The organism is Elusimicrobiota bacterium (assembly GCA_016706425.1).
GTDB lineage: Bacteria > Elusimicrobiota > Elusimicrobia > FEN-1173 > FEN-1173 > JADJJR01.
In genome coordinates this window covers 978,738-1,094,080 of the sequence record JADJJR010000001.1, presented here as the reverse complement: position 1 = coordinate 1,094,080, position 115,343 = coordinate 978,738, and the positions used below count along the sequence as shown (strand labels likewise).

The 115,343-nt window shown below is 63.6% G+C and carries 88 protein-coding genes, 1 tRNA gene, 1 other RNA gene and 1 pseudogene (2 of these 91 cut by a window edge); 4 read left to right on the top strand and 87 right to left on the bottom strand.

Annotated features, from left to right (window positions below):
• From asnB to smc, 8 genes and pseudogenes are all read right to left on the bottom strand, one after another.
• Positions 1-231 (bottom strand): annotated as a pseudogene (gene asnB / locus IPI56_04535) (asparagine synthase (glutamine-hydrolyzing)); it reaches 1,501 nt to the left of the window's first position.
• Positions 232-298: 67 nt separating this feature from the next.
• Positions 299-865: a hypothetical protein gene (locus tag IPI56_04530; protein ID MBK7545008.1), complete on the bottom strand. Its 567-nt coding sequence runs from the start codon at positions 863-865 to the stop codon at positions 299-301.
• A 370-nt stretch (positions 866-1,235) separates the two neighbouring features.
• Entirely contained in the window at positions 1,236-2,303 is a 1,068-nt protein-coding gene (locus IPI56_04525; GenBank protein MBK7545007.1) for an acyltransferase, read from the bottom strand.
• Positions 2,304-2,538: 235 nt separating this feature from the next.
• The gene (locus IPI56_04520; protein MBK7545006.1) at positions 2,539-3,375 is read right to left on the bottom strand and encodes an aldolase; all 837 of its coding nucleotides are present in this window, start codon (positions 3,373-3,375) and stop codon (positions 2,539-2,541) included.
• Positions 3,376-3,501: 126 nt separating this feature from the next.
• Entirely contained in the window at positions 3,502-4,845 is a 1,344-nt protein-coding gene (locus IPI56_04515; protein MBK7545005.1) for a hypothetical protein, read from the bottom strand.
• Positions 4,846-4,990: 145 nt separating this feature from the next.
• The gene (locus tag IPI56_04510; protein ID MBK7545004.1) at positions 4,991-6,265 is read right to left on the bottom strand and encodes a DegT/DnrJ/EryC1/StrS family aminotransferase; all 1,275 of its coding nucleotides are present in this window, start codon (positions 6,263-6,265) and stop codon (positions 4,991-4,993) included.
• Between the two features lie 36 nt (positions 6,266-6,301).
• Positions 6,302-7,000 (bottom strand): WecB/TagA/CpsF family glycosyltransferase, encoded by a 699-nt coding sequence (locus IPI56_04505; protein ID MBK7545003.1) that lies wholly within the window; start codon positions 6,998-7,000, stop codon positions 6,302-6,304.
• A gap of 35 nt (positions 7,001-7,035) precedes the next feature.
• Positions 7,036-10,539, bottom strand: coding sequence for a chromosome segregation protein SMC (gene smc / locus IPI56_04500; protein MBK7545002.1), 3,504 nt, complete (start codon positions 10,537-10,539; stop codon positions 7,036-7,038).
• Positions 10,540-10,682: 143 nt separating this feature from the next.
• Between smc and IPI56_04495 the strand changes: the two genes are divergently transcribed.
• Positions 10,683-11,198: a hypothetical protein gene (locus tag IPI56_04495; GenBank protein MBK7545001.1), complete on the top strand. Its 516-nt coding sequence runs from the start codon at positions 10,683-10,685 to the stop codon at positions 11,196-11,198.
• On the opposite strand, the gene IPI56_04490 is transcribed toward IPI56_04495, so the two are convergent.
• Both IPI56_04490 and IPI56_04485 read right to left on the bottom strand, forming a co-directional pair.
• The gene (locus IPI56_04490; GenBank protein ID MBK7545000.1) at positions 11,195-12,253 is read right to left on the bottom strand and encodes a hypothetical protein; all 1,059 of its coding nucleotides are present in this window, start codon (positions 12,251-12,253) and stop codon (positions 11,195-11,197) included. The two genes, IPI56_04495 and IPI56_04490, sit on opposite strands and share 4 nt — an antisense overlap.
• A gap of 10 nt (positions 12,254-12,263) precedes the next feature.
• Entirely contained in the window at positions 12,264-12,722 is a 459-nt protein-coding gene (locus tag IPI56_04485) for a DUF2914 domain-containing protein (protein ID MBK7544999.1), read from the bottom strand.
• A 146-nt stretch (positions 12,723-12,868) separates the two neighbouring features.
• On the opposite strand from IPI56_04485, the gene waaF reads away from it, so the two are divergent.
• Positions 12,869-13,834, top strand: a complete 966-nt coding sequence (waaF, locus tag IPI56_04480) for a lipopolysaccharide heptosyltransferase II (protein MBK7544998.1) — start codon at positions 12,869-12,871, stop codon at positions 13,832-13,834.
• 466 nt (positions 13,835-14,300) lie between these two features.
• Here the strand turns inward: waaF and IPI56_04475 are convergent, their stop codons facing one another.
• The 40 genes from IPI56_04475 to recG form a co-directional block, all read right to left on the bottom strand.
• Positions 14,301-14,804, bottom strand: a complete 504-nt coding sequence (locus IPI56_04475) for a TPM domain-containing protein (GenBank protein MBK7544997.1) — start codon at positions 14,802-14,804, stop codon at positions 14,301-14,303.
• Positions 14,798-15,628, bottom strand: coding sequence for a YgcG family protein (locus tag IPI56_04470; GenBank protein ID MBK7544996.1), 831 nt, complete (start codon positions 15,626-15,628; stop codon positions 14,798-14,800). The genes IPI56_04475 and IPI56_04470 overlap by 7 nt, the downstream gene beginning before the upstream one ends.
• Positions 15,629-16,228, bottom strand: a complete 600-nt coding sequence (locus IPI56_04465) for a LemA family protein (protein ID MBK7544995.1) — start codon at positions 16,226-16,228, stop codon at positions 15,629-15,631.
• 16 nt (positions 16,229-16,244) lie between these two features.
• The gene (locus tag IPI56_04460; protein ID MBK7544994.1) at positions 16,245-17,519 is read right to left on the bottom strand and encodes a 4Fe-4S dicluster domain-containing protein; all 1,275 of its coding nucleotides are present in this window, start codon (positions 17,517-17,519) and stop codon (positions 16,245-16,247) included.
• Between the two features lie 2 nt (positions 17,520-17,521).
• Positions 17,522-18,331 carry an electron transfer flavoprotein subunit beta/FixA family protein gene (locus IPI56_04455; protein ID MBK7544993.1) on the bottom strand — a complete coding sequence of 270 codons (810 nt, stop codon included), beginning with the start codon at positions 18,329-18,331 and terminating at the stop codon, positions 17,522-17,524.
• A gap of 25 nt (positions 18,332-18,356) precedes the next feature.
• Positions 18,357-19,586: an acyl-CoA dehydrogenase family protein gene (locus IPI56_04450; protein MBK7544992.1), complete on the bottom strand. Its 1,230-nt coding sequence runs from the start codon at positions 19,584-19,586 to the stop codon at positions 18,357-18,359.
• A gap of 300 nt (positions 19,587-19,886) precedes the next feature.
• Positions 19,887-20,648, bottom strand: a complete 762-nt coding sequence (rnc, locus tag IPI56_04445) for a ribonuclease III (GenBank protein ID MBK7544991.1) — start codon at positions 20,646-20,648, stop codon at positions 19,887-19,889.
• Positions 20,649-20,657: 9 nt separating this feature from the next.
• Entirely contained in the window at positions 20,658-21,905 is a 1,248-nt protein-coding gene (fabF, locus tag IPI56_04440; GenBank protein ID MBK7544990.1) for a beta-ketoacyl-ACP synthase II, read from the bottom strand.
• A gap of 72 nt (positions 21,906-21,977) precedes the next feature.
• On the bottom strand, positions 21,978-22,217 hold the full coding sequence (acpP, locus tag IPI56_04435; GenBank protein MBK7544989.1) for an acyl carrier protein: 240 nt from the start codon (positions 22,215-22,217) through the stop codon (positions 21,978-21,980).
• A gap of 127 nt (positions 22,218-22,344) precedes the next feature.
• Positions 22,345-23,088 carry a 3-oxoacyl-[acyl-carrier-protein] reductase gene (gene fabG, locus IPI56_04430; protein MBK7544988.1) on the bottom strand — a complete coding sequence of 248 codons (744 nt, stop codon included), beginning with the start codon at positions 23,086-23,088 and terminating at the stop codon, positions 22,345-22,347.
• A gap of 25 nt (positions 23,089-23,113) precedes the next feature.
• Positions 23,114-24,049 carry an ACP S-malonyltransferase gene (fabD, locus tag IPI56_04425; protein ID MBK7544987.1) on the bottom strand — a complete coding sequence of 312 codons (936 nt, stop codon included), beginning with the start codon at positions 24,047-24,049 and terminating at the stop codon, positions 23,114-23,116.
• Between the two features lie 16 nt (positions 24,050-24,065).
• The gene (locus IPI56_04420) at positions 24,066-25,046 is read right to left on the bottom strand and encodes a ketoacyl-ACP synthase III (GenBank protein ID MBK7544986.1); all 981 of its coding nucleotides are present in this window, start codon (positions 25,044-25,046) and stop codon (positions 24,066-24,068) included.
• A gap of 1 nt (position 25,047) precedes the next feature.
• On the bottom strand, positions 25,048-26,082 hold the full coding sequence (plsX, locus tag IPI56_04415; GenBank protein MBK7544985.1) for a phosphate acyltransferase PlsX: 1,035 nt from the start codon (positions 26,080-26,082) through the stop codon (positions 25,048-25,050).
• A gap of 15 nt (positions 26,083-26,097) precedes the next feature.
• Positions 26,098-26,304: a 50S ribosomal protein L32 gene (gene rpmF, locus IPI56_04410; protein MBK7544984.1), complete on the bottom strand. Its 207-nt coding sequence runs from the start codon at positions 26,302-26,304 to the stop codon at positions 26,098-26,100.
• Positions 26,305-26,315: 11 nt separating this feature from the next.
• Positions 26,316-26,777, bottom strand: coding sequence for a DUF177 domain-containing protein (locus tag IPI56_04405; protein ID MBK7544983.1), 462 nt, complete (start codon positions 26,775-26,777; stop codon positions 26,316-26,318).
• A gap of 77 nt (positions 26,778-26,854) precedes the next feature.
• Positions 26,855-28,024 (bottom strand): glycosyltransferase family 4 protein, encoded by a 1,170-nt coding sequence (locus IPI56_04400; protein MBK7544982.1) that lies wholly within the window; start codon positions 28,022-28,024, stop codon positions 26,855-26,857.
• Entirely contained in the window at positions 28,011-29,786 is a 1,776-nt protein-coding gene (locus tag IPI56_04395) for an O-antigen ligase family protein (GenBank protein MBK7544981.1), read from the bottom strand. The genes IPI56_04400 and IPI56_04395 overlap by 14 nt, the downstream gene beginning before the upstream one ends.
• Complete coding sequence (locus IPI56_04390) at positions 29,735-31,081, bottom strand: FAD-dependent oxidoreductase (GenBank protein MBK7544980.1); 1,347 nt, start codon at positions 31,079-31,081, stop codon at positions 29,735-29,737. The genes IPI56_04395 and IPI56_04390 overlap by 52 nt, the downstream gene beginning before the upstream one ends.
• Positions 31,078-32,103, bottom strand: a complete 1,026-nt coding sequence (locus IPI56_04385) for an undecaprenyl/decaprenyl-phosphate alpha-N-acetylglucosaminyl 1-phosphate transferase (protein ID MBK7544979.1) — start codon at positions 32,101-32,103, stop codon at positions 31,078-31,080. Before IPI56_04385 ends, IPI56_04390 begins: the two co-directional genes overlap by 4 nt.
• A complete protein-coding gene (locus tag IPI56_04380) occupies positions 32,100-34,055 on the bottom strand; it encodes a glycosyltransferase family 39 protein (protein ID MBK7544978.1) in 1,956 nt (651 codons plus the stop codon). Before IPI56_04380 ends, IPI56_04385 begins: the two co-directional genes overlap by 4 nt.
• Positions 34,019-34,765, bottom strand: coding sequence for a glycosyltransferase family 2 protein (locus IPI56_04375; protein ID MBK7544977.1), 747 nt, complete (start codon positions 34,763-34,765; stop codon positions 34,019-34,021). Before IPI56_04375 ends, IPI56_04380 begins: the two co-directional genes overlap by 37 nt.
• The gene (locus IPI56_04370) at positions 34,762-36,231 is read right to left on the bottom strand and encodes a DUF2029 domain-containing protein (GenBank protein MBK7544976.1); all 1,470 of its coding nucleotides are present in this window, start codon (positions 36,229-36,231) and stop codon (positions 34,762-34,764) included. Before IPI56_04370 ends, IPI56_04375 begins: the two co-directional genes overlap by 4 nt.
• A complete protein-coding gene (locus IPI56_04365) occupies positions 36,228-37,199 on the bottom strand; it encodes a flippase-like domain-containing protein (protein MBK7544975.1) in 972 nt (323 codons plus the stop codon). Before IPI56_04365 ends, IPI56_04370 begins: the two co-directional genes overlap by 4 nt.
• A complete protein-coding gene (locus tag IPI56_04360) occupies positions 37,196-37,915 on the bottom strand; it encodes a glycosyltransferase (GenBank protein MBK7544974.1) in 720 nt (239 codons plus the stop codon). Before IPI56_04360 ends, IPI56_04365 begins: the two co-directional genes overlap by 4 nt.
• A complete protein-coding gene (locus IPI56_04355; protein MBK7544973.1) occupies positions 37,912-39,876 on the bottom strand; it encodes an O-antigen ligase family protein in 1,965 nt (654 codons plus the stop codon). The genes IPI56_04360 and IPI56_04355 overlap by 4 nt, the downstream gene beginning before the upstream one ends.
• A gap of 65 nt (positions 39,877-39,941) precedes the next feature.
• Positions 39,942-40,595 (bottom strand): hypothetical protein, encoded by a 654-nt coding sequence (locus tag IPI56_04350; GenBank protein ID MBK7544972.1) that lies wholly within the window; start codon positions 40,593-40,595, stop codon positions 39,942-39,944.
• Positions 40,596-40,608: 13 nt separating this feature from the next.
• On the bottom strand, positions 40,609-42,483 hold the full coding sequence (gene pilQ / locus IPI56_04345) for a type IV pilus secretin PilQ (protein MBK7544971.1): 1,875 nt from the start codon (positions 42,481-42,483) through the stop codon (positions 40,609-40,611).
• Positions 42,484-42,526: 43 nt separating this feature from the next.
• On the bottom strand, positions 42,527-42,925 hold the full coding sequence (locus IPI56_04340; protein ID MBK7544970.1) for a hypothetical protein: 399 nt from the start codon (positions 42,923-42,925) through the stop codon (positions 42,527-42,529).
• Between the two features lie 76 nt (positions 42,926-43,001).
• Positions 43,002-43,550 carry a type 4a pilus biogenesis protein PilO gene (pilO, locus tag IPI56_04335; protein MBK7544969.1) on the bottom strand — a complete coding sequence of 183 codons (549 nt, stop codon included), beginning with the start codon at positions 43,548-43,550 and terminating at the stop codon, positions 43,002-43,004.
• Positions 43,551-44,114, bottom strand: a complete 564-nt coding sequence (locus IPI56_04330) for a PilN domain-containing protein (GenBank protein MBK7544968.1) — start codon at positions 44,112-44,114, stop codon at positions 43,551-43,553.
• A gap of 2 nt (positions 44,115-44,116) precedes the next feature.
• Positions 44,117-45,250, bottom strand: a complete 1,134-nt coding sequence (pilM, locus tag IPI56_04325; protein MBK7544967.1) for a type IV pilus assembly protein PilM — start codon at positions 45,248-45,250, stop codon at positions 44,117-44,119.
• Between the two features lie 159 nt (positions 45,251-45,409).
• Positions 45,410-46,198: a prepilin peptidase gene (locus IPI56_04320; GenBank protein MBK7544966.1), complete on the bottom strand. Its 789-nt coding sequence runs from the start codon at positions 46,196-46,198 to the stop codon at positions 45,410-45,412.
• 77 nt (positions 46,199-46,275) lie between these two features.
• Entirely contained in the window at positions 46,276-46,731 is a 456-nt protein-coding gene (locus IPI56_04315) for a prepilin-type N-terminal cleavage/methylation domain-containing protein (protein MBK7544965.1), read from the bottom strand.
• A gap of 145 nt (positions 46,732-46,876) precedes the next feature.
• A complete protein-coding gene (locus IPI56_04310) occupies positions 46,877-48,103 on the bottom strand; it encodes a type II secretion system F family protein (GenBank protein MBK7544964.1) in 1,227 nt (408 codons plus the stop codon).
• A gap of 36 nt (positions 48,104-48,139) precedes the next feature.
• Complete coding sequence (locus IPI56_04305; GenBank protein MBK7544963.1) at positions 48,140-49,735, bottom strand: response regulator; 1,596 nt, start codon at positions 49,733-49,735, stop codon at positions 48,140-48,142.
• A 6-nt stretch (positions 49,736-49,741) separates the two neighbouring features.
• A complete protein-coding gene (locus IPI56_04300) occupies positions 49,742-50,818 on the bottom strand; it encodes a type IV pilus twitching motility protein PilT (protein MBK7544962.1) in 1,077 nt (358 codons plus the stop codon).
• Positions 50,819-50,844: 26 nt separating this feature from the next.
• On the bottom strand, positions 50,845-52,503 hold the full coding sequence (tadA, locus tag IPI56_04295; GenBank protein MBK7544961.1) for a Flp pilus assembly complex ATPase component TadA: 1,659 nt from the start codon (positions 52,501-52,503) through the stop codon (positions 50,845-50,847).
• Positions 52,504-52,518: 15 nt separating this feature from the next.
• Positions 52,519-53,556 (bottom strand): phosphate acetyltransferase, encoded by a 1,038-nt coding sequence (locus IPI56_04290; GenBank protein ID MBK7544960.1) that lies wholly within the window; start codon positions 53,554-53,556, stop codon positions 52,519-52,521.
• A 13-nt stretch (positions 53,557-53,569) separates the two neighbouring features.
• Positions 53,570-54,073 (bottom strand): pantetheine-phosphate adenylyltransferase, encoded by a 504-nt coding sequence (coaD, locus tag IPI56_04285; protein ID MBK7544959.1) that lies wholly within the window; start codon positions 54,071-54,073, stop codon positions 53,570-53,572.
• A 40-nt stretch (positions 54,074-54,113) separates the two neighbouring features.
• Complete coding sequence (gene recG, locus IPI56_04280) at positions 54,114-56,222, bottom strand: ATP-dependent DNA helicase RecG (GenBank protein ID MBK7544958.1); 2,109 nt, start codon at positions 56,220-56,222, stop codon at positions 54,114-54,116.
• Positions 56,223-56,283: 61 nt separating this feature from the next.
• On the opposite strand from recG, the gene IPI56_04275 reads away from it, so the two are divergent.
• On the top strand, positions 56,284-56,475 hold the full coding sequence (locus IPI56_04275; protein MBK7544957.1) for a 50S ribosomal protein L28: 192 nt from the start codon (positions 56,284-56,286) through the stop codon (positions 56,473-56,475).
• Positions 56,476-56,521: 46 nt separating this feature from the next.
• Here the strand turns inward: IPI56_04275 and IPI56_04270 are convergent, their stop codons facing one another.
• The 13 genes from IPI56_04270 to IPI56_04210 are packed head-to-tail and all read right to left on the bottom strand — an operon-like array spanning position 56,522 to position 67,801.
• A complete protein-coding gene (locus IPI56_04270) occupies positions 56,522-57,541 on the bottom strand; it encodes a hypothetical protein (protein MBK7544956.1) in 1,020 nt (339 codons plus the stop codon).
• Positions 57,538-58,317: a thiazole synthase gene (locus IPI56_04265; GenBank protein MBK7544955.1), complete on the bottom strand. Its 780-nt coding sequence runs from the start codon at positions 58,315-58,317 to the stop codon at positions 57,538-57,540. The genes IPI56_04270 and IPI56_04265 overlap by 4 nt, the downstream gene beginning before the upstream one ends.
• Before the next feature lie 52 nt (positions 58,318-58,369).
• Positions 58,370-58,570, bottom strand: coding sequence for a sulfur carrier protein ThiS (thiS, locus tag IPI56_04260; GenBank protein ID MBK7544954.1), 201 nt, complete (start codon positions 58,568-58,570; stop codon positions 58,370-58,372).
• Entirely contained in the window at positions 58,567-59,283 is a 717-nt protein-coding gene (locus IPI56_04255) for a ZIP family metal transporter (protein ID MBK7544953.1), read from the bottom strand. The genes thiS and IPI56_04255 overlap by 4 nt, the downstream gene beginning before the upstream one ends.
• Entirely contained in the window at positions 59,283-61,079 is a 1,797-nt protein-coding gene (locus IPI56_04250) for an ABC transporter ATP-binding protein (protein MBK7544952.1), read from the bottom strand. Before IPI56_04250 ends, IPI56_04255 begins: the two co-directional genes overlap by 1 nt.
• Positions 61,076-62,194, bottom strand: coding sequence for a lipid-A-disaccharide synthase (lpxB, locus tag IPI56_04245; protein ID MBK7544951.1), 1,119 nt, complete (start codon positions 62,192-62,194; stop codon positions 61,076-61,078). Before lpxB ends, IPI56_04250 begins: the two co-directional genes overlap by 4 nt.
• On the bottom strand, positions 62,191-63,183 hold the full coding sequence (locus IPI56_04240; protein MBK7544950.1) for a Gfo/Idh/MocA family oxidoreductase: 993 nt from the start codon (positions 63,181-63,183) through the stop codon (positions 62,191-62,193). The genes lpxB and IPI56_04240 overlap by 4 nt, the downstream gene beginning before the upstream one ends.
• Positions 63,180-63,983, bottom strand: coding sequence for a UDP-2,3-diacylglucosamine diphosphatase LpxI (gene lpxI / locus IPI56_04235; GenBank protein MBK7544949.1), 804 nt, complete (start codon positions 63,981-63,983; stop codon positions 63,180-63,182). The genes IPI56_04240 and lpxI overlap by 4 nt, the downstream gene beginning before the upstream one ends.
• A 10-nt stretch (positions 63,984-63,993) precedes the next feature.
• Positions 63,994-64,821, bottom strand: coding sequence for an acyl-ACP--UDP-N-acetylglucosamine O-acyltransferase (lpxA, locus tag IPI56_04230; protein MBK7544948.1), 828 nt, complete (start codon positions 64,819-64,821; stop codon positions 63,994-63,996).
• Entirely contained in the window at positions 64,818-65,276 is a 459-nt protein-coding gene (fabZ, locus tag IPI56_04225) for a 3-hydroxyacyl-ACP dehydratase FabZ (protein MBK7544947.1), read from the bottom strand. Before fabZ ends, lpxA begins: the two co-directional genes overlap by 4 nt.
• 17 nt (positions 65,277-65,293) lie before the next feature.
• The gene (gene lpxC / locus IPI56_04220; GenBank protein MBK7544946.1) at positions 65,294-66,202 is read right to left on the bottom strand and encodes a UDP-3-O-[3-hydroxymyristoyl] N-acetylglucosamine deacetylase; all 909 of its coding nucleotides are present in this window, start codon (positions 66,200-66,202) and stop codon (positions 65,294-65,296) included.
• A complete protein-coding gene (gene lpxD, locus IPI56_04215; GenBank protein ID MBK7544945.1) occupies positions 66,199-67,218 on the bottom strand; it encodes a UDP-3-O-(3-hydroxymyristoyl)glucosamine N-acyltransferase in 1,020 nt (339 codons plus the stop codon). The genes lpxC and lpxD overlap by 4 nt, the downstream gene beginning before the upstream one ends.
• 10 nt (positions 67,219-67,228) lie before the next feature.
• A complete protein-coding gene (locus IPI56_04210; GenBank protein ID MBK7544944.1) occupies positions 67,229-67,801 on the bottom strand; it encodes an OmpH family outer membrane protein in 573 nt (190 codons plus the stop codon).
• 132 nt (positions 67,802-67,933) lie between these two features.
• Here IPI56_04210 and IPI56_04205 point away from each other — a divergent pair, with 132 nt between their 5' ends.
• Complete coding sequence (locus IPI56_04205; protein ID MBK7544943.1) at positions 67,934-69,913, top strand: patatin-like phospholipase family protein; 1,980 nt, start codon at positions 67,934-67,936, stop codon at positions 69,911-69,913.
• A 1-nt stretch (position 69,914) separates the two neighbouring features.
• On the opposite strand, the gene IPI56_04200 is transcribed toward IPI56_04205, so the two are convergent.
• The 24 genes from IPI56_04200 to IPI56_04085 form a co-directional block, all read right to left on the bottom strand.
• A complete protein-coding gene (locus IPI56_04200) occupies positions 69,915-70,757 on the bottom strand; it encodes a PD-(D/E)XK nuclease family protein (protein ID MBK7544942.1) in 843 nt (280 codons plus the stop codon).
• Entirely contained in the window at positions 70,754-72,094 is a 1,341-nt protein-coding gene (locus tag IPI56_04195) for a TldD/PmbA family protein (protein ID MBK7544941.1), read from the bottom strand. The genes IPI56_04200 and IPI56_04195 overlap by 4 nt, the downstream gene beginning before the upstream one ends.
• 2 nt (positions 72,095-72,096) lie before the next feature.
• Complete coding sequence (locus tag IPI56_04190; protein MBK7544940.1) at positions 72,097-73,719, bottom strand: GAF domain-containing protein; 1,623 nt, start codon at positions 73,717-73,719, stop codon at positions 72,097-72,099.
• 3 nt (positions 73,720-73,722) lie between these two features.
• Entirely contained in the window at positions 73,723-75,282 is a 1,560-nt protein-coding gene (locus tag IPI56_04185; protein MBK7544939.1) for a glutamate synthase subunit beta, read from the bottom strand.
• Positions 75,279-75,719 carry a rhodanese-like domain-containing protein gene (locus IPI56_04180; GenBank protein MBK7544938.1) on the bottom strand — a complete coding sequence of 147 codons (441 nt, stop codon included), beginning with the start codon at positions 75,717-75,719 and terminating at the stop codon, positions 75,279-75,281. Before IPI56_04180 ends, IPI56_04185 begins: the two co-directional genes overlap by 4 nt.
• A 1-nt stretch (position 75,720) precedes the next feature.
• The gene (gene gltB, locus IPI56_04175; GenBank protein MBK7544937.1) at positions 75,721-80,307 is read right to left on the bottom strand and encodes a glutamate synthase large subunit; all 4,587 of its coding nucleotides are present in this window, start codon (positions 80,305-80,307) and stop codon (positions 75,721-75,723) included.
• An 18-nt stretch (positions 80,308-80,325) separates the two neighbouring features.
• Positions 80,326-81,210, bottom strand: a complete 885-nt coding sequence (locus IPI56_04170) for a LysR family transcriptional regulator (protein ID MBK7544936.1) — start codon at positions 81,208-81,210, stop codon at positions 80,326-80,328.
• A 64-nt stretch (positions 81,211-81,274) separates the two neighbouring features.
• On the bottom strand, positions 81,275-82,426 hold the full coding sequence (locus IPI56_04165) for a tetratricopeptide repeat protein (protein ID MBK7544935.1): 1,152 nt from the start codon (positions 82,424-82,426) through the stop codon (positions 81,275-81,277).
• A gap of 28 nt (positions 82,427-82,454) precedes the next feature.
• Positions 82,455-82,874 (bottom strand): 30S ribosomal protein S9, encoded by a 420-nt coding sequence (rpsI, locus tag IPI56_04160; GenBank protein ID MBK7544934.1) that lies wholly within the window; start codon positions 82,872-82,874, stop codon positions 82,455-82,457.
• Positions 82,875-82,886: 12 nt separating this feature from the next.
• Positions 82,887-83,372: a 50S ribosomal protein L13 gene (gene rplM / locus IPI56_04155; protein MBK7544933.1), complete on the bottom strand. Its 486-nt coding sequence runs from the start codon at positions 83,370-83,372 to the stop codon at positions 82,887-82,889.
• A 34-nt stretch (positions 83,373-83,406) separates the two neighbouring features.
• Positions 83,407-83,988, bottom strand: a complete 582-nt coding sequence (locus IPI56_04150) for an N-acetyltransferase (protein ID MBK7544932.1) — start codon at positions 83,986-83,988, stop codon at positions 83,407-83,409.
• 17 nt (positions 83,989-84,005) lie between these two features.
• Positions 84,006-87,581 carry a 2-oxoacid:acceptor oxidoreductase family protein gene (locus tag IPI56_04145; protein MBK7544931.1) on the bottom strand — a complete coding sequence of 1,192 codons (3,576 nt, stop codon included), beginning with the start codon at positions 87,579-87,581 and terminating at the stop codon, positions 84,006-84,008.
• Positions 87,582-87,590: 9 nt separating this feature from the next.
• Positions 87,591-89,264, bottom strand: coding sequence for a DNA repair protein RecN (gene recN / locus IPI56_04140; protein MBK7544930.1), 1,674 nt, complete (start codon positions 89,262-89,264; stop codon positions 87,591-87,593).
• A gap of 2 nt (positions 89,265-89,266) precedes the next feature.
• Entirely contained in the window at positions 89,267-90,076 is an 810-nt protein-coding gene (locus tag IPI56_04135) for an NAD(+)/NADH kinase (protein ID MBK7544929.1), read from the bottom strand.
• Entirely contained in the window at positions 90,069-91,043 is a 975-nt protein-coding gene (locus IPI56_04130; GenBank protein ID MBK7544928.1) for a response regulator, read from the bottom strand. Before IPI56_04130 ends, IPI56_04135 begins: the two co-directional genes overlap by 8 nt.
• Before the next feature lie 21 nt (positions 91,044-91,064).
• Positions 91,065-92,681 (bottom strand): glycosyltransferase family 39 protein, encoded by a 1,617-nt coding sequence (locus IPI56_04125; protein MBK7544927.1) that lies wholly within the window; start codon positions 92,679-92,681, stop codon positions 91,065-91,067.
• Between the two features lie 57 nt (positions 92,682-92,738).
• Positions 92,739-93,145: RNase P RNA component class A (gene rnpB, locus IPI56_04120), an RNA gene on the bottom strand.
• A gap of 1 nt (position 93,146) precedes the next feature.
• The gene (locus tag IPI56_04115) at positions 93,147-93,590 is read right to left on the bottom strand and encodes a ribonuclease HI family protein (protein MBK7544926.1); all 444 of its coding nucleotides are present in this window, start codon (positions 93,588-93,590) and stop codon (positions 93,147-93,149) included.
• A 10-nt stretch (positions 93,591-93,600) separates the two neighbouring features.
• Positions 93,601-94,335, bottom strand: a complete 735-nt coding sequence (locus tag IPI56_04110) for a hypothetical protein (protein ID MBK7544925.1) — start codon at positions 94,333-94,335, stop codon at positions 93,601-93,603.
• Positions 94,336-94,363: 28 nt separating this feature from the next.
• Positions 94,364-94,435 (bottom strand) — tRNA-Val (locus IPI56_04105).
• Positions 94,436-94,487: 52 nt separating this feature from the next.
• Positions 94,488-95,321, bottom strand: a complete 834-nt coding sequence (locus tag IPI56_04100; protein ID MBK7544924.1) for an alpha/beta fold hydrolase — start codon at positions 95,319-95,321, stop codon at positions 94,488-94,490.
• Entirely contained in the window at positions 95,318-95,551 is a 234-nt protein-coding gene (locus tag IPI56_04095) for a hypothetical protein (protein MBK7544923.1), read from the bottom strand. The genes IPI56_04100 and IPI56_04095 overlap by 4 nt, the downstream gene beginning before the upstream one ends.
• Positions 95,552-95,698: 147 nt before the next feature.
• Positions 95,699-97,930, bottom strand: a complete 2,232-nt coding sequence (locus IPI56_04090; GenBank protein MBK7544922.1) for a hypothetical protein — start codon at positions 97,928-97,930, stop codon at positions 95,699-95,701.
• Positions 97,930-115,343, bottom strand: the 3' portion of a protein-coding gene (locus IPI56_04085; protein MBK7544921.1) for a DUF4214 domain-containing protein. It continues 19,777 nt past the right edge of the window; the window shows 17,414 of its 37,191 coding nt (coding positions 19,778-37,191); the start codon falls outside the window, past its right edge; it ends in the stop codon at positions 97,930-97,932. The genes IPI56_04090 and IPI56_04085 overlap by 1 nt, the downstream gene beginning before the upstream one ends.

Here is a 115,343-nt window from a genome sequence, read left to right as displayed (position 1 = left end):
AAAGATTTCCCCGTTTTGCACGACGGCGATGTGCCCGTCCGCCGAGACGAAGGGTTTGGGCCCCCCGGAGACGTCGATGATGGAAAGACGCCGGTTGCCAAGGGACACGCCGGACGGGTGAAAATGCCCACGTCATCGGGTCCCCGGTGAACCAAAGTCTGCCCCATGGCTCGGCCAAACCGGGCGGAAGCGGGGCCCCTCCCTTTGATAAAAACCGAATATGCCGCACATCAGAGTGTCGCTTCCAATTGACGCTGAAGAGAACCGACGTCATTCTGTTGCTGGTTTATTTTTTCAATCATTTTATTGATTCCCATAACGACGCCATCGATGCCCGCAAAACTGGTTCGATGCGAGAAGAACCCGTCACGCTAAGATGGTCATCGTCAAAATAGAGAAATTGGTCACCCTCAACGAAAGGGCACGAATCCCTTTCACACAAAACCGAATCAAATGAAATTGGCGTCGCCCCGTAAAAGCGCACGGCTTTATTCAAAAGAGCGTTCGGCAGGTTTTGGCGAACAGCGTGTTCGTTCCGAGAAACCGCCCAGGCGTTGATTGACTCCACCGTTCCTTTCGAACGCCGAAGCGCAAGGATTGGGTCCATGGGTTGTTGGGGGTTGTCTTCAGCAACGAACACCTTCACCCCCTTGGCCGTGTATTGCGCCATTGTTTTATCCACCGCGTATTCCAAATCTGCCCGAGAAGTCTCAATCGTTGCAGGAAAGGAGGCGACATCTCCTTTTGCGATCGGGTTCCAATCCTCCTTGCCCGATGAATTCCCGGTGTAGTAAGACCATCGGCCGATGAGCAACACGCCGGGAATCTTATTCTCATCGACATAGCGGGCGATCCTGTCGTTCAATTGAAAACAGTTGTGTCGCCGAATTGTTTCCTCGCCCCTTAAGGACTGGACGCCCAACAACGGGGGGCATCCACTCGCTCCCGTGAAAAGAATTTTTATTCCCTCCCGGGAAGCTATGCTTTCCAACGCCGGCAATAAACTCAAGGCGTGGCTGTCCCCGTAGGCAAACAAGACCGGCCGCCCCTGCCCAAATTCGCAAAACCATTTTCCTTCCGTTTTGTACGCGTATTCGATATCGAAGCAATCTTTCTGACGTTCCGTTCTTTTGATCGATCCGGCGTATTTGTCAAAATACGATTGACCCTCCGATCGGGGAGCCCTCCGGTTGACTGAATAAACAACCCAGCGATCGCAAGAAAAGACATAGCGATCAAAAGCGATGTGGCGTAAGGAAAACGTTTTTTTCCAAATCGGATGGGCTGCTCAATGACATACGTTGACCATGCCAAGAAAACGAACAAATCATTATCAGGCCCATGGCCCAAGGACCCACAGGCCCGAAATTAATCTTCGCCATCGAAATCAAAGGCCAATGCCATAAATAGAGCGGATAACTTATCAGGCCAACCCAAACCAACACACGACGGGAAAGAACCAACGAATTGATCCATGCCCCCGGGCCCGCCACAATCATCAACAAGGCGCCCATCGTCGGGATCAAAGCCGAGAACCCCGGAAAGAGTGTTCTCTTATTCAAGAAAATCAACCCGATCAATAAAAGCAGGGCGCCGACCGCCGAGAATAGGTCCCTTCGGTTTTTTTCGATAACAGGTTGCCTAAGTAGAAGGAGGGCGGCCGATGCCCCCACCAACAGCTCCCAAAATCGTCCAAAGGGCCAATAAAACCCCTTTGACGCGTTGCCAAAAGTGAAATAGAGGTTCGCGAGGAAAGAAACAACCCCCAAAACCACTGTGGCGGGGAAATAACCCAACCGCGCCCGATGGACGGCCATCAAAAAGAGGGGCCAAATCAAATAGAACTGCTCTTCTATAGCCAAGCTCCACAAATGCAACAGGGGTTTGGTTTCGGCAGAAACATCAAAATATCCGGACTCTTTCTGCAGAAGAAAATTCGACAGGAAGCCAGTGGCCCCCACGACGTGCTTGCCCAACCTTTCAAACTCCGTTGAAAACAATATAACCCACCCGCCCCCGATCACCGCGCACAAAACCAAAATCAACCCCGGGAATATCCTCTTTATTCGCCGACCATAAAATTCCAAGAGACCAAATTTATTCTTGCCCAAACTGGAAACAATGATAGTGGAAATAAGATACCCCGAAATAACAAAAAAGATATCGACGCCAATGAATCCGCCGGGCAACACCCCGGGGAAAGCGTGGAACACAAGGACGGACAAGACCGCCACGGCCCGTAGTCCGTCGATGTCCGCTCGATATTTGGGGTGAACAAGAGAATTCGACATCTCGGAGCCCATCTAACTGTGCACGGGCAAGCCGGAGGACTCGACGATAGGCACAAACGGATTGACAAACCTTTTCGTGCGCGCCCATTGCTTCAATTCCAACCACGTTGAATCCATCGATAAAAAACGAAAATTCCGCACATCCCCGGGCCTTGGGAGTTGAATCGGAAGTCCCGGACGATCAACGCCGACGGCGACCAGGAGAGGAACACGGCGGTCCTGGAAATCCCGACACCCCGACAGCGCTTCATCGTTGCGCCCCAGCGCGGATCTTGTCACGGACTGTCGCAACGGCTTTTTCCAGGGCGCGGCGATCGGCGTCGATTTCCGTTGGGGCCCGACGTGACAACGCCCTTTCCGCCTCCCGCAACCGGGCAATTTCTTTTCCAAAATCCACGTTGGCAAGGGCGTCTTCCAAATTCTGGGAGGACCGATGGAAGGTTCGGGACAGGATCACCGAGGAGGACCCCAGACGGGCGTGCTCGGACAAAACGAGGCGACCGGACACCAGGCCTTCGTCCACCCGCGCAACGCCCCCGAACCCGAAGGGGGTTCCCGCCGATCGGCAAGCGTCGGCGAAGCGCTCCACGGTGCCGTCGATCAACAATTCAAACATGAAATCCCGTCCCAACCCCATATGGAGGTCGTTGAGCCCGAGGTACAACTCGTCCACCCCTTTCGTGCGCGTGAGCGCGGGGACCAAATCCAACGCGGCCGGAGTCTCCACCAATGGAACGAAGCGGCAACGCCCGGCGATGCGGTGGGCCACCCGCTCCACCTCGGCCAGGGTCTTGAACATGGGCAACATCACGAGGTCCGCTCCGGCCGCGATGGCTCCGTCGATTTCGGCCTCGCTGCCGGGATGAACGGGATTGAGCCGGACCAGCAATTCGCCCCCCCCCAACGCCGAGCGCACCTTGGCCGCATCGGCCAGGGAATGGCTGGAGATCAACGTGTCACGATGACCCTGCCGCTCGTGTTTTCCCAACACCTCCAAATCGACAAAGACGCGGTCGACCCCCTGTTGAACCGCAAAGGCGGCGAGCGTCGGATCGTTGGTGATCAGCAGAAGCTTAAGCCCCACGGGCCCTCCACCGGGCGAGGAGACCCGCCCCTTCCCCGAGCATCCCCAAGCCCGCCAACAACAAAACCAAGCCGGTTCCCCCGGCCAGCGTCACCCGCGGGACGGTCGCCAAAACCCAGTGGTCCCTCAACCAGGCCGCGCCCCACCCGCCAACAGGGAAACGAAGAAAAACCCGGCGACGCGAACCGGGGGTAAAAAGCTCGACAGTCCGATGCCGTGGCGACGGGCCAACAACCACGACTGCAGCGCGCAAGTCCCCATAAACACGACGACCTGGGCCGCCATGACCCCCCGAACCCCGCCGCTCAAGGGGAACGCGAAGGCGAGCGCTAAAGGAAAAAACAAAAGCGCGCCCACCGCGTTCACGCGGAAAGGGGCGGCGGTATCCCGTTTGGCGTTGAACACCGCCATCAACATACCGGCCAGACCTTGAAAAGGCAACGAAAGCAGCCCGATACCGAACAACACCGACAGCCGGTCTAAATCGGCCGAGGTCATGCGGCCCCACCCGAAGGCCAACTCCGCGAAAAGCCTTCGAAAAACGAATAAACTCACCATCAGCCCAACGGAGACGGCCAGGACCCAGCGGAAAGAGGACCTCAACAGGGGTCCGGTTTCCTGACCCCGCGCGAAGGCGTGGCTCAACAAAGGGAACACGGCCACGGACAGCACCGTGATGGCGACCCCCAGAGGGAGTTCCACGAGTTTGGCCGCGTAATTGAAGAGGGCCATGCCCCCTTCGGCGGTCAAGCTGGCGGCCGATCTTGCCAGAATCGGCACCAGGGCCACAAAGCTGCCCGCGGCGACCGCCTGTCCGTACCGCCGCAACAAATCGGAATGGAAAAGGGGCCAACGGAAAAAACGCGCGGCCACCGCGAAGGGGCCAATGGCGACGGCTTGGCTGCCCAGACGGAACAAACACGCCGCGATCACCGCCGCCGCGAGGATCGACAACGGGTTGACATGACCGGATCCCGCTTGAATGGCGGCGATCAGCACCAAATTGAAAAACAACGTGCCCAGGGCCGGGATCAAGAAACGATGGCGGGATTGCAAAAAGGCGGTGGTCACACCGGCCAAGAAGGTCAAGGGGATGGCCCACAGGGCCGTGCGAAAAAGCGGAAGCGTCGTCGCGCGCGCCTCCGTCGAAAACCCGGGCGCGAGCACGCTCAGAACCGGTCCCGCGAACACGAACATCAAGACCACCAACGCCAGGGCGAGCCCGCCGCTATAGAGCAAGGCCTGGCTCAGGAGCGCGCGGGATCGAAGACCCCGCCCCAACCGGGCGAACTCCGGGATCAGGGCCGCCGACATCGCTCCCCCGACGAGCAGGTTCAGCAGCGAGTCGGGAACGAGCAACAGGACCACCGCGATGTCCGCCGGCCCCTGGGCCCCGAAACGGGCCGCCAGGCTGGCGTCCCGGACGAACCCGGCCAGCCGCCCGAGGGCGATCCCGAGGGAAACCCACATCGCGCTTTTTATGAATAGCATGGCTTTCTCTCAACCCTGGGAAAGGGAATCCTCCAAAATCGAAACGGTGTCTCCGGGAACAAACAGGGGCGGAAGGCCCCCGAGGGGCCATCCACAAAGGACTTATTTTATCTTTTTGACGGACTTATCGGATGTTGTCCGCCTGGTCGGGGGTGTTGACGACCGGCGGTTTAGGAAGGGGGATTCCGGCGAGACTCGGAGGGACGCTGGGGGCGTGGACCTCCTGGGCCGGCGGCTTCGGGTTCGAAAGGGAGACCTGGGCCGGATCGGGGTTTTGTCCTTGCAAAAGATGCGCCTCCCGGGACACCGCCTGGGCCACCTGCAAAATCTGGGGCACGGTCAAATGCGGGCCGATGGGAAGGCTTAACACCTCGCGGCACATTTTTTCGGTGATCGGATAGCCGCCCACCCCGGGCGTGGCCCGCAAATAGGGCGGCGCGAAGTGGGGTGGATCCGGGTAATGGACCATGGTTTGAATGCCCGCCGTGTGGAGCGCCCGAGCGAGGACGTCCCGTTGCGGATGGCGGATCACATAGCGGTGCCACACGTGATCGGCCCCCTCGAAATTCAACACTTCCGGGCGAATCACCCCCGGGGCCTTTTCCAGGGCGGTCTGGTAGACGACCGCCTGTTTGCGGCGGATCTCGTTCCAGACGTCCAAATGCTGCAATTTGATCCGCAGCACCGACGCCTGAAGTTCCCCCAAACGGCTCGTGATCCCGATTTCCAAACCGAACACCTTCCCCTTAGCGCCGAAATTCCGCAGGGAACGGACCCGTTCGGCCAGGGCGTTGTCGCTGGTCACCACGGCGCCCCCATCGCCCGCCGCGCCGAGGTTGAGCGTGGGGTAGAAATCGACGGCGGCGGCGTCGCCCCAACTGCCGACGCGCCGGCCCCGGTAATAGGCCCCGTGGGCCTGGGACATGTCCTCAATCACCTTCACGCCGCGCGCCCGCGCGACATCCAGCAGGGGGGTCATGTCGGCGGGTTGGCCGTATATGTGAAGCGCCACAATGGCCTTGGTGCGCGAATTGATTTTCTCGACGATTTTGGCGGGGTCGATGTTCAAGGTGCGCGGATCGGGCTCCACGGGAATCGGCACGGCCCCCACCGCGCTCACGGTGAACCAAAGGGAAATAAAACAATGGGCGGGAACGATGACTTCGTCCCCGGGCCCGATGTTGTACCCGCGGAGAATGAGGTAAAGCGCGTCGTAGCCCGAGGACACCCCGATGCAATGCTGGGCCCCGCAATAGCTGGAGAACTCGCGCTCGAAACCGTCCAACTCCGGGCCGAGGATGTAGACCCCGGAGGACATCACCCGCGCCACGGCCGCCCCGATGGGGCCGCGCAGGTCTTCCTGGCCTTGCCGAACATCCATGAAAGGAATTTTTATCATACGTCCCTATAAGCTAAACAGGGATTCGGACCGGTTTCAAGTGTTTTTCAGGATTTGAAGGACGAAGCGGGGAAGCGCCGTCATGCGCCGCCAACGGCGGGGTTCTTGCGACAAACGGAACAGCCATTCCAAACCGATGGTTTGCATCCATCGGGGCGCGCGACGAAGCCGGCCCGACAGGACATCAAAACTTCCCCCCACCCCCATGACCAGCCGCGCGCCCAAGCGCGGCAAATGGCGATGGATCCAATCGTCCTGCCGGGGGGTGTCGAGGGCGACAAAGAGCGTGTCCACGCCGGCGGCGGCCACGCGGGCCACCACCTCGGTCTCGCACGCGGGCGAGAAGTACCCGTCCAAGGCCAGGGCCACCGTCAAACCCGGATGTCGCCGCGCGAGGACGGCGCCGGCCTCCTCCGCCACCCCGGGGGCCGCGCCCAACAGGCCCACCCGTCCCCCCTCCGCCGCCGCGGCGCCGCACAGGTCGTCCATCAAATCGATGCCCGAGATCTTTTCGAGCCGGCGGCCCCGCCGACGCGCCGCCCACAACACCCCCGCCCCATCGGCGACAACGAGGTCCGCCGCGCGAAACGCGGCGGCCAGGCCGGCGTGTTTTTGGGCGGCCATCAGCATAAGGGGGTTGGCGGTGATGATCTGACGGGGGAGGCTTTCGGCGCGCCAGGCGCGCGCGCGCGCGACGACGTCCGCCCTCGACAGGTCGTCGATGGCGAACCCCAGGCAACCAAAGCGGGGCGACACGAACGGGGCGCGGATTACGCGGTCTGGCCGGCGGCGAGGACCGCTTCGGGGCTCTGGGCCGCGCGGCGATCTTCCAAGGTTTTCAGACGCGCCGAGAGGATGCGCGAGACGCCCTGCACCTCCATGGTCACGCCGTACAGCGTGTCGGCGGTTTCCATGGTGCGCTTGTTGTGGGAAATCATGATGAACTGCGATTTCTCCGTGAAGGCCTTGATCAACGTGATGAACCGTGTGACGTTGGCCTCGTCCAGGGGGGCGTCGACTTCGTCGAGGATGGCGAAGGGCGCGGGGCGCACCATGAAGAAGGCGAACAGGAGCGCGACGGCCGTCAGGGCCTTCTCGCCGCCGGAGAGAAGCGTGATGTTGGTGAGTTTTTTACCCGGCGGTTGGGCGTAAATCTCGATGCCGGCGTTCAAAACGTCCGTCTCGTCCGTCAAGCGCACGTCGGCCTCGCCGCCCGGGAACAACTGGCCGTAGATGGTTCGGAAGTTCTCGCGCACCTTGTCGAAGGTCTCTTTAAAGTTCTGGCGGGTCGAGGCGTTGATTTTTTGGACGGTGCTCAACAGATCCTCTTTGGCCTTCACGAGGTCCTGCTGCTGGGAAAGCAGGAAGTTGTAGCGCTCCTCCAGTTGGGCGTGCTCTTCCGGGGCCGTCAGGTTGACCGGGCCCAGGCCCTCCACCCGGCGGCGCAGTTTTTCCAATTCCGTGGCGGGCACCGCCTCGGCCGGTGTCGGGTGCCCCTCCCGCGCCTCCGCGATGGTCAACACATACTTGTCTTTGAGATGGGTCTCCACCGATTCCCGCCGGAACTCCGCGTGGGAGTGCTGCAATTTCTTTTCGTGCAACTGAGCCTGCATTTCCTCGGTTTGCTGGCGCAGGTCGGCGAGGGCCTTTTGGGACGCCGCCAGGGCCTCCACCAAAACGCGTCGCTCGCCGTGCACGGTCTCGAGCCCCTCGTTCGCCGATCGGCGCTGGGCGATCAGGTCCCGAATGGCGGCGTCGGTCTCTTCCTCGATGCGCTTTTGCTCGCGCACCCGGTCGGCCGATCCGGATCGCTCCTGGGTCTTCGCGTCGAGGGCCAGAGCCAAGGATTGGATCTCCGCGCCCACGTCGGCGCGCTGTTTTTCCTTCCAACGAAGGCGCTCCCCGTGGCCGTGGGCGCGTTCCTTGGCGACGGCCAATTCCGACGAGGCGGTGAAGGTTTCCGCCTGGTGGGATTTCAACGTTTCCTGCAGCTGGGACCACTCGAGGCGGAGGCGGTTCTCCTCGCCCCGCACGCCCTCCAATTGGGCTTCCAACACCTGGGCCGCGGTTTGGGCGTTCGTTTCCTCCGCCCGGGCCTTCACGGCGTCGGCGTCGATCAACCCCAATTCTTCGGCGTGGAGGTCGCCCTGGCCGGACAACCGCTCCAGGTCCTGGGCTTTGACGTTGGAGCGCACCCGAGCGCCCTCGAGGGACTTGCGGGCCGCTTCCCAGGCCGCCTGGGCGGCGGTGCGGGCTTCGCCCGCCCGGACTTTCGCCTTTTGGGCCTCGTCCAACCCGGCCGTCAGCGCGCCGATTTCCCTCTGCAAATTTTCCCGACGGAGGGCGTCGAAGATGGGCCCGGTCGATCCGTCGGCCCCGCCCTCCACCACCCCTTCGCCGTAAAGGGCGCCGTCGGCGGAAATCCAGCCGCCGAGCAGATAACGGACCACGGGCTCAAAGCGCGCGTCCGCCTTCGCCATGTCGATCAACGCCCTCTGGCCAACGGCCACCGGCTGCGGGCCGGCGCCCTGGGGCAGGCGGTTCAAGACCAAAATGCGCGCCCGGCCGTGTCCGCCTTGGGTCAAGTGGGCGAGGGCCGCGCGGGCGTCCTCGAGGGATTCGGCCACGAGGTCGTTGACGTGCACGCCCAAAGCGCGGCGCACCAGCACCTCGTCGGCGGTGGAAACCGAGATCAAGCGCCCCACGGGCCCGTGCAGGCCCGGCAGACCGGCCGCCAAGGCGGCCTGAACGCCCCGGGCGTAGACGTCCGAGGACTCCCATTCCTCCTGCGCGTCCAATTGGGCCTGGGCGCGGAACAAATCTTCCTGGTGTTTGGAGGCGGCCGATTGGGCCGACGCCACGTCGCTTTCGCGGGCGCGCACTTCCGCCTGGGCGGCAGCGACGGCCGCTTCGGCCTGTTCGAGGGAGGCGCGGTTCTCCGCCGCTTCCGTTTCGGCCTGGGCCAGGGCCCCTTTCAATTGCGCGAGGCGCTCCTCCACCTTCGCCCGGTCCTTGGCCAACGTCGACAACTGCATCTCCAGACGGGACTCCAGGGACCGCTGGGCGACCAAATCGTTGTTCAACTTCGTCCGCTCCTGGGTGTTTTTCCAGAGGGCGTCCTGCACCTGTTTGGCGATGTTTTGAATCTCGTCGAGCCGGGTCGATTTTTCTTTGTAGGCGGTTTCCACGTTCAAGAGCACGTCCGCCGATTGGCGCGCCGTTTCCGCCTCCAGGGCGAGGGCGGACTGGATCTCCTCCGCCAACTTTTCCAGTTCGGCGCGGCGGGTCGCCCCCTGGGCGATTTCGCCGTCGAGGACGAGGTCGCGGTGGGTGATTTCGGCCTGGCGTTCCCGGGCGGTGGTCTGGCGCTGCTCCGCGAGGGAAATCGCGCCGTCGATTTCCGAAAGCGTGCGGTTGCTTTCGACCAACCGCTCCGACATCTGGGTTTCCTTCCAGCGCAGGTCGGTGAGTTCAGCTTCTTTTTGCGCGGTGGCGGTGGTCTTGGCGTGAAGGTCGTTTTCCATGACCGTCATGGCCTGGCGCATGGCGGCCATTTGTTCTTCCAACTGCTTCGATTCGTAAAGGGCGTGGGCGATCTCGAGGGCCTTCAGGCTGTCCTGGGCTTTTTGGAAATTGCGCGCCTTGCGGACGGCCGCCTCGATTTTGTCCATCTGTTCTTTGGTCAAAACGATCACGTCCGCCAGGCGGTCAAGGTCGAGCTGGGTGCGCTCAAGGCGGCGCAGGGCTTCCTCCCGGCGGGCTTTGTACTTCGCGACGCCGGCGGCCTCTTCGAACAGCTCGCGGCGCTCCTCGGGTTTGGCGGCCAAAACGGCTTCCACCCGGCCCTGTTCGATGATGGAATAGCCGTCTTCGCCGATACCGGTGTCGAGGAAAAGCTCTTTGATGTCTTTCAAGCGGCACTGGGTTTTGTTGAGGAAATACTCGGACTCGCCGCTCCGGAAAAGACGCCGGGTGACCGTGACTTCGCCGTAATCGATGGGCAGGCGGTTTTGGGAATTGTCGAAGGTGAGGGACACTTCGGACAAATTGGAGGGAGCGCGGTTGGCGGCCCCGTTGAAAATGACGTCGAGCAGGACTTTCGACCGAAGGGATTTGGCGCTCATCTCCCCCAGGCACCAGCGGATGGCGTCGACGACGTTGGACTTGCCGCAGCCGTTGGGGCCGACGATCGCCGTGACCCCGCTCTCGAAATCGAGGCGTGTGCGTTCCGCAAAGGATTTGAACCCGACCATCTCAAGGCGCTTTAAGTACATCTATTACCACCTTTTTCCACTGATATAGTGTTTCTTGCCGGCGCATATTTTACCTATGGACGAGGCGGAGTCAAGTAAATTTAACCAAAAAACACAAAATTCGGTATACTCAGCCAGCAACGACACCACCCCTAGGGGATTTTATGAAAAAATCAGCGTTTTTCCTTTGTTTGGCAACACTTTTGACAAGCGGGGGGACCCGGGCCGCCTCCCTGGGGGCGTCCGCCTCCGTTTTTGACTCCAGCCGGGTCCGGGGCACCCTAAACGCTTCGACAACATCCAGCGGGGGCAAAACCTACACTGTGGTGGGGGCGGGGGTGGGGTATTTCCCCATCGGGGGCCTCGAAATCGGCCTGGACGGGGAGGTCTGGCTCGGCCAGGACCCGTCTATTTACAAAGTCTCCCCCGGCCTTCGTTATGTGGTCCAAGGATTGGGAGTCATTTACCCCTACGCGGGCGGGTTTTATCGCCGCACGTTTTATGAGGGCGCGAACGACGTGGGGTCCTATGGCGCGCGTTACGGGGTGTACATGCCCCTGGGCCCCAACACCTACGCGGGAGTGGGCGGCGTCTACGAGAAACGGCTGAATTGCGAAGAAACCCTCACCGACGACTGCGCCTCCAGCTACCCGGAGATTTCCGTCTCCGTCTCTTTCTAGAAGGCCTCCAGCATGCGGAAGTACGGGCGAACCTCGCCCCGGGAGACCCCCAGGTCAAGCCGGAGGGAAATTCCTTCACGGGCGTTGAGGAGGTAGCGCAACCCCGCCCCTCCGGCGGATTGAAACCGGCTTAAAGCCAGGACCCGGTCCCCCCAAACGGAACCGGCCCCGGTGAACAACACCCCGCCCCACCGTGGGGAGAACCGTGCCCGCCATTCCCCCTGAAAATAGAACGACCGCCGGTCCCGGTATTGATTGGAAAGCACCCCCCGCAACCCCTCCAGCAAAGCCAGATCATAAAACGGAACGCGCCCGGACCGCGTCGCGTAAACAACCTGGGCCGCGAAGACACCGCTGCCGGCGGGCCGGTACCCCCGGGCGTCCAGCGTCCAAGCGCGGTGGGGATAGGAGTTCCCGTAGATCAGGCCGTCGGCTTGAAACCAAACGCCGCGGCGGGGTGAAAACAGGTTGTCCCGGCTGTCCCATTCGACGGCGGGACCCGCGCCCCACATCCCCCCGCCATCGACGCCCGGCGCGCCCCCCGCGGCCAAGGCCCCGCCGGGGGTGATGTCACGCAGTCGGGTCTGCCGAACCTCCGTCGTCACGCCCGCGCGCCAATTTCCCCCGACCCGCCGGGTGAACGTCGGGCGCGCCTGGATTTCCCGCACCGTGTAAGACTCTTTGGAGGTGTCCGACACGCCGGGCCCTTGACCGAAATAGTCCTCGGGAAAATCCACGAATCCCAACAGGGCCCGGGCCTTCCAGGGGCCCCGGTAGATTTCCGGGAATAGATACAAGGCTTTTTGATCGCGGGCGGTGTAAAGAGAGTAAAACGAGAGATGGTCCATCGACTTGTCGACGGAGCGGCGGGGACGCGCGAGGACGCCGCCGACGCCCAGGCCGGCGCGGGTCTCGGGCGTGTAAAAAACGACGGGGAACCAGGTGAAGGACCCGCGTTCGGCGGCCCGCGCCTGCGCCCCCGCCCCCAAAAGCAAAAGCGCCCCCATACTGAAAAACAAACCCCCGGCGGGGAAAATTCCGCCGGGGGTTTTCACGAAGAGGTCGTTATTGCGGCTGGGCCGACGGCATCGCGGCCGCCGCGGCGGTGACTTCGAAGTCGATGGACTTCAACACCGCGCCGGCGTCGTCCTTGATTTCCACTTTCCAGGCGCCGGGCCAAACCGTTTTGCGGCTCCAGGTCCGCCAGGGGGACCCATTTACGTTGAGGGCGATGTCGTTAATTTCTTTCCCGTCGACGGAGTAGACGTGGTGAAGGGTCGTCGGGGCCGCCGTCGTCTGGACTTTCGTGAGGCACGCCACTTGGCCTTCGGCAAACGTCGTGCCTTCGCCCACGATTTCCCGGTTTTCCACGCCGGTGCCCACCGCGGCGCTCAAAAGCTCCAAACTTGCCGCCGGGGCCGCCGTCACTTCGGGCGCCACCGACACCGGGGCCGCCATCTCCTCCGCCCGAGCTCCGAAACCCAACGCCGTCACAGCCAACACCGCCAAAACGCTATTCTTCATAGATTGCCTCCCTGAAAGAGTGTTGGGGTTAGCCTAGCAAGATCCAGGCGGAAAACCAAGACTTCTCCCGATCGGTGGGAACCCCGGATGGGTCGAAAGAACCGGTCCAACGGGCCCAACGGAATAAAATGGGCTAAAATGAGCCCATGAAAATCCTTGTGCGCGCGCCCAATTGGCTGGGCGACGCGGTGATGTGCACGCCGCTCCTCCGCCGCCTGGCCGCGCAAGGGCATGCCCTGGACGTCCTGTGCCGTCCGTCGGTGGCCGGGGTGTTCCAGGGCGCTCCCGGCGTGGACGCGGTGTGGGTGAGCCCCCGCGGCGAGTCCCCTTGGGCGACCGCCCGGGAACTGAAGAAGCGCCGTTACGAACGGGCCGTCATCCTCCCCCCCTCCTTCGGGTCGGCCCTTGCGCCTTGTCTCGCGGGCATTCCCGAACGTGTCGGTTGGAGTTCGGATTTCCGGCGCCTCCTCCTCACCCGGGCCGTGCCCGTCGACGAGCGCTTTCATTACGTGCGGCGTTATCTGGCCCTGATCGGCGAGGAAGGGGCGGAAGTCCCATCGACGGATTTGTATTTCCCGGAGGCCCCCGCGCCCGGGGGGTGGGCCGGCGACCTGACGGGCCGCCTTTTGGCGGTGGCCCCGGGCAGCCGCGCGCCCGCGCGCCGTTGGGATCCGGAGCGCTTTGCGGAGACGATCAATCGGTTGCCCCCGTCCTGGGCCGGCGCGGTTCTTTTGGGCGCCCCGGAGGACGCCCCCGTCGCGGCGCGGGTGGAATCCCTCTGCCGGCGGCCGGTGCGCAACCTTTGCGGAAAGACAACCCTGCCCGCCCTGGCGGGCGTTTTGAAAAATTGCGCGGCGCTCCTCACCAACGAATCGGGTTTGATGCACGTGGGCTGGGCGGTGGATCGGCCCCTCGTGGTGGTCTCGGGGCCCTCCAACGTGCACGCCACGAGCCCCTTCGGCCCCCACGTCCGGGTCATTCAACACCGGGAAATCCCCTGCGTACCCTGTGTGAAGAACGAATGTCTCCGAGCGCCCGACGAACGGAATATGTGTTTGAAGGCGGTGACCGTCCGGGAAGTGTTGGACGGTTTGGCGAGCGTGGCTTTTTAAAGAGAGGGCCCAGGCGCTCCGCCCTGGACCCGGGTCCCTTTTCTTTGGACGCGCAAAGAAAAGGGACGAAAAGAAACGCGTCCCCCGGCGGCCTTCGCGCAATTTTTCGACGGAGGCCGGACCAACTCCCGGGCCTCAACTTCCAACGGCCCGGATCGGGCAGGTCCGCCCCCGCGTGCCGTCGAAAAATCGCACTCGAATCGTCTCAAAGGGGGGCCAGGAGCCACAGCTCCCCACCCCGCCCCCCTCCGACCCCTTTAACCCGGACTTTGCAATAGGCGCGAGCACCGGCCGGTCGCAGAGCTCCCGGCACCTGGGGCGGCAGAGCCGCTGATGCGAGACGAAGGGGGCCGCGGCTTTTTCGACGAAAAAAGTGAGGTCGATGCAGGGACATCGGACGAACTTTTTGAGGAAGAAAAAGTCCGGCCCCCTTCGTCGAATGCCGCGTCCTATCGCAAAGTCCGGGTTAAAGAACCACAGGACGGTCGGGGAGTTCGTTGGGGTTGTGATCGCCCGGCGGGAAGTGAAGCGCGATGACCCGGGCCACGCCCTCCACACCGGCCAATGAGCCGGACTTGAATCGTCCTTCCCGGTAATGGGTTTCCATCGCGGCGCAAACGGCTTCCCATTCGCCCGCATGGACCAAGGCGTTATAGCCCCGGTCCGCCAGAATTTCCACATCGCGGTCGGCCCAGTTCACGTAGATCAACACCCCGGTGTTCCGTTCGGTGTCCCACACCCGCAAATCCGAAAACACGCGCACCGCCCGTTCCCGCGGATCCACTTTCCGCCAGAGCGCGCGCCCGGGCAGGGCCCCTTCCACCACAAAACGGATCTCGCCGCCGTGGCTTTTTTCCGAGGCGGCGATGGCCGTCTCGATCTGCCCCAACACCGACGGGGCAAAATCCCGCCGCCACCCGAAGGGCGCCAGAATCAAATGACGAACCCACGCTGAAATTGTTCTCACCATCGCCCGGACGCGCCTCCACCGCCGAACCCACCGCCACCGCCGGAAAAACCCCCGCCGCCCCCGCCGCCGCCCCAACCCCGGCCACCGCTGGACCAACCGCCGCCCCGGCCGGAATTCGAGTTCGCCGCCAGCAGCCCAAAGATCAAGGCCAGCAAAGCGGTGATCGCGCCCACCGCCAACGCCACCATCAACGCCACGGCCACCCCGATTCCCACCGCGGCCACGACAGGGCCGAGGCGTTTTCCGAAAAGAGCGGTCGAAAAACCGAAGGCCACAAGCCAAAAAATGAAGAGGCCTTTGATTTTTTCACCACTCAAGGGGGTCTGTCGGACCGCCGGCGCGGGCAGCGGTTCTCCCCGCACACGGCGGGCGATCAGCCCGACGCCCGTCTCGATCCCGCCGTAAAAATCCCCGGCACGAAAGCGCGGAACGATGAAATCGTCGATGATTTGTTTGCAGACGGCGTCCGGCAGGGCCCCTTCCAGGCCGTAGCCGACTTCGATGCGAAGGGTTCGGTCGTCCTTGGCCACCAACAACAGAACGCCGTCGTCCACGCCCTTTCGGCCCAACTTCCAGGTCTCGGCGACGCGCAACGCGTATTGTTCGATGGCTTCGGGTTGCGTGGTGGGTACGACAAGGACAGCCCCCTGCGCGCCCTTTTCGGTCTCCAGGGCGGAGAGGGTGGCCTCCAGGGCGCTTTTTTGAAAGGGCGTCAGGGTGCCGGTGAGGTCGGTGATCCGGCGAACCGGCGGCACGGGAGCCAGGGCCCCCGCCCACACCGGAAGTAAAAGGAAAGCGGCGCGAACCCAGCGCCGAGCGTTCATCTATTTTTCGGGCGTTCCAAAATCCACGACGGGCGGCGTTTCCACCGCTTTTTCGTTCTCGACGGTGAAGGTGGGCTTCACCGCCATTTTAAACAGCTTGGCGGTGAGGTTCGTCGGGAATTGACGGACCAGGGTGTTGTATTCCTGGACGGCCCCGATGTAGCGGTTGCGCGCCACGGTGATGCGGTTTTCGGTGCCTTCCAACTGGGCCTGAAGGTCGCGGAAGTTTTGGTCCGATTTCAGTTGGGGGTAGTTTTCGGAGACGACCAAAAGTCGTTGCAGGGCCGTGCCCAATTCGCTTTGGGCGGCCTGAAATTTTTCCAGAGCCTTCGGGTCGTTCAAGGCCTCGGGAGTCAGATTCAGGGCCCCCACGCGGGAACGCGCATCGGTCACGCCCAAAAGAACGTCTTTTTCCTGCTTAGCGAACCCCTGGACGGTTTTCACGAGATTGGGGATCAAATCCGCCCGGCGCTTGTATTGGTTGACCACTTCCGCCCAGGAGGACTTGACCTGTTCGTCCAGAGCCTGGAACCGGTTGTAACCGCACCCCGACAGGGCGGCGAAACCCACAACGGCCAAAAGTCGCGACACTCGTTTCATGGTTGTTCCTCCTAAATCAATGGCCGCGGCGCCTTTCGATTTCCTTCACGAGCGCCGGGATCATTTCAAAAAGGTCCCCGTCGATGGAAAACGTCGCCAGTTTGTTCATGGGGCATTCCGGGTCTTTGTTGATGGACACGATGACTTCGCTGGAACTCATGCCCGCCAAGTGCTGAATCTGGCCGCTGACCCCCGCGGCGATGTAAAGCTTGGGGCGCACCGTGCGGCCGGTGAGGCCCACTTGGGTCCGGTAGGGGATCCATCCCGCATCGACGGCGGCTCGGCTGGCGGCCACGGCCCCGCCCAGGGCCTTGGCCAAGGCCTCCAGGGATTTGAATCCGTCCGCGCTCCCCACCCCGCGCCCGCCGGCCACGATGACGTCGGCGGCGGTGATGTCCTGGCCTTCGCCCTTTTCGGCCTCGAAGCGAACGAAGCGGGTCCGTTGCTTGATCTTGCCCAAATCCACGTTGACTTTCACCACCTCGCCCGTGCGACCGTCCCGCTTGGGAGCCCGGGGGAAGGACATGGGACGCACCGTGGCCATTTCGGGGCGATGCTTTTCGCAGAGAATGGTCGCCATCAAGTTCCCGCCGAAGGAGGGGCGCGTGGCGTGCAGCATCCGGGTCGCCGGATCGATCGACAATTCCGTGGCGTCGGCCGTGATGCCGGTGTTGACCGCCACGGCCACCCGGGATCCAAACGAGCGCCCGATGGTCGACGCCGGCAGGAGGAATTTGTTGGGTTTCTCCCGGGCGATCAGGTCCGTCAAAAGCTGGGTGTACACTTCGTCGACAAAGTTGTCGAGGCCCGGGTGTTCGAGCACGTAGACCATTTCGGCCCCGTGGTCGATCAAATCCTGGGCGTGTTGGGCCACGTCCTTGCCGATGATGACAGCGGCGACTTTCTCGTTCAAGGTCCCGGCCAGGGTTTTCCCCAGGCCCAGGAGCTCGTAGGCCGTCGGCATGAGTTTCCCGTGACGGACCTCGGCGAAAATCCAAACGTTTTTGTAGAGGGACACGTCGACCGTAACCTGGCCCTCGACTTTTTCCTTGACCATCGTGATGGCGTGGAAGACGTCTTTGTTTTTGCCCTTTTCATAAAGCTTGTCGCAGGCCTCGACGCAGGCGTTGCAGAAAATGCACTTGGCCTCGTCGATGACGGCGAGCTTGCGCCAGTTGACGCCCGGTTCCTTCGGACGGTCCACCATGTCGATGCAGGAGACGGGGCAAGCCCGCGCGCAGGAGGTGCAGCCGGTGCAGCGTTGTTTGGAAACGTAGATGGTGTTGGGCATGGTTAGATCAGCTTCATTTCTTGGAGTTTGTCGATCAGGGCCTTCGCTTTGGCTTCGGGCGTCGGGCCGTCGATTTTGGCGCCGCCCTTGCGGGGCGGCGGGTTAAAGGATTTGGACACGATCGTGGGCGAGCCGCCGAGGCCGATGCTTTTTTTGTCGGCCTCGATGTCCACTTCGGTCCACTTGGGCACCACGGCTTTTTTGGCGGCCATTTTCCCCTTGAGGGAGGCCACGCGCGGTTCGTTGATTTCCTTGACCACGGCAATCACGGCGGGCAGGTCCATTTCCAAAACGTCCACGCCGTCCTCCATCATGCGGTGGACGACGATCTTTTTTTCGTCAATGGCTTCCACTTTTTTGACGTAGGCGATGTTGGGCCAATCCAGCCAGGCCGCGATGCCTGGACCGACGTGCCCCGTGTCCCCGTCGTTGGTCTGTTTGCCGCAGAGCACCAGATGCACGGGGCCCTTTTCCTTGGCGATCTTTCGAATGCCCATCTGCAGGGTGTACGAGGTCGCCCAGGTGTCCGCGCCGGCGAAGGCGCGGCTCGTGAGATGGAAGGCCTGGTCGGCCCCGCGCGCGATGGACTCCCGCAGGGACTCCTCGGCCTGGGGCGGCCCCATGGTCACCACCGACACCGTCGTGCCGGGAACGCGCTCCTTGATGCGGACCGCCTCTTCGATCGCGTATTCGTCGAAAGGATTGATGGCGGCCGCCATCCCTTCCCGTTTCAGCGTGCCGGTCACGGGGTCGATTTGGATGTTCGACGTCGCCGGGGTTTGTTTGATGCAAACAACGATGTGAAGGCCCATGGGGGTCTCTCTTTTCTTTGGGGTCCTAATCGCCTTTGGCGGCGAGTTCTTTGGTGATCATCATGCCGATCTCGTTGCGCTGGATCTGGTTGGTGCCTTCGTAGATTTGCGTGATTTTCGCATCCCGCAGGAATTTTTCAACGGGGAAGTCGCGCATGTAGCCGATGCCGCCGCAGAGCTGGATGGCGCTGTCGGCGACCCAGAAGGCGGTGTCGGAGCAGAACAGTTTCACCATGCCGGAGTATTTGGTCCAGCGGCCGCTGGAGGCTTTTTTCATCTCTTCGTAAACGGTCTTGCCGGAGGCTTCCGAGGCTTCCACCGCGGCTTTGAGATCCACGTCCATGGCCCGGGTGACGCTGTAGAGGAGCGCGCGGGAGGCTTCCAGGCTCGTGGCCATGTTGGCGACGGTGTGCTGGGAGGACTGGAACGACAACACCGATTGGCCGAATTGGCGGCGCACCTTGGCGTAAGCCAGCGCTTCGCTCATCGCGCCGGTCCCGATGCCGAGGGCCTGGGCGGCCACGCCGGGCCGGGAAATGTCGAAGGTCGCCTGGGCCACGAAGAGGCCGAAACCTTCTTTGCCCAGGACGTTGGAGGCCGGCACGCGGCAGTTGTCGAACACCAGTTCGTAGGTCGTGCTGGCGCGAATGCCCATTTTGGTTTCCTTCTTGCCGAAGGTGAAACCGGGGGTGCCCTTTTCGACCACGAACGCCGTGATGCCGCGGGCGCCGCGCTTGAGGTCCGTCGTGGCGAACACCGAGTATATTTCCGCGGACTCGCCGTTCGAGCAAAAATTCTTCACGCCGTTCAAGACGTAGAAATCCCCGTCTTTTTTCGCCGAACAACGGGTGGCCGTCGCATCGGAACCCGCTTCCGGTTCCGTGATGGCGAAAGCCCCGAGCCGTTTGCCGCTGGCCAGGTCCGGCAACCATTTTTTCTTCTGCGCCGGCGTGCCGAAGAGGATGATCGGAAAGGCGCCCAAAGCGGTGGCCGCCAACGCCAGCGCGGTGCCGCCGCAGGCCTTGGACAACTCTTCAACCACCAGGACCAATTCAAAACCGGCGCCGCCCAACCCCCCGTAGTTGGGGTGGAAATACACGCCGAACAAATCGGCCTTGCGGAGCTCCTCGACGATTTCCCAAGGGAAAGATTCGTCGGCGTCGTGTTTTTCGCGAACGGGTTTGATTTTCTTTTCGGCGATTTCCCGGGCGGTCTCGATGATGGCCTGTTGGTCTTCGGTAAGGAAATAATTCATGGGATCTCCTCAATGGTCTTGCGTAAAGCGCTAACTATAACAAAATTGGGGGGGCGAGAAACCTGATCTGGAACATAATTCCAGGGCACCGCCGGAACGACCTCCTCCGCCCGCCCGGCGGCCCCGTCGAGGCGCACGCGGACCCCCTCGGCGACGCCGGGGAAGACGCCGCGCCTCGGTCCCCTTCGCTCGCCCACGCGAGGGACGGCGCCGGCCGTCGCGGGCAGGAGAGTCAACGCGCCCTCCCCGGCCCAAAGGGCGCGGGAAGGGCGTTGGAAGATCGACGAAAGCCGCGGGGAGTCAGCCGCGGGGGGGCCGCCGGGGGGACGGAAGGGGAAGGGTCTCTTCTTCCGCCATGTGGTGCGGATCAATGCGGGGGGCCATGCGATGGGTTCGAATCCGTTTCAAGGCCTCGAAAGCGGCGGCCTGTTCGGCTTCTTTCTTCGAATGCCCTTCGCCGCGTCCCAGCAAGCGGCGGCGGATGTTGACCTCCATAACAAAAACCTTGTTGTGGTCGGGACCCTTTTGTTCGGCGAGGTTGTAACTGGGCGGGACTTTGTAGCGTTTTTGGATGATCTCTTGCAGGCGGCTTTTGTGATCGGTTTCGAGGATTTGCTTTTTCTTCGAGAGAAGGCGCACCACAAAGCGTTGGGCCGCCGGAAAGCCGCCGTCCAGGAACATCGCCCCCAACAGGGCCTCAAAGGCGTTGCCGAGCAGGCTGTCGCGTTCCCGGCCGCCGGTGGCCTGCTCGCCTTCGGACATGGACAAAAATTGTCCCAGGGCGATCTCGCGGGCCCACAACACCAAGGCGGACCGGGACACGATCTGGGATTTCAGCTTTGAGAGTTTGCCCTCGTCTTCATCGGGGTAACGCTTGAAGAGGTAGTGCGCGACGATCGCCGCCAGGACGCTGTCCCCCAGGAACTCCAACCGCTCGTTGAATGCGGCGCCCCCCCGCTCCATCGCGTAGGACTTGTGGGTGAGCGCCTCCTCAAGCAGGGCGGTGTTTTTGAATTTGTGCCTGAGCGACCGTTGCAGGGGACCGGTGTCCGCGCGGGGCACGTGGGGGAATCAGCCTTGGTAACGTTTCGCCACAATCACGGCGTTGTGCCCGCCAAAGCCCAGGGAGTTCGACAGGGCGCACATGATCTTTCCGGGGCGCGCCGTGTTCGGCACGTAGTCCAGGTCGCAGTCCGGGTCGGGCGTCTCGTAGTTGATGGTCGGGTGGATGAACCCGTGTTCCATGCAGAGCAAGGTCGCGATAAGCTCGGCGGCGCCGGCGGCGCCCAACAGGTGCCCCGTCATGGATTTTGTCGAGGAAACGGCCAATTTGCGCGCGTGTTCGCCGAACACTTTTTTCAAGGCCATGGTTTCGGTCTTGTCGTTGAGTTCGGTGGAGGTCCCGTGCGCGTTGACGTAATCGACTTCCTCCGGGCGGACGCCCGCGTCGGCCAGGGCCAGTTGCATGGCGCGGGTGGCCGCCTTGGCCTCCGGCGAGGGCGCCGTGATGTGGTAGGCGTCGTCGGTCGCGCCGAATCCCGCCAACTCGCCGTAAATCTTGGCGTTGCGGGCCAGGGCGTGTTCGAGGGTTTCCAACACGACAATGCCGGCGCCTTCGCCCATCAAAAAGCCGGAACGGTCCTTGTCGAACGGACGGCTCGCCTTCTCCGGGCGGTCGTTGAAACCGGAGGTCAAGGCGCGGGCCTGGCAAAACCCCGCGTACCCGAGGGCGGTGATGGCCGCTTCGGCCCCGCCCGCGATCAAGACATCGGCGTCGCCGTAGCGCATGTGGCGGAGCGCCGCGCCGAAGGCGTGGTTCGAGGTCGCGCAGGCCGAGCTGACGGCGTAGTTGGGCCCGGTGAGGCCGTATTCAATGGCGATTTCACCCGGGGCGATGTTGGAAATCAACATGGGGATCAGGAACGGGGACACGCGCTTCATCCCTTTTTCCAGGATCACGCTGTGTTCCGCCTCGATGGTCTGGAGGCCGCCGATGCCCGAGCCCACGATCGCGCCGCAACGGTCCGGGTCTTCCTTCGAGAAATCAATCCCCGAATCCGCCACCGCCATTTTCGTCGCCGCCATGGCGAACTGGGTGAACCGGTCCATGCGGCGGACCTTCTTTTTGTCCATGAAGTTGTCGGCGACGAACCCCTTCACCTCCGCGTCGATTTGGCAGGGGTAGGTGGACGTGTCGAAATAGGTCACGCGGCCGGCGCCGGACCGGCCGTTCCGCAACGCGTCGAGGTAGGCCTCCTTGCCGATGCCGATGGGGCTGACAATGCCCAGGCCCGTGATCACCACGCGTTTTTTGCTCATCATGGACAAATCTCCGTCAAAAGGATGCCCCGAGCGGCCGATGCGTTGTCCGCCCGGGGCTGTGAAACGATTTTATTTCTTGTGGGTCTGGATGTAGCTGACCGCCTGACCGACGGTTTGAATCTTTTCGGCTTCTTCGTCCGGGATCTCCATGTCGAAGGCCTCTTCGAGCGCCATGACGAGCTCCACGGTGTCGAGCGAGTCCGCGCCGAGGTCGTTGACGAAGGACGCCTCCGTCTTGACCTGCGCCGCGTCGACGCCCAATTGCTCGATGATGATTTCCCGCACTTTTGTCTCGATGTCGTCTGCCACGTGTTTCCCCCTTTTGGGTGATGGGCTTGGGAAGGTCCAACGAGCGTGGGGGTTGGGCCCCGCGCACGTTGAACTTCCTTCGCCGCTACAAAAGCTTGCTAAACGGGTCCCGCCGCGGGCGGGCGTCTTACATGTACATCCCGCCGTTGACCGAAAGGACTTGCCCCGTGATGTAGGAGCTCTCGGGCGAGGCGAGGAAAAGCGCCGCGTTGGCCACGTCCTGGGCCTCGCCCAGGCGTTCCAGCGGGATGGCCGAGGAGAGCCGCTGTTTCTGTTCGTCGGAGAGCTTGTCGGTCATGGCGGTCCGGATGAACCCGGGCGCGATGGCGTTGACGAGCACGTTGCGGCTGGCGAACTCGCGGGCGCAGGTTTTCGTCATGGCGATGACGCCGCCCTTGGTCGCCGAGTAATTGACTTGGCCGGCGTTCCCCATGAGCCCCACGATGGAGGCGATGTTGATGATCCGCCCGGCCCGCTGCTTGAACATGGGCCGGTTGACGGCCTTCGTGCAATTGAACACGCCTTTCAAATTCACCGCGATGACGGCGTCCCACTCGGCGTCGGACATGCGCATGACCAAATTGTCTTTGGTGATGCCGGCGTTGTTCACCAGGATGTCGGCGCGGCCCAGCTTTTCGATGACCGCCGCCACCCATTTTTCGCATTCGTCGATCAGCGTGACGTTCACCTTCGCGGCGTGGGTCTTGACGTTGTATTTTTTCCCGAGCTCCTCGGCCGTGGCCTGGCAGGCCTGTTCGTTCACGTCGCAGAGGGCCAGGTGGGCCCCTTCGCGCGCGTAGGTTTCGGCGATCGCCCGGCCGATGCCTTGGGCCCCGCCGGTGATCAACGCCACTTGGTCTTTGAGTCGCATGGAATGTCCTTTCGTTCGGCGCGGGTCAGCCCGCGGCCGGTACGGCAAAAACGGCTTCCGCCGATTTCTTGTCCTCAATATTAGAAAATTTCTTGGTCTTATCGGTGCGCCGGAGGAGGCCCGACAACACCCGCCCGGGGCCCACTTCAATGAATCGTTCCACCCCCGCCGCGAACAACGTCTTGAGCGTGTCCTCCCAGAGGACGGGGTGGTCGATCTGCCGGACCAGGTTGGTCCGAATGACGCCGGGCTCCGTGGCGGGCCGGGCGTCGACGTTCATCACCACGGGCACCACCGGGGGCTGAAGCGTCGCCTTCGCCAGTTCCCCCGCCATGGCCTCGGCCGCGGGCTTCATGAGCGACGAATGGAAGGGGCCCGAAACGTTCAGCACGATGGATTTCGGGGAGCCCGCGGCCTGCGCCGCCTTCACGGCGGCTTCCACCGCCGCGACTTCCCCCGCGATCACAATTTGACCGGGGCAGTTGTAGTTGACGGCCTGGCACACCCCGTGGGACGAGGCATTTTGGCAAATCCCCTCGACCACCGCGCGGTCCAGGCCGACGATGGCGGCCATGGTCCCGGGGACCTTGGCCGCGGCGGCGCCGATGGCCTCGCCGCGGGCCTTCACCAACCGCAACCCCGTTTCAAAATCGAACGCCCCGGCGGCGCACAGGGCCGAGTACTCGCCCAGGCTGTGACCGGCGGTAAAATCGGCCCGGGCGCCCAACCCCTTCAACACCGCGTGGGCCGCCATCGACACGATGAAGAGGGCGACCTGGGTGTAGCGGGTGTCCTTGAGTTTTTCCTCGGGCCCGTTCAGAAAAACATCGACGTACGCGTCCCCCAGCAAAGCGCGCGCCCGGTCGATCACCGCCCGCGCCGCGGGGTAAGTCGCGGCCAGTTCGGCGCCCATGGCCACGTATTGGGACCCTTGTCCCGGAAACACAAAAGCCGTTTTCATCGTTGACTCTCCGTTTTCACCAACGCAAAACCGCCGCGCCCCAGGTGAGGCCGGCCCCGAAGGCGATCAGCTCCACCAAGTCGCCCCGCCGCACCTGTCCGGCCTGCACCGCCTCATCCAACGCGATGACGGTGGTGGCCGCCGACATGTTCCCGTATTTTTGCACGTTGCGGAACACCCGGTCGTTGGGAATGGCGATGCGTTTGGCGATGGCGTCGATGATGCGCAAATTGGCTTGATGCGGTATAAGGAGGCGCAGGTCCGCCGGGGTTTTGCCCGCCTTGGCCAGGGCGGCGGTGGCCGCTTCGATCATCCGGGCCACGGCGTGCTTGAACACCTCGCGGCCATCCATCTTGATGTGCGCCGGGTGTTTGGGCACCGCCCCCGCGCCCGCCGGGTGCCGGGAGCCGCCGCCCGGAATGCACAGAACGTCGCCGGCCGCCCCCTCCGACCCGGTGAACACCGACAACAAATCCCCGGGACCGTCCGTGGCTTGCATCAACAGCGCCCCGGCCCCGTCCCCGAAGAGCACGCAGGTGCCCCGATCGGTCCAGTCGGTGAAACGCGACAGGGTGTCGGCCCCGATCAAAAGCGCTGTGCGGGCCTGCCCCGTTTCCAGCATTCCCTTCACCACCGCCAATCCGTAAACGAACCCGGAACAGGCGGCGGAAACATCAAAAGCCATCGCCTTCGTGAGCCCCAGGGCTTTTTGAACGAGGCAGGCCGTGGACGGGAACAGATGGTCGGGCGTGCAAGTGGCCACGACCACCAAATCCACGTCCGTGGGCGCCACCCCCGCCCGTTCAAGGGCCTGGCGCGCGGCGCGGGCGGACAGGTCGGAGGTGGCCTCGTCGTCCCCGGCGATGCGCCGCTCCTTGATGCCCGTGCGGTCGGTGATCCATTCGTCGGTGGTGTCGACCATTTTGGCGAGGTCCGCGTTGGTCAAGACGCGGTCGGGCAACCCCGCGCCCGTCGATAGGAAACGAACGCCGGCCATGTCAGGCCACCGGCACGGCCGGGGCCGCGACGACCAAATGGGCGTTGGTTTCTTTGAGGCGATCGGAAATCTGACGGTTGATCTCGGCCTCCACGAAAGCGCCGGCGCCGCGAATCGCGTTCTTGATGGCCTTGGCGTTGGCGCCGCCGTGCGAGACCAGGGCCACGCCGTTGACGCCCAAGAGGGGCGCCCCGCCGTACTCCGCCGGGTCCGTGCGCTTGAGGAGTTCCTTGAAAGCGCCTTTAAGCAGGTATTTCCCGAAAATCGCGAGGGGGTGCTTGCGGACTTCGTTTTTGATCAGCTTCAGAACCGCCGCGGCCAACCCTTCGCCGAACTTCAACAACAAATTGCCGACGAACCCATCGCAAACGAACACGTCCGCGCCGCCGGCGGGAACGTCGCGGCCTTCCACATGACCGACGTAATTGAGGCCGCTGGCCTTGAGAAGGGGGTGGGTTTCCTGGGTTAACAGGTTGCCTTTTCCCTCCTCCTCCCCGATGGTCAAAAGCCCGACCCGGGGGGACGGAATGTCCAAAATCGCGCGGGCGTAAATGGAACCCATGACGGCGAACTGGAGCAGGTGTTTGGGTTTGCAGTCGACGTTGGCGCCGACGTCCAGGACGACGGCGTTGCCCACCAAGGTGGGCATGAGGGTGGCGATGGCCGGGCGGGAGACCCCGGGGAGGCGCCGCAGGTGCCACAAAGCGGCCGCCATGGTGGCGCCGGAATTGCCGGCGGAAATGAACGCGTCGGCTTTTCCCTGGGCAACCAATTCGGAGCACACCATGATGCTCGAGTCTTTTTTGGACCGACAGGCGTCCGCGGGTTTCTCGTGCATACCGATCACCCGGGGCGCGTGCTGGATCAAGAAAGCGTTGGGATGCCCCCGGTGGGCCAATTCCTGTTCGATCAGGGGACGGTCCCCCACTAAGATGATTTCGTGGTCGAGCTCTTGACGCGCGAGGAGGGCGCCTTCAATGTTGACGGGAAGGCCGTGATCGCCCCCCATGGCGTCCAGAGCGATGCGAGAGGTCATCCGAGACGGAAAGGGTTACTTCTCTTCGTCTTTCTTTTTGGGGGCCTTCGGCGCGGCGACCAATTCCTTGCCGTAAAACCCGCACGCCGGACAAACGACGTGGGGCGGCCGAACGGCGCCGCAATTGCCGCAACGCGCCATGGATCCAAATTCCAGACGGAAATTGGAGGCGCGCCGGCTGTCGCGGCGACTGGGGGTGTGTTTTTTCTTTGGATTCGCCATGAATGGAGTCCTTACGACTTCAGTTTTAAGTTTTTTAACACGTCAAACGGGTTGTCTTTGGTCCCGGGGGTGCACCCGCATCCTTTTTTGTTGCGATTGCCCCCGCACTGAGGGCACAAACCCCGGCACGACGGAGCGCACAGGGGTTGCGCGGGAAGCCCCAGAAGAATGTTCTGCCGGACTTCATCTTCAATGACGATTTCCCCGGACTCCTCGGTCAAACGCACCTCAAAAGCCGGCTCCAGGATGATTTCGAAGGGTTCCAGGCACCGGGCGCAACTCAAGGTCAAACGCGCCCGCGCGGTCACCCAAGCCCAAACCAATCCGTCTTGAAATTCGGCTTTCACGGTCACCGGCACGGGCTCGGCCAGCACCGGCCGATCGGGGGTGTCGAGCGGGAGTTGGCCCACCGGGAGAAGCTCCGACGCCTGGACTTCTTTTTCGCGTTCAACGTCCCGGAACGAAAGCTTCACCGGCCCCCTCCAAACACTTTGAACCCCCGGGGGGGCCGCTTTAATAGGGCGAATTATAGAGGTTTCCGCGGGGGGTGTCAATCTTCGGCCGAGGCGAACAACGCCTCGTCCGAAGCCAAGGACGCGTAAAGGGCCTCCTGTTGGCGAACCATGGTGTGAATGCTGAATTCATCCCCCACGGACGCGCGCGCCCGGGCGCCGATGCGTTGGGCCATGCCGGGATCGGCCAACAGCCGCAACAGACGGTCGGCGGTGGCCATGGGGTGCTTGGGTGGAGTTAAAAAACCGTTGACGCCGTCTTGAATGAGATCCCGACAGCCGTCCACGGCGTTCACCACGCAGGGCAAGCCCGCGACCATGGACTCCACCAGCGCCCGGGGGAGCCCCTCCCACAACGACGTCATGCAAAAGACGTCCGCGCGGGCCAGGATGGCGGGAATGTCACGCCGCCAACCGGCCAAGACCACCTTTCCGGTCAAATCGGTGGTCTCAATACGGGCCTCAATGGCCGAACGCCCCTCCCCGTCGCCCACGATCAAAAACCGCGCTTCGGGGGCCCGCCCGGCGACGATGGCCGCGGCGCGAAGAAAATCGTGCAGATTCTTTTGGGGCTTGAACGGACCGATGGTGACGATCAGTTTTTCGTGAGGCAGAACCCCCAACCCCGCCGGGGATTCGCGCCGCCGGGCGATGGAGGTGTACAAAGAGAGATCGACCCCGCTGCGAATGAGCCGATATTGGCCCGGACGGCCGATGCCCCGCGCCAGGGCCTCGTCGCGGTTGGCCCGGGAGACAGTGACCAATACCGTGGACAACCGCGCCATGGCCCGCTCCAGCGCGACATAAAAGGCGCGAACCCCGGCGAGCTGCTCGACGTGAAACCCGAACCCGTGGAAAGTGTGGATCACGATCGGAACCCGGGCCGCGGCCGCCGCCGTGCGACCCAAAATTCCGGCTTTGGAAGAGTGCGTGTGGACGATGTCCGGCCGTTCCCGACGCAGCAACACCCAGAGGTGCCACAGGGCCAAAAGATCCGACCAGGGCCGGACCGACCTGACCAAACCGAAAACCCGGACGAACCGGTACGGCTTTCCCTGCGGCGCCGCGGCGAGCACCCCCCCTTGACCGGCCAAGAGCACCACCTCGAACCGCGCGGGGTCGAGATGCTCAGCCGTGAAGAGGGTGTTCTGCTGGGCGCCGCCCAATTCCAGGCGGGTGATGATGTGAACCACTTTAATGCGGCGCATTCGCTTCCAATCCTCTGATCTTGGTTTCCAATCGCTCCCGGGCCACGCCTTTGTTTTGCCCCCGGGCGCTGGACCGCGGGTTGTTCAAAGCCGTCAGCCCGTTTTCGTAGGCCGACCGCGCTTCCCCACCGCGACCCGCCGCGACCAACAAATCCCCCCGTCGTTCCCAGGCCGGGAAAAACAAAGGCAAAAGGCGGTTCACGGCCGTGTAATCCTCCAAGGCGTTCACTGGCCGCTCCATCGCGAGGAACAATTCCGCCCGGTCCATGCGAAAACCCGCCGCGCCGGGAGCCCTTCGAACGGATTCGGACAAACCCAGGAGGGCGCCCGCCCGGTCGCCTTCCTGGAAAAGCGCCCCGGCGCGCAGGGCGTGAAGCTCGGGGGAACGGGGATCCCAGCGGAGGCCCCGGTCCGCCCACCGGCGGGCCCCCGCCACGTCCTTTTGAAAAAAGGCCGCTCGACCCTTTTCCAACATTTGGCCCGCTCGAAAAACGGTGAACGACGCCGCGAACGCCAGAATGAAAACCGTCGCGCCCCCCAACGCGATCCAGCGACGAAACCCGGGGGCGCCCGGATTTCCGCCCCGAACCTCCGGCAAGACCAGGCCGCAGGCGAAGGCGAACAGCCACAGGAGCGCCGGAAAGGAAAACCCGATGTTCGCGCCGTTAAAAAGCAGAACCCCCACCAGGGCCGCCCACAGGCACCGGTCCTCTTTCGTGTGGCCTTCCCGCCAAGAAATCCACAACACGCGGCCGACCCACGCGACCAACAATCCCCCGCCCAGCACACCCCGTTCCGCCAGCCATTCCAAATACCCGTTGTGGGCGTACAGGCTGTTCAGTCCCCAGGTTCTCTCGCGAAACAAGGGGTAGGCTTCGCCGAAGGCGCCGGGGCCGACCCCCAGGCCGGGATGGGATCGAATCATGTTCCACGCGGTCCGCCACCAGGCCCACCGGTCCGGGTCCCCCGCGAACTTGGCCCAGTCGGACCGGTCCAACAACACCCCCGCGATGACCAGCGCCGCCCCGATCCCGCCAAGGAGGAGTCCGGACCGTCGGCGACGCCCTTCGTTCAGCGCCCACCAAAGGAAAACCATTTGCGCCCCGAGGACGACAAGCGCTCCCAGGGACCGGGACAGGACCACCGATACCCCGAGGGAAGCGGCCGCCGCGGCCCAGGCCCACCGTTTCCCGGAACCGGACGGGGCGCGCCACAGCCCGATCGCCACGGGAAAGGCCAACAGGATCAGGGACGCCAGTGCGTTGGGATTCACGGCCACCCCCACCGCCGGCGATCGAAGCCCGTCCAAAACCAAAGCCACAACCCCCGCCAGGACCCCGGCGCCCGCCAAGGCGCGCCGGTAATAGGCCCGCTTCTCCCCCGACAGGCCCGCGCCGAGGAAGAAGAAGGCGGCGGTGGAAAAATCGAGGAGAGCCCCGGGGACGGCGCTGTGCGGATGCGCGCTGAAAGCCATGGAAACCAATGCCAGAACAAGAACTCCCCCCCACAGGGGCCCCCAGGCCCTTAGGGTCCCTTCCAGGGCGGGGAAGGCGGCGCGCCGTCGCCAGACCATGACCGCGCCCAGGCCGATCCAAAAAGCCCAGGCGCCCAGGACCAGTGTCTGCGCCCAGGGGTCCCAGGCGTTCCGAAGAAGCGGCAACACCATCACCAAGGAGAGAAAAAAACCGTGCCCCATAAACAAAAACCGGCTCACGACCGCAACGCCCTGTCGGCGCGAAGCGCCGCCGCGCGACCGTCCCACAGGGCCTCCTCCATAAAAGAATATTTCCACCCCCCGTAACGACCGATGGATTCCGCCGCCGCGCGGTGTTCCAGCCAATCGAAGATCACCCGGGTCGCCGCCGCCCGGTGGGCGTCGTAAATCACGTAGGCGTAGGGGAGCGTCGCCACCTCCACCACGGGGAGCCGGTCGGTGGGACGTAAAACCCCCGCGGCCTCCAAACCGCGGCGCACCCGTCGGACGAGGGCGGTTTTCGCGGCGGGGCTTCGGGGCTCCGCGCCCGGACGGTGGGATACCTCGACGTACATGGACGAGCCTCCCCGCGGGACCACGTGGGGGGTGAAATTCATGGGGAACCCCACGCGGTAAAACGGATATTTTTTTTCGGGATAATAAATCCAGGAGGCGCGCGAGATTTGCGGGCGGGCCACGCCGATATTGATGCACGTCACCGTCGTCCACCGCAGCCGCCGCAGCGGTTCCCGCAAAACCGTCGGGAACGGGTCCAAGCGCCGGAGCAGCTCCGGCAAGGGCAACGTGGAGATCAAACGGCCGTAGGCCACGGTTTCTCCGGTGGAGAGCCGCACGCGCCGGCGGCGCCAATCCACCGACTCGAGGGAAACCCCGAGGCGGAGATCGTCCAGGTTCCGGGCGATGGCCTCGGCCAAGACTTGAATGCCCCCCCGCCGCGGGTAAAGAAACCGGGTGTTGTACCCGAACGACTTTCGGTGCGCGCGCCGGGCGCCCGACTCGACCTCCGCCAGCGAAGGCACCGGAACAAAGGCCCCGCACCAATCGGGGGTCATGTCGGTGGCGGGCACGGTCCACAATTTTTCGTTGTAGGGCCGCATGAAATGCCGGGTGATCCCGTCGCCGAAAAGGCGTCGGCACCAGACGTCAAAGGAGGGATGAACAAGGCCCTCCAGGGGGCGGTCCCCGTAACGGGCGCGCGCCCGGCGCACGCCCGCGACGCACTCCCGTACCACCTTCGCCGGCAAACCGTGGAGGTTGGCTTGGAAGGGGTAGGGCGTGAGGACCCCGTGGGAATGAATCCAGGCGCTGCGGCGGCGCTCCACCCAATTGCCGGCCAGAAGGGACTTCACCCACCGCGCCATGGCGGGGCGGTGAAGGTGCAGCAAATGCCCCGTGAAATCGAAAGTGAACCCCCCCACCGTCCACGACCGGGCCGTGCCGCCGGGGACCGCGGCGCGGTCGAACACCAAGGCGCGGCGGCGCGCGTGGTGCGCGGCCGAAAGGCCGGCCAAACCGGCGCCCGCGACCACCAGGGGAAACCGCTCGAGCCGATCCGCCGTCAATGGACGACCACGTCGTGCAACGCCACCATCAAAATGATCCCCACCAGAACGGCCGCGACGACGATGCCGAGGGAAAAGACAAAGGGCGTGAGGGTCAACAGATACGCGCAAGAGGACAGCGCGCCCGTGGCGGCCACAAAGCTCAACACGACCTGTTCGGTGGTGAACCCTTTCGCCCGCAACTTTTGAGCCAGGTGGTCCTTGGAACCCATGAAAGGCGATTTCCCCTGCTTGAGGCGCATCACGCTCACGAAGAGCGTGTCGTAGACGGGCACGCCCAAAATCAACAACGGGGCGAACACCCCGATTTCACTGAGGCGCGTGTAGGATGTGCCCAGGGACAAACCGGCCAACAAAAGTCCCAGCATCAGACTCCCGGTGTCGCCCATAAAGATTTTCCGTCGGCGCGACATGTTGTGGGGAATGAAAGCCAACGCCGCGCCGGCCACCGCCGCCGCGGCGACATTGACGTAAACGTGTTCGCTGGGAATTGAAATCAACAGGAACCCCATGGACACCGCCACGGCCTGGGAGGCCGCGAGGCCGTCCATGATGTCGATCAAATTGATGGCGTTCGAGATCCCGGCGACCCACAGGACCGTCAGCGCATCCGCCAACCACTCCGGTTGAATGAAATGGATGCGGATGTCGAAATGAATGAGCAGCGCGGCCGCGGCGAATTGGAACAGCAATTTCGTGGTCACGGACAGGCCGTTGGGTTTCTTCGTGTCGTCGATGAGCCCCAACACCGCCATCAACGCGCCGCCCAAGAGCAATCCGCGCAGGGACCGCAGCGTGCCGGTGGGAAAATGGGTGGCCCAACGGAGGGACAACAGGGCCCCGGCGATGCCCGCGTAGATCGCCAACCCCCCGAGGTAGGGCACCGGCTCCTTGTGGGTTTTCACGGCCGTCCGGGGGTGGTCCAAAATGTTCCAGCGCAACGCCGCCCAGCGGGCGAGGGGTGTCAAAAGAAACGTCAAAAGAAACGCCGCCAGAAAGGTGGCGATGCAAAGAACGATCACGGGGCCCCCAGGGACAGGACAGCCTGGTCCTCGCCTCGATACACCGGGCGGGAGCGGCGAAGAAAATCGGTGAGCACCCCGCGCCCCTTTTCCGTCAAATCGAGCACCCCGTAACTTTTCAACCTCTCCGCCTCCCGCTCATGGAAATAAACGTGGGTGAAACCCAGGGATTTCAATTTGTCTTCCAAGGCCGCGCCGTCGGCGCAGTCCTCGGCCCAGGCCCGCATCGGGGCGGGCAGGAGGGCCATGGGCGCCAAATGCCGCCGGGGGCAATAATAGGCGCGTTGATCTCCCAGAAAAAGAACCCGGGACTCCGGGGGCAGGTGGTCCCTCATAAACGTCATGGCGGGGTAATAATCCAATTTCGCTTTTAGATATTGATCGCGGGTTTGGAGGCCCAAGGCGACGGGGAAGGGGTCCCGCACGCGTTCCACCCAATAGAAATGCACTCCGTTTAAAACCAAAAACACCCCGCCCAGGGCCAACGCCGTCCGACGGCCCCAAACCGGCAAACGTTCGAGGAACACCACCGCCCCCTCCCCGGCCAAAAGGCAGACCAGGGGAAAGACCGGGAAGAGGAACCGAAGAACCGGGCGAAAGGAGGCCCACAAAACGATGTGAAGAAGGAGATAGACCCAAAGGAAACGGCGTCCCGGCCCTTTCGCCAAGCCGCCCAGGGGCAACAACAAAAGGGGCAAGGCCCAACCCAAATCCCCCGTCACGTCGAACCCCCCTCCGAAAGAGGTGGCGTTCGAGACCAGCCGCAGAGGAAGGCGAAACAGATCCCAGAGAAGCGAACTGGACCCCTTGTACTCGTCGAGGACCTGAAAATAGGATCGGGCCGAGGCTTCGGCGAGATACACGTTTTCAGCCGGGAACACCGATGGAAGAAACGGGAAAACCGGGTTCCCGCCCGTGAAAAAGTAATTTTTCACCAACCAGGGCAGAAAGACCGCGAACGCCACCCCTCCGAAAAGGACCCAGCGCGCGAACCGTTCCCGCGCGGAAACGCGCGGGGTCAATAAGATCATAGGGGTCAGCACGAGGGGCGTGAGAATCGCCGTGTATTTTATCCCCGCCGCGAAACCCGCGGCGACGCCGGCCCACACAAACCAGCGGCGCTCGCCCCGGCGGTGGCCGCGTTCGACCCCCAACACCGTCAGAAACGAAAACAACGCCAACGGGGCCTCGACGTAGGTCTCGGTCGACAACAGGAGGACGCAGGGCGCCGTCAAGAACAAAACCAAATCCCACCGGCGTCCCTCCCGGGCCCCCACCGACCACAGGAGCAAGCCCGTCAAGGACGCGGTCCCCAGAACAAACACGTGCGCCGCGACGTCACTGTCCATGGCGAGGAACCAACCGAAGATCATCTCCATGTTCTGGGGAAAATGGCTGTAATGGTTGAAGGGGACGAACCCCACGCGGCCTTCCTGCAGATAGCGCAGGGGAAGCGCCAGGTGATACACCAGGGAATCGTAATACGTGGGCGGGGCCCAGGCGCACAAAAGTCCCAACCCCAAAACAAACCAAGCCAGAGGGCCGACCCCGCCCCGCGGCGTCTCCATCCGGCGAAAATCCCGGACCAATCCGGTCCATTGAAAGGCCCCACCCAGGGCCCACAGGACCCCGATCAACCGAACGGCCTCCGGCGAATAAAACCCCATCACCCCGGCGCCCAGCAGGAGCAAAGGCAGGGGAACCAGGCCCATCGCCACGGCCCAGACAAACCCCTCCGCCGGGCCGGACCCCGCGGGGAACCGCGCGGCGCGAAGAATTTGTCGACCCACCGCGGCCGCGGCCAAAAGCAAACCCACGGCGCGCGCCATTTCGCCCAGGCGCGCGACGAACCCCGGCCAGGGGTAATGGACGAAATAGGTGCCGGCCATGACGGCAAACACGGCCGCGTAAACTTTTAAGAGGAGCGGGGTGTGAAGAGCGGGTTTGACCATATTTTCCAACGGTGGAGAAGATAGCGCGCCAGTGTCCACAGGGTTTCCAAACCGTAGACGGCGCTGCGACGGAAATTGATCGAGGAAGAGGTCCGCTCGTAGCGGGTCGGCACCGGCACGTCCCCCAATCGGAAGCCGAAGTGAACGGCCTGGGCGATGAACTGCTGGTCGAAAACGAAATCATCGGAGTTCCGGTCCCAGGGCAGCGCTTCGAGGACCCGCCGGGAGTAGGCGCGGAAGCCGCTGTGGGTTTCCCCCAGGTTCTGCCCGAACACCACGTTTTCCAACACCGTCAACAACCGGTTGAAGATGTATTTATAGAGCGGCATTCCGCCGGCCAGCGCCTCGCGGCGGGTGCGGACCCGGGATCCAAACATCACATCGCAGACGTCCTTCTCGATGAACCCGGTCAAAAAGGGGATCAACCGCGCGTCGTATTGGTAGTCGGGGTGAAGCATCACAACGATGTCGGCCCCGCGGGCGAGCGCTTCCCGGTAGCAGGTTTTTTGGTTGCCACCGTAGCCGCGGTTCTCGTTGTGGCGGATCACCGTCAGTCCCAACCGTTGGGCGACGGCGACGGTCTCGTCCCGGGACGCGTCGTCCACCAAGAGGAGCTCGTCGGCACACCCCGGCGGGATGTCGCGCACCGTGCGCTCGACCGTCCGCGCGGCGTTGAAGGCGGGGAGAACCACCACGATCTTGGGTTTCATGGGACGCGGGTCCTGTAAACCCGGACCACCGGGTGATGGGGGAACCGGGGGGCGGGGCCGGCTTCGCGGTGGACCAAGGAAAAAGCGCGCGACAACCGATCCACCGCGGGACCTTCTTGATCGGTGTATTCACTGTGGATCACGTAATCAAATCCCTTGAGTCGTGACATGTCGCCGGTGGCCAGGACATCCTCCAACAAAACGTTCGTGAAATCCACACGCACCCGATAGGGGTCGCGGGGTCCGAATTCGGGCGTGTGCGCAAACCGAAGAACGGTCGCGCCCGCGGGCAGGTTGGCCCGCGCCCAGGACACGGCGCGCAGGCGCGTGTCCGGCGCGGACAGATCCCGGAGGACCCGCGCGGTCCGCGGCAGGGGCGTGATGAGCAAAACGCCCCACAACACCCAACAAATTTTTTTCCTTCCCCGGGACAACCAGCGGGCTCCGTCCACCGCCATCAAAAACAGGCCCGGGTAGAGCGGCAAAGCGTAGTGGTCCGACTGCACGGACCAAAACCCCAGGAACACCAAGAGCCCCGCCCACAGCCCCGCGAACCAACGCCGCTCGCCGCCCGATATCCAAAAAACGGCGAATCCCACCGCCGCCATCCCGACCGCCGCGGGGCCCGCGTTGGCCCACAACCCCGCCAGGGTGGGAACCAGGGGAACCGCGTGCCCCGGGGTCCCGACGATTTTCGGCGCCAAATGCCCGAAACGGGCCATAAAATCCGGCAACCCGAGCCAGGTCGAGGGCGACCCCAGGGCGAACCCCAGGGCGGCCCCCGCGAGCCCCCACCCCACGAAGGCCGCGGCGTCCCGGTCTTTTTTCACCAAGGGGATCCCGATCAACGGGAGAATAAAAATCCCCGGAAAATATTTAACCGCCGCCGCCAACCCCACCAGAGCCCCCGCCTGGAATGCCCCGGGGCGCGAGCGGTCCATCGCGAAAGCCGCCAAGCGCGCCATTGTCCAAAACGTCAAAAGAACCGCCAGGGCGTCGACGGTGCCGTAATGGCTGTGGCGCACGTGCAAGGGGTTGACCGCCAGCAGAGTCGCGACCAACGTCCCCGCAACCGCCCCCGCCCATCGGCGCCCCATCCGAAACACCAGAGCCACGGTCCCCAGGGCAAAAAGGAAAGACAGCCCCCGCGCCGTGAGCGTCAACGCCGCGCTGTCGCCGGCCGCGTAACGCAGGGTCGCGTCGGCGAAGGATACCCCCGTCAGAGCCAACCCGGCGCGAAAAAAACCGGCCAAAAGGTTCAGGAACAATCCCGGGTAATCGTAAAAACCGGGATTGAAAACCCCCGAGGCGATCCGCATCGCGTAGAACGAAACCACCGATTCATCGATGTGGGCGTATTTGAGCGGGAGGCCCCAACCGAAAGCGACCGCGCGAAGCCCCGCGGCCAGGAGGACCGCGGCGGCGCACCCAAAAATTCCCCGGCGCTCCGTTAAAATTCGCCTCATGACGGTCGTTGTATTTTATCAATCCCGGACACAGCGCGGGAGGCATCCCCCTCCCCACGCCCCAGCAACCACAAGGAGGGGCCGCCCCAGACGGCGGCGCCGATGATTTGCGCGCCGTGAAGCGCCAAAACGAAGGCCAAGGCCCGTTCTTTTTCAATCCCCAAACTCCCCAACATCAACACACCGGCCGCCTCGTAGACCCCCACAAAACCGGGGGTGGAGGGCAGTGCGACCCCTAGGGCGATGGCCGCCAAGACCCCCCCCGCCTGCGAAAGCGAAAGGTCAATTCCGAACAGGCCGGCCACCCACCAATAAAGGAAAACATTCAAAGTCCAGACCATTCCCGACAGGGCCCCCACGCCCAGGGCGATTCGTCCCGCACGCAACGGGGCCACCCCCGCCAAGACTCCCTCGACGATCCGGACCCAAAGGGGGGGCGATCCCCCGGGGAGCAATTTTTTCCGTACGGTTTCGGGCCACCGAACGCCGATTCCCAAGGCGGCCAGGGCGATCGCGAGGACGAAAACCAGGGCCCCGATTTTCGATCCCGGCGTCCGATCCCCGACATGAAAAAGGAAAACGGCAAACACCCCGAGGAGAGCGAGGGCGTCCCCCAACCGATCGACGACCAGCCCGGCCACGCAGCCGGAGAGGGACCGACCCGAGCGGCGATGGGACCAGTAGGCCCGCGCGGCCTCCCCCGCCCGAAAAGGCAAGACCGTGTTCAAAAAGAAAGCGGCGGCCACCACGGGGAAATAACCGCGCGCCCCGCCCATCAACAGGGACCAGCGGGCCGTTCGCAATCGATACTCCACCCCCATCACAACGGGGACCAACGCCAACCCCCACAACGCGCCGGTCCGCCGCAGGGAGAGGGAGAAAACGCCCCAGTCCACCCCGTGAAAAGCGACGACCAATCCCACGAGGGTCAGCCCCGCCGAAAGGGCCCATCGGGCGCCTTGTTTCATAACCGCCGCAAACGCGCGACCACCCCGAGCGTCCGGGCCACGGTTCGAACGATCCGCATTTTGCTGTCCCCCTTTTTTCGGTCGTACCGCAGGACCAGGGGGATTTCCGTCGCACGCGCCCCCCGGCGGGTCAGGCGGATCAAGATTTCGGCCTGGGCGGCGAATCCGTCTTCGCGAATCAAATCTTCCGCCGGCAACGCGCGCACGCAGGACGCCCCGTAGGCCCGAAATCCGCAGGTGTAATCGCGGACCCCGGGCACCGGGACGAACAATCGAAAAACGGCCTCGGCGCCCCGACTGAGCATCCGTCGGTGCCAGGGCACGCCGACCACGCGGGCCGAGGGGCGAAACCGCGAGGCGATGGCGATGTCCGCGCGGCCCGCTTCCACCTCCGCGACGAGGGCGGGAATTTGCGCGGGCGGGTGGGTGTTGTCCGCGTCCAGGGTCACGAGGACATCGCGGGGCCCCATGACGGCGCCGATGGTCGAAAAGCCGGTCCGCAGGGCGGCCCCCAGGCCCCGGTTGGTCCCGTGGCGCAACAACCGCACGGGAAAGGGGCCCGCGTGACGCTGGGCCACATCGGGCGTTCCATCGGTGGATCCGTCGTCCACCACCCACGCCGTCCAATCGCCGTCAGCAAAGGCGCGCGCCACCCCGGCGATGACGTCGCCCAAAGACTCCGCCTCGTTGTAGGCGGCCAACAGGATGTGAATCACGGTCGATTCGGTTCGGCGATTTTTTTCATCAGAATCTCCCAGCGGGGGTCCTCCGGAGCAAGCGACCGACCCCGCCGCAACGCCGCGCGGGCGTCCCCCGGTCGTCCCGCGCGGGACAACGCCAGCGCGCGCAAAGCCCATGTTTCCGGCGTATCCATTTCGGTCTTGTCCAATTCAACGAGGGCTTCCCGGAACCGCCCCAGGTCGATATAGCAAAGGGCCAGAGCCCGAGCCAGCCCCCGCTCGTCCCGGGACAACACCGCCCGCTGATAACCGGAGGCCCCTCGAACGTCCTTCGGCCCGTTGGCGCCCCGTACACGAAGGGCGGCCAGCCAGCGGGCGGCGCCCGCCGGATCCCCTTTAAGCCGCCTCCATTGACCCAAAGCCAACGCCGCGTTGAAATAACGGGGTTCGGCGCGGAGGGCCCTGTGCAAGGACTCTTCGGCGCCCGGCGCGTCGTTCCGGTGAATGGCGATCATGGCCCGTTCCAACCACCAGGGCGCGTGATGGGGCTTGCGGGCCAGGGCCTCGCCGTAGGCCGCCTCGGCGGGTCCCGCCCGTTGGGGCCGGTGATCCGATTCGAGATGGCCCAAACTTCGCCAAAGATCGGCCCGGTGTGGGGCGACCCGCAGCAAGTTCCGCAGATTCGCTTCGACGGTGTCGACCGCCCCGGCCGCTCCGCTGTGCAACAATTGATCCATCCGGTCGGCCTGGACGTCGATCCACCGCGCGTCGGTGGCGCCGAGGACGACGGCGCCTCGGTCCGCGCGAAGGGAGTCCGCCGCCAGAACGAAGTTCACACCGGCCCACAACGTCGCCGCAATTCCCAGTCCCGCTCCCGCCTTCCGGACGGCGGAGGCCGGGAATCGCGCGCCCTCCTTTGTATCGGCCGGCCACAGGAAACCGGCTGTTCCCCCCGCCAGCACGGCGTTGATCGGGCTCGCCAAAGGAAAATTGAACGCGGAAAACACCGCACCGGCCGCCAACGCCGCGGACTCCCCGTCCCGATTCCCCTTTCTCCCAGCCCGCCAGAGACCCCACAAAGACAAAACCACAAAAACGCCGCCGGGGCATCCCGTTTCGGCCAGGACCTGCAACCCGTCGTTGTGCGCAAACGCGGTGGTGCGGTCGTAACGCACGGGTTCGGATTCCTGGGGAAGGGCATGCCGGGCGTAGAGGCTTTCGAATTGGCCGGGACCCCAACCGGCCAAGGGCTTTTGAATAATTCCCCGCCAAGCCGCCCGCCAAATATCGAGCCGTTTGAAAGCGGTGGCGTCATCGGCCTTGAGAATCCGTGCGGGGGCCAGGGCGATCGCCAGCGTCGCCAACAGGAGCCCCCCCCCGACACCCCGTCGCCCCCCCCGTCGCCCCGCCCAAAGGAGAGCGCCCGCAACGGCCGCCACCCATCCGGCGCGCACCGGTAAGGACCACAAGAGGAACAACGAAGCCACCGCCCCCGCGATGCCCGTTCCCCGTTGCAGGCGGGACGTCCGGGACTCGCGCGCCACGGGCAGGGAGAGGAACAAATTCACGACGGCCCAAAACGACGCGTATTGTGGATTCCCGGCGAGGAGGAGCCCCCCCCCGGCCCCCCAAACCAACGCCAAAAGGACCGTTCCGCCCTGGACAAACAGACGCCAAACCTCACGGTGCTGATCCCGCCCATGCCTCCCGACCAGGGCCGTCGAGGACACGAACAGCGAGGCGCCCGCGAGGGCGCGCCAACCGGCCAACGGGGCCGGGGAGAACACCATCGACACCGCCTGCCAAACCAAAAAGCCCACCGTGCTCTGAAGAAAAAGGGGGCGGGCGGATTCCTCCAGGGGTTTGACCCGAAGGCTGAACGCCACCGCCCCCGCCGAAACAGCGACCGCCAACGCCAAAAGCCGAGCGTCCTTTCCCCCCTGGGCCGCGAACAACGCCGCCAAAAGGAGGAACGGGATCCCGACCAGCCAATTCAAGGGATTCCCGGAATTTTTTATGGGCCGAGCCGGAAACCACGTCATGGGGAAAGGAGGTGTGGGAACTACTTGCGGGTGCGGAAAATGCGATACGTGTAATACGCGAGGGACCCCAAAATCAGGAAGAACCCCAATCGGCCGAAAATGGACTCCATCATCAAGAGGGAACGGCCGGCGGTGTCGGCGTTGGGACCGATTTTCATCCGCACAAAAACCCAAGCCAACAAACACCCCAAGGCGCCGAGGGGGGCAACGCGCCCGGCGATGACGTTCAAAAAACCACCGCTGGCCGCCGACGGTTTCTTGGGTTCCGCGCGGAGGAAGTACAACGTTTGGATTTTCTTGAAGGCGTCCTTGTAGGAAGTATTCTCCGGCAGCCGGGTCATTCGCTGGCGGTACTCTTCCATGACGTCGGCCAATTGATCCGCTTTGACCGCGGTGGCGAGAAGCCCATCGTGGGCTTTCATGTCGGAGGGGTCGCTGTTGACCAACCGCCAAAACTCCTCCAGTGCGCGTTGGTGCATGGCCTTGAAACCGGACTGATCGGCCTTGGCGCTGTACGCCTGGGCGAGACCGAAGCGAAACCGACGGTCCTCGGGGGCCTGTTTTAGCGCAACCTGGAAAATTTTAATGACATCGTCCCAGGCTTGGCGTTGCCGAGCAATGTCGGCCTGTTTGAGGAAGGAACTGAGGGACAGCTCTTCGGCGTCGGAGGTCACCGGAGGGGGGTGCTCAATCGGGCACGATCCGGGCGGTGATGAACACCAGGAGTTCCTTGCGAACCTTCTGATTCAAAGTGCTTCGGAAAAACACGCCCAGGACCGGCAAATCCCCAAGCAGGGGAACCTTTTTGGCATCCTCAATCATGCTTTCGCTGACCAAACCACCGATCACGATGGTCTCGCCGTCCGTGAGCATCACTTCCGTTTCCGCGGTCGTGGTGTCGATGGTGGGGCCCGCCGAGGTAATGCCCCGCACCGAGCTGGCTTCGGGCTTCACCTTGAGACGGATGCGGTTGTCGACGCTGATCGTGGGGGTGACGTCGATGATGAATCCGACGTCCGCGAAGACGGTGGATTGCGTGGCCGTGCCCGTTCCGGACACCGTGGTCTGAAGGAAAGGCACCTTTTGACCGATTTGAATTTTCGCCTGCTGGTTGTTGGTGGTCACAATTTTCGGGTTCGTCAACGTCTTCGTTTGGTTTTCTTTTTCCAACGCGTTTAGAGTGGCCGATAAAAGATCGCTGTTGTTAATGAAGCCAAAGGTGATTGCGGTGCTGTCCGTGTCCCCGGGCAGGTTGACGCCGGTGCCCCGTTCCGTCGGATTCGCCCCATAAACCACAATTTCATTTCCACTGGAATCAAAGGCAGGAAACCCCACTTTCCCATCGGGGACGGTGTTCCCCGACTCGGCGAACCGTTGGCCCATAACTTGCATCCCATTGGTTTTCAATTCGCGGCGGCCGTATTCCCACTGGATGCCCAACTGGAGGGCTTTATCGAGGTTGATCTCAATAATTTTCGTCTCAATCAAAACCTGTTGGGGCTTCCGATCCAAATCCAGAATCAATCGTTCCGCCGCCGCCAAACCCTCGGGCGTATCGGTCACCACGATGGCGTTGTTCCGTTCATCCACCGTAAAACGGCCGGTGGGTGAAATTTTGACCGCCGACAGGTGAGTCGCCACCTCGGACGCCTTTCCGTAGCTCAAAGTGAACGTCTTGTAGGTTGTCACGGATCGGGCGCGATCCGAGCTGAGGGCCTCGGGCGTCAACACCCGGAGGATGTTGTTCCCGATTTGTTGGGCGACCAACCCCTGCGTGGTCAATACGGTGTTGAAAACCTCGTCAAAAGGAACGCGATCCAAATGGATGGTCACCACGCCCCGCAGATCGTTGGAATAAATGATGTTGACGCCGCTCATTTCGGCCAAGACCCGAATCACGTCCCGGATGTCGGCGTCGTCAAAGTCGATGGTGATGGGATTTTTGGGTAAGGAAGCCAGCAAATCCTTCGGTCGCGCCGAACCGCGACTGCCCGACCGGGCCGCCGCCGTCGCCACGACATCGGCCGCGGCTTCCCCCTCGCGCACGTCCCCGGTCGAAACCTCCGTCTCTCCTTCTCCGGCCGCCTCGTTAAAACGCAGGACCACACCGTTGCCTTCTTGGACCGCCTTGTAAGGGATCATGCGGGGCAAATCCAAAACCACACGTGTGACCATGTCGGGCGTGGTCTTAAACTGGGAACTGCGGATCCGCTTCAAAGTGCCGTCGTTCACGGCGGCCTCATAGGGTTTGGGACCGTGAAGCGTCCTCGGAAGCTCGATAACGAGTCGAGGGGGTTGATTGAGGGCGAACACCCGGTATTGGGCCGGGCGGTCCAATTCCACACGAACGCTGTTCCCTTCGTAAGAAATGCTTTTAAGGTTCGCGTTGTCTCCCACCGCCATGGTGGGGACCCCATGATGGGCCGAGCCCTCCAGAGCGGCCAATCCGTAAACGGTGGGGGGCTGCGGGGCCAGGACGGCCGCCACGACAGCAAGACGCCCAATACGTCCCCACCCGCTTTGGGTCGAACGATTGAATTTGATTCGCAGAGATTTGATCATGGGCGCACCCTCCGGCGGCTTTGCCGTTTCTTTCGACACCGCATCACGGTTTGTTATTAGCCGCCTCTTCGTCTTTTTTTAGGCGAAGTTCGACTTCCTCATTTTTCGGTCCGAGCAAGATCAGCGTTCGCTCTTTAATGACGCCTTGATAACCGTCGACAACACGTCGCTTGGGGTCGTGCACCTTGCCGTTTTGGACAATGTAAACCCCACCGTCTGTGGTGCGCAAAATCGCCCATCGCCCCGTGGGGGATTTTAAAATCCCCTTGAGCTCGGCCCCCGCGGGATTGAACGAACCGAGTTCCGGTTGGACAGCCGCCGCAACGGCACCCGCCCCGCCGCCGATGAGGGGGACAAAGGGATCACGCAAACGATCGCCTTTGTATACGTATTCCGATTCGGTGGGGGCCGTGGCCGTCGAAATCACAAGGGGCGGGATCATCGGTTCCTGAGCGAAGGCGCGGCCCGACATCCGGGTTGCGCCGGCGACCAATAAACAAAAGAAGAGAACGCGCGTTTTATCCATTGTAGCTGTAGGCGAAGAGGGTGAAGTTCCCTGAAACCGTTTGATTCCGTTTCGGGTCGGGGGCGTAGCTGATCGATAAGTTTTTCGCGCTAAATATTCGTTCCTGCTGACCCAAGGCCGCCAGGAATTTTCCGATGGAGTGAACCGAACCGGTGATGTTCATGCCGAAGGAGATTTCGGTGAACAGGCCGGGGGATTGGGTCCCCAGGGGAGAAAAGGTGGAGTAACGAACCCCGTGCTTGGTCGCCAATTGGCTGACAACGCGGATTACATCCTGAATGTTCTGTTGCCGGGGCAGGCGCCGCTCGACTTTGGCGACCTCGACCTTCAGGTCCTCGACCCGCCGCAACAATTGGTCCCGTTGGCTCGCGGTCGCTCGAAGACTTTCGATCCGGCCGTTGACTTCCGTCAATTCCACCGTTTTGGCTTGGATATCGGCCCGCTTCGGTTTTAAGAGATAATTGATGTAAACATACCCGAACATCCCAACGGCGACGATGCCCATGACCAACTGCTTTTGTTGTTCCTGTGTCATGGCCATTTAGGATTGCCCCCGGTAATTGAACGTCATGGTGAAACTGTAAATCGCCGAAGTTCCCTCGTTTTGCTCGGTCACGGTGATGGCCCCCAGCCGCACGGAATTGCAAAGGGAGCTCGACAGCAAATTGGTCAACCAGTCGGCCACCGCGAAACTGGACAGCGCCTGGGCGTTGACGGTGACCCCCAGTCCCCCGGCCCCGTCGGTGGTTGTGGACACGCTTTGGACCCAAACATCCGACGGCAACAACGCCATGAAATCCTCGAAAAACTTTGGGTAGGTGAGCGTGCCCCGAAGCAGATCCTGAATGACGGACAACCGCGAGCTCAGGCGGCCCTCTTCGACCTGCATTTCCTTCACTTCGCGATCGATGGTTTCGTAACGCTGCAGCTCACCCCGCGCTTCGGTCAAATCTTTTTCCAATCGTTTGGAAACAGTGGACAAATGGAAGTAGTACCCCATCAACAAAAGCACGACGACCGCGGCCAGGCCGACCGCCAAAGATTGAAACTGTTTCTGGGCCTTGGCGGCGTAGACTTCGCGGGGGAGGAGGTTGATCTTGATCATGTCTAGACCGCGTCCCCTTCCTTGCGCAACGCCAAACCGATGGCCACGCTGAACAAGGGCCGCACTTCCGGGGCGATGGATTGAGCTCCCTCGATGCGCAGGAACGGGTCGAACAGCTCCACCGGCAACCGCAATTCCTGCGCCAGATAAGAGGTGAGGTTGGTCAACCGCGCCCCGCCGCCCGAGAGGAGGACGCGGCCCACCTGCCGGTCCGATCCCTGGGACAGAAAGAAGTCGAGGGAGCGTTGAATTTCGGCCAACAAATCTTTCATCACGGGCATGATCACCGTGGACATTTGCAGGGCTTCTTTGTTTTGTTCGGCGACGGCTTTTTCCCGTTCCTCCGCGGTCGCCAAGATGGCCGCCCGCGCTTTCATCGCCTCGGCTTGTTTGGTGTCGCACTGAAAGTTGCGCTGGAGAGCCTTGGTGACGGTGTTGCCCGCGATGAAAACATCGCGGACCACTTTCGGCACACCGTTTTCAATGATGGCCATGGAGGTGACAAACGCCCCCACGTGAACGATGAGGACGGTTTCCTTCACGTTGGGGCCGACGCTGGACTCGTACGCGTTTTCCAAGGCGAAAGCGTCCACGTCGATCAACGTGGGTGAAAACCCGCCTTGTTGAATGATGTCCAAGCGGGAGTTGATGGTTTCTTTTTTCGCGGCCACCAAAATGGTTTCCATTTTCTTTTGGCCTTCCTCGACCACGTCGCCCAGGATGTGGAAATCGAGGTTCACTTCGGGGATGGAAAAGGGGATGTAGGGTTCGGCCTCGATCAAGATCATTTTCGACAGGTCGTCCCGGGACATTTTGGGGAATTTGACGAAACGAACAATCACCGAGTTGCCGGCCACGGAAAAGACGGCGTTCTTGGACACCGCCCCTTTTTGTTTCGATAAAAAATCCTTGAGCAGGTTGACGGCTTGGGTCCGCCGTTCCGCCGCGGGAACTTCGGGACTGGCGTTGGGCAACGGCAAATGGGCGCACCGGTGAAGTTTCCACCGGCCGGGGGTCCCCTTCAACTGAACGATTTTGACCGCGGTGGACCCCAGGTCGACACCGATGGCGTCCTTCGACTTGAACCGAAGTTTGTCGAGCCGGAAGTTCTTAAGCGAATCGGCGAATGAAGCCATGTCGCGTTGTCATCTCCGTTGTTAGAAGCAAACGCCGAGTAATCCCCGGGGTCGGGGATTGCTCGGCGTTAGACGGTTTGTGTTGCACACTGCTCTATATATATAGGTTCCCATGGAATTTTGTCAAGGGTTTTTTCTGAACGCGCTCTTCCCGGCGGATCATCGCGCCCACCACCACGACCACAGACCCGGCCAGGTCCAATGCACCCACCCCCCCGCCGCCAAGAAAGGGCCGAACGGGAGATAGTCGCCCCAATGGCTTTTCCGACGGAATTTAAGGAAAAGGAAAACCGCTGTGCCAAAAAGGGAGGCCAAGAACCAAGCGCTCAGCACGCCGCGCCACCCCAGGAAAGCCCCGAGGCCCGCCAAAAATTTAACGTCGCCGCGACCGAGCGCCTCCCGGCGGAAAAAACGCCGACCCGCGCGGGACACCGCCCAGGATGAAAGGAAACCCACCCCGGCGCCCGCAAAAGCCGCGAACGCCCGTTCGGGGGCGGTGGCCCCGAGGCCGGAATTCAAGGGGGCCAAAACCACCGCCACCCCCAAGAGGCCCAAGGAGAACACATCGGGGATGATGCACCAATCGAAATCGATCGCTGACACCACCACGAGGACAAACACAAAGAACGCCCCGTGAATCGCTTCCGGGCCCGGGGGGGTCCGGATCGCCACCCCCAAGAAAAGGAACGCCAAAAGAATTTCAATAGCGGGGTATCGCCACGAGATCGGCCGTCGGCAACCCGCGCAACGCCCACGCAAAAACAAAAAACTCACGACGGGGATGTTTTCCCGCGCGCGGATGCGGTGCCCGCACCGGGGGCAGGACGACGGGGGGTGGACGATGGAACGCCCCCGGGGCACCCGGTGGACGCACACGTTGGCGAAACTGCCCAACACCGCGCCCATCACCAAACAATACACTCGATAGGCCGCCGTCATCGGATCCAAGGTTTTCCTCCCCCCCAAAACAGAAGGGAGAGGGATTTCTCCCTCTCCCTTCTTTTAAACTGAATAAACGCTCGGACTTACCAGAGGCTCCAGGTGGAACCCTTGGTGTCCAAGTGCGCCGCGCAGTTGACCTGAACGGTGCCGATGCCGCTGTTGTAATACCAACCGCCGGCTTCGTTTATCGCGCCCGCCGCCAAGGTCCGGATGGCCGTGCTGTTCACGTGGCCGGGGTTGCTAACCATCGAGACAGGGGGGATCGTAACGCCGGGAACTTGATCCAGGTACTTGTTCCCGCTCGTCAATCCCACCGCCATGTCGACCGGGAAGATCCCTTCCGTGTCCGAGTAGTAGATGCTGACCGCGCTGCGAAGGGCGCCCAAGCTGCCTTTCGCCGAGCTTTCCTTCGATTTCGTGATGAGGTCCGCGAATTTCGGGATGGCAATGGCTGCCAGAATACCAATGATAGCGACCACGATCATCAATTCGATGAGCGTGAACCCTCGCTCCGCGGCTCTTTTAAGTAGTTTGCTCATAACTTGTCACCTCCTCTGATGTTCCTTCCCCGCGTTGCCGCCGGGAAGTTGTTGCCTTTGAGTACCATACCCGCCGGGATCTTGTCAAGCCAGACCCCGCCGGCCTTTAAAGGGTGCCCCCCCAACGGCCTTTCGTCAAGGGTTTTTATCCCTGCTTGCCGGCCAAGGACCCCAGCTCGAACATGGGGATGAACATGGCGACGACGATACCGCCGATCACCACCCCCATGATGACGATGACGATCGGCTCGATCATCGACGTCAAACCCTTGATGGCTTGTTCGACTTCCTGGTCATAAAAATCGGCGATTTTATGCAACATCGTGTCCATGTTCCCCGTTTCCTCGCCGACGGCGATCATCTGCGTGACCATCGGAGGAAAAACGCCCGATCGCTTCAGCGGTTCGGCGATGCGCTCGCCTTCCCGGATGGACTCGCGCGCCTCCATGATGGCGGTTTCAATGACCTTGTTCCCGGAGGTCTGGGCCACGGTTTCCATGGCCTGAAGAATCGGGACCCCGGATTTGACCAAGGTGCCCAGGGTGCGGGTGAATTTCGCGACCGCCACTTTTCGCAACATCAAGCCGAACATGGGCATTTGAAGCAATTTCGCGTCGATGACCTTCTTGCCGTTCTCGGTTTTCCCCCAACGACGGAAGAGGAACACGATCGCCGCCGGCACCAGGATGTAAATGTAGAAATAGTTTTGGAGGGATTCCGAAATGCCAATCACGATGCGCGTCGGAAGGGGAAGTTCGGCGCCGAAACTGGAAAAAATGTCTTTAAAAGTGGGGATCACCCCGACCAACAAGAAGATCGTCACGGCCCCCGCGATGGAGCTCACGACCATCGGGTACATCATGGCGCCTTTGACTTTGAGCCGCAGGGCCTCCGCCGCCTCCAGGTAGTTCGACAAACGTTCCAGAATAACGTCCAAAATACCGCCCACTTCGCCCGCGCGGATCATGGCGACGTAAAGGTCCGTGAAGGCGTCCGGGTGCTTCTTTAAGGCGTCGGCCACAGGCAACCCGGACTCAATGTCCTCTTTCACCTTCAGCACAACCGTTTTGAACGCGGGCGTGGGGATCTGCTCGGCAAGGATGTTGAGGCCCGAGACCAGCGCGACGCCCGCGGACACCAGCGTGGACAATTGCCGGGAAAACAAGACAATGTCCTTCGACGGTATTTTGGGTTTGAACAGCGGAAACTTTTTGATCGCGTCCAGTAGGCCCGGCTGGTTTTCATTGATTTCAAGGACGATGAGCCGCTGGGAACGCAACTGATCCATCGCCTGGCGTTGGTCCGCGGCCTCGAGGACCCCGGCGGTGGTGTTGCCCCCGGTGCCCCGGGCTTTGTAAGCGAATTGTGGCATCTGGTTTGGTCTCCGCTCTCTATCTACCCGACATTTTCAATTCTGTCCAGAGGTTTGTGCGAGCGTTTCCGCCGCCAACGCGCGGTTCAGTCGGTCCATCAACTCGGCGTAGGCTTCTGGATCGGCGTTGGGGGGGACCGGGATGGTCCGGCCCGCGGTGTTTCCCGCGGAGTCCCGCGAAACAAACCAATACACAAGTTTGACCCTTTGGGAACGGGTTCCTTCCAACGCTTCGCGCAAAAGCGGGGTGGACGCCGTTAAAACGGGATCCCCCGAACCGGTGATTTTGTGCGCGACCCAAAGTTTCAAAAGCCGACTTTTCCCCCAAAACCCTTCCACCATCCAACGGTGCTCCGCCAACCATTTCAACCCCTCGGAAGTGGGGGTGCCCGGCTCGCGCCGTTCGATCAGCCAAAAAACCACGGCGGGCTTGAAATTGAACCCGACCTCCTTGATGTACGCCCATTGCTCTTCCGGCGATGTCTGCCACAGTCCCGCGTTGATGACTTGATACGTTCCCGGGGTAATTTTATCGAGTGTTTCCTGCAATTTATTGGACAGCAAATCACGTGTGGAGATCCCACGGCCGAAGACAAACGATCCGCCGACCAACAAAACACGGGTTCGGCCTTCCGGGCCCACCAGCGGAAAATCCTCTCCCCGCAAGCCCCACTGATTGAATTCGTAAACGACCCCGCCGTTTTTCCAAACACGTTTTTTGTCCGTGGTGGACGACAGCCATTGGTAGGGCAAAAAAGCGTTAAACCGGTTCGCGGGGTAAATCGACGGCACGAAGAGGCCGTGCCCCACCTGCTGCTCCATGTTGCGGGCGGTCCATTCCCCAACGGAAACCACCCCCCCCAACAAAAAGGCGGCGAGGAAAAACAATCGCGACGCCCCACGGGAAAGGGACTCCATGCGGGTTCGAGGCCTCCCCCCGTACAGGCTCCCCCCGCCCGCCGGGGCGACCGGGAGCGCCCCCGCGCGATTTCCGGCGGGGGCGCGGGGCTCCGGCGTCGGTTTTTTAAATTCGATCGGCCCCACCGAGCGATCGACGGCTCGCTGGGCCAGTGAACTGTCGGGGGTGGGGTTTCGGGGGCGGAACGGGGCCGGAGCGGACGGAACGCCCTGGGGCCGCGCCGCGGGGCCCGCCGAAGGGGGAGCCATCGGAGGCCCCCCCGGGGCGATCGGGGCGGAGGACGTCGTGGGTTCAAACGTCCGGTCTTTCACCGAAACACGCTGGATCATCTTCAACAGGTCGGTGGGTTTAAAGGGTTTGTTGATGAAACCGTAAACGTTTTTTTCCGCTTTGATCATTTTCACGGTCGAGTCATCGTAGTTCTTGGCCGTCATGACGATCAGGGGGATGTCCTGTGTCTGGGGTGTGGACTGCAGGAGGCGAACCACTTCGTACCCCCCCATGTCGGGCATGACGATGTCCAGGAGGATCACGTTCGGTTGATGCCAAATGGCTTTCTGAACGGCGGTTTTGCCGTTGAGAGCGATGGTCACATCGTAGGTCTCGCTGAGCCAATCCTCGATCAGCGAGGCGATGTCCTGTTCGTCATCGGCCACCAGCACTTTGGGCTTGGCCTGGACGTTGACGTCGATGACTTCCCCGGTTTTCGGCATTCTCCGTTACATTTGCGTGGACGACTCTTTGGGCAAGAGCCGACGCAACTCCTCCACGTCGGTGGAGGACGCCAAAGCCTCCTGGGTCGATATCAAATTGCGCATGGCCAAGGAATAAAGGGCCTGGTTCATGGTTTGCATGCCGCTCTTGGACCCCGTTTGCATGGCCAAGTAAATCTGTTCGACTTTTTGTTCGCGAATCAGGTTTCGAATGGCCGGGGTAACCAACAACAATTCGCACGCCAACACCCGCCCCACCCCGGATGAATGCAACAACAGATTTTGACTGAGCACGGCCTGCAACGTGAAAGACAACTGGGACCGCACCTGATCCTGCCGCTCGGGCGAGAAGGAGTCCAAAATCCGGTTGACAGTCGACGCCGCGTCGTTGGTGTGCAAAGTGGAGAACACCAAGTGGCCCGTCTCGGCGATGGTGATGGCGGCGGCGATGGTCTCGGCGTCGCGCATTTCGCCCACGAGGATGATGTCGGGGTCCTGGCGAAGCACGTACTTGAGCGCGGCCGCGAACGTCGACGTGTCCGACCCCAACTCGCGCTGATTCACCAGGCACTGTTTGTGGTAATGGATGTACTCGATGGGGTCTTCGATCGTGACGATGTGGCCCTGGCGGGATTCGTTGATGTAATCGATGATGCTGGCGAGCGTCGTGGATTTCCCCGACCCCGTGGGCCCGGTGACGACCACCAGCCCGCGCGGGAGGTTCGCCACTTCGTTGATGGCGGGGGGCAACCCGATTTCTTCGAAGCTCAGGAAGCGCGAAGGCACCGACCGCAGGGCCGCCCCGACGGAGCCGCGCTGCCGGTACACGTTCATACGCACCCGGCCCAGGCCTTTGATGCCGAAAGAAATATCGAGTTCGTTCTCCGACTCGAACCGTTGTTTTTGCACGTCCGACAAAAGGGAATAAACCAATCGCTGGCAGATGTCCCCCGTCAGCTTTTCGAGGGCGGTTTGCGTGAGGTTGCCGTCAATGCGCAGGCAAGGGGGGGCGCCGACCGTCAGGTGGAGATCGGACGCTTTTTTTTGCACCATCATCAGCAACAAATCGTTCATGTTCAACATGGGTCACCTCGTTTCCATTCCAAAATCTACACCCGCAGGGCTTCTTCCACCGTCGTTTGCCCGGCCAGCACCCGCTTCACGGCGGCCTCCCGCAACGTCACCCGTTCCGCGGTTTCCCGCGCCAGGAGGGAGGGGCCGGCCTTTTCCGCGATCAGGCGGCGAAGCCCTTCCGACACCCCGCACAACTCGAAGACCGGGGCGGCGCCCGCGTAACCGGTTCCCAGGCATTGCCCGCACCCCCGGCCCCGTTGAAGCGTGAAGGACTCGGCGCGTTTGGCCGCGCGGATTTCCTTATCGCCCACGCCCGAAGCCATCAACTCCCGCAGGGACATGGAATAGGTTTCCCGGCAATTGGGGCAAATCGAACGGACCAACCGCTGCGCCAACACCCCCGACAAGCGGGCGGCCAACAGGGTCGGCGGCACGCCCATTTCGATCAGTTTTTGGATCGCCCCCAGGGTGTCGGTCGCGATCACGGCCGTCAACACCAAGGCCTCCGACGCCGCGTCCAAAACGGCCTCGGCGGTTTCCAAATCGCGGATTTCCCCCACCATGATCACGTCGGGATCCTGCCGGCGGAGAACATGCAACCCCGAAGCCAGCGACATCCGCACGTCCGCCCGGACCTGCATTTGGGAGAGCCCTTCGAGGGTCCGCTCCACGGGGTCCTCGATGGTCACCACGTGCCGCTCCGGCGTGTTGAGGGCCGCGAGCGTGGCGTACAGGGTCGCTGTTTTCCCGGAACCCGCCGGCCCCGCCACTATCACGAGGCCGTTTTTCGCCTGCACGAGCGATTGGTATTGGGCGAGCATATCCGGGTCCAACCCGAGGCGCGCCAGGTCGAGAGGCAGCGCGCGATCGGAATCCAAGAGGGAGAGGACCGCCTTTTCCCCCGAAGCCGTCGCCAGGGTGGCCACGCGGATTTCCAAATCGTGTCCTTCCCAGGAACGGCGGAAATGCCCGTCTTGCGGGAGCCAGCGTTCGGCGACATTCAGGCCGGCCATCGTTTTAAGATGCGCGATCAGAGGGGCCAAATGACGGGGTGGCAGGTCCGGCCGCTGTTGGAGCGACCCGTGGATCCGATAGCGTACCCGGACCGCGCGGGCGCCGGGCTCCAAATAAATGTGGTCGGCGCCCACCTTGGCGGCGGTCTCCAGAAGCGCCGACACGATCGTTTCCATCTGGGCGTCGCTGTGGGTCGAGGGCGCCCCGGGCTCGCCGGAGGGCTTCCCCATCGTCGCGCCGTGCAGGGCCACGGCTTTTTGAATTTCCTTCTCGGAGGCGAGGACCACCTTGATGTCACACCCGGTCTGGATCTTGAGGTCATCGACGACGTTGAGGTCCACGAAGGGGTCCGCGAGGGCCACGGTGAGGGTGTTCCCCTCCTTGGCCAGGGGGAACACGTTGTGGGTGTGGGCCACTTCCGAGGACAGCAAAGCGAGGACCTCGGGGGCGATTTTCCCGTAGGCCGTGAGGGAAGAAACGAACGGCACCCCCGCCCGCTTGGCCAACACCGAAAGCACCAATTCCTCGGTGGCGAGGTTGAGCTCCACCAGGATGTCGCCCAGCCGTCCGCCCTTCGTCCGTTGGACTTCCACCGCCCGTTCGAGCTGTTTGGCGGTGATCACGCCTTCCTGAACGAGAAGGTCGCCGAGCCGTTTCTTTTTCGCGGGTCCGTTTGCCATGGGGTCAGTTCTCCGTTAGGACGCCAACAACGCCGTCAAGGCGGCCGCGTCCACGATGTCCTCGTCGGTGCAACCCCGCGACAGGTCGGTCATCGGCCGTGACAAACCGGCCAGGACCGGCCCGATCGCGCGGGCACCGCCCAGATGCTGTACCAGCTTATACCCAATATTGCCCGCGTTCAAGTCCGGAAAAACCAGGACATTGGCCCGGCCCGCCACGGGGGAGTCGGCGGCCCCCTTTTGGAGGGCGATGTGATCCACGAGGGCCGCGTCCCCCTGAAGCTCCCCGTCGATTGCCAGCCCCGGGGCTTTTTTTCGAGCCCCTTCCACCGCGTGGCGGATCGCGGCGACGCTCTCGTCCTCGGCGCTGCCCCGGGTGGAAAAACTGAGGAACGCGACCCGGGGGGGTTCGCCGACCCAGCGTTCGAAAAGAGCGCCCGCCGCCACGGCCACGGCGGCCAGGCCCCGGGGGGACGGGCGCGGGGAAACGGCGCCATCGGCAAAGAGGACCAGCCTCCCCGATCCGGCGGGGCATTCCATCAAAAAAGCCCCGAAAACGATGTCCGCGCCCTGGGCCAGGCCGAGCCCGGCGAACCCCGCGCGCACCGTGTCCGCGGTGGTCCGCACGGCGCCCGCGGCGAGCAAATCCCCCTCCCCGGCCGACAGGGCCATGACGCCCTGGTACAAAGGGTCTTTCAACAGGTCGGCCGCCTGGTCCTCGGTCATCCCCTTGGCCCGCCGTTTTTCAAGAAGCGCCCGGGCCCCCGACGACCGGCGAACGGGGTCGGCGGCGTCCCAAATGTCCAATCCCTTCAGGGAAACGCCCTGTTCGGCGGCGCGGGCGGTCACCGCGCCGGGGTCGCCGATCAAGACGGGCCGGGCCCACCCCCGGGCGGACAGAAACGCCGCCGCCGACAAAACGCGCGGGTCCTCTCCCTCGGGGAGGAGCAAACGGGGACGGGAGGCAAAGCCCCGGACGCGCAACCCCTCGAGACGGGCGGAACAGCGCCCCTGCGTCCGGGGGAGGACCACCCGCGGGTGCGTGGAGGTCATCGCGCCCGCGCGGTCACGCCGAGGTCAACTTTCGCTGGATGCGCCCGGCGATGGCGGCGGGCACGAACCGCGCCACGTCGCCGCCCAAACGCACCACGTCTTTGAGAAGGGTGGACGAGAGGTAGGTGTATTTTTCATCGGACATCATGAAGACGGTTTCGAGTTCCGGCGCGAGGTGTCGGTTCATGAGGGCCATTTGAAATTCGTACTCGAAATCGGAGAGGGCGCGCAGCCCGCGCGCCACGGCGACCGCGCCCTTTTTGCGGCAGTAATCGACGAGCAGGCCGTCGAAGGTGTCCACGTCCACCCGACCGCTTTTGATGACCGGCGCCAGGACGGTGTTGAGCATGTCCAACCGTTCGGGGATGGAGAACAGGGGGTTCTTGGCGCGGTTCGCCGACACCGCCACCGTCACGTGGTCGAACATTTGGCACGCCCGGCACACCATGTCCAAATGCCCGTTCGTGACCGGGTCGAAACTGCCCGGATACACCACCCGCCGCCCCGTCGATGTCATGACGGCATTCTAGATCCCCGGGGGGCGTCTGTCAACGGCGTCACGCCACCCGGCCCAGGTGCCACCGCGCCCCGAAACGCCGTTGCAAATGGGCCGCCAAAACGGCGTTCTCCGCGCGAGCGAGCCCCGGGTCCTCGGCGAGCAACGCGAACGCGCGGGCCCGCGCCTCCTCGATCAACGGACCGTCGGTGACCAAATGGCCCGCGCGGAAATCGGGCAACCCGTGTTGCGCCTCGCCCAAGACTTCCCCGGGACCCCGGCGCTTTAAATCCTCCTCCGCCAAAACAAAACCATCGTTTGTTCGGCACAGGAGCGCGAGGCGCTCCGCCGCGTCCCCCCCGGCCCGGGACACCAACAAACAGTCCGAGGCGTGGGCGCCCCGCCCCACCCGCCCCCGCAGTTGATGCAATTGGGCCAGACCGAACCGTTCGGCGTTCATGACCACAAGCGCCGTCGCGTTGGGAACGTCGATGCCCACCTCGATGACCGGGGTCGCCGCGAGGACGTGGAGTCGGCCGGCGGAAAAGTCCGCCATCGCGCGCGCTTTTTCCTCGGACTTCATCCGACCGTGCAAAAGGCCCACGGCGCGGTCGGGAAAAAGGGCGCGCAGGCGGTTCCAACCCTCGACGACGGCCCGCAGGTCCGACTTTTCCGATTCTTCAATCAAAGGAAACACGACGTAGGCTTGGCGGCCCGCGGCCAGCGCCCGCGACACGGCGGCCCACGCCTCCCCTTCCGTGGCCCGCGCGGTGCGGACGGGCCCCCGGCCGGGAGGACGCCCCACGATCACCGAGACCGACAGATCCCCGTACACCGTCATGGCGAGGGTGCGGGGAATCGGGGTGGCGGTCATCAGGAGGGTGTGGGGCGAGCGCCCTTTGGCCCCCAACGCCGCGCGTTGGGCCACCCCGAACCGGTGTTGCTCGTCGATCACGGCGACGCCCAGGTCCTTGAACGCGACGTCCCCCTCGAGCAACGCGTGGGTGCCGATGGCGATCTGGATTTCACCGGCGGCCAAGGCCGCCTTGTCCTTCTTTTTTTGGGACGGCGAACCGCCCCCCCGCAACAGGGCCCAACGAACGCCCAGTCCCTCGAGCCAACGCGACAACCCGAGGGCGTGCTGTTCGGCCAAAATTTCCGTGGGCGCCAAAAGCGCGGCCTGGTGGCCGCTCTCCACGGCCAGCAGCAGGGCCGCCACCGCGACCACGGTTTTCCCCGACCCCACATCGCCCATGAGCAGGCGGTTCATGGGCTCCGGGCGGCCCATGTCGTCGAAAATCTCGTTGATCACTTTTTTTTGCGCCGGGGTGAAATCGAACCCCAGGCGGGCGCGGAACGGGCTCAAGAGGGAGCGGTTGGCCGCGCACACGGGAGACGGGGGACCGCGGCGGCGGCGTTCCCGGGCGCGGGCGAGGGCCAACTCCAACATAAAGAACTCGTCAAACGCCAACCGTCGGCGGGCGGCCGCGCGCCGCGCCGGATCGACGGGAAAATGATAGTCCCGCAGCGCCGCCGCGAGACCCGGAAAACCCCACGCCGCCCGCAGGGACTCCGGCAGGGGGTCCTCCACGCGGTCGACGACCTCCAGGGCCGACCAGACCAATCGACGGAGCAGTGCGCCGTCCACCCCGGCCGTCAAGTCGTAGACCGGCACCCAGCGGTCCATGTGCGGCGAGGTCTCCCCGGTCGGAAACGTGTGATCCTCCACCCGGATCTCGGGCCCCCGCGGACCCCGTTGCCAGGGCCCGTAGACCGCCACCCGCGCGCCGGGCGTCAATTTCTTTTCCAGGGGAGCGAGAGCGTCGTAGCGGTAACTGCGGCGACGGAACCACAGGGCCTCGAACGGGGGGCCGTCGCCGGCGATCAACGCGCGACCGATGACCAGGTTTTTCCCCGCCGACGCCGTTTCGTAATGGGACACCACCCCCGCGCGGGCCACCGGGGCTCCGGGCGGCCCCCACAGGGCGGGCGGCCCCAGGCGGCGGTCTTCGTGGGAGCGCGGAAGGTGCCACAACAAATCCCCCACCGCGACCAGCCCCAGCTTGGCCAAGGCCTTGGCGCGGGCCGGGCCGACACCCTTCAGGTACTGAAGCGGGGTCTCCAGGGCCAACGGACCGGCGGAGCGTCGTGTTTGCGGATCGATGGTCAAAGTGGTATTATTTTAGAAATAAACGACGTGGGCGCGCGGGTTCCGCGCGCGAGGAGATTTTATGGCTTACCGTTGCACCGTTTGCGACAAAGGCGTCCGGATGGGGAAGTCCATCAGCCACTCCCACCGGAAAACCAACCGTCGCTTTTCCCCCAACCTACAGCGGGTGAAGGTCAAAACCGCCTCCGGCGCCAAGCGCCAATATGTTTGCACGACTTGCCTGCGGTCGGGCAAAATCAAGAAAGCGGCCTAAAAAACTTATCCCCCACCCCCGTCGCGCGCCGCGCGGCGGGGGTTTTTTATTTCTTTTCCGTGGCCAGGGGCCAGTTCAGGCTCACGTAATATTCGTTCACGGACTTTTGGTTGACGCGAACCACCCGGGTCGCGACGTCCAGGGTGTGCTGGCGCGCGGTCGCCACGGAAAATCCCCAGGCGTAATTCGTCTTGTTCCGGTCGTTGAAGTCCGAACTTTCCGAGCCCCCCCGCAGGACCAGCCAGCGCGCGAAGGCCAGTTCCAGTCCGAAATGCCAGAGGTCGGGATCCTCTTTGGTTTCCGGGTAATAACGCTTTTCGTAATCGGTGTAAAAAGCGAAGGCGGGTCCGGGCTGAAACCCAAATCCGGCCCGCGCCACGGTGGGCAACTGATCGGTCTTGAACTCGTCCCAGTAGATGAGGCCGGGCAGATTCATGAGGGAAATTCCGTAGACCACGTAGTCCCGCTGATCCCGGAAACCGAAATCGAGGGCGAACCCGTTGCCGCTGCCCAGTTGCAGTTCGGGCGGTTGACCGGTCTCCGCCACGGCGATGCCGCGCTGGGCGTTGAGGTAGGACAAATTCATTCCCAACGCGTACCCCTTCTCCGCTTTTTGAGCCGCGCTGATTCCGAACTGGTTCACCCGGGCCTGACTGCGCCGAAAATTGTTGGCCGGGTCCAGGGTGTCGGTGATCGTGAAATCATCGAACGACGTCAGGGGGCGGAAAAAAACCGCCCGCTGGGGGCCGGCGAAAGCGATCGAAGTCAATTTTTTCCCGCGAAGGGAGGAAGCGTTAAGCACCGCCTCCGTGGGGAGCTTCGATTGGTTCGCCACCTGAAAATCGACGGCCAACCCGCTCGTGGTCATATCCTGCAAAGCGGCGGGGTTGTAAAGGTAAGCCTGGGGCGAACCCGAAACGGCCAGGCCGGCCAACCCCAGGCCGACGTAGCGAGCGCCGACGGGCTTGGCGAGAAAGTCCGAGGACGCGAGGCCCGAGCGGGGTTTCGCCCGAACGGCCGACACCGTCAAAAGCAGGAGCGCGGTGAAAAAGGCGGCCCGCCTCATTTCGCCCCCACGACGCCGGCCACGGGCGACGACGGCGCCGCGTATTCCCGGCGGGGCATGCGCCCGGCCATGAAGGCGGCGCGTCCCGCCTGGACCCCCCATTTCATGGCCTCGGCCATGAGAACGGGGTCGGTGGCCTCGGCGATCGCGGTGTTCATGAGCACCCCGTCGACCCCCAGTTCCATGGCCACCGCCGCGTCCGAGGCGGTTCCCACCCCGGCGTCGACGATCACGGGCACGGTGCGGACGGATTCCCGAAGGAACTGGATGTTGATCGGATTTTGAATGCCGCGTCCGGATCCGATCGGGGCGGCCAGGGGCATGACCGCGGCCACGCCCGCCTCTTCCAGGCGTTTGGCGAGAATGGGGTCGTCGTTCGTGTAGGCCAACACCTGAAAACCCTCCTTAACCAAAATCGCGGTGGCCTCCAAAAGGGCGTGGGTGTCGGGCAAAAGGGTCTTCGGGTCCCCCAAAACCTCCAATTTGATCAAGGGGGTGTCGAGGACCTCCCGCGCCAGGCGGGACACCCGCACCGCGTCCGCCGTGTTGTAGCAACCGGCGGTGTTGGGCAAGACCACCATGTTCTTCGGCAGGTGGGTCCAAAAGGCGTCGTTCCCCCGGTCGTTCAAATTCACGCGGCGAATGGCCACGGTCACCATCTCCGCTCCTGAGGCCCGCAGGGCCGCTTCCATGACTTCCGGGGTCTTGTATTTCCCCGTGCCGACAATCAAGCGGGAGGACATTCTCCGCCCGGCGACAATCAAATCCGTTTCCATATTTTCCCCCTTCGTGCGATCTCGCAAACAATCTTTTTGGAAAGCCTCGGCACTATCCCCCGCCGATCATCTGGACGATCTCCACCACGTCCCCCGCGCGCAGAACCGCGGCCGCGTGGTCGGCCCGCCGAACAATGTCGCCGTTGACTTCCGCGGCGACCCGGCCCGTCGCCAACCCCAGGACCTGAACGAGCCCGGCCACGGTGGTCCCCTCGGCGACCTCGCGGGCTTCGCCGTTCAACGTGATCTTCATGGGTGCGGCAGGAGGACCGCCGCCCCGACGCCGGCCACCAGCAGGGCCCAGCACCAGGGGTCGCGGCTCCTGTGGATGCGCGGCAAAACGTCCGCCATGCTGACGTACAAAAACCCGCCCGCCGCAAACCCCAACAGCACCGCGAGAGTCGTCCCGCCGAGGCCCTCGCCCCCGAACGAACCCAAGGCCACCCCCAGCGGCGTGGCCAGGGCCAGGACCCCCACCAAGGCCCGGGCGCGCGCCTTGGGATGCCCGGCCCCCAAAAAGAGGGACGACAGGGTCATACCGTCGGAAAACTTGTGAACGGTGACCGCCGACGCCACGGCGACACCCAGGGGTTGGGAGGACAGGAACGAAAACGCGATGGCCAGACCGTCCGCCAAGCTGTGAACGAACAACGCCGCCAGGGCCCCGTAACCCACCCGGTGGACGTGGCAGGGCTCCGCCACCTCCCCGCAGGCGTGGACAACGGTGAACGATTCCACGATGAACAGGAGGACCAAGGCGGCCACGACGGACCCCCCCGCCCAGCGCGGATTCAGTTCCCAGGCCTCGGGCAACAGATGCAAAAACGTCATGGCGAGCAAAAGCCCGCTCCCGAAGGCGAGCACGCGCCAAAGGTTTCGTTCCGCCCAGTTTTTCCGCCGCAGGATGACGACCCCCCCCAACCAGGTGGCGGCGACGGAAGCCAGGGCGTAAAGGAACGGGACCATTATTTCTCCAGAATTTGAAGTTCGGTGAGCCGTTTGTAAATACCGTCTTTGGCCAACAGCTCGGCGTGGTTGCCCATCTCGGCGATTTGCCCATGTTCCAACACGACGATGCGGCTGGCGTTCTTGACGGTTGCCAATCGGTGCGCGATCACAAAAACGGTGCGGTTTTTCATCAAGCGTTCCACGGCCTCCTGCACCAACCTCTCCGATTGCGCGTCGAGGGCGCTCGTGGCCTCGTCCAACACGAGGATCGGGGGGTTCTTGAGGATCGCCCGCGCCAACGCCAGCCGTTGCTTCTGCCCCCCGGAGAGGAGGAGCCCCCGTTCGCCGATCAAGGTGTCCAAGCCCTCGGGCTTGTCGCGAATGAACTCCCAGGCGTTGGCCGCTTTGGCGGCGGCGACGATTTCATCCTCGGTGGCCTCCGCCCGGGCGTAGCCGATGTTGGCCCGGATGGTGTCGTTGAACAGCAACGTTTCCTGGGTCACCAGGCCGATTTGCCGACGCAAGCTCTGAAACGTCGCCGTCCGCACGTCCCGGCCGTCCACCCGGATCGAACCGGCCGTGGGATCGTAGAAACGGAGCAACAACGCGGAGAGCGTGGTTTTGCCGGACCCGGAGGGACCGACCAGGGCCACGATCTCGCCCCGTCGCACGGTCAAAGACACATCGCGCAAAACGGGCTGATCGGGACGGTAGGCGAAGGACACGCGGTCAAATTCAATTTGATCCGCGAAAGGCGGCAAGGCGATCGCGCCCGGCCGCTCCCGGACCGTCGGGCGGGCGTCCGTCACATCGAAAATGCGTTCCGCCCCGGCCAGGGCGAGTTGGATCGTGGAATTGGACCGGGAAAAATTTTTGATGGGTTGGAAAAGCGAAAGGGCGCTGCCCACGAAAGCGAAAAAAGCGCCGGTGGTCCACACGCCGGCCACGACGTCTTTCCCGCCGAACCACAGGATGACCCCCATGCCGATGGCGCCGATGAACTCCATGACCGGGCTCGAGAGGGATTCCACCCGCGCGTTTTTCATGTAAATGCGGAAGTAGGCTTCGTTTTCCCGGGCGAACCGCTCTTTCTCGTAATCCTCCCGTTGGAAGGCCTTGACCACCGGCGCGCCGCTGATGGTTTCCTGGATCAAGGTGTAGAGGTCGGCCATCTTGGCCTGCCCCAACTTGGCGGATTTTCGCAAGCTCTTGCCGAACCGCGCGATCAGAATCCCGGACAAAGGCAGCAGGGTGAAAGACACCAGGGCGAATTTCCAGTGAAGGTAAAACAGGAATCCGGTCAGGGCGATCACCGTCAACCCGTCGCGGACGATCATGACGGGGGTTTTGGTGAGGGCGTTCTGTAAGAGCTGGCCGTCGTTGGTCAGGCGGGCGATGACCCGCGCGGAATCGGTGCCCGTGTAAAAATCCAGGGACAACGTGTGGATGTTGGCGTAGGCCTCGTTGCGAATGCGCTTGACGATGGACTGGCCGATGAACGCCGTCACGTAGTCGTGCACGTAGGAGAGCACGGCCTTGCCGAAATAGAGGATGACCACCAGGACCACCACGTTGGCCAGGGTGGACAGTTCGCCCGCCATGAGCGCTTCGTCGATCACTTTTTTCAGGATCCACATGGACCCCGCGGTGAGCCCCGCCACCAGAGCCATGGCGATCAAGGCCAACACGAGCCGCGCGCGATGGGGGCGGAAATAGGGCAACAACCGTTTCGTCACGGCCCAGGGGGAAACCGAGCGTTTGGACTTGTCGTCGAGGGGCCGGCGGCCCAGGGGCGCGTCGTTGATGCCGCTCACGCCGCGGTCTCCCGCAGGGCCTGGGCCGCCCTCGCCGCCGCTCCCCCGCCGCCCAACAAACGGCGGATGTCGATCAATTCCCGGCGGCTGGCCCGTCGCCGGGCGGGATCGTCCAAAAAAGGCGCCAACGCCTCGGCCAGGGCGGCGGGCGTGGCGGCGGCTTGAATGCGCTCGGGCATGACCGTCCGCCCCGCCAGGATGTTCGGCATCGCGATGTGGTTCACGCGGACGATCAGGCGGGCCAACAGGTAGGTGGGCCAGGATGTTTTGTAGGCGACCACCGTGGGGATTCCCAAAAGCGCGTTCTCGAGCGTGGCGGTGCCGGAACAGGCCAACGCGGCGTCGAGGCCCCGCCGCCGGCGATGGGCCTCGTCGCGCACCATCTCCAAGAACAGGTTCCGGCGGGGCGCGCCGCCGAGGAGCGCGTCGTAAAACGCGTTCGACAGGCTGGAGGCCGCGAACAGCACGAACCGCAAGCCCGGCCGCGCGGCCGTCAAGCGCTCGGCCGCCTCGAGCATCACGGGCAACAGGCGGCGCACCTCCCCGGGTCGGCTGCCGGGCAACAGGCCCACGGTCGCCTCCACGTTGAGCGGCGCGTCGGGGTCGGCCGGGGGCAGGGCGTCGATCAACGGATGCCCGACAAACGTCACGGGCACGCCGCGCTCCCGGTACAACGCCTCTTCAAAGGGAAAAATCACCAGCACGCGATCCACCGCCTTTTTCAACACATCGATGCGTCCGGGCCGGCTGGCCCACACCTGGGGACTCACGTAGTAGACCACCCGCCGCCCGGCCGCCTTGGCCGCCGCGGCCACGTGGCGGTTGAAACCGTAAAAATCCGTCGGGACCACCACCCCCGTCTCCTCGCGCAGGGCCGGACGCACCACCCCGTTCAAAATCCGCCAGAAACGCGGGATCTTCTTGAGCGGTTCCCAGAACCCCATGACGCTCTCCGCCACCAAGTCGTAGAGGAAGCGGTCGGCCGCGGCCTTGAGCGCCGGCCCGCCCAGGGCGGTCACCCGGCAAGCCGGATCGCGGGACTTGATTTCCCGAACCACCTCGGCCGCCCGTTCGTCGCCCGAGGGATCCCCCGCCACGAATAAAAAGGAATTCACAGGGTGTGCAACCGCAGGCCCCGTCGGATTTCAAGGGCCAACTCCAAAGCGTCGCGGCCGTGTTCCCCGCCGACCAGAGGGGCTTTCCCTTCCCGCACGCATTGAAGGAAATGGCGCAATTCCGTTTCCAACGGATCCTTTTTTTCCAAACGGGGTCGTTGGATGACCACGTCCAACAGGCTCCGGACCTCGGGCCGCCGCTTGCGGTGAATTTTTAAACTGCGATCGGAATAGTCCAACGACATGTAGGCGTCCTTTTGGAACACCCGGATTTTGCGGAACTTTTTGACGCTCACGCGACTGGCCACCAAATCGGCCCGGCAACCGCGCGAGAAAAAGAGCGTCGCCTTGACGATGTCCTCCTGGCCGGACAGAACGCTCCCGCCCACGGCGTCGAGGCGAACCACCTTGTCCTGGGTCAAAGCCAGAACGATGTCGATGTCGTGAATCATGAGATCCAACACCACGCTCACGTGGGCCACGCGGGGGTCGAAGGGCCCGAGGCGCGAGGCCTCGATAAAAAGAGGGTCCTTGGCCTGGCGGGCCATTTCCATCACGGCGGGGTTGAAACGCTCGATGTGCCCCACCTGGAGGATCAGATTTTTTGAACGGGCGAGGGCGATCACTTCCTCGGCGTCTTCGACGCGCTCCGTCAAAGGTTTCTCGACGAAACAATGCCAACCGCGTTCCAGGAATTCTTTGGTCAACCGGTGGTGGAACGGGGTGGGCGCCGCGATGACCACCGCCCGGGTGTCGGCCGGGAATTGATCGGCGGACGCGAAGGCCCGGGTTCGGTGCTGCTCGGCCAGGGCGCTCGCGCGGGCGCGGTCGAGGTCGGCGATCCCCACCAGCCGGGCCGGCGGCAAGGTCGACAAAATGCGCGCGTGGTGCCGACCCATTTGCCCCACCCCCACGACACCGATGGGAACGCGCTCCGCTTCGGGGACGGGGGGTTCAAAAACCGGGGCGGCGCGGCCGAACAATTTCACTCTTTAACCCCCACCACGATCAAGCCCACGGCGTCGGCCTCTTTCAAAAATTCCTCGCGATCGAAAAACAAGGTCTTGCCCGCCTCCACCGCCAGAACGGCGGCTTTCGCCGCGGCCAGGGATTCCAACGTCCGCCGACCCACCACGGGGACGTCGAAGCGCAAATCCTGGCGCGGTTTGGCCACCTTGACGGCCACGCACCCGGCCTGGTGCTCCCCCGCCCGGCGGATGCAGGCGTCGGTGCCCTCGATGGCCTCGACGGCCAACACGGCCTGGTCTTTCACGCACACGGTTTGCCCGAGGTCCAACCCGGCGACGGCCTTGGCGGTTTTAAAACCGAAGGCGATGTCGCGTTTCTGCTCGTTTGAGGGGCGGGCGCGGGTGATCACCCCTTCCGGCGCCAGGGCTTCCCCCAGGTAGGCAACGGAGGACATCAACCGGATTCCTTCCTTCGCGAACACGTCGGCGACGGCGCTCAAAATCGTGTCGGTTTTTTTATCGGGGAGTGTGGCCAATATCTTGACGGCCGTCGCGTCCAGGTGGCGGAGATCGAATATGCTGGCGTGTTTGACCTGGCCCGCCATCACGGCGTCCCCCGCGCCGGCCTCTTTAAAAATTTGGATCGTACGCTTGATCTGGCCAAGCTTTAGCCAGTGGATGCGATCCACGTGGTCGGCCAGGGCGGGGTCGGTTTCCCCTTCGATGGCGGCCGCGACCACGGGCCGGCCTTGGCGTCGGGCCTCGTCCGCCAAGAGGAACGGGAACCGGCCGTTTCCCGCGATGAGACCCAGGGGGGTCAAGGGAGGGATGTCAATCCTCGTCCGGCTCGGTGTCCGGACCCCCGGCGGCTTTGGCGGCCGGGCGGCAGAGCCCGCGCGAGCCCGTCTTTCGAACAAATTCCAGGAAAAGCTCGACTTCGGGCGGGCGGGGCGACCGGGCGATTTCTTCCACCGCCTCCCGCAGCGACAGGCCCTTCGAAAACACCGTGCGGTACGCGGCCTTCAGGGACGACAGGGCGTCCCGGGAGGTCCCTCGCCGCCGCAAACCGACCACGTTCAAGCCCGCGGTCTTCGCGCGGTCGCCCTGGACCAGGCAAAAAGGCGCCACGTCGGCGGTCACCATGGACCCGCCGCCGATCATCGCTCCCGCGCCGATGCGGACAAATTGGTGAACGGCCGACAAACCGCCGATGAAGGCCCCCAGGCCGACTTCCACGTGCCCGGCCAGGGTGGCGACGTTGGCCATGATCACGTTGTCGGCCAGCACGCAATCGTGGGCGACGTGGGTGTAGGCCATCAAAAGGCAATTCGACCCCACCACGGTTTCCCCGGACGCGACGGTCCCGCGGTGGATCGTCACGCACTCGCGCACGTGGGTGCGGGCGCCGACGCGGACGCGCGTCTTTTCGCCCTTGAATTTGAGGTCCTGCGGCTCGGTGCCGACAAAGGCGTGGGGGTGCAGCCGGCACTCCGCCCCGACATCGGCGTATTCGATCACGGCGTGGGGCCCGACCCAAACCCGGTCCCCGAGCTGCACGTCGGGGCCGATGACGGCGTAGGGGCCGATGTCCACCCCAACGCCCAGGCGGGCGGTGGGATGGACGATGGCGGTGGGGTGAACGCGGGTTTCGGCGCTCACTTCTTGGCTTCCTGCCGATCAACGATGGCAAACATAAATTCGGCCTCCGTCACCAATTCCCCGCCGACGTAGGCCTCGCCCTTGGCCTTGCCCATGCGCCCGGGACGGATTATTTCCACGCGCAATTCCAATTGATCGCCCGGGACCACGGGCTTTCGGAATTTCACTTTATCGATGCCCATGAAGAACGCCAATTTGTCCTTGGCTTCGGGTTTGGAGAGGAACAAAACGCAGGCGGTCTGCGCCATGGCTTCGACGATCAAGACCCCGGGCATGATGGGGCGGCCGGGGAAATGTCCCTGAAAAAACGGTTCGTTGCCCGACACGGATTTGTAGCCCGTGATTTTTTTATCCTCCTCCACCACGGTGGCCTTGTCGACCATCAGGATGGGGTAGCGGTGGGGAATGGCGTTCAAAATATCAACGGCGTTCAGCGTGCGGGGGGTGTCGGACATCGGACCTCCAGGGTTAGTTAATAAGACGTGGTCACCGTCGATGGGGACGGGGCGGCTTTCCCGGTCATTTGCGCGGCCAGCTGCTTCACCAAATTGACGTTGTGCCCGTGACCCACGCGGTAGGCCTTGATTCGCGCCAAGAGCGGCATCCCGAGCAGGTAGAGGTCGCCCAACAAATCGAGGGTCTTGTGCCGCACAAACTCGTCGGGGTAACGGAGCGTTTTTTCTTTGTTGTGGACGCGGTCCATTCCCACCACCACGGCGTTGTCGAGAGAGCCGCCCCGGGCCAGGCCCTGACGCTTCAGGGCTTCCACCTCGTAATCAAAGCAGAAGGTCCGGGCGCGGGAGATCTCCGTTTGGAAAGAGCCCGGTTTGAGGGTGAACTCGATTTTTTGCTCGCCGATGAACGGGTGCTTGAAAGCGATCACGGTTTCCAGGGTCAAAGCTTCGGCCGGACGGACTTCGTAATACGTTTCGCCGGCCCGGTATTCCAAGGGATCGGGCTGGAAAAATCGGCGGGGCTCGCCCAAATCCACGACCCCGGCCTTTTCCAACACCTCGAGGAAAGGCATGGCGCTGCCGTCGGCCACGGGGGGCTCGTTGGCGTTGACTTCGATCAGCATGTTGTCGATGCCGAGACCGGCGAGCGCGGACAACACGTGCTCCACGGTGTGGACGCGGGCCTCGTGGTCCTTTTCGCCCGCGAGGCTCAAAGTCGTGCCGCGAATGACGCTGGACACGATGGAGTGGTGCGCGGGCAGGCGGGGTTGCGCGGGCAAATCGGTGCGGACGAACACCACCCCGTGGTTCGCCGGCGCCGGCTTAAAAACCAATTGGCATTTGTTCCCGGTGTGAAGGCCGATCCCCCTGTAGACGGCCTCTCGGGCCAATGTGCGTTGCGGTTCCCCCGTCGTGACGATTTTCATGATCCCCATCCCATTTTCTTTTTGATCGCTCGAAATTCATCGAGGAGTTTCGGCAATTGCCGGACGGCCGCCTGGCATTTCATTTCGTCTTTGATCGGTTGCGCGGGCGTGCCGAACACCACGCTTTTGGGCGGCAAGTCGTGCGAGACGCCGGACTGGCCGGCAACGATGGTTTGATCGCCGATCTTCAAATGGCCGGCCACCCCCACCTGCGCCGCCAAGGTGACGAAATTCCCGATCTTGGTCGAACCCGCGACGCCGGTCTGGGCAACGATCAGGCAATTTTCTCCGATTTCCGCGCCGTGGGCGATTTGGACCAAATTGTCGATCTTGGTGCCGCGGCCGATGCGGGTGACGCCCACGGCGGCCCGATCGATGGTCGAGTTGGCCTGGATTTCGACATCGTCTTCAATAACGACCGTCCCGACCTGGGGGATTTTGCGGTGGCGCCCGGCCCCGAAGGAAAACCCGTACCCGTCGCCGCCCACCACCACCCCCGGTTGGAGGACGCACCGATTCCCAACGGTCGTGCGCTCCCGCAGGGTGACGCCGGGGTAAATCAGACAATCCGCCCCGACGGAAGAGTCGAAACCGATGTAGACGCGGGGGTAAAGGATCGTGTTGTCGCCGACGGAGGCCCCCTCTTCGATGACGGTGTGGGCCCCGACGGTGACGTTCCGGCCGATTTTCGCGCCGGCGGCGATCACGGCCGTCGGATGAATCCCCGCGGGACGCCGGGTGCGCTCTTTGTCCAAAATCTCCAGAACGGCCGCCCAGGCGTCCGTGGGGTTTTTCACGACCACGGCGGGGCGGTTCCCGGTCGGCACCTCGGGTGTGACCAACAGGGCCCCCGCCCGGGTCGTTTCCAATTGGAATTTGTATTTCGGATTCGCCAAAAACGACAGGTCCCGGGGCGTGGCCTCGCCGAGTCCGGCGGCCCCCTCGATCACCACGGCGCCGTCCCCCCGGACGGTGCCGCCCACCAAGGACGCGATTTCGGAAACGGTCAGTCGCACGTCACACCTTTCAGGGAGCGGGTTCGGGGAGGCCGCGCACCTTGCGGTGCAGGGCTTCCGTCAAATCCACGGCGTTTTCCCCGTGCAAAATGGAGGCTTTGTCCACCACCACCGCGATCCCGCGCTGCGTGGCCAATTCCACGAGCGCTTTGTGCAGCTGACCCAGAATGCGCGCGGATTGTTTGCTCTCAAAATCCCGCAGGGCGGTCGCCGCGTCGGAACGGGCTTTTTCCAGGTCCGCCCGCGCGCGGACCACTTCGCCCTCCCCCAAGGCGACCGCCGGGGCCGTTGCGCTCGTCACGGTGTCGGTGGAAACCGCGGGAATCGGGGTCCCCCGCGTTTTCAATTCTTCCAGGGCGCGTTCTTTCTCCGCCAAATCCGTTTTGTGGCGGGCCAATTCGCGGTTGTACTCCGCCCGGGCCTTCTGGGTTTCGGGGTACTCCCGGTAAATCCGCTGCATGTCCACAAACCCCACACGGGTGCCCTCGTCCCGACCGCCCCTTTTAAAGGGAATTTCAACCGCGACGGCCGCGCCCGACAGGGCGGCGCCGAGGAACAACATCGCGAGACGGGACGGACGCACGGAAGACTCCTTTGACGGTCTTGAAAGATTCGATTTTAGTTGATTTCCAAAGCCTTGTCCACGTCGGAAATCACCACGGCCCTTGACAAAGGACCCGGGGGGGCCTTCACTTAAAGAGGAGGGGCGCCGCCCATGGACAACGATGATTTTTCCATCCTTCAAAAAGTTCCTTTCTTCTCGCAATTTCGGGAAGACGAGGTGGCGCTCCTTCGCCCGCATTTCCGGGAAGTGTCCCTCCGCCCGGACGAAATTCTCTTTCATCAAGGTGACGCGGGGGACGCTCTCTACGTCCTGCTCGGAGGGCAAGTCCACCTGATGCAAACCCAGGACGGCCGCGACCGAATTTTAGCGATCCTGGGGCGGCGCGGCGACGCCCTGGGCGAAATGGCTCTCCTGACCTCGGAAACGCGGCCCGCCACGGCGGTGGCCGTCCAACCCGCGCGTCTTCTCGCCTTAAAAACCGATGACTTCAACGCCGCCCTTCGGGCGACCCCGACCCTCGCTTTGGCCGTCACGCGCTTTCTGTCCGGACGGCTGGCGCAGGCGATCCGCCCCCCGGCGGTGCCGAACACCGCCAAAGTCTACACGCTGGTGGCGGCCGCGCCATTCGAGGAACAGGCGGTGTTGGTCGGTAATTTGGCCGTCTCGCTCATGACACAAACCCGTCGAAAACTGCTCATCGTGGACTTGCCTTCCGACAATGGCCCGTCCTACAAAACCGCGCTCAAACTGTCCTGCCCCTCGGCGGACCGGAAGCCCGAAGCCCAGGACTTCCAATCCTTGGACACCCTGCGGCCGTGGATCGCGTCCCATCCGTCGGGACTTGATGTGCTCTGCCTGCCCCGGACGTTGTTGGAGGGCGACTTGGCGGCGGGGGTGTACCCCCTGCTGGAAACCTTGCGGCGGGAATGGGACTACGTGCTGGTCCCGTTGGGAGACCGTCCCGGCCGTATCCTGAATGTTTTCGTGGAGGAAGCGGACCGCGTATTTTACGTTCGCGAAGAGGGCGCGGAGCCCGGCACCCCCATGTGGCGACAATTGGAGAAGGCCGTCCCCCCCCAACGGCTCGACCTGCTGGAACTGCAACGGGAATCCCCCCCGCGGCGCCACCGGCCGGGGCGGTTTTATATTCCTTGGGGACCCAACCTCGGGCGCAACGCCCTCGCCGCGGGGACGCCTTTTTTGGACCGCCGACACGACGTTTCGCTACGGGGCGTCGATCGGTTGGCCCGGCATCTGGGCGGCTTGCGAATCGGCATTGCCCTGGGGTCGGGCGCGGCGCTGGGTTACTCGGCCATCGGGGTTCTGCGGGTTCTGGAGCGCCACGGCGTTTTCCCCGACCTGATCGCGGGCACCTCCATGGGTGCCTTGATCGGCAGTTTTTATTGCGCGGGACGTTCCGTTGACGAATTGGAAGACATCGCCCGCAGCATCACCAAGGCCAAACTTTGGACGCTCATGGATTTCGCCCTGCCGTGGAAGGGGGTCGTCGTCGGCAACGCCGTGTTGCGGTTTTTGCGGTCGATCCTGGGGGACGTGACCTTCGGGGAACTGGCGCTCCCCTTCGCCTGCGTGGCCACCGACATCAACACGGGCGAAGAACGGGTGCTGCGACACGGGCCCGTGGCCGAGGCGGTGCGGGCCTCCTTGTCGCTGCCGTTCTTTTTCGAGCCTTTTTTCTTGAAGGGTCGCTATTTGGTCGACGGCGGATTGGTGAATCCAGTGCCCACCTCGGTCGTCCGGGCCATGGGCGCCGACGTGGCGATATCGCTCAACATCACCACCCGTCCGGCCAACAAACGGTTTCCCGGCTGGAGTCCGCGGAAACCCTCGGCCTTTAACCCCATCAGCGGGCCGCACATTTTCAAAGTGATGGCCAAGACGATGTACACCATGCAGTACGGAATTTCCAAGACGACCTCGGCCGCCGCCGACGTGGTGCTGGCGCCCGACCTCTCGGCGTACACCTGGCTCGAGTTCCACCACGCCCCCGAAATCATCAAAATTGCCGAAGACTACACCGAAGGGGCCCTGGCAAAAATCACCGCCCCCCTGCCGTTTTTTTCCGACCGCTGCCGCACGCCCCTTCGGGCCCCCCGCCCGCGACTTTAACTTAAGTCAGACTCCCCAACGACACGCGCACCGGGGCGGGCCGGCCTTCGGTCTCCCATTCGGCGCGGCAAGTTTCCTGGTACTCGCACCAATGGCAACGCGGGGGCTCAAAGGAACGTGGGAAATCGTCCTTGGCCCGGGCGGCGTTGATGCGGTCCAAAAGGGCCGACAACCGGCGGGCCACTTGGGCCATCTCGTCGGGGGCGGGCGTCGGAAAAAAAACAGGGGCTTGAAGACCCGCCGCGCCGTCGGCGGCGCCCCCGGCGCCGTCCCCCTTCACGAACACGTCGAAACACAGCCGGGACGGCGGGCGGCCGAACATTTGCTCGCAGGCCCAGGCGTATATGACCAATTGGGTTCGGTCCGCGCGTTTGGGATCGTAGGGTTTGTTCGACGTTTTGAAATCGTGAAGAACCCAATCGGTGTCGAGGAGGTCGAACTGGCCGGTGATTTCGTATCCCCCGGGCAAGGGCAGTCGGAAAGAGCATTCCACGCCCCGGGGAGCCGGCTGGAGGGCCGGGGCCCTTTCTTTAAGAAAGCGTTCGAGGAAATGCTCCCCCAGGGCGCGCAAATAGTGGAAGTCCGCCGCGCCGCGCAGGAACTCCTCCGGCACGGCGGCCAAGCGTTCGTCCAGAACGCGCCGAAACAGGGCGGTCGCCTCCTCCAAGGACAGATCCCGCCGGGAAACCAGCTTTTGCTGGAAATTTTCCTCCAGGGCCTTGTGCAGGGACACCCCGAAGGCCAGTTCCGGTTTGACCGGGGCGGGCCGTTCTTGCACGTACCTGTAATCGTATTTCTTCGGGCAGAACCCGTAGCAGCCGATGCGGGAATAGCTCGCTTTCATCGCGCGTTGGTCCCGCCCACGAGGACGCGGGGAATCCGCAAGGTCGGGAGACCGTCCGAAACGGGCGCGTCCTGCCCGTCTTTGCCGCAGGTGCCCACGGACCAGCCCAGGTCGGTCCCCACGCGGTCGATGGCCGCCAGGGTGGCGGCGGTGTTCCCGAGCAGGTTCGCCCCCCGGACGGGGTGGCGCGGAACGCCGTCCTCGATCCAATGACCTTCTTCGACCTCGAAGACAAAATCCCCGGTCGTTGTGTTGACCTGGCCGCCCCCCATGCGGGTGACCCACAACCCGCGCTTCACGGAACGCAGGATGGCTTCGGGGTCGTCGGGGCCGGGGGCGATGAAGGTGTTGGACATCCGCGGGATGGGCGGAAAGGCGAAGGATTCCCGTCGGCCGTGCCCGTTGGAGGCGCGCGCGGCCCGGGCCGCGGTCCGCCGGTCGTACAGACAATCCCGAAGGACCCCGTTTTCAATCAGCACGGTCCGCTGGGCGGGGGTCCCCTCGTCGTCCACGGCGAAGGAACCCCGTTGCCCGGCCCGCGTGGGATCGTCCAAAACGGTGACGCGGGGGTCCGCGACGCGGCGGCCCAACCTCTTGGCGAAATGGGGGGACCCTCCTTCCAAAATGGCGTCGGCCTCCAGCGCGTGCCCCACGGCTTCGTGGACGAACGTTCCCCCCGCCTCGGCGGCGAGCACCACCGTCATTTCGCCCGCCCGCACGGTGGGTGCGCCCAATTTATTCAACGCCCGGCGGGCGGCCAGCGCGGCCAGCGCGGAGGGATCGAAACCGGCCAGCCGATCCCACCCGCCCTGGGCGGCGGCGACCTCCGTTCCGGTTTGGGTCAACGAACCGTCCGAAGCCGTCACCCGGACGACGAAGGTCACGTAATGACGGGCGTCGCTGAAGAAGCGCCCTTCGGGCGTCCGCCCGGCCAGGCGCCGGTGGGTTTCCCCCAAAGTCAAAGACACCTGCCGCACCCGCCGGTCCCGGCGGGCCGCGCGATCGGCCGCGGCCAGCCAACGGCGCGCGCGGTCAAAGGGAACGAAAGGCTTCAGGGCCGGGGGAGGGGGCCAGCGCAGCTCCCCCGTTCGGGGGGCGCGGCCCTCGTGCAGATCCCGTACCGCGGCGGCGAAGGCGACCGACTCTCCGGCGGAAAACACCCCGGCCAAGGGCCGCCGGGCGTCGAGGTGGGCGAACCGCGCGGGAGCCCCGAACCGACGCAACCCCACCCCACCGCCGGCGGCGTGGGCGAACTCTTCGAGACGGCCGTCCTCCCAGCGGAGGCCGCGGCGGTCTGTTTCCTCGGCGAAAATTTCGATGCCGATCGGGACCCGCACGGTCAGCCCGCCCGCGGCCAACGGGTGGTGAACACCGACCCGCGCCCGAGGACCGAAGACACCCCCACGGCGCCCCCGTGGGCTTCCACAATGCGCTGGACAAGCGCCAAGCCCAGGCCCGCCCCCTCCACCTGACCGGTGAAGGACTCTTCGATCTGATAGAACTTTTTGAACAACCGGGGGATTTCCTCCGAGGGGATCCCCGCCCCGCCGTCCTCCACCGCGATCACAACGTTCGCGGCCTCCGCGCGGCCCGTCACGTGAATCTCCTTTTCCGGCCGGTGATCGAATTTGGCGGCGTTTTCCCAGAGGTTTCTTTGCGCGTCGGCGAAGAGGGCCGGGTCGGCCTGGATCGGGGGGAGTTCCGACAGGGTCTCGGCCAAAACGACCCGCGCGCCCCGCCGGGCCAGGTCCGCGTGGGTTTCCTTTTGCAGACGCAACAGGACCTCCGCCACCGACAACCGCTGGGGGTTTAGCTCCAGCGTGTCCGATTCCACCGTGGCGAAATTCAACAAACGTTCCACCAGTTGCCAAAGCCGGTGTCCTTGGTCGCGAATCGCTGTCAACCCCCGGCGCTGGACCTCGGTGAGGGTTTTGTCTTGCAGCAGGAGAGGGGCGAAGCCCGTGATCGACACCAGGGGCGTCTTGAGTTTATGCGAAATGAGCGAAAGGAAATCCCGCTTGATGCGGTCCTCCCGCCGGGATTCGGTGACGTCGCGGAACACGAACAAATGGGCGCCCCCCCCGCGCACGGAATCCAAGCGGCCTTCCAAAATCAATTTTTTTCCCTCGGCGCGGACCATTTCAACGGGCACCGGACCGGGGGAGGCGACGGCCCGGTCCCAGGGGGGCGCGATGGCGAAAGCCGGCGCGGCCTCGGTTAAAGACTTTCCCGTCGCCGCCTCCGGTGAAATCCCGAGCAAGCGCGCCCCGGCCACGTTGACCATTTCCACGCGACCCCGGAGGTCGACGACCAACGCGCCGTCCGACATTTCCGCGAAAAGGGCCGACAAAGTTTGTTTCTCGGCCCGCAGGCGCGCGAACAGCCGGGCGTTTTCGAGGGCCACCCCCGCTTCGGCGGCCAACAATTCCATCAACCGCCGATCGTTTTCATCAAAGCGGCCACCGCTTTTTTTATTGATGGATTCCAAAACCCCCAGGAGGCGGCCCTGGTGAAGCACCGGCACGGCCACCAATTGGCGCGTCGCGAATTCGGTGCGGTGGTCCATCCGTGGGCTCCACCGGGAATCCGCCGCCACGTCGTTCACCAATAGGGGCTCCCGCCGGGCCGCCACCCATCCGGAGAGTCCTTCGCCCGGTTTCAAACGAAGGCTCTTGACCTGTTCGCCCGCCGTCCCCGAGGCCGTGTCGAAAACCAATTCGCCGGTGGCCTCGTCCAGGAGGAGGAGGGAGCCCGCTTCGGCGCCCGTCACGCGGGCGGCGGTTTCCATCACTTTCGTCCGGACCACGGCCGGGTCGAGCTCGGCGCTCAAGGCACGGCTCGCCTCCAACAGAGTTTCCAGGGCGGACGGCGATGGGGACTCCCCCCCCGAAAGCCGGGGCAAAGAAAAAACCGGGTCGCTGTTCAGGCCACCCGGCTTTTTCTTTCGGAACGGGAAAAACATTCTTTACGAAAGATCGGACGAACCCATCAGGAATCGATCGACTTCCCGGGCTGCGCCGCGGCCCTCGTTGATGGCCCAGACCACAAGGCTTTGCCCCCGGCGGCCGTCACCGCAGGCGAAGACCCCCGGCGCCGAGGTCGTGAAGCGCCCGTGCTCGGCTTTGATGTTGGACCGTTCGTCGCGCTCGACACCCAGTTGGGACAAGAGGTCGGCTTCGGGCCCCAAAAAACCCATGGCCAAGAGAACGAGTTGCGCGGGCCAGGACTTTTCCGAACCGGGGATGGGCTTCGGGACAAATTGGCCCTTTTCGTTTTTCCCCCACTCGATGCGGGTGGTGTGAATCTCTTTCACGCGGCCGCTGTTCTCACCGGGGACGAACCGCGTGGTGCTGATCAAATAGTGGCGCGGGTCCTCGCCGAAAACGGCCGCGGCCTCCTCCTGACCGTAATCCATCTTGTACACCTTGGGCCACTGGGGCCAGGGGTTGTCGGCGGCGCGTTTTTCAGGCGGCCGGGGCAGAATTTCGAATTGCACAACACTTTTGGCGCCTTGCCGCAGGGCCGTGCCCACGCAGTCGGTCCCGGTGTCGCCGCCGCCGATCACGATCACATCTTTGTCGGTGGCAGACAAGCTTTGGCCGTCCTTCAATTTGGAATCCAACAGGCTCTTGGTGTTCTTGTGCAAGTACTCCATGGCGAAATGGATGCCCTTGAGCTCACGGCCGGGGACGGTAAGGTCGCGGGGGACGGTGGCGCCGACAGCCAGGACGACGGCGTCGAACTCCGACCGCAGTTTTTCCGCGGGGAAATCTTTTCCCGCCTCGGTGTTGACCCGGAACACGACGCCCTCTTTAGCCAGCAAATCGACCCGACGTTGGACGACCTCTTTGTCCAGCTTCATGTTGGGGATGCCGTACATGAGCAGGCCGCCGACGCGATCGGCGCGTTCGAACACGGTCACCGCGTGACCGGCCCGGTTGAGCTGGGCCGCCGCGGCGAGACCGGCCGGGCCGGACCCGACCACCGCCACTTTCTTGCCGGTGCGCTTTTTGGGCGCCTCGGCCTTGACCCACCCTTCGGCGAAGGCCTTGTCGATGATGGACGCTTCGATGTTCTTGATCGTGACGGCCGGCTCGTTCAGGCCCAAGACGCAGGACCCTTCGCATGGGGCCGGGCAGACCCGCCCGGTGAACTCCGGGAAATTGTTGGTCTTGTGCAGCCGGTCCAGGGCGTCGCGCCACAGGCCCCGGTAGACGAGATCGTTCCATTCGGGAATCAGGTTGTTGATGGGGCACCCCGACGCCATGCCGGCGATCAAAACGCCGGTGTGGCAGAACGGCACGCCGCAATCCATGCAACGGGCCCCCTGCTTGCGCAGGGCTTCCTCGGGCATGGATTCGTGGAACTCGTTCCAGTGCCGCAGGCGCTCCTGGGGATCGGCGTCCTTCGGCAGTTCCCGGCCGAAACGCATGAACCCGGTGGGTTTGGGAACGCCCAGGGGTTTGGGCCGGTGACCGTGCCCGTCCCCCGTCGTTTTTTTCTTGGTCGTCTCTTTCGTCGTCATGAAATTTTCCCCCGTTCGGGCCCCGTCGCCACGGGATAGCCGCTGGATTGCCACCACCAAAAACCGCCGATCATCTCTTTCACGTAAAGACCGAAGGTGCCCAACCGCACCGCCGCCTTGTGGGCCGCGTTGCAGCCCGGCCCCGCGCCGTAAAGGACCAACACCCGTCCCGCCGGAAAACCCTCCAGGGCCGTTCGATCGATTTGTCGATGGGGCAAATTGTAGGCCCCGGGGATGTGCCCCTGGGCGTAGGATTCCGGCGAACGGGGGTCCACCACGATGAACCCCTCCGCCGCCCCCGACGTCAAGTCGGCGTACAGGTCGGAACAGTCCGTTTCCATCGCGAGCCGGTGGGTGAAAAGCTTCGCCGTGTCGCGGCCCACCAGCGGCTTGTGTTCCAACACCAAGGAGGCGGGCGCGGGGGTCTCGTCGGCCATGTCAGTTGCCCCCCACCCGGGAGAGGTCCCGGGCGTTTTCCTCAAAGGCGGCCATGATGGCTTGGTCGCCCGACATGCCCGCGTCGTGCATCTTCTTGATCGTGGCGACCATGCGTTTGTAGTCCTTGGGCATGACCTTGACGAACCGGCCGATCAGCGACGGGCCTTTTTCCAGAACCCGCTTGGCCACGGTGCTCGTGGTGTACAGCAAATGTTTGACGAGCAACCCGTGGACTTCCTGGATGTCTTCCTCGGTCATGGGCTCGGTCTCGACCATTTCGCGGTTCACCTTCTTGGCGAAGTCGCCCTCGACGTCCCAGACGTAAGCCACGCCGCCCGTCATGCCGGCGGCGAAGTTGCGCCCGGTGGGCCCCAGCACAACGATCCGCCCGCCGGTCATGTATTCACAACCGTGGTCGCCCACGCCCTCCACCACCGCGTGCACGCCGGAGTTGCGCACCGCGAACCGCTCGCCCGCGAGGCCCCGGATGTAGGCCTCCCCGGAGGTGGCGCCGTAAAACGCCACGTTGCCGATGATGATGTTTTTTTCCGGCACGAAGGGGACGCCGCGGGGCGGGTAAACGATCAGCTTGCCGCCCGACAGGCCCTTGCCGAAGTAATCGTTGGCGTCGCCGTCCAGGATCATCGTGACCCCCCGCGGCACAAAGGCGCCGAAACTTTGTCCGGCGGATCCCTGGAAGGTCAGTTCGATGGTGTCGTCCGGCAGGCCTTTGCCGCCGTACCGCCGGGTGACCTCGCTGCCCAAAATCGTGCCGACCACCCGGTTCCGGTTTTTGATCGGGACGGTGGCCTTCACCTTCTCGCCCCGCTCGAGCGCCGGTTTCGCCAATTCCAACAACGTCGTCCGGTCGAGGGACTTGTCCAGGCCGTGGTCCTGGAGGATTTGGGCGTACCGACCCACTTCCGGACCGACGGAAGGCGCGTGCAGAACGCTCGACAAATCGAGCCCCTTGGCTTTCCAATGGTCGACGGCTCGACGCGCTTCCAAGCGGTCCACGCGGCCGATCATTTCGTTCATCGTTCGGAATCCCAGTTGCGCCATGGTTTCGCGCACTTCCTGGGCGACGAACCGCATGAAGTTGACCACGTGGGAGGGGTCCCCCGTGAATTTCTTTCGCAGCTTCGGATCCTGGGTGGCCACGCCCACCGGGCAGGTGTTGAGGTGGCAAACCCGCATCATGACGCACCCCAGGGTGACGAGCGGGGCGGTGGCGAAACCGAACTCCTCGGCGCCCAGGAACGCGGCCACGACCACGTCGCGGCCGGTTTTGAGTTGGCCATCGGTTTCCACGACGATGCGACTTCGAAGGTTGTTGAGCACCAGCGTCTGGTGCGTTTCGGCGAGGCCGAGCTCCCAGGGCAATCCCGCGTGCTTGATGGACGACTGCGGGGAAGCGCCCGTGCCCCCGTCAAACCCGGAAATCAACACCACGTCCGCGTGGGCCTTGGCCACGCCGGCCGCGATGGTGCCGACCCCCACTTCGCTCACCAGCTTCACGCTGATGCGAGCGTTGTGATTGGCGTTTTTCAAATCGTGAATGAGTTCCGCCAGGTCTTCAATGGAATAAATGTCGTGGTGCGGCGGCGGGGAGATGAGCCCCACGCCCGCGGTGGTGTGGCGGGTTTTGGCCACCCAGGGGTAGACCTTGGTGCCGGGCAACTGCCCGCCTTCGCCGGGTTTCGCGCCCTGGGCCATTTTGATCTGAATTTCCCGGGCGTTCACAAGGTAAAGGCTCGTCACGCCGAAACGGCCCGAGGCCACTTGCTTGATCGCGCTGTTCTTGGAATCGCCGTTGGGCAGGGGTTTGTACCGTTCCGGGTCCTCCCCGCCTTCGCCGGTGTTGGATTTCCCGCCGATGCGGTTCATGGCGATGGCCAGGGACTCGTGGGCTTCCTGGGAAATCGACCCGTAACTCATGGCCCCGGATTTAAAGCGCTTGAGGATCGCTTCGACCGATTCCACCTCGTCGATGGGGATCGGTTTGTCGGCCGGTTTGAAATCCAAGAGACCACGCAGGGTGAAATGCTTTTTGGATTGGTCGTTGATGAGTTGGGCGTAGGATTTGTAGGTCGCGTAGTCGTTGTTGCGCGCGGCCGATTGCAACCGGTGGATGGATTCGGGATTGAACAGATGTTGTTCCCCGTCCTTCCGCCATTGGTAATTGCCCCCCGCGTCCAGGGCTTTCCCGTCGGTGGCGATGGACGGGTAGGCCCGGTGGTGCCGTTGCGCCGCCTCCTGGGCGATCACGTCCAAGTTGGCCCCTGCGATCCGCGAGGGCGTCCAGGTGAAATAGGCGTCGATGACCTCGCGCCCCAAACCCACGGCCTCGAAAATCTGGGCCCCGCCGTAGCTTTGGATGGTGGAAATGCCCATTTTGGAAATGGCTTTCACCACGCCCTTGGTGCAGGCTTTGATGTAATTTTTAATCGCGGTCTTGTGGTCCACGTCCAGCATGCCTTCCCGGATCATGTCGTCCAGGGTCTCGTAGGCCAGATAGGGGTTGACGGCGCCGACCCCGTAGCCGATGAGGAGCGCGTAATGGTGCACTTCCCGGGGCTCGCCGCTCTCCAGAACCAGGCCCACCTTCATGCGGGTGCCGCGCCGGATCATGTCGTGGTGCAGGCCGGCCACGGCCAGCAACGCCGGGATCGGCGCCTTCGTTTGAGAAACGCCGCGGTCTGAAAGAATCAAAAGATTGACGCCGTCCTTGGCGGCCTTGTCGGCCGTCGCGCAAAGGTCGTCCATGGCTTTTTTGAGCGCCGCGCCGCCGCCCAAGGGATCGAACAGGATGGGCAGCGTCACGGCCCGGAAACCGGGCACTTTGACGTTCCGCAACTTTTCCAATTGTTCGTTCGTCAAAATCGGGGATTTGAGTTCGATCAGCCGGCAGCTTTCGGGCGACGGGTCCAAAAGATTCCGCTCCGCCCCCAGGGTGGTCACCGCCGAAGTAACGATCTCCTCGCGGATGCAGTCGATGGGCGGGTTCGTGACCTGGGCGAACAGCTGTTTGAAATAGTTGTACAGGAGTTGCGGTTTGTCGGACAGCACCGCCAAAGGGGTGTCCGTGCCCATGGCGCCGATGGGCTCGACGCCGTTCTTGGCCATGGGCTCCAGGATCACGCGCAAATCCTCGTAGGCGTAGCCGAACGCCTGCTGACGCTGCAACACCGTGCCGTGCTCCTCGTAAACGGGCTTGTCCTGGTCGACCAAGTCGTCCAGGGCGATCAGGTTCTTGTCGAGCCATTCGCGGTAGGGGCGCTCGGCGGCGATTTTCTTTTTGATCTCGTCGTCGGCGATGATCCGGCCCTGGGCCGTGTCGATGAGCAGCATGCGCCCGGGTTGCAGGCGCCCCTTTTCGAGCACGCGCTCGGGCGGAAACTCCAGAACGCCGACCTCGGAGGCGAGCACGACCACGTCGTCTTTGGTGACGACGTAACGCGAGGGCCGCAGGCCGTTGCGGTCGAGGGTCGCTCCCACCACCGTGCCGTCCGTGAAGGCGATGGAGGCCGGGCCGTCCCAGGGTTCCATCAGGCAGGAATGGAATTCGTAAAACGCCTTCTTTTCCTCGGACATGCTCTCGTGGTTGGCCCAGGGTTCCGGAATCATCATCATCATGGCGTGGGGCAGGGACCGCCCGGCCAACACCAGAAACTCCAGGCAGTTGTCGAACATGGCCGAGTCCGAACCGTCGGTGTCAACCACGGGAAGAAGGCGCTTCAAATCGTCGCCGAAGACCGGGGACTCCAGCAGGGCCTGGCGGGCGTGCATCCAATTGATGTTGCCGCGCAGGGTGTTGATCTCCCCGTTGTGGATGATGTACCGGTAGGGGTGCGCGCGGTTCCAGTTGGGGAACGTGTTGGTGGAGAACCGGGAGTGGACGAGCGCCAGGGCCGAATCCAGGTCGGGGTCGTTTAAATCGTGGAAGTAGCCTTCCATCTGGTCGGCCAGGAGCATGCCCTTAAAAACGACGGTCCGGGCCGACAAGCTGGGGATATAAAAGCGGTTGGAGCCGTTCGTTTCGGGGATCTTGATGGTGTGCTCGGCCCGTTTGCGGATGACGTAGAGCTTCCTCTCGAAGGCCAGGGGGTCCGAAAGGGGCGCCGCCCGGCCGATGAAGGCCATGCGGTGGAGGGGTTCCCCGGCCTGGGCGGTCGCGCCCAGGGCCCCGTTGTTCGTCGGCACCGTGCGCCAACCCAAGAAAGTTTGGCCTTCCTCGGCCACGATTTTCTCGAAGGCGGCTTCCGCGTCCCGGCGCAACTTCTCGTCGCGCGGGAAAAACATCATGCCCAGGCCGTAGGCGCCCGGGTCGGGCAAGGAAATTTTCTCCGCCGCCGCGGCTTTTTTTAAAAACGCGTGGGGCAGTTGGATCAGGATGCCCGCGCCGTCGCCGGTGTTGGCCTCGCACCCCGCGGCGCCCCGGTGGTTCAAATTGTTCAAGACCTCCAACGCCTGCTTGACGATGGCGTGGGACCGGACGCCCTTGATGTTCACGACGAAACCGATGCCGCAGGCGTCGTGTTCGTTTTCCGGATCGTACAAGCCTTGTTGGGAGGGAGCCGCGTTCATCGTGTCACCTTTTTGTTTTTATTGGGCGCGGGCGTCGCGCCGAAGCTCCGCCAGCGTCAAACGGACCGCCGCCGACAGAGGCCGCCCCCGGCGCCGAACGAGGCCCAGGGGACGAACAAACGTTGTCGCTTTCAAAGGAACTTGGGCCAGGGTCCCCGCGCGCGTTTCGCGCTCCAGCGTGGGGCTTGGCAGGAGAGAAAGGCCGGGGCCGATCTCCACGGCCTTTTTGATCGCCTCGATGTTATCAAATTCCATTTCGACGCGAACGGTGACGCCGTGCCGCCTCAAAAACCGATCCACTTCCCGGCGCACCCGCAGTCCCCGGTCAAAGGCGACAAAGGGTTGACCCGCCAACCTCGCGGGGTCGATTTCTTTCAGGGCCGCGAAGGGGTGGCCCGGGGCGCAGGCCACCACCATGGGTTCGGTGCGCCAACGGGTGATCTCCCATTCGCGCGAACGGGGCGGAAACGACACGATGCCCAGGTCCGCGCGCTCTTCGCGCACCGCCTCCAACACTTTGTCCGGATGGAGGTACTCGACCCGCAACCGAACCGAGGGATGGGCCCGGGCGAAGGCCGCTTCAAACTCCCGCATGTGCCGCAGGCCCACCGAGTAAATGGCGGCGATCCGCGCTTCGCCCCCATCGGGACGCCCTTGGATCCGCCGTTCGAGGGCCGAAAAACGCTCCAGCAGGTCCCGCACGCCGTCGAGAAAGATCCGCCCCGCGGGGGTCAGCCCCCAGGGCCGGTGGGACCGGTCGATGAGGACCGCGCCCAACCGCTGTTCGAGCCCCTGGACCGCTTGACTGACGGTCGACTGGGTGACACCGTTCGCCGCGCCCGCCTTGGAGAAACTGCCGAGGCGCGCCGCGTCGCTAAAGAGTTTGAGGGCTTCGATCTGCATAGGGGATGATAGCAATAATACAAATATCGCGCAAATATTACATTAAAAAAATTAATTCTGTATTTTAAGGGATGTCTTGCCAGCGACGGAGGGCGCCGTCCGGCACGCCGAACGGGGAGAGCGCGCGGCGGGCGCCGGCTTCCCGGCGGGCCAAGGCGGCTTCGTAAGGCAGGCCGTGGCGACGGGCGGCGGCAAGCGCGGCGGCACGGTCCCGGGCCGCCCGGACCGCGTGCCCGGTGTCCTCGGACAGGCGCGCCCGACCCAAAAGAGCCATCACCGCGCCCCGCGGGTCGTCGGATTTTCGGAAGAGGGTTAAAGCGGTTTCGTAGGCGCGGGCCGACCCCTTAAACCGCCGAAGACGCCGCAGGCTTCCCCCGAGGCCCCACCGGGCGAAGCCCTCGCTGCTGGCGTCCCCCAACCGGCGGTAAAGGGCGGCGGAGCGTCGGTAAAGATCGAGCGTCGGGCGGGGGTCCCCAAACGTCCGGAGCGCGTTCGCCCGGCCGCAGAGACCGTAGGCGCGTCCAAAGGGGTCCTTGAGTTTTTCAAAAATTCGGGAGGCTTCGCGGTAATGGTCAAGGGAGGCGCCATCGAGGCCCAACACGCGCTCCACACCGGCCAAACCGCAGAGGGCGAAGGCGCGGGAGGACTCGTCACCGTTCCTTCGCGCCCAACGGGCCGCCGCCGCGAACGCGGGAAGGGCCCGTTGAAGCCGCCCAGAAAACCGCTCCAGACCGCCCAGGGCCCAATAAGCGTGTTGCAGGCCGGCGGCGTCCCCCCCGCGGGCGAACGCCGCGCGGGCCTGGGCCAAGGCGCGGCGGGCGTCGGGGAAGCGTCCCAGTCCCCGGAAGACCAGGGCCCTTTCAAGAGGGACGTCCCCCCCGATGTTTTTTGACGTGGGAAGGTCCCCCCAGAGACGGTTGGCCTCCCGATAGCGGCTCAAGACGCGGAGGCATCGGCTGGCCCCCACGGTGGCGCGCTGTTCCTCGGTGGGAACGCGAAGTCGCCCGTAAAGCGAACGGGCTTGGAGGTGGTGGGTTAAGGCCTCTTTGTAAAACCCAAGGGCCCGCTCGCATTCGGCCTTTTTGAAGAGGATTTCGGCGGAAAGGAAAGGGTCCGCGGGATCGACGCGGCGACGCAAGAGGGCGAGGGCCGGCGCCCAGGCTTCCCGGGCAAAAAGGCGCTCCGCCTTGGCGAGCAAGGAAAGGGCGGTCACCATAGAGACGGTCGGCGGTCGGCCGACCCGATTACCGTTTGGAGTGTTGGTAGCGCTTGCGGGCCTTGGGTTGGCCGGGTTTCTTGCGCTCCACCATACGCGGGTCGCGGGTGAGGAAACCCTTGGCACGCAACGGGCCGCGGAGCTTGGGGTCCATCTCCACGAGGGCGCGGGAAATGCCCAAGCGAATGGCTTCCGCCTGCCCGGTGATGCCCCCGCCCGAGCTGCTGACGAACACGTCGTAGCCGGCGAGGGTCTTGGAAACGCGCAACGGCGCCAACACGGACGCTTTTTGCCGTTCGTTGCCGCCGAAAAATTCCTCGACCGCCTTGCCGTTGACCACCACGCGGCCTTCCCCGGGCACCACGCGCACGCGCGCGATGGCGGTCTTGCGCCGTCCCACCGCCCAAAGGGGGTTTTGACGGGTGATTTCCAACGTCGCTTCGGTCATAAGAAAGGGCCTCTACTTCGCGGCGGCCACAAAGGGCCCGCCGGATTTGTTCTTGGGATTTTTTGTGTCAACGGTCACGGCGACGGGATATTTTCCGGCCCCGTCGGCGTTGCGGAAAACTTTCAAGCGTCGCATGAACCGGCTGCGCAAACGGTTTTTGGGCAACATGCCGGACACGGCCAACTCCACGGCGCGCTCCGGCTTTTGCTCCAACAAGCGGCCGTAGGGGGTGAGGGTTTGCCCGCCGCGGTACCCCGAGGCGCGAAAATCCATTTTTTGGGTCTTTTTATTACCGGTCAAGACGACTTTGGACGCGTTGACGACGACAACGCCGTCGCCCCGGTCCACGTGGTTGGTGAAATCGGCCTTGCCTTTGCCGCGCAGGAGCTCGGCGGCCAGGGAAGCCAGGCGGCCGAGAGCGACGCCCTCGGCGTCGACCAAGTGCCAGCGGCGGACGGCCGGCACCGATTTTGGGTGTTGCGTGGTTTTGGTTAACATAGGAGAGAGAGTTTAAGAAATCCTTTCGTAAAAATCAAGTTTTGTTCCTGCGCCGCATCGGACGGTCCTGAACCGGGGCAAACCCCGTGGGCTCCACCGGCACCGTGCCGTCCGCCGGTAAATCGGCCGCCTTGAACGCCGGCGCGGGCGCCGGACCGCTCAAAGTTTTCACCATCGCGATTTCAACGCAGGTGTCGGGGAAGTAAGGGCATCGCACACACTCCGTCCACACCTTGTGGGGGAGGGCGTTCTTCACCACCCGGTCGAACCCGATTTTGTCGAAGAAACCGTCTTTCATGGTCAAGGCGAACACCTTGGTGACACCCAGCGTGTCGGCGTCTTTCAGGCAGGCTTCGACCAGCTTCCGCCCCAGCCCGCGGCCCTGGTAATCGGGGTCGACGGCCAGGGCTTTCACCTCGGCCAAATTGTCCCATTGCACGGCGAGCGAACAGCAACCCACCACACGCCCCCGGTCCTCGGCGACGTGGAACTGCTGGAGATTCTCGTACAACTCCGAAATCGCGCGGGGCAACAATTCCCGCTTTTCGGCGAAAACTCCCAACAATTTATGGATCGGACGAACGTCCGCGATGCGCGCGCGTCGGACTTTGATCATGGGGAAACGTCAGTATACTATTTTTGGGCGGAGCGCGCCGCCCCCGCGGGGACGCGGGCGTTCCAGCGCGCCCGCAGTTCCTCGACCCGGGAACGAACGGCGTCCATCTTGGGGTACCGGATCTCCCGGTAACCCTTCGCCTCGGCCGGGGCCGACAGCGCTTCCACATAAAGATCGTAGGCCCCGTCATCGGTGAAAAGGTTGAACCCGTCCACCACGCCCTCGTACCATTCCAGGAATTCCCGCTCGCGGCGGTGCCAGGCGGGCAACAGGCGCCGCAACACCCCCAGGCGCTTCATCACCATCAACTGCCAGTCCCGGGAGCGCCAATCGAATTGAATGTCCCGGCCGAACAGCGTGAAGCGGGGCCGGTTGAGGTGGACGTATTCGAGCCGGTCGCCGCGGCTTTCATCGATGTTGTAGCGCGAACGGTCCCGACGCCGTTTTTCGGGCGAGGTGAGGAGGTGGGCCACGTACACTTCGTCCTTGATGGCCATGACCCGGGCCAGGTTGTCCAACACCGCGCGGGTGGCGCGGTGGCCGCGCGCGGGGGTGTCTTTTTTATAGACCGCCCACAGGCGCGTCAGGTAACGGCGCGCGTAGGACGGCCCCCCCCATTGAATCAGGTCGTAGACGTATTGGGCCATGCGGGCGCGGTCCGCCTCGGGCAGGTCCATCCAGCGGCTGGCCTCGTCCATCACGCGGCGGTAATCCCGGGACCAGGCGCGCCCCCGGAGAGGGCGCGACGCGCGCAGCAATTGGGCGCGGTCCTCCAAAACCTCCCAATACCCGGGCAGACGGGGCGAAAAGGCCGAGAACTCCTCCGGCCGGGCCGCCGCCCGCCGTCCCACGTCGAAGGCCCGCAGGTTCTCCTCACGATCCTGCACCGGAACCATCAGCGCGATGGCCTTTTTGAGATTCTCCATGGACAAGGGCAGATGACCCTTTTCGTAGGCCGCGCCCAGCAAAAGCACGTTGGCGTACAGGCGGTTTCCAAAATAGGCCTCGGAGACGCCGGCGAAATCCAACCCCAAATACCCGCGGGTGGCGGCCTTGATCGCCTCCTCGAGGCCCGCCACCGAAAAATCCTCTTTCCCGAGCAGGGTTCGGACGGTCGGCATCTTGTGGGTGTTGACGACGGCGTCGGTGCGCCCCGGCGAGGCGACCCGCAGGTTCATGCGGTTGTCGAGCCCCCGGGCGGCTTCGAGCAGGTCGATGCCCAACAAAAGGTCCGCCCGGCCGTAGGGAACGAGGGGCGCGTGGATCTTGGGCTCCCGGGAAAAAATCACATGCCCGTAAACCCCGCCGTTGCGGATGGCCAGGCCCTTTTTGTCGGCGAACAGGACGTGGTAACCTTCCAGAAGACCCGCTTGAACCAGAATCCCCGTGGTGACACCCGAGCCCATCCCGCCCACGCCCGCGGTGTAGCAATACCAGGTGTCTTCGAGCCGCGGCGCGGCGCGGGACGGGAGCGTCTCGTCAACGGTTCCCTCCTTGCCCGCGGTGGGAGCGCGGCGGTGGACGATCACTTCCTCAAACGAAGGGCAGACCTTGCCCTTGGCGCAGGCCCCGTCGGACACGCAGAGGGACCGGTCGGTCACGATCTTCGGCCCGTGCAACGTGTCCTCGATGGCCAGGCCGGGGCAGCCCGTGGCGTTGGTGCACTCCAGGCACGTCTCACAAACCTCCGGGGTGATGTTGATAAAGCGTTCTTCCGGCAAATAACCCTGCTCTTTGACGACGCGCTTTTTTTCCCGGCGCACGCGACGTTGGTAGGTGATGCCGCACTCCTTATCGGCGATGATGATTTTAACCCCCGGGCGGAGAACCACGTCCTCAAGCAATTTCCGGTAGGCGTCTTGGTAACCGGGGTTCACGCGGAAAATGGGCACGGAATCCCGGGACAAACCCCGCACCACCTGCTCGATGTTTTGGGCGAAGGTCCGCTGGGCCAGCACGTCGGACGAGGAGCCCGGCGTGGGTTGATGGCCCGTCATGGCCGTCGTGCCGTTTTCCAGGATGATGTAAGTGATGTCCTGGTTGTTCTTGATGGAATCCGACACCGCGACCATGCCCGAATGGAAAAACGTGGAGTCCCCCAAAAAGACGACCTGTTTGTTTTTAATGAAGGGATCCATTCCCGAGCCCGTGCCGCCGCCCAAGCCCATGCCCGAATAGTCCTGCATCAGGCCCACGTTGGGTTCGAACTGCAGCATGGAGTGGCACCCCGACTCCCCGTGGAAAATCACGTCCATGGGGTCCCGCCCCTCGCCGGCCATGTAGTCGGCGTTCAGAAAATCCTTTTTCAATGCTTTGGCCACGGTGGAAGAGTCCCGGTGGGGGCAGCCGGGGCAAAACGTCGGCGTGCGCACCGGGATCGACACCACGCGCCGGCCGGCGTCTTGAATCAGCGCCAGGACCGGTTCGGCGGTGGCCCGCGCGGCCGCGGCGGCCGCGGGCGCCAGAGTGCTCAGGAGCGGGTGGAGTTTTTCGAAAACGATCGAACTGTTGAGGCCGCGCACCACGGGAAACCCCTCTTTTTCGTCGGGGAACTTTTTTCCCCACACGGCCGGAACGCGCGGGGCGCGCCCCTCCTGGCGGGCGCGCTGGAGCGCGCGTAGCACCTGGGTCTCCAAAAAGTCGCGCTTTTCCTCAACAACCACGAGGTGGTCCACCCCGGCGGCGAAATCCACCAACAACGCCTCGTCCAAGGGGTAGGTGACGCCGAACTTCAAAATCGGGAAGCGCCCCTCCAGCCCCATCTCCCGCAGGGCCTGGGCAAGGTAGCAATACGACAAACCGGCCGTGACGAACCCCACCGTCGGTCGATCGGCCCCGGAGGCCGGGTCGACGCGGTTCAACCCCCGCGCCCGCACCGCGTCCAGAAGGCGTTCGAACCGCGACGCCAAAGTGGCTTCCCGCAGGGAAGTGTGGGGCGGAATCATGACCGTATGGTCCACGGGCAGTTGGGCGCTGGACAGGGTCGCCCGGTGGTGGTGATTGAGCCGCGGGTACAAATTGGGCCGGCACTGGACGGACCCCCCCCCGTCGGCCTGGTTCGTCGTCAGGACCATCGTCAGGTAAAGGTCGGAAGCGCCGGAAAGTTCAAAAGCCTCCCGAATCCAATCCTTCAATTCCTGGAACGTCGCCGGCTCGATGACCGGCATGTGGAGGTGAAGGCTCAAGAAACGGGAGTCGGAGTTGATCTGGGTGGTTTCGTTCCAGGGGTCGTCGCCGACGATGACGAGCGCGCCGCCCTCGGGTTTTTTCGATTCGGCCAGATTGCCGATGGCCAACCCATCGGCGGCCACGTGCATGCCCACGGATTTCATGACGGCGAGGGCCCGCAGGCCCGCCAAGCGCGCGCCGTTGAGCCGCGCCGCGGCCAGCCCTTCGTTGTTCGCCATTTGGGCGACGATGCCTTTTTCCAACAGGAGATCCGATACCCGCGTGATGGCGTCGAAAACCTCGGACACGGGGGAGCCCGGGTAGCCGGTCAAAAGGGCGACGCCCCCCTCCAGGGCCCCCTTGAGGATCAACTCGTTGCCGGTGTAGGGCGCGACGCCCTCTTCCTTCAAAAATCGTTTGTCCACAAAATCTCCTTAGGAACGGCGCGACGCGCCGAGAAGCTCCCGGGCGTGGCGCAATCCCACATCGGCGGTGTCGCCGGCGGTGCCGAACAGGCGGGCGATTTCCACCACCCGCTCTTCGTCGGTCAAACCCCGCACCCGTGTCCGGGTTCGGTCGTTTTTCACTTCCTTTGAAACGGACCAATGGCCGTCGGCCCGCGCGGCGATGGTCGCCAGATGGGTGATGCAAAGCACCTGACGCCCCTCGGCCAATTCGGCCAACTTTTTCCCCAGGACCGCGCCCAGGGTGCCGCCGACCCCCGCGTCGATCTCATCGAAAATGAGGACCGGGGGCCCGTCCGAGCGCGCGGCGGCGCTTTCCAACGCCAGCATGACGCGCGACAGTTCCCCGCCGGAGGCGACCTCCGCCAACGGGCGGTGCCCCTCCCCGGGGTTCGGGGCGAAAACGAACGTCACACGGTCGACCCCGGTTTCGGTGAAAGTGTCGGGCGCGCTGTCCACCGCGATGTCGAACCGGGCGTGGGGCAACCCCACGTCTTTGAATTCCTTTTGCACCGCCGTCGCCATTTTTTTCGCCGCGCGGCGGCGGGCGTCGCTCAACACGGCGGACCGGCGGGACAATTCCATCTGCGTCTCGTCCAGGCGCCGCGCGGCGTCCCGCCCCCGTCCCTCCAGGTTGTCCAGGCGTCCCAGAGCCTCCTCCACCCGCCGCCGGTGCGCCACCACGTCGGCCAAGGTGGGTCCGTACTTGCGCTTAAGCTTCGCGAGCGCATCGAGCCGCCCCAGGAGGGCGTCGAGTTTCGCCGGGTCCGATTCCAATCCGTCGGCGTAGGCCTCGAGGCGGCGGGACACCTCTTCCAGGGGGATCAACGCGCCCGCCAAGAGATCCGCCTCGTCCCCCAGCGGCGCCCCGAGACCGCGCAGGGTTTCCACATCGCGCTGGACGCGCCTCAACAGATCCACCGCCGATGATTCCTGGGCGGTCAAGACCCCGTGGGCCTCTTGGGCCACCTCGCGCAAGCGCGCGGCGTTTTTCAATTGCGGCAACCGGCCCTCCAACTCCGCTTCTTCCTCCGGCCGGGGATCGGCCTGGTCCAACTCCTGTTTTTGAAACCGGTAAAGATCCAGCCGCTGGGACCGCTCCTGCTCCGAAAGCGCCAGGGCGTCCCGTTCTTCGACGGCGGCGCGCCACGCGCCATGGGCCGCGGCCACGGCCGCGCGTTCGGCCTCCAGGGAACCGAAATCGTCCACCGCGTCCCGTTGCTCGGAGGCCTTGAGGAGCAACTGGTGCTCGTTTTGCCCGTGGATGAAAACGAGCCGTTCGCCCAACCGCGCGAGGGTGGCGGCGCTCACGGGGTGGTCGTTGACGAACGCGCGGGATTTCCCCCCGGCGTCCACCTCGCGGCGCAACACGAGAGCGTCGTCGTCCCCCTCCAAACCCAATTCCTTCAACAAGGCGGAGAGGCGCTGGCCCGACAAACGGAAGCGCACCGCGACCGACAACCGGTCGGCCCCCTGGCGTATTTGCCCCGGGTCGGCGCGGCGGCCCAAGGCGAGGCCCAGCGCGTCGAGGAGGATACTTTTGCCCGCGCCGGTTTCCCCGGTCAAGACCAGGAAACCCGGGGCGAATTCCAGGCGGGCGTCTTCCAACAAAGCGAGGTTGCGCACCGACAGTTCGGTCAACACGATCAATCCCCCCACCGCAATTTGTCCCGCAGCACGTCGAAATAGGGCTTTCGGCCGTCGGACAAAATCCGCAACCGCGCCGGCGACCGCCGGACCACCACCCGGTCGGCGGAGCCGAGGGTGAAATGATCCTGGCCATCCAGGGAGACGCTCAAACGCTCCTCGGGCCGGCGGGGCCGCAACCGCACCTCGATCACGGCGCTGGCCGGCAAAAGCAAAGGCCGTTGGCTCAGGGAATGCGGGCAAATGGGCGTGACGACCAAAAGGTCCATTTCCGGCGTCGCGATGGGCCCGCCGGCGGCCATGGAATAGGCGGTCGATCCCGTCGGGGTCGAGACGATCAGGCCGTCGGCCACGTAATCGCCCAGCGCGTGCCCATTGACGCTCACCGCCAACCGCACGACCCGCCCGCGGGCGGTGCCTTCGATCACGCAATCGTTGACGCCCGGCCGCGGGACGCCTTGGGAGGTCTGGGCCTCGAGCATCATGCGGCTGTCCGCCTCCAGACGGCCCGCGATCAACCGGGCGAGCACCGACCGCGCGTTCGCCACATCGGTCGACGTCAAAAACCCCAGGCGCCCCAAATTGACGCCCAACACGGGCACGTTGTGCGGCGCGGCCCGGCGCGCGGCCGAGAGCAACGTGCCGTCCCCGCCAAAAGAGACGGCGGCTTGGGCGGCCCCCACCCGCTCTTCCGAAACAACCCTCACTCCCCGGCGGTTCAGATAGGCGCGGGCTTCGGCCAGGGCCCGGCGGGCCTCCGGCTTTTCGCGGTTGCAAAAAAGGGACACCGCTTGGATCGCGTTAGCCAACGTGCTCCCGCTTCACCAGTTCTTCCCACACTTTGACGACGTCGCCGTCCCACCAACCGCGCTCGACTTCCTCCCACATGGTTTGAAACGCTTTCCCGACGGGGTAGGCTTCCTTGTAGCTGCGGCGCGAGGTGAGCGCGTCGTAAATGTCGACCACGTTGACGATGCGCACCAACTTCGGGATTTCAACGGCCCGCTTGCCGTCGGGGTACCCGGTGCCGTCCAGGCATTCGTGATGGTGGCGGATGATGGGCAAAATGTCGTCGAGGCTTTTCAAGCGCTGGCAGATTTCGCACCCGATGAGCGGGTGCTTGCGCATGACCTCCCACTCGTGGTCGTCCAGCGGCCCGGCCTTCTGCAAAATCACGTCCGGAATGCCCAGCTTGCCGATGTCGTGGAGAACGCCCCCCTTGCGCAAGGTTTCCAGCTCGAAAGCGTTGCACCCCAGGGCCCGGCCGAGCGCCACGGCGTAACGACCCACCCGGTCGGCGTGGCCCAGGGTGTAGCGGTCCTTGGCCTCGATGGTGCGGACCAACGTCATGAGGATGTCCTCGGCGTCTTCCAGCTCGTCGGTGAGGCTTTTGATGCGCAACAAAGACCGGACCCGCGACAACAGGGCGTCCGTTTCGTAGGGTTTGGGAAGAAAATCGTCGCACCCGGCCCCGATGGCGCGGGTTTTCTCGTCCTCGGGAAGGAGGCCCGTCACCAAAATGACGGGGAGCAACCGCGTTTCGTGGGTTCCTTTGATTCGGCGGCAGGTTTCGAGGCCGTTCATCCGGGGCATGTCGAAGTCGACGATGCACAGATCGGGACGGCTTTCCTGGATCCGCTCCAACGCCTCCAGACCGTCCTGGGCCACCGCCACACGGTACCCCTCGGCGTTCAACAGGGATTCAAGGAATCTTCGCGCGGTTTGATCGTCGTCGGCGATCAGGATGGTGGAGTCGCCCGCCCCTCGGGTCGTCATGGGGTCAATAATACCAGATTCTCATGGGTTTTCCTTCGACAGGACCTCGAACAACCCGTACCGCTCCAACGGGGACCGGCTGAGGGTGAACGGCAACGGCCCCCAGGCCGAGGCGTAAAAGCCCGCGGCCCCGCGGTTGTCCATGACCCGCACCGGATAAGCCGATGGGTAATCGTAAATTTTCCTCAAGGCCAGGGGCGGGCGGCGTTCCCCAAACCACCAAGGCGGCATGATGACTTCCGGCCGGAGCAAGAGGTCCCCGGGCTGGAAAACCGTTTCGGGGAAAGCCGGCCGCCATCCATCGCCTTTCAGCAGGTCCCCCGCCCGAAAGGAGTCCCACAAAATAAACTTCCGCCCGGACGGCGCCGCGGGGGCATCCGCGCGCAGGTCGGCGGCGATCCGGCGTCCCGTTTGCGCCTGGAACCAATCGGCCGCGGCCAATCCGCTCCCGAAGACAAAGAGGGCAACGGCCGTCCGCGCCACCGCGCGGCCAAAGGCTTCCGGCGCCTGGGCCCGCCGCTCCCCCAGCGCGCGCAAAAACAGGAACACCGCCGGCGGCAAAAGGGTCAGGTAATAACGGGCGGCCACCCATTGCATCACCCAAATCATCTGCACCGTCCCCAACAGCAGCCAAAGCCCCAGAAAACGATCCCCCGGAAAACGGGACCGGCCCGCAACGATCCAGAGGCCCCCCAGGAACACCGCGCCCAACACCACCAACAGCGCGAAAAAAACGCTTTGAAAGGGCGTGAAACCCGCGAGAACAAAAAAAACGATCAGAGCCCCCGCGGCCATTCCGGCGACGCCCACGCCCCGACGGGTTCGGGGCGCAAGAAAAAAGGGGATTCCCAGGGACCCCGTCAAAAAAGAGAGAAAGACGACGACGTGGGACCAGGCGAACGATTGCATCACGCGCTTGGAGGATTCGGTGAAATGCGGCGCGCCGTAGGTGGCGACGTTCCAGAGGCTCCACGCCCCCAGAACGGCGGCGGGGATCCCGAGGAAAAGCGGCGCCGTTTTCCAACGGGGCCGCGGGCCGGCCAGGGCCCAATACAACAGGGCCAAAACCCCCGCGTACCCCGCGGTGTACTTGGCCAGCACCGCCAACCCGATCGCGACGCCCGCGCCCGTCAACCACCCCATCGACCGCCGGGCCAGTCCCTCCGTCCAGGCCCAGAGGCCCGCGAGGAAAAAGAACAGCATCGTGGAATCGATGAGAAGCCCATAGGACGAAAGCCAAAACGCCGGCGCCAAAGCGGACAGCACCGCGGCGGGAATCGGCGGGACGACGAACCGACGGGCCAAGAGAAAAACCATCAAGGCCGCGCCTCCGGAAAAGAGGAGGGACAACAAACGAACGGCCCACAGACGGCCGTTTGTGATTTTCCAAAAAAAAGCCAGGGCGTAATGGTGGAGGGGCGGATTGACCATGCGGGGCGGCTGGCCCCGTTCCCACCCGCGGTGGGCCGGCCCCGCGTCATCGGCCACAAAATCGTAAGGGCGGGCGGGGTGGTCCAAGAGGCCCCGGGCCATCAAGACGTGGTAATGGTCATCGACGAAATAGGCCCGGCCCACGAAAGGCGCCCCGAGGGCCAGGGGAAGGAGGAACACCCAAACGGCGGGGGGGATTTTTTTCACCGGGGACATTATAGAAAAAGCGGGGCCGTCGGTCGTTTGGCGGCCGACGGCCCGTTGGCGTTTGAACGGCCTGTACACCGAGTTCTGTCCCCGCGCCGAGCGCGGGGCCGGACCATTTCTCTGGGCGGCGCGTTGCCGCGCCGCTCAAGCGGCCCACCGGAAACGGGCCCGTCCGAAGACGGGGCGGCGTCGGGCCGACGCCTTCTCGCGAACCGTTCCCTCTTGGCCTTGCTCCGGGCGGGGTTTGCCGCCCCGCGCCTCTCGACGCGAAGCCGGGAGCTCTTACCTCCCGTTTTCACCCTTGCCGGCCCGCCTCGCGGCGGACGTGGGCGGTTTGTTTTCTGTGGCACTTTCCGTCGGGGGAAACGCCGACCCCCGCCTTTCCGTTAGAAAGCGCCCGGCCCTGTGGAGCTCGGACTTTCCTCTCCGCCCATCTTCGGCGGAGCGGTCCGGCGACCGTTCAAATCAAATCGACGTTTCGGCGGCCCCGGTTCCCCCGGCGTCCAGGGCCCTGTTGGCCAAGGCGTCCGCCCGCACGTTGCCCGGTTCGCTCGAACGCGCGATGTGCCTCAACGTCAGCGATTCAAAATCCGCGGCCAAGCCCCGCGCCCGGGCCAACAGCGCTTTCATGCGCTCGTCCTTGGCGCGGTACTCGCCGGTGAACTGGCGAACGACGAACTGCGAATCGGTTTTGACCACCGCGCGCCGCGCCCCCAGGGCCCGCAACTCTTTGAGCGCGCGGATCACGCCCTCGTATTCGGCCACTTGGTTGGTGTTCACGCCCAGGGCGATTCCCCACTCCCCGGCCCGCCGTCCCGACGGATCCAGCACGACCAGGCCAAAGGCCGCCGGCCCCGGGTTGCCCCGGGAGGCGCCATCGCAATAGGCCACCCAGGACGGCGCCGTCATCGAGAAAAGTTTATTGGGGTACCGCCGTGTCGGCGGGTTTGGGGGGTATGTAAAGGAGCCGTGAACAGCTTTCGCAGGCCACCAATTCCTTGCCCTTCATCACTTCGTTGAGCAGGCTGGCCGTGAGGCCCGTGTGGCAACCGCCGCAGATCATATCCTGGAACGGGACCACGGCTTGAAACCCGGGCCGGCCCCGTTGAATGGAATCGTAGCGTTCGCGGGCGGCGTTCGGCAAACCGGCGGCGAAGGCCTCCCGTTCGGCGTGTTTGGCTTCGGCCTGGGATTTGTCCGCCGCCTCTTGCTCGTTCAAGGCGGCGTCTTCGGCGTCCAACGCGGCGCACTGCCTTTGATGTTCCGCTTCAACGGATTTCGCCGCTTTTTGCAGGCCGTCGATGGTCTCCATCAACACGAGGACCTGGTCCTCGATGGCGGATTTTTCTTTTTTGGCGGCTTCAATCTGGGTGAGGAGGACTTTGTAAGCGTCGTTCGATTTGACGCTGTTCAATTCCCCCGAACTTTTTCGAATCACCTGGTCTTTGGCGTCGATGTCCATTTCCAGGTTCTTTTTTTGGACCTGGGCGTCGATCAGGTTTTTTTTGGAGTGCGCGTGTTGGGCGAGGAGGGCGGCTCGGCGAACGGCCACGGCCTCGCGTTGGGGACCGATTTTGGCGGCGTGCCGGCGGAGGACGTCGAGCTCCTTGTCCAATTCCTGCAACCGCACCAGACCGAGAATGGCGTCGTTCAAGAGGGCCTCCGGGATGTCATCCGTCGCGTGGGCGGTATAGGGATTGAACCTATGACCTTTCGCGTGTGAGGCGAACGCTCTGCCGCTGAGCTAACCGCCCGCGCGACGGACGAAGGCGGCATTGTATCATTTTCCATCCGGGGTCGGAACGCTCAGGAGCGCGGGTCCAGGATCGCGTCCAACGCGGCTTCGTAATCCAACCCCTCGGCCAGGTCGTCGTGCCCGGCGTCCACCGGGAACAACCTTTTTTCGGTCCGAATCAACGGCAACAACCGTTCGCTCGAGGAAAACGGGATGAGTTCGTCGCGCCGCCCGTGGATCAAGAAAACCGGACACCCCACCGACCCGATCCACCGGTCGCTGCGCATCGGATATCGAAGCACGAACCCCGGTACGTAGGGGTAAATCCGCCGCTTGACGTCCAACATGCTCACATAGGCCGATTGCAAAAGGAGCAACCGCGGCCGGTGCCGGGACGCCAAATGGACCGCCACGCCGGAGCCCAGGGAACGACCGACCAAAACCACCCGGTCTTCGGGAGTCCGGGCCAAGACCCATTGATAGACCGCCTCGGCGTCGGCCAACAACTGGGCCTGGCTTTGAATGCGCCCGCCGCTTTTGCCGAAACCCCGGTAATCCACGAACACGGCGTCGTACCCCCGGGCGATAAAAGGGCCCATGGCCGCGCCCCAGCCGGCCAAATTCCCGGCGTTGCCATGAAAGAAAAGGACGACCCCCCGGGGGCGGGGCACGGGGAACCGCAGGGCGTGCAGTCGCGCTCCCTCAACGGGAATGAAATGCTCTTCAAAGGGCGCCGGAAAGACCATACGGGCACTCTCCGCCATGGGGGTGGGGTAGAAAAGAAGGCGCTCCTGGTGGACATAGAGATAGAGGTTGAACAGCGCCCACACCCCGAAAACGACCCCGGCGGCCAGCAAAAGGAAATGCACGAGGACCCCGGAGATTTTGCGGAGACCGGGGGTCAACGCCGGGGCCCCCGCCCGAGGAGGACGGAGAGCACGGCGCCCGCCGCGACCACGACCCCGGCGGCCAGGAGGACCCGAACAACATAAATCTTGAGAATACTCAAAGTCACGAGGTCGAAAATGAAAAGGAGGGACAGACCGGCCAACACCAATGTCATGAGGGCGGCCACCCCCCTTAGGCAAATTTCCAAACGACCGCGTTCAGGCGTTCGATCCGAGCTTGTGTTCACAGGGGCCTCCAGGGAACAAGTTTAGACACAGAAATCCGGGTCACTTCAGTGAGCTGATTATATATAAGTAATCCATTCCCTCGCCGCCCCAAAAAAGGGGCCCCGGTCCTTGCGGACCGGGGCCCCCTGTTGCAATCCGTTGCGGGGTTAGGCGCTCTTCGCCACCACCCGCATGTCCTTCAACACCTTCTTGATCGCGTCCACCGCGCTCCCGATCTCGATCAGCGCCCCCTTCAGGACGTTCTTCCACAGGGCTTTCTCGCCCGTCACCACACGCACCCCCAGCGTCGTCGTCCCCAGGAACCCAGGCAGCAGGGCCGTCAGTCCCGTGTAATCGATCACGGCCACTTCACCCTTGAATTCCAGCGCCTCTTTCGCCGACTTCCGGTCCATCACCTCGAACACAGGCGCCCCGCCCTTCAGCGTCGTCGTCCGCAGGGCCTGTTTCAGCGCCCGCGGCATCCCCTTCCCGTGGTTGTCCACCACCACCAACCGCAGCGGCGAGCCCCCCTCCGTCGCCGCCCAATCCCGCGCCAACGCCTGGAACTTCCCAAGCACCGCCGTGTTCACCCGCTTGCCGTTCATCAGCTCGCTCGCCGCCACCACAGCCACCCGCGCGTCCCGCGTGCTCACCGCCGGCGCCGCCATCAATTCCTTCAGCGACGCCTCCGCATACAGCCGCTCCATCCAGTACTTCCGCGCCCCCTCGTCCTTCACACCCGACAACCGCTCCGCCAGCGCCGTCGTCAACTGGTACCCCAACCACAGCCGCGCCGCCTCCACCCCTTTCTCACCCCGCAGCGCGTCGATCTCCCGCAGGAGGCCCAACAGGCTCAATTGCCCCAGCTCACGCGGCAGCGCCGTTTGGATCCGGTATTCCACCAAAAGTTCCGACGTCCCAGCGCTCACCGCCCCCGCACGCCGCGCCAGCGTCGGCACGTGCGCCACCTCGTGCGCCAGCGCCAACACCGTCTCCTCCAGCGGCATCGCCGCCAGGTGCACCGTGAAAACCTCGCCGTCCTGCGACACGAACGCCTTCGGCGCCGTTTCCGCGCCGGCTTTCACCGCCTTCTTGTGGGCTTTGGCGTAAGCTTCCGCGGTGTAGCGGCGCACCTCCACCACCGGCCGCCGGCTCAAGGGCGCCACGCCGTCCTTCGCCTCCGCCCGCAGCATCAGCCCCAACATCCGCTCCGCCACACCGTTCAACGTTGCATCGCTCATCGGCCGGCTCGGCGTATTGATCCCCAGCGCTTTATATGTCTTCGGCGTCATCCGGATCCCGCCCAACGCCGCGATCCGCTGTTTCAACGACTTCCGCAGCCCCTCCGCGTTGGTCTCCAGACCCAATTCCGCCATCAGACTCGACAGCCGCGCGTCCACCAACAGCTCCGTCAACATCGGGTCCAGCGCCTTCAGCTCCGGCGCCAGCACGTACATGAACGCCAGACCCCGCACGCGCAGGTCCTGCCGCAACGACAACCGCGCCCCCGCCGTCTCTTTCGCCACACGCACCGCCGACTCCACCTGCTCGATCCGCTTCTTCAATTCTTCCAAAGACAACCCCAGGGCGTCCCACGTCGACCCCTCCGGGAATACCGCCGCCATCACCAGCCCGGTCGTCATCGGCACCGCCAGTGACTCCGTCTTCCCTTCCACCGTCAATGTCCCGTCAATCTTTTCCCCATTCTGGATCGCCCGCGTCACCGCCTCGCCCACCGTCTCCGTCGTCACCGTGGTCACGCCTTCCGCCGTCACCACCCCTTGCTCGATCGTTCCCTCCGCCGTCACACGGTAACCCACCACCGGCGAGTCCCCTTGGCCCGCGATCAGGTGGTACGTCGGGTCTTCCATCGTCCCCACCGCCCAATTGTGCCGCCGGTTCGTCATCGCGTCCGTCAAACTGTACACCGGCTTTTCCGGCATCGCGTTGATCACCACGTTGTGCGCGTGCACCGGCGTCACGCCCGGCTGTTCCATCATCGCCGCCGACACCGCCACACCGCCAGACACCGTTGGCTCCGCCGGCACCGCCGTCGCCGTCCGCCCTGCCACCAGCGCCACGCCGTGTTCGCCCAAGGACAGCCCTTTGACGGCCTGCGCCGCCGCCACGGCCGTTTCCGCCGCCGTCGCCGTCCCCACCGCCGCGCCCAACCCCAGCGCCGCCATCATCCGGCCCCACAGGCCGCGCTTCGCCGGCGTCACGCCGCCTCCACGCAACGTCAACACCCCGGCCTTCCCGTCCGTGCCACGCAGTTCGGCCAGCATACGCTCCGCCGTGGCTCCGCTCAAAGACGCCAAACCGTCGTTCCACGCGCGACCCGCCGCCACGTTCGACAGCGCCCGCACCGTCCCGTAGGCGAACGACACAAAGGTCGGCATCACCTGCGCCAGCGCCGCCCCGAATTCCCCGCCCCCAAGTCCCGGTGCGCCAACTCGTGGCGCATCACGCCCAACGCCATCACGTCACGGTTCCACGCCCCGATCGGGTTCAGCCACCCCATCCAATTCGAGCCCATCAACCCGGCAAACCGCTCCCAGGTCACACGCACCCGGTCGCCCTCCACCCAGGCCGTCACACCCGCCCCCTGCGCCCGGTCCAGGGACCGCTCGCGGCCCCACTGTCCCAGGAAGTACGCCGACGACATCAACCCCGCCGCGGCCAACGGCGCCGCCCACAGCGTCAACCCCGCCACCGCCATCCCCACAACCGCGCCACCGCCCAACCCAAAGCTCCCCACGCCCATCCACAGCTGCCCGGCTTCGCTCAACGTCGCCCGCGCGCCAGGCCCCACCGGCTCCGGCACCTCCGTCGGCTCCGCCGTCGGCACTTCGACTTTCTCCACATCCGCGCCAGGGACCGGCCCCGCCGCGCTTTCCCTCTCCGTCGCCGGCCCCACGTCCGGGCGTAGCGCCCCCTTCGTCTCCTCGCTCACATCCTTCAACGCCTTATTCAACCCCGCCAAGGCCCCCAGAGCTTCTTTCATTCTTTCTTGGGTTTCCCCTCGGGCCAGAATGGAACTCAGAATTGCGGTGGGTTTAACCGCCGCCAACACGATCGCTCCGATTTCCCGTTGAACCAAATCCCGGGTCCTCGCGTCCAAAATTTTATCGCTTTGCCGCGCCTCTTTTTCTTGGATCCGCCGATTCAGTTCATTGGTCACATCCACCACCCGCTGATACACAGGGCCGAATCGACCCCCTTTCTTCACTATATCCTTCAATTGTTCGCCCAAGTCCACCAAGTGGTCGTGCAATTGCACGAAAGTCATTTTCGTCAGCTCAATCCCCGGCTCCGCCACGTCCGTTTGCCCCGACCGCCGCTGGCCCTTCGCCGCCGAAGCGAGCAGGGAATCAATGTCCACAGGAACCCCCTGTTGGCCAGGAGCCCTGCCCAACGCTTCCCGCACGGCTTGCGCCAGTTTGGTCTCCCGCGGCATCGCCGGAGGCGTCGCGTCCCGTCCCGCGGCGGTTTTCTTGTCCGACCGTTGAAGATCGGGGATCGCGGCCAATTGTTGCCGGCGTTCTTTAAGTTGCGTCTCAATGGCCGACAACCGGGTGGACAACTCCCCATAGATCCGGTTCCCGTTCACCCCGAAAGGACCAAAAATCTTTTCAAAGTCCGACATTTGACCTCGGGCTGTGGACGCCTTTTCCTCCAAGCCTGAAAGTCGCTTGTCCCAAAGCCCTTTCCAATCGGTCCGATCGTATTTGGGCCGCTTGATCTCGGAAACAATTTTGAGATTCTTGGCGGTCAATTGCGTGTTCAATTCTTTCTCGACCTGTCGTAAACCCTTGTCCAGATCATTGAGAATCGGCACAAGTTGATCAACGACACCGCTTTTTTCAATTCCCAAAACATCCATGACTTTCGCGATGGCGCCCGCCGATTCCGGCGCGCGCAGGACCAACCGCGCCAGCCGCGCGTCCCGCGTCACCGTAGGGCTGGTTTGCTCGGTCGCGCTCATCGGCGCGCTCAAAACCGACGCGACATCCAGGACGGATTTTCCAAACCCAGTGGGCGTCGGGGACAAACGTTGCGCGAGGCCGCTTAAGAATCCGGGTTGGAATTTCCCCCACATCCCCAACATTCCCATTCCGAACAGGGCCATCGAAACGGGCGCGGTTAAGGACAAGACGCCGAACAGGGCCGCCAAGTTTATTCCGCCCGCCGCCGCAAGGACGAAGTTCAGCGATTTTTCGACACCCCGCGCCCCACGCAACAGCCAACCCGATTCGTTGACCAACCGGTTCAACCCAGCGGCCGCCACCGCGCCACCGGCGAACAGGAAATCAACATCCGCCAGGCGTTTCACCTTCCGACTGTCGGACAACTCGCCGTTCAACAGGCCGATCCGTTGTCCCAAAGCCGCCCCATAAGCTTTGGCGCCGTCCAGGCGTGGTGAGTTGAATATCTCGGCGCCCAAGACCGCTTCAATGGCGTCGAATCGTGACGGATTCACCCCGCCCTCCAACAGAGCCAACGCGGCGGCCCCCGTGCGATAAGCGTCCCGGCCGAGGGATTGCCGCCCGTTCCCCCTCAGGCCCGCCTCCACGGCTTTCACAGTCCGATCGTCCAATCGATCGGCCGCTTTCAGAACAACCCCCAACGCCTTTGGTTCCAACGCCTTCAACAGGTCGCCGTTCAACGCCACCGTTCCCGCGGCCATGGGGACGATGATGCCCCCCACCTCATCGGCCAATCGCACGGTGCGCGTCAGCGCCCGGCTCAACGCCTTGGTCTCCGCTTCGGTGAAGGTCGCGCCCCCGCCCACCAAAGACCCCAGCGAGGCAAAAACAGCCCCCGCGAAGGTTCTAATTTGTCCGTAGGTCATTTCCAGGGAATCCCGTTGTTCGACCACCCCGTTGAAGAACCCCGCAATTTCCAAGGCCATGGCCCCGGAATTCGCCCCCATCACCGGCGCCGGCACGCCCGCGAACACACCGGCCACTTTTTCCACAAAACCCCGCGCCGCGGGGTCCTCGGAATGGGCGCTCACCGCCTGGCGCGCGTAGGAGACAAGAGCCAGGAGGGTTTTCGACTCGCCGGCGAAGTCCGTCACCCGGTTCCCCACCCGGGCCATCAGATCAACCCCCGACAGGGACTGCGCGGCGGAGACCCCTTCCAAGACCGCCGGCACAAGCGTCATCACCCGCGCCGCGGATTCCATGTAGTCAAACCGCTCCTCGAATCCTTTCAGGGCGGTGTTGAATTCCTCCCCGACCAGTTCTTCCAAGGTTCTTCCGCCGGAAAGGCCGTATTCCAAAGCCAACGCCTCGGCCATCACGGCCGTCACGACGGATTCCTGGGTGTTCCATCGGCCGGAGTAGCGATCCGCCCCCCGGGCGCGCCCCTCGGCCACCGTGATGACTTCTTGAATGTTCGGGAGCACCCCGCCGTTCAGACTCTGTTGAACCGCCGGTTGTTGGGCAAAAGCCTCGAACCGGCTTTGCACGTCCGCCAGGGTGGCGCCGCCCCCGCTTTCGTAGGAGGACAGCGTCTGCAGGAGGTTCGCTTTGGCTTCGCCGTGGGCTTTGCTGTCCCGTTGGTTCGACAGGAAGGCGCCCCGTTTGTCGGTCAGCTCTTGGAGGACCTCCCCGATCACCGGGTCCGTAAATCCGGCCCACCCGATGGCTTTCGCCATGTGATTGGTCAGTAGCGGTTCCACCAAGTACTGTTCGTACAGAGCTTCTTCCTCGAAGAACCCGATGGCGCGGGCCAACCGCCCTTCGGCCCAACGACCGCCCATCACCAAAATGCCTTCTTGCCCGATCCGGAAGACGTTTCCGATTCCCGGCAGATTGCGAAGCACGCCCCCCAGGATCGGCTGGAACACCGCCACGCCCGTCGCGAACAACAACGTCATCGGATCGTTCAACTGGTGGGTCAATTCCTTCTCAAGCCCGCGCGCCCCGTCGGCCACGCTCTCAAACGGCCGAACGTGGAACATCCCAAGGATCGTGATCGAATCCATGTCCCGCGCCGTCAAGACCGCGCCGCCGATGGCCCCCAACCCGAGGTTCATCAGCGCCATGTCCGCGGAAATATACGCGGCCCGCACGGTCCCCTGGACCAATTCGCGGCCGATCACCGCCAGTCCCGCTTTCGTGCCATCCCACAACCCGGCCACCGTGATCGGCACGTTGCGGATTTCCCCCAGTTTTTGGATGAAACTCACCAGCCCCGGCGTCGCCAACAACTCCCGCGTCGCCGCCCCCAACCCTTGCGTGTTCCAGGCCGTGGCCACTTTCCCCATCCAGGCGCCGATGTTTTGACCCAGCGTCGCCTGGATTTCCCGCACCCCCTGCCCAGGGAGCAATCCCATCCGAAGGAACGGCGCCAGCGTGACGATGTTCATGATCGTCCTGGATGTTGTGCCCGGTTGCGGCCCCAAAAGCCCCGGGTTGGACAGGTCGATGCCGAACAGACTTCCCTCAAAGCCCCACACCGCGTAGTTCCGCGCCAAGGGCAGGGCCCCCCGCGTCAAAATCGCGAAAACCGGATTGAGGTTGCCCATCGTCCCGACGATCGTGCGGACCCAAGACAATTCGCCCGCCCCGACGTAGAGCGCCGCCCGCTCCAACCCGCGGGTGCTCGCCGGGTTGACAATCCAGTTGACGGTCAGCGCCGCCGCGCGCGTCGCCCGAGTCGCCCAGCCCATCGACGCGATGTCGAACACCCCGCCGCTGGACGCGCCCAGCCCCCTCAACAAAGGAACCGTCTGCGTCATGGTCGCGCCGGCGAACCGCGCCACGTCGTCCATGCTTTGGAACCCGAAGCTCAACAGGCGCGACTCGATCGCGGCCGCGTCCCCCGCAAAGAAACCCATTTTCGTTAAGTCGTCCAACCCCCGCGCCCCGCTCAACCACAGCCCGAACCGGTTACCCAACACGCCGGTTGAACTCAAGTAGCCCGCGACGTCGTCCCCATACTTCGTGAAATGGGAAAGCGCCCCGATCGTCGCCCCACCCACCCACGGCAACAATTTGAACAGCACCCCGGGCGCCAACAGCAAGGCCGCGTTCCATGCCAAATCCTCCGTCAACTGATCGCCCGATATTTTCCCTTGAGCGTAATCTTTGACTGAGCCCGTCGTCGTCCACGCCGCGATTCCCGCCGTCCCTGCCGCCACCCAGGCGTTTCCACCAAGGGTAATCATCTGCCCGGCCGCTCGGGCACCCAGAAGGAGCCAACCGGCCGTCGCCGGAATCGACACATACGACGTGAGCACATAGGCGCCGACCATCGCCACCGCCGTCACCGCCGCTTCGATCCAATTGTCCCCCGCCCAGATCAACGACTTGTCCCAGAACCCAAGCTTGTAATCCGATGTGACCACACCCCCCAACCCCTTGATCTCCCCGGCCTCCCGGAAAGACAAAACCCCCGGCTCGTTGAAAGTCCCCGTCTCGATGGTTCCGATATCGTAATTCCCATTGGTCCCCGTGTATTCCATCAACCCGGTAAACACCCGCTCGCCTTCGCGCAACTCGATTTGATCGCCCACCTTGAAATTCCCCACCGACCGGCCTTCAATCAATCCGTTGTCGTCGTACGTCCGGAGATTCTTGATGGAAACGATCTTTCCGTTATCGTCCAGCGCCAATTCGCCGACCGTCAATCCCCGTCCGTCGGCGAAAGCTTTGATCACGAACCCCTTGGTGTCGATGAAACCGATGAGATCCCCGGTTTTCTTTGTCGCTCCGTCACGGACCTCCGCCATCAACACGTTGCTGGAAACAATGCCCGTAATCTGGCCAGCGGCGTCCTGCTGAACCACCATCGACCGCAACCCCATCGCGTTCATCGGCCGTATCGCGGCATCGCCCTCCATCGTTTGCTCAAACACCATCAGGGTGTTGCGGTCCCCGTTTTCCCGCAGGATGGTCGACCGGAATTGATGCTCGCCCAGCCGCACGTCCGCCAGGCCCGGCCGGCTCATCACGTAGGCGATTCCGCCCTCTCCCGCCACCGCCCGCACGTTAAGTCCTTCCTCGTTGCGGTAGGAAACCACCATCGCGCCCTTATGGCCCAGCGCGTCAAACCGGACGACGTTGTCGTCGAACCAGAGCGCCGCGGTTTCCAGCACGCCGTCCGGCCGGACGCCCATGAACGTGATGCGGCCCTGCGCGTCCAGCGAGAGTTCCACGCCCTCCCGCAAACCCGCCATCCCCAACCGGTTGTTGCCTTCCGCCAGCCGATCGATCGAACCCACCCAGGACTCAAAGAGGCCCCAGGCCCCGCCGGATTCCGCCTTCGCTTGGAACGCGTCTCCGTTCCAACGACTTCCTTCAACGATCCGATTCCCCTCAAAACGCATCCAGCTGTCGCCGTCCACCGCGTAGTTCGCCTCCCGTCCAAGAACGGTGCTCCCCACCCACCCTGTGGTGTTTTCAATTCGCACGAAATCAGTGATGGATCCGCGACCGTCCATCGCCATCAAATGGAAAGCCCCGGTGTCTTCCGGCCCCGCCTTGGACACATAGGCCCGCGCCCCCGCGCTGCCGAACTCCATGCCCCCCACCGCCTCGCCACGGGCGTTCAGGTGGATCAAGTAGCGCCCCGGGTCGCCCGCGCCGGTCTTCGCCTGCAGATAGGCCGACACGGAAAGCTGAATCTCTTTGGCACCGACCGCGTCTTTGAACCCGTTGCCCGAAACAAACCGCCCGTAGGATTCCGGAGAACTGAAAAGCACGTCCGCCAACCGGCCCCCCGCCCCGAACCGCGCCGTGTCCCCGAACCCCAGTTTTAAACCGTCCACCACCCACCCCGCCGGACCCGCCATGACCTCCGCGTCCTTCACCCGGATCAACGGCAGGATGTCTTTGCTCTTCATCACCGGCGCGGCCTCTCCCTCCCGTTGCGAAAGCACCGGCATCACCACGTCCATGGACCCATTCTTGCCCACTTGCGACTGGTAACGATCGCTCGTCATCGTCGATTGAACCATCACATCCACGGGCTTGTCCGCCGCCAACGCCGCGCCGGGTTTTCCCGCCATCCGGGGGATATCCAGCGCCGCGTTGTCCAAGGTCAACCGGGCGCGTACCGAGACCTGCCCCGTCAACCCGTCGAACGACACCACTTCCTTCACCACATACTCCAAGGTTTTCTGACCGCTGGCGGTTTCAAACAACCCGCGGATCTTGGCGGATTCCGGGTTAAGCAGCTCCATCTTCCCGTTGTTGAACACCACCGGCAACAATGTCCCTCTCTCGTTCAACCGGCCCCAGCCGTTGAACCCCACCAGCGTCCACTCGCTGGCCCCCACCAACGCCGCCCCGCCGTCCTTGTTGGTGAACGTCAACCCCGTCAAAACCGCCATGTCGATGTTGCCCCACTTGGACAACATCAGCGGTCGGTCGAAACTCAGCGTCATCAGACTCCCGTCCGCGCTCGGCGACACGCCCGATAGGGTCACCGTCTTGAACTCGCCTCCCAACCAAAGCGCCAGGGTCTCCCCACCCACGTTCCAGGTCCGCAGATCCAACCCCACCATCCGAATTTGGCCGTCCGCGCCGGTTTTGAATTCCGCCGTCACTTTGCCGTTCGACGAGACCGTCCCAAAAGCCGTCGGGACCAACGCGCCGTTGGTGATCGTTCGCGGATCCACCCCCGCCCCCGCCGCCCCGCTCGCCTTCACCCCCACGACGCCGATTTCGCGCACGATGATCTTGGTTCCGCCCGGGCCCGCCATCGTCACGTCTTGAATCGCCCGTACCAGCCCGGTCCCCGGCGCCCCGAGAGTCACCGACACGAGTTTCCCCATCAACTCCACACGCAACACCGTCCCCGCCGGCAAATCCGACAGTTTGCCCACAACCCCGCCGTAGTTCACGGAGAATTCGTTCTTGAACGATATCCCCCCATTCCCACCCATCACCGCGTAGGTGCCCTGCCGCACGTTCACGTTGATGACCGTGCCGTCGCTTTGCACCCGCTGGAACGTGGTACGGGAGAAACTTCCCTCCACGTACAACCGACCCCCGTTTTCGTACACCCGCAACGCCGTGAACCCGCCCTTGCCGTAAATAAAGAGCCGCGTGCCCAACGCCCCGTGGATTTCCCCGTTCGGCCCTTTCCAAATGTTGACGGGACCGCCGTTGGAAATGAATTTCGCCCCCGCCGCCGTCGCCAACACCCCGAGCGCGTTCGTCAGCTTCCCGTGAATCACCGCCACGCTAATCCCGTTGACCGCGGTCATATACCCGACCGTCCGCAGTCCGCCCGACGTCATGACATAGAATCGTTTGGCGTCGCTCAAATAGGCGGCGGTCAAATTCCCATCCTTGCCGATCAACCCAAACCCCACCGATGACCCGTTCTCGTAAATTGCCGCCATCCCCCCCGACCCGGACCAACCCACCCCCAGCGACTTAAAGAGCTCCGCCGTCAAACTTCGCGCCTCCTTCGACACCCCCTTGTTCAGCCACCCCGCGTAATGGTGCAACGTCCGGTCCCCCAAACTCGTGGTCACATCCCGAATCCGCCCGGAGTTCTCGGAAGTCCCGTCCTTCAAGTGAACGAAAACCTGAAACTCGGCCCCGCCCGTTTCACGAATCATCCGCGTCGACCACTCGCCCGACTCAAAGAAGGTCATCCCCAACAGCGCCCCGTCGGCGCCCACCGCCCGCGCGAACCCGTCCAGCGTCTTCACGTCCGCTATCATCTCCACCCGCGCGCCGTCCCCTCGGTAACCCACCACGCTCACCGACAGGCCCCCCTTCGTTTCGTTCAGTGACACATCGGCGATGGCCCGGGCCCCTTCCCCCGTCCACATGGCGTTCAATCGCGGATCCACCGACTCCCCATCAATGGAAAGAATTTCGTTTTGGGTCCACGCCACCCAATGACCCGCCTCCAACCGATCGCCGCTCTGGGTTTTTCCGCTCCATTTCAAGGAAGCCCCGTCCGCCCGCTCCGCCGTGAATGTGACCACATTCCCGTTCTTGACAACGCGCAGGTCGGAGTCGACCCCCACCGCTTCCATCTTTTGGTTCAACGCCATTTTGATCGCGTCCGACAAACTCGTGTTGACGATCCGCTTTCCGTCGGTCTCAAAGAACCACAGTTTGGCCACACTGGCCGCCGCCTGATCCGCCCGGAGATCCGCCGCTCCACCGAACGTCAGCGACAATCCCGTCCGCGTGATCCCCGAACCCGACAACGTCCACCCGCCTTTCTCTTCCTGTCGCAAAGACAAGGACAACGACGCGCCGGCGAACCGCTCTTGGGTGGCCACCACCAGCGCCACAAGGCTCGCCGCCCCTTTCCCCATGAAAAAGTCCGCCGAATCCGCCCCCTCCAGCCGAACCGCCGCCCCCGCGATCCGGTCTTTCCCGGTCACCAGCAGGACCGTGCCCTCTCTTTGGGTCGCCCAAGCGGCGTCCTCCGCTTCCCCGCGCCGCAACACCTCGATCTCGTTCCGAATCAGCGTTGACCCGTCCGCCAGGGTTTCCGCCCCGCGGAAATGGATCTCCACCAACGCGTCCCCCCGCCGTTCGAACAACCCGCCGCCCTCCGCCGTTTTCACGAATTGTCCATCGCTGGCCAGAGAGAAGGAGGTGTCCGCTTTCACCTCATAGTCACCGTGGGTGAAATTAATCGCCGAGCTCAAATGCGCCCCCGCGCCGAAAAGGATCGCTTTCCCGTTTTGGAACTCGATCAACCCCCGGGCGACATACCCATCGGCCTCCTTCCGCATGATCTGCGCTATCGTTTCCACCTCCGGCAGGGATCCTTTGCCTTTGCCGCCGCCGTCCACGTTCTTTACTTTCAGTTCGGCCGTGAGCGCGTGCGCCCGCCCCACAAGATCCGACGTGCCGTCCAATTTGAATTCCAACTGCAGATGGACGTCCTTGTTTTTTCCCGATTGGGTCAAGAAGGTCAGTAAGTAGGTTTTATCGCCGTCTTTTAACTTCGCTTCAACGGTGTCGACCCCCGCCACCTGGAGGCGCCCGTTCACCACCTTCAAAAGCAGGCCCCCTTCCATGTTTTGGGCGTCGATCGTCATGCTCCCCTCGGCGGTTTTCACGATCAATTGGTCGTGGACCCGCGCTTCCTTGAGGTTTTCCCACACCTGCCGTCCTTCCGCGTCCACCCTCATAACCACCGGCCGGGAAGGATCCTCCGCCTTCACATGCAACGCCCCGTACCGCCCGCCCGTGATCTCCGCATCGGTAATCTGCAACCCCATCTCTCCCATCCGGAATTCGTTCGCCTCAACGCCCCCCGCCAACTCTCCAGAAGTTTCAAACACATACTCCCCGGTCGCCCGGTCGATCACCATCGATTCGAACTCCACCCATATGTCCCCGAATCGGAATTCACCCCCGGCGAACTGGGATAACATGCTTTCGCTCGCCGTGGTGAGACGGCCGTCCGCCCCCGCCACCGACATCGCCGCCCCGTCCTTGGTCTTTTCCACGGCAACGGATGACGCACTGCTCGCCACGGTGCGACCAGCGAGCGTTTCGCCGCCGCTCACCCTCTCCCCGTCCCCCTGAACGGGTCGGCGTCCCCCATCGGAGACCTGAAACAACCGGCGGTCTTCGCCGGCCATCAACATAGACACCCCTTCTTTCGTCCTTTTGACGGCCGCGTAGAACGTCTTGCCTTCCGCGTCTCGCCCGATAAGGGCCGTGCCGCCGCCAATCACCTTTTCCCCGAACACCAAGATTCGATCGTTGTCCTCACGGGCGTAACGCGCCTCCGTGCCTTCTTTGAACGTCACCACCTTGTCCTTCTCCACCACCACTTCGGCGGCGTATATCCGCTCGTTGCCCAATTTATCCGTGGCGATCAAAATGGTGTAGACCGCCGCGGCGCCGTCCACCAACCCGCCGCGCCGGGCGTTTTCGATTTCTTCCGGAGTGGCCTTCCGCACATCAAGGACCAAGTCCTCCCCCAAACGGACCGGCCCGGCCAAGTTGCGTTCTTCCAACCACGCCGCCGCTTCCGGAGTCGACAACAATGTTTTTTTGCCGTCCTCGTTCAAAAGGAACTTGTCTTTATCAAAATAGCTCAACTTGTCCGCGTCTTCGCCAACCCCGTCCTGCCAGGTGTGTTTGGCGTTGGCCAATTGGTTCGGCAGGTCATCGGTCCACAGCGCCCATTTCATGTTTTCAATGAACGAGCCCAAGGAATCTCCGATGGCGTAGATGTTTTTGATCATCTGGGTCAACACCGCCGAAGCCATCATGCCGCTGTTGGCAAGATACCCATAGACGGACTGCACGCGTTCCACGATTTTTGTCATCACGGATTTAACGACCCCGGCCATAATCCGTTGCCAAGCCCCGGAATCGAATATTGAAATGCTCGGGAACAGACCGGGTTTGTCAAAGGAGAACAAAGAGGTCACCAACGCCCCGAGCCAGGCGCCCTTCTCGCCCAGAACCCGGGTCGCCAGTTCTCCCAAAAGCAATAGCCCAAGGCCACTGGAATTCAAATCCCCTTTTAACAGGGCCTCCAAAGGATTGACGGTGTTCCCTCCCCCGTAGCCCATGGCTCCCAGGATCATGTTCGACACCATGGAACCCAGGAACCCCAATTGTGGCGCGAAATGCTGTATGAGACCGACCACCAGTGTGCCGACGATTTCTCTGACCAGGACGTTTTTCAGGGTGTCCATGGAAGCGGTGTAAATAATATTGCCAGCGACGTCTTTTGTGATTTGGCTGGCCACCTGCGCGTAGACCCCTTGCCCGCCCGCGCCTCCGAACCAGTCAAACCCCTGCACCTGCAAATAAGAAGACACCGCGGCGATGATGCCGCTCAGAAAGGCCAGTTTGATGTCCCCGGTGGCCACGTAGGTGATAATGAACGTGGTGGCGAACACCACAATGGCGGTGGCCAAGGCCGTGCCGACCGCCGCGTACAAGGCGGGCGCAACGTAAGGGGCGAACACAGCCACAACGACGGTGATGATGGCCATGATGATTTTCCCGAGAATGGACGAGAAAAATCCGCCGCCGGAGGTCTCTTGATGTTCCCAGAGTTTGTTTTCATCGACGCTCACGAGCTCGTGGTTTTCGTTGTAGCCGTTCGTCACGAGGCGCTCGCCGTCCACCGTCACTTTGGTTTTTCCCGACTTGGACTCGGTGTGGTACCGTTCTTTTTGGCTCAAGACGTTGCCGAACGCGTCGTACACGATGCTGTTCGTGTTCGACCACCCGTTCGACCCTTTGTCGTTGCTCCAAGACGTATTGATTTCCCCCGCCCGGCCAAATTGATCCAGGTTGGACAATCGGGTTTCGGACGTGGTGGTCACGTTGCCCACCACCTGCTTCGACTTCTTACCGCCGGTGGAATACTCCGCCGGCGCCCACGTCTCGCTTTTATAGTGGACGAGCCGGCCGAACTGGTCGTACTCCATGCCGTATTGGCGCATGCTAAAATCAAAGGACGTGCTGTAGCCGCTTTTCCCGGCCAGTTCGCTGTTGTCCGCGCGCGTCACCTGCCCCTGGGCCGTTTGCTCCACCAGCCGGTTTTGGCGGTCGTAGGCCTTGGTGATCGTGACCCGCGCCTCGCCGTTTTGCCACCCCTTCAGTCCGTCCGACACCCCCGGAACAAGTCCGTAGTGGGAGGGACCCCACTTGACCGTCATGGTCCGTTCAATTTCCCGACCCCGGCTGTCGTACCGAATGGAGTGAACCGTCACCTCCGCCGGCGCTCCGCCGTTCTTGGAGAGGGTTCCGCTGTAGGAATACACCCGACCGTTCGCGTCGTACGCGATGTCCCGACGGGTGGTGGTCGTCGTTCCGTTGCCTTCGTCCCATCGGTGTTCTTCATCGGCCCCCGCCCGGCCCTGCGCGTCGTGGGCCGTCACCCGCCGATCCACCGCGAAGGCGCCGTACCCCTGCCGCCAACCCCGCTCGTGCTGGTTCGTCACCCGGCCTTCGGAATCCAAAAGGTCCCACGACACGGAAAGCTGTATGGAGCCGTCCACCAAACCGATGGTGTAGGTGCCGCGCACGTTGTCGCCGACCGGCCTCGCCGAGGTGTCGATGCCCATCTCTTCGGGGGCGGACGGAGGGAAAGGCAGCGCCCCGCTCGTTATCGCCGATTGAACAAAGCCGCTGGAGAGATCATAGGTCCTGGAATTGGTCGCCTTGCCGCCCACGGTCCCGAAGGTGTGGCTTCCGATCACGTTCCCGGCGGGATCGTATATATCCCGTTGCACGTAATGGGCCGCGTCCCCGGCCTTCGTCCCCACGATAAAGAGTCCCTCGTTGGCCCGCTCCTCCCCGATGGACGCCCCCGCGTCAAAGGGCGGGACACCCCCGGCTTGTTGTTCCCGATAACGCTCGCCGTATTTCGATTCCCATTCTTCGCCCGAAGACAATCCGGTCTCGGCTTTCCACGCCGCCAATTGGGCCTCGTATTGCCCCACCGCCGCGTCGTATTGGGCCACGGCGGCGTTGTAGCCCACTTCGTCAAAGGATTCATCAACGTAATAACTTCCCTCCGAATCTCCACTGCCAACCGTCACAAAATGGGCGGGGTTGACAAATTGACTCCGGTCCACCGCCTGGGGCGGTGTCGGAGGCGGCGGAGGCACAGAGCCGGCCTCGCTCAATCCATCGTCCGGAGTCGGGGGGTTCAACCGTCCTTCCTGAATCGCTTTCTGGACCGCCGGCGCCGACAGGTCATAGGCCGAATAATGATCCGCCGCCGTTGTGTCTCCGATCAAATTCCATCCGTCCACCCGCTGACCGATCACGGCCCGGGTTTCCGCGTCCACGATGTCGTGCGTCACGCGCGCCACCATATCCCCGCCCAGCATCCCCAAAATAAGCCGGCCGGAAGCGGGGTCCAATTCCCCCACCTCCGGCTCCTGGATCGCGATCTTCGGCAACAACCCCTTCTCCATCGCCTCGATCACGGACGCTTTATTTATGTCATAGGACGCGTACCGGTCCACCGCCGGCGCCGTCTCCCCTTCCGTCACAGACACGACGTAATCGCCCACCGTCCTTCCGTCTTCGTCCCGAATCGCGTTCGTTTGCCGCAGGAACGGGTCGCCCTCCACGCTCCGACCCAAGGTCAGACTTCCGGTCCCCCAATCAACCGCGCCCAGCGGAACGTTCCCGTTCCCCAACAAACCATATTGGCTGTTCCACATCTCCTCGTTGCTGCCGATGTACTGGTCGTACCGGAAATACGACGGCCCGCTTTGCGCACCCGCCCCCCACAGCCCAAGCGCCTCGGTCGATGCGCCGTCCGCGTTTTCCGGTTTCCCTTTGCCAGAGTCCGCCGTCCCATATTGACTCTTCGCCTCGGACCAGGCTTTTTGGTCGTCCCCGAACGTCCCCCACCCGAACGCCCCATACCCCCAATACTGCCCACCGTAATAACCCACAAAACCATATCCGAACTGTTGCGTGCCGCCCCCCAGCCACCCCGACTCCGAATCCCCCGTACCGGAATTCTCCGCCACCCCGGCGAACATCAACGTCGACGTCGTTTCCCCTTCCGAGCCATAGTTCACCCGCACATCCGCGTCTTCATAGAACCGGTCCACATTCGCCGCGGGGGCCTCTCCGCCCCCCGCGCCAACCCCCGCCGAATTCAGCAAAGCCCTCAAGGCCTCGACATTCGCAGGCCCCATTTCGGAAAAGTTCAACGTCATATAACTTGAAAACCCTTTTCCGGCCTCGTAATTCATCCCCACTGACCCAATCACCTGCCCTCGGGTCCCCCGAACATCAAACGAAAGGCTGAAAATCGCCTTGCCGTCCGCCCCCACGCCGAACACCAGAGTCCCGCTTTTGTAATCCAGGGCCCCACCCGCCGCCGCCAACACCTGATCCACCGTCAAATCCTTTCCCTTCGCCTCCCCCACCACCTCCAAATTCTCCACCGCCGTCGCCACAGAAGCCCGGAACGCTTCTCCCAATTCCCCTTCAAAAGTCATGACGTAGGCCATCCCACTCTTCCCCGCGTCCCACCCCAACGTCACGGTCCCCACGTCTTTCGCCCCCTGCATCAACCGGCCGGACACCGCCAGGACCATCGCCCCCTTCCCATCCACGCCGAGCGTCAACGTCGCGGCTGTAAAATCACAGGCCAACCCGGCCGCGAAAGACTCCAACAACGGCTTGAGGATCGCCCCGGCCTCCCCCATTAACTCCATTCGGCTCACGATTGAAGAAGGCGTCACCTCTTCCAAGGGACCTCCCAACACCCCTTCCAAGAACAACCGCACACGCGCGTTATCCAACCGCAGGCCCGTGAAGAGGCTCCCAAACGCGCCCGCCCCCTTGTCCCAGGCCATGCGGAGCGTCCCGACATAGATCCCGTCCGCCCCGTAATAATCGGCGTCCACCGTGAAGACAGGATTGCCGTTGGCTTCCACCCCCACGGTCACCCACCCCTCCGCCTCGTTCACGCTTCCCCCGGCCAAATAGGACAGGAACTCCGCCGCGCCGGGGGTTTCTCCCAAACCTTTCGCCAGAGCCTCCAGGGCGTTCGCCTTCCCCGTTGTCAACAAAGACCTGAAACCCTCCGCCACGTCCGACAACCGCACCGCCGCGGTCAACGAGAACGACTTCTCTTTCGTATCGTAGCTCGTCCCGATCCGTCCCCCCACACGTCCGTCCTCGTTCACCACGGCCAAACTCGCGCTCAACAACGTTTTCCCGCCGCCGTCAAACCCCATCGTCAAACTCGAGGATCCCCAATCCACCGTCCCACCCGCCATCACGGATTCCAAAACCCCCGTCATCAACTTCAAAACCTCGGGGTCCGCCGTCCCCGCCGTTATCTGCGCCGACAGATCCGCAAGGAATTTCTCCGATAGCAACGCCGCCTCCAAGTCCGCGGCCGTCTCCACGTTTTCCAAACCCAGCATTTTCCCGAGCCCCGCCGCCGTCATTTCCAGCACCCGCCGGTTCGCCAGATTGGCCGTCACGCCGGCCTGGATCCCTTCCGCCCCCGCCGTTTCGTCCAATCCCGCCGTGAACGACCCCACCACCCCGACCCCGTCGCTCACAGCCAACGATGTCGTTAACCCGGCTTTTCCATCCGCCCCCACGCCGAAGGACAACCGGCTTTCCGCCCAAACCACAAACCCGTCCGCCAAGGCCGAGAAAAACGCCTCCCCAAACAGCTGGCCCAACGTCATGGTCTCGCCGTTGATTTCAATCGTCGTCGACTTCACCAGGGACAAAAAGGCCTCCCCCTTCAACGCGGCCTCCAACGCTTCGATCGTGGTCACGCCCGTCAATCCGAACAACCGGCCCAGGCCCCCCACCACCATCGACAAGACCTTCCGATTGCCCAGGTTCACCATCACCATCAGTGAAAACCGTCCCGTCTTCCCATCCAGTTCCGCCGTGTATCCGCCCAACACCCCGTCATTCCCTCGAACCGCCAAGGACAACGACGCGCCCCCCCGCCCCGTCCCGTCATCGCTCAAACTCAGCCGGCTGTTTTCCCAGTCGATCGTACCCACCGCCAACGCTTCAAAAAGTGCCGTCCCGAACAATTCCCCCAACGTCACTTTTTCACCGTTCACAGTCACGGTCACTGCCTTTAATGTCTCCTGCAGGGCGGGATCCTTCAACGCCGCCTCAAGGGATTCCACCGTCACCATTCCTTCCAATCCAAAAACCAACCCCAGACCCCTCACGCTCATCGCGAGGACCACCGCGTGGCCAAAATTCAAATCCACGCCCACCTTCAACCGGCCTGTTTCTTTGTCGAACCCGAACGTCAACCACCCCATCACCCCATCCCCGTCCCGCAAAACCAACGACCCGCTGAACACCATCCCCCCAGAAGCATCCGAACCGAACAGCACCTCGCTCATGTTCCAATCAATCGTCCCCTTGCTCAACACGGTCAAGAAGGCTTCCCCGAACAATTCTCCCAGCGTGGTCTGCGTGCCGTCCGATAAAACAACTCCCCGGGCGCCCACCGCCGCCAACACCTTGGAATCCTTCAAAGCCGCCTGGAGACCCTCGGCGCTCAAATCCCGGCCCAACCCCAGCATTTCCCCCAACCCCGCCGCGAACCAGTTCCGCATCTTCTCATTCCCCAGGTTCGGCGCGAAGAGACGCGACAGACCGCTCTCCCCCCCCCCGGTCGAAACCATGAAGCGCCCCATCGATTCCCCGGCCCCGTCCCGAACGAGGACCGACGCGCTCAGATAACTCTCCCCGTTCGCCTTCACGCCGAAAGAGAACGTGCTCCCCGACCAATCCACACGCCCCCCCCGCAACGCCGACTCGAACTCTTGTCCGCCCAACAGCGAATACAGATCCATCTTGACCCCGTTCACTTCCATCGTGAACATCTTCATTGCCGCGATAAATCCGGCGTCGTTCAACATCGCCTCGCCCAACGCCGCCAGGGTTTTGATCCCCTCATAACCCAAAATTCCCGCCATCAACACCGCCACCCCATCCCCCACCGCTTCGTTCCTCAGGTTCAATGAGATATCCACGCTCATCCCGTTGTTGGTCAGGTCCCAGCCCAGACTCGCCCACCCCACCAAGGTCCCGTCCTCGCCGCGCACTTCCACTTTCAGAGCAAACTCCGGATCGCCGTTGTTGTCCCGGCCCATCGACAACGTTCCGCTTCCCATATCCGCCGTCGCGCCCGCGAACAACGCCGCCAAAGCCGGGGACAATTCCGCCATTCCCTTCTCCTCCCCCCCGTCCCGGACACCGTCCGCGTCGCCGTCCACCCACACCCGGAACCCCGCCACTCCTTGACTGACCAGGTAAACCCCGAGCATCTCAATGTCGGTCACCCCGGCGGGCAAGGCGATCCCCTGGACCCCAAGGA

Bases quoted from the DNA above. Each gene is read 5' to 3' on its own strand.
- IPI56_04525 (MBK7545007.1), bottom strand. From the start codon at position 2,303: ATGGGCTCCGAGATGTCGAATTCTCTTGTTCACCCCAAATATCGAGCG.
- IPI56_04515 (MBK7545005.1), bottom strand. From the start codon at position 4,845: ATGTGGGTTTCCCTCGGGATCGCCCTCGGGCGGCTGGCCGGGTTCGTC.
- IPI56_04510 (MBK7545004.1), bottom strand. From the start codon at position 6,265: ATGATAAAAATTCCTTTCATGGATGTTCGGCAAGGCCAGGAAGACCTG.
- smc (MBK7545002.1), bottom strand. From the start codon at position 10,539: ATGTACTTAAAGCGCCTTGAGATGGTCGGGTTCAAATCCTTTGCGGAA.
- IPI56_04495 (MBK7545001.1), top strand. From the start codon at position 10,683: ATGAAAAAATCAGCGTTTTTCCTTTGTTTGGCAACACTTTTGACAAGC.
- IPI56_04485 (MBK7544999.1), bottom strand. From the start codon at position 12,722: ATGAAGAATAGCGTTTTGGCGGTGTTGGCTGTGACGGCGTTGGGTTTC.
- waaF (MBK7544998.1), top strand. From the start codon at position 12,869: ATGAAAATCCTTGTGCGCGCGCCCAATTGGCTGGGCGACGCGGTGATG.
- IPI56_04475 (MBK7544997.1), bottom strand. From the start codon at position 14,804: ATGGTGAGAACAATTTCAGCGTGGGTTCGTCATTTGATTCTGGCGCCC.
- IPI56_04470 (MBK7544996.1), bottom strand. From the start codon at position 15,628: ATGAACGCTCGGCGCTGGGTTCGCGCCGCTTTCCTTTTACTTCCGGTG.
- IPI56_04465 (MBK7544995.1), bottom strand. From the start codon at position 16,228: ATGAAACGAGTGTCGCGACTTTTGGCCGTTGTGGGTTTCGCCGCCCTG.
- IPI56_04460 (MBK7544994.1), bottom strand. From the start codon at position 17,519: ATGCCCAACACCATCTACGTTTCCAAACAACGCTGCACCGGCTGCACC.
- IPI56_04455 (MBK7544993.1), bottom strand. From the start codon at position 18,331: ATGGGCCTTCACATCGTTGTTTGCATCAAACAAACCCCGGCGACGTCG.
- IPI56_04450 (MBK7544992.1), bottom strand. From the start codon at position 19,586: ATGAATTATTTCCTTACCGAAGACCAACAGGCCATCATCGAGACCGCC.
- fabF (MBK7544990.1), bottom strand. From the start codon at position 21,905: ATGAGCAAAAAACGCGTGGTGATCACGGGCCTGGGCATTGTCAGCCCC.
- fabG (MBK7544988.1), bottom strand. From the start codon at position 23,088: ATGCGACTCAAAGACCAAGTGGCGTTGATCACCGGCGGGGCCCAAGGC.
- fabD (MBK7544987.1), bottom strand. From the start codon at position 24,049: ATGAAAACGGCTTTTGTGTTTCCGGGACAAGGGTCCCAATACGTGGCC.
- IPI56_04420 (MBK7544986.1), bottom strand. From the start codon at position 25,046: ATGGCCGGCGTTCGTTTCCTATCGACGGGCGCGGGGTTGCCCGACCGC.
- plsX (MBK7544985.1), bottom strand. From the start codon at position 26,082: ATGACCTCTCGCATCGCTCTGGACGCCATGGGGGGCGATCACGGCCTT.
- rpmF (MBK7544984.1), bottom strand. From the start codon at position 26,304: ATGGCGAATCCAAAGAAAAAACACACCCCCAGTCGCCGCGACAGCCGG.
- IPI56_04400 (MBK7544982.1), bottom strand. From the start codon at position 28,024: ATGCGCCGCATTAAAGTGGTTCACATCATCACCCGCCTGGAATTGGGC.
- IPI56_04380 (MBK7544978.1), bottom strand. From the start codon at position 34,055: ATGGTCAAACCCGCTCTTCACACCCCGCTCCTCTTAAAAGTTTACGCG.
- IPI56_04375 (MBK7544977.1), bottom strand. From the start codon at position 34,765: ATGAAACCCAAGATCGTGGTGGTTCTCCCCGCCTTCAACGCCGCGCGG.
- IPI56_04370 (MBK7544976.1), bottom strand. From the start codon at position 36,231: ATGAGGCGAATTTTAACGGAGCGCCGGGGAATTTTTGGGTGCGCCGCC.
- IPI56_04365 (MBK7544975.1), bottom strand. From the start codon at position 37,199: ATGAAACAAGGCGCCCGATGGGCCCTTTCGGCGGGGCTGACCCTCGTG.
- pilQ (MBK7544971.1), bottom strand. From the start codon at position 42,483: ATGATCAAATCTCTGCGAATCAAATTCAATCGTTCGACCCAAAGCGGG.
- IPI56_04340 (MBK7544970.1), bottom strand. From the start codon at position 42,925: ATGATCCCGCCCCTTGTGATTTCGACGGCCACGGCCCCCACCGAATCG.
- pilO (MBK7544969.1), bottom strand. From the start codon at position 43,550: ATGGCCATGACACAGGAACAACAAAAGCAGTTGGTCATGGGCATCGTC.
- IPI56_04330 (MBK7544968.1), bottom strand. From the start codon at position 44,114: ATGATCAAGATCAACCTCCTCCCCCGCGAAGTCTACGCCGCCAAGGCC.
- pilM (MBK7544967.1), bottom strand. From the start codon at position 45,250: ATGGCTTCATTCGCCGATTCGCTTAAGAACTTCCGGCTCGACAAACTT.
- IPI56_04315 (MBK7544965.1), bottom strand. From the start codon at position 46,731: ATGAGCAAACTACTTAAAAGAGCCGCGGAGCGAGGGTTCACGCTCATC.
- IPI56_04310 (MBK7544964.1), bottom strand. From the start codon at position 48,103: ATGCCACAATTCGCTTACAAAGCCCGGGGCACCGGGGGCAACACCACC.
- IPI56_04305 (MBK7544963.1), bottom strand. From the start codon at position 49,735: ATGCCGAAAACCGGGGAAGTCATCGACGTCAACGTCCAGGCCAAGCCC.
- IPI56_04300 (MBK7544962.1), bottom strand. From the start codon at position 50,818: ATGTTGAACATGAACGATTTGTTGCTGATGATGGTGCAAAAAAAAGCG.
- tadA (MBK7544961.1), bottom strand. From the start codon at position 52,503: ATGGCAAACGGACCCGCGAAAAAGAAACGGCTCGGCGACCTTCTCGTT.
- IPI56_04290 (MBK7544960.1), bottom strand. From the start codon at position 53,556: ATGACCTCCACGCACCCGCGGGTGGTCCTCCCCCGGACGCAGGGGCGC.
- coaD (MBK7544959.1), bottom strand. From the start codon at position 54,073: ATGACATCGACGGGGCGGCGGGTGGTGTATCCGGGCAGTTTCGACCCG.
- IPI56_04275 (MBK7544957.1), top strand. From the start codon at position 56,284: ATGGCTTACCGTTGCACCGTTTGCGACAAAGGCGTCCGGATGGGGAAG.
- IPI56_04270 (MBK7544956.1), bottom strand. From the start codon at position 57,541: ATGAGGCGGGCCGCCTTTTTCACCGCGCTCCTGCTTTTGACGGTGTCG.
- IPI56_04265 (MBK7544955.1), bottom strand. From the start codon at position 58,317: ATGGAAACGGATTTGATTGTCGCCGGGCGGAGAATGTCCTCCCGCTTG.
- thiS (MBK7544954.1), bottom strand. From the start codon at position 58,570: ATGAAGATCACGTTGAACGGCGAAGCCCGCGAGGTCGCCGAGGGGACC.
- IPI56_04255 (MBK7544953.1), bottom strand. From the start codon at position 59,283: ATGGTCCCGTTCCTTTACGCCCTGGCTTCCGTCGCCGCCACCTGGTTG.
- fabZ (MBK7544947.1), bottom strand. From the start codon at position 65,276: ATGTCCGACACCCCCCGCACGCTGAACGCCGTTGATATTTTGAACGCC.
- lpxC (MBK7544946.1), bottom strand. From the start codon at position 66,202: ATGAAAATCGTCACGACGGGGGAACCGCAACGCACATTGGCCCGAGAG.
- IPI56_04205 (MBK7544943.1), top strand. From the start codon at position 67,934: ATGGACAACGATGATTTTTCCATCCTTCAAAAAGTTCCTTTCTTCTCG.
- IPI56_04200 (MBK7544942.1), bottom strand. From the start codon at position 70,757: ATGAAAGCGAGCTATTCCCGCATCGGCTGCTACGGGTTCTGCCCGAAG.
- IPI56_04190 (MBK7544940.1), bottom strand. From the start codon at position 73,719: ATGTTTTTCCCGTTCCGAAAGAAAAAGCCGGGTGGCCTGAACAGCGAC.
- IPI56_04185 (MBK7544939.1), bottom strand. From the start codon at position 75,282: ATGACGACGAAAGAGACGACCAAGAAAAAAACGACGGGGGACGGGCAC.
- IPI56_04180 (MBK7544938.1), bottom strand. From the start codon at position 75,719: ATGGCCGACGAGACCCCCGCGCCCGCCTCCTTGGTGTTGGAACACAAG.
- gltB (MBK7544937.1), bottom strand. From the start codon at position 80,307: ATGAACGCGGCTCCCTCCCAACAAGGCTTGTACGATCCGGAAAACGAA.
- IPI56_04170 (MBK7544936.1), bottom strand. From the start codon at position 81,210: ATGCAGATCGAAGCCCTCAAACTCTTTAGCGACGCGGCGCGCCTCGGC.
- IPI56_04165 (MBK7544935.1), bottom strand. From the start codon at position 82,426: ATGGTGACCGCCCTTTCCTTGCTCGCCAAGGCGGAGCGCCTTTTTGCC.
- rpsI (MBK7544934.1), bottom strand. From the start codon at position 82,874: ATGACCGAAGCGACGTTGGAAATCACCCGTCAAAACCCCCTTTGGGCG.
- rplM (MBK7544933.1), bottom strand. From the start codon at position 83,372: ATGTTAACCAAAACCACGCAACACCCAAAATCGGTGCCGGCCGTCCGC.
- IPI56_04150 (MBK7544932.1), bottom strand. From the start codon at position 83,988: ATGATCAAAGTCCGACGCGCGCGCATCGCGGACGTTCGTCCGATCCAT.
- IPI56_04130 (MBK7544928.1), bottom strand. From the start codon at position 91,043: ATGACGACCCGAGGGGCGGGCGACTCCACCATCCTGATCGCCGACGAC.
- IPI56_04115 (MBK7544926.1), bottom strand. From the start codon at position 93,590: ATGACGGCGCCGTCCTGGGTGGCCTATTGCGATGGCGCCTCCCGGGGC.
- IPI56_04090 (MBK7544922.1), bottom strand. From the start codon at position 97,930: ATGCCGACCTTTGTGTCGTTCGCCTACGGGACGGTGCGGGCGCTGTCG.